The 115,343-nt window shown below is 56.0% G+C and carries 91 protein-coding genes and 1 tRNA gene (2 of these 92 running past the window's edge); 50 read left to right on the forward strand and 42 right to left on the reverse strand.

The genetic code is table 11. The features are described 5' to 3' along the window. The 4 genes from HNR65_RS07005 to HNR65_RS07020 all read right to left on the reverse strand — a co-directional run. Positions 1-102 carry the beginning of an SIR2 family NAD-dependent protein deacylase gene (locus HNR65_RS07005; protein WP_181550759.1) on the reverse strand. It extends 657 nt beyond the left edge of the window, so the window shows 102 of its 759 coding nt (coding positions 1-102); its start codon is at positions 100-102; the stop codon falls past the left edge of the window. 70 nt (positions 103-172) lie between these two features. Then, positions 173-955: an SDR family NAD(P)-dependent oxidoreductase gene (locus tag HNR65_RS07010; protein ID WP_181550760.1), complete on the reverse strand. Its 783-nt coding sequence runs from the start codon at positions 953-955 to the stop codon at positions 173-175. Positions 956-998: 43 nt separating this feature from the next. Next, a complete protein-coding gene (locus tag HNR65_RS07015; RefSeq protein ID WP_232364687.1) occupies positions 999-2,060 on the reverse strand; it encodes a radical SAM protein in 1,062 nt (353 codons plus the stop codon). A gap of 790 nt (positions 2,061-2,850) precedes the next feature. After that, the gene (locus tag HNR65_RS07020) at positions 2,851-3,006 is read right to left on the reverse strand and encodes a hypothetical protein (protein ID WP_181550762.1); all 156 of its coding nucleotides are present in this window, start codon (positions 3,004-3,006) and stop codon (positions 2,851-2,853) included. Positions 3,007-3,241: 235 nt separating this feature from the next. Between HNR65_RS07020 and HNR65_RS07025 the strand changes: the two genes are divergently transcribed. Beyond that, on the forward strand, positions 3,242-4,510 hold the full coding sequence (locus tag HNR65_RS07025) for a hypothetical protein (protein ID WP_181550763.1): 1,269 nt from the start codon (positions 3,242-3,244) through the stop codon (positions 4,508-4,510). Positions 4,511-4,893: 383 nt separating this feature from the next. Here the strand turns inward: HNR65_RS07025 and HNR65_RS07030 are convergent, their stop codons facing one another. Further along, positions 4,894-6,762, reverse strand: coding sequence for a DEAD/DEAH box helicase (locus tag HNR65_RS07030; RefSeq protein WP_181550764.1), 1,869 nt, complete (start codon positions 6,760-6,762; stop codon positions 4,894-4,896). Positions 6,763-7,626: 864 nt separating this feature from the next. Between HNR65_RS07030 and HNR65_RS07035 the strand changes: the two genes are divergently transcribed. The 4 genes from HNR65_RS07035 (at position 7,627) to HNR65_RS07050 (ending at position 12,129) form a co-directional block, all read left to right on the forward strand. Beyond that, positions 7,627-8,268: an MEDS domain-containing protein gene (locus tag HNR65_RS07035; protein ID WP_181550765.1), complete on the forward strand. Its 642-nt coding sequence runs from the start codon at positions 7,627-7,629 to the stop codon at positions 8,266-8,268. Then, entirely contained in the window at positions 8,228-10,297 is a 2,070-nt protein-coding gene (locus HNR65_RS07040; protein ID WP_181550766.1) for a hybrid sensor histidine kinase/response regulator, read from the forward strand. Before HNR65_RS07035 ends, HNR65_RS07040 begins: the two co-directional genes overlap by 41 nt. Positions 10,298-10,484: 187 nt before the next feature. Continuing rightward, positions 10,485-10,685: a cold-shock protein gene (locus HNR65_RS07045; protein ID WP_181550767.1), complete on the forward strand. Its 201-nt coding sequence runs from the start codon at positions 10,485-10,487 to the stop codon at positions 10,683-10,685. A gap of 241 nt (positions 10,686-10,926) precedes the next feature. Then, positions 10,927-12,129 (forward strand): DEAD/DEAH box helicase, encoded by a 1,203-nt coding sequence (locus tag HNR65_RS07050; RefSeq protein ID WP_181550768.1) that lies wholly within the window; start codon positions 10,927-10,929, stop codon positions 12,127-12,129. A 77-nt stretch (positions 12,130-12,206) separates the two neighbouring features. Here HNR65_RS07050 and HNR65_RS07055 read toward each other — a convergent pair whose 3' ends face one another. The 3 genes from HNR65_RS07055 to HNR65_RS07065 all read right to left on the reverse strand — a co-directional run bounded on the left by HNR65_RS07055 (position 12,207) and on the right by HNR65_RS07065 (position 17,135). Further along, positions 12,207-14,141 (reverse strand): oxidoreductase, encoded by a 1,935-nt coding sequence (locus tag HNR65_RS07055; protein ID WP_181550769.1) that lies wholly within the window; start codon positions 14,139-14,141, stop codon positions 12,207-12,209. Between the two features lie 42 nt (positions 14,142-14,183). After that, positions 14,184-14,744 (reverse strand): 4Fe-4S dicluster domain-containing protein, encoded by a 561-nt coding sequence (locus HNR65_RS07060; protein ID WP_181550770.1) that lies wholly within the window; start codon positions 14,742-14,744, stop codon positions 14,184-14,186. Between the two features lie 162 nt (positions 14,745-14,906). Continuing rightward, a complete protein-coding gene (locus HNR65_RS07065) occupies positions 14,907-17,135 on the reverse strand; it encodes a molybdopterin-dependent oxidoreductase (RefSeq protein WP_181550771.1) in 2,229 nt (742 codons plus the stop codon). Positions 17,136-17,554: 419 nt separating this feature from the next. Between HNR65_RS07065 and HNR65_RS07070 the strand changes: the two genes are divergently transcribed. Both HNR65_RS07070 and HNR65_RS07075 read left to right on the forward strand, forming a co-directional pair. Next, complete coding sequence (locus HNR65_RS07070; RefSeq protein ID WP_181550772.1) at positions 17,555-18,145, forward strand: hypothetical protein; 591 nt, start codon at positions 17,555-17,557, stop codon at positions 18,143-18,145. Positions 18,146-18,195: 50 nt separating this feature from the next. Further along, positions 18,196-19,221 (forward strand): J domain-containing protein, encoded by a 1,026-nt coding sequence (locus HNR65_RS07075; RefSeq protein WP_181550773.1) that lies wholly within the window; start codon positions 18,196-18,198, stop codon positions 19,219-19,221. Here HNR65_RS07075 and HNR65_RS07080 read toward each other — a convergent pair. The 4 genes from HNR65_RS07080 to HNR65_RS07095 form a co-directional block, all read right to left on the reverse strand. Continuing rightward, positions 19,214-19,891 carry a S1 family peptidase gene (locus HNR65_RS07080; protein WP_181550774.1) on the reverse strand — a complete coding sequence of 226 codons (678 nt, stop codon included), beginning with the start codon at positions 19,889-19,891 and terminating at the stop codon, positions 19,214-19,216. The genes HNR65_RS07075 and HNR65_RS07080 overlap by 8 nt on opposite strands. Positions 19,892-19,898: 7 nt before the next feature. Continuing rightward, positions 19,899-20,846 carry a glycine betaine ABC transporter substrate-binding protein gene (locus HNR65_RS07085; protein ID WP_181550775.1) on the reverse strand — a complete coding sequence of 316 codons (948 nt, stop codon included), beginning with the start codon at positions 20,844-20,846 and terminating at the stop codon, positions 19,899-19,901. A gap of 28 nt (positions 20,847-20,874) precedes the next feature. Next, positions 20,875-22,515: a BCCT family transporter gene (locus tag HNR65_RS07090; protein ID WP_181550776.1), complete on the reverse strand. Its 1,641-nt coding sequence runs from the start codon at positions 22,513-22,515 to the stop codon at positions 20,875-20,877. Positions 22,516-22,683: 168 nt separating this feature from the next. Then, positions 22,684-23,616 (reverse strand): adenosylmethionine decarboxylase, encoded by a 933-nt coding sequence (locus HNR65_RS07095; protein ID WP_181550777.1) that lies wholly within the window; start codon positions 23,614-23,616, stop codon positions 22,684-22,686. Between the two features lie 645 nt (positions 23,617-24,261). On the opposite strand from HNR65_RS07095, the gene HNR65_RS07100 reads away from it, so the two are divergent. Beyond that, the gene (locus HNR65_RS07100; RefSeq protein WP_181550778.1) at positions 24,262-25,815 is read left to right on the forward strand and encodes an MBL fold metallo-hydrolase RNA specificity domain-containing protein; all 1,554 of its coding nucleotides are present in this window, start codon (positions 24,262-24,264) and stop codon (positions 25,813-25,815) included. Positions 25,816-25,983: 168 nt separating this feature from the next. Here HNR65_RS07100 and HNR65_RS07105 read toward each other — a convergent pair whose 3' ends face one another. Together HNR65_RS07105 and HNR65_RS07110 are read right to left on the reverse strand one after the other, a co-directional pair. Next, positions 25,984-27,369 carry an NAD(P)/FAD-dependent oxidoreductase gene (locus HNR65_RS07105; RefSeq protein ID WP_232364688.1) on the reverse strand — a complete coding sequence of 462 codons (1,386 nt, stop codon included), beginning with the start codon at positions 27,367-27,369 and terminating at the stop codon, positions 25,984-25,986. Between the two features lie 27 nt (positions 27,370-27,396). Then, entirely contained in the window at positions 27,397-28,026 is a 630-nt protein-coding gene (locus HNR65_RS07110; RefSeq protein WP_181550780.1) for a cytidylate kinase-like family protein, read from the reverse strand. Positions 28,027-28,325: 299 nt separating this feature from the next. Here HNR65_RS07110 and mraZ point away from each other — a divergent pair, with 299 nt between their 5' ends. The 23 genes from mraZ (at position 28,326) to HNR65_RS07225 (ending at position 53,269) form a co-directional block, all read left to right on the forward strand. Next, on the forward strand, positions 28,326-28,784 hold the full coding sequence (mraZ, locus tag HNR65_RS07115) for a division/cell wall cluster transcriptional repressor MraZ (RefSeq protein WP_181550781.1): 459 nt from the start codon (positions 28,326-28,328) through the stop codon (positions 28,782-28,784). Between the two features lie 3 nt (positions 28,785-28,787). Continuing rightward, positions 28,788-29,729, forward strand: a complete 942-nt coding sequence (rsmH, locus tag HNR65_RS07120) for a 16S rRNA (cytosine(1402)-N(4))-methyltransferase RsmH (protein WP_181550782.1) — start codon at positions 28,788-28,790, stop codon at positions 29,727-29,729. A gap of 34 nt (positions 29,730-29,763) precedes the next feature. Then, positions 29,764-30,066: an FtsB/FtsL family cell division protein gene (locus HNR65_RS07125; RefSeq protein WP_181550783.1), complete on the forward strand. Its 303-nt coding sequence runs from the start codon at positions 29,764-29,766 to the stop codon at positions 30,064-30,066. Beyond that, positions 30,063-31,817 carry a peptidoglycan D,D-transpeptidase FtsI family protein gene (locus tag HNR65_RS07130; protein WP_181550784.1) on the forward strand — a complete coding sequence of 585 codons (1,755 nt, stop codon included), beginning with the start codon at positions 30,063-30,065 and terminating at the stop codon, positions 31,815-31,817. The genes HNR65_RS07125 and HNR65_RS07130 overlap by 4 nt, the downstream gene beginning before the upstream one ends. Continuing rightward, complete coding sequence (locus tag HNR65_RS07135; protein WP_181550785.1) at positions 31,814-33,355, forward strand: UDP-N-acetylmuramoyl-L-alanyl-D-glutamate--2,6-diaminopimelate ligase; 1,542 nt, start codon at positions 31,814-31,816, stop codon at positions 33,353-33,355. The genes HNR65_RS07130 and HNR65_RS07135 overlap by 4 nt, the downstream gene beginning before the upstream one ends. After that, on the forward strand, positions 33,330-34,760 hold the full coding sequence (locus tag HNR65_RS07140; RefSeq protein ID WP_181550786.1) for a UDP-N-acetylmuramoyl-tripeptide--D-alanyl-D-alanine ligase: 1,431 nt from the start codon (positions 33,330-33,332) through the stop codon (positions 34,758-34,760). The genes HNR65_RS07135 and HNR65_RS07140 overlap by 26 nt, the downstream gene beginning before the upstream one ends. Before the next feature lie 5 nt (positions 34,761-34,765). Then, positions 34,766-35,845, forward strand: coding sequence for a phospho-N-acetylmuramoyl-pentapeptide-transferase (mraY, locus tag HNR65_RS07145; protein WP_181550787.1), 1,080 nt, complete (start codon positions 34,766-34,768; stop codon positions 35,843-35,845). A gap of 21 nt (positions 35,846-35,866) precedes the next feature. Beyond that, on the forward strand, positions 35,867-37,252 hold the full coding sequence (murD, locus tag HNR65_RS07150; RefSeq protein WP_181550788.1) for a UDP-N-acetylmuramoyl-L-alanine--D-glutamate ligase: 1,386 nt from the start codon (positions 35,867-35,869) through the stop codon (positions 37,250-37,252). After that, complete coding sequence (gene ftsW, locus HNR65_RS07155) at positions 37,227-38,351, forward strand: putative lipid II flippase FtsW (RefSeq protein WP_181550789.1); 1,125 nt, start codon at positions 37,227-37,229, stop codon at positions 38,349-38,351. The genes murD and ftsW overlap by 26 nt, the downstream gene beginning before the upstream one ends. Then, the gene (gene murG, locus HNR65_RS07160) at positions 38,348-39,532 is read left to right on the forward strand and encodes an undecaprenyldiphospho-muramoylpentapeptide beta-N-acetylglucosaminyltransferase (protein WP_181550790.1); all 1,185 of its coding nucleotides are present in this window, start codon (positions 38,348-38,350) and stop codon (positions 39,530-39,532) included. The genes ftsW and murG overlap by 4 nt, the downstream gene beginning before the upstream one ends. Positions 39,533-39,540: 8 nt before the next feature. Next, on the forward strand, positions 39,541-40,929 hold the full coding sequence (gene murC / locus HNR65_RS07165; RefSeq protein ID WP_181550791.1) for a UDP-N-acetylmuramate--L-alanine ligase: 1,389 nt from the start codon (positions 39,541-39,543) through the stop codon (positions 40,927-40,929). Positions 40,930-40,938: 9 nt separating this feature from the next. Next, positions 40,939-41,886 carry a UDP-N-acetylmuramate dehydrogenase gene (gene murB / locus HNR65_RS07170; RefSeq protein ID WP_181550792.1) on the forward strand — a complete coding sequence of 316 codons (948 nt, stop codon included), beginning with the start codon at positions 40,939-40,941 and terminating at the stop codon, positions 41,884-41,886. Between the two features lie 6 nt (positions 41,887-41,892). Continuing rightward, positions 41,893-42,765 carry a cell division protein FtsQ/DivIB gene (locus tag HNR65_RS07175; protein WP_181550793.1) on the forward strand — a complete coding sequence of 291 codons (873 nt, stop codon included), beginning with the start codon at positions 41,893-41,895 and terminating at the stop codon, positions 42,763-42,765. A 1-nt stretch (position 42,766) separates the two neighbouring features. Next, on the forward strand, positions 42,767-43,993 hold the full coding sequence (gene ftsA, locus HNR65_RS07180; protein ID WP_181550794.1) for a cell division protein FtsA: 1,227 nt from the start codon (positions 42,767-42,769) through the stop codon (positions 43,991-43,993). A gap of 79 nt (positions 43,994-44,072) precedes the next feature. Then, entirely contained in the window at positions 44,073-45,299 is a 1,227-nt protein-coding gene (gene ftsZ, locus HNR65_RS07185; protein WP_181550795.1) for a cell division protein FtsZ, read from the forward strand. A gap of 204 nt (positions 45,300-45,503) precedes the next feature. Further along, a complete protein-coding gene (locus tag HNR65_RS07190; RefSeq protein WP_181550796.1) occupies positions 45,504-46,136 on the forward strand; it encodes a cytochrome c3 family protein in 633 nt (210 codons plus the stop codon). 66 nt (positions 46,137-46,202) lie between these two features. Then, on the forward strand, positions 46,203-47,477 hold the full coding sequence (locus tag HNR65_RS07195; RefSeq protein ID WP_181550797.1) for a 4Fe-4S dicluster domain-containing protein: 1,275 nt from the start codon (positions 46,203-46,205) through the stop codon (positions 47,475-47,477). Then, complete coding sequence (locus HNR65_RS07200) at positions 47,470-48,438, forward strand: RnfABCDGE type electron transport complex subunit D (protein WP_181550798.1); 969 nt, start codon at positions 47,470-47,472, stop codon at positions 48,436-48,438. Before HNR65_RS07195 ends, HNR65_RS07200 begins: the two co-directional genes overlap by 8 nt. Then, a complete protein-coding gene (rnfG, locus tag HNR65_RS07205; RefSeq protein WP_181550799.1) occupies positions 48,431-49,024 on the forward strand; it encodes an RnfABCDGE type electron transport complex subunit G in 594 nt (197 codons plus the stop codon). Before HNR65_RS07200 ends, rnfG begins: the two co-directional genes overlap by 8 nt. Before the next feature lie 13 nt (positions 49,025-49,037). After that, entirely contained in the window at positions 49,038-49,631 is a 594-nt protein-coding gene (gene rsxE / locus HNR65_RS07210; RefSeq protein ID WP_181550800.1) for an electron transport complex subunit RsxE, read from the forward strand. Between the two features lie 110 nt (positions 49,632-49,741). Then, entirely contained in the window at positions 49,742-50,317 is a 576-nt protein-coding gene (gene rsxA / locus HNR65_RS07215; protein WP_181550801.1) for an electron transport complex subunit RsxA, read from the forward strand. 66 nt (positions 50,318-50,383) lie between these two features. Next, on the forward strand, positions 50,384-52,465 hold the full coding sequence (locus HNR65_RS07220; protein ID WP_181550802.1) for an FAD-dependent oxidoreductase: 2,082 nt from the start codon (positions 50,384-50,386) through the stop codon (positions 52,463-52,465). A 204-nt stretch (positions 52,466-52,669) separates the two neighbouring features. Beyond that, a complete protein-coding gene (locus tag HNR65_RS07225; RefSeq protein WP_181550803.1) occupies positions 52,670-53,269 on the forward strand; it encodes a hypothetical protein in 600 nt (199 codons plus the stop codon). Positions 53,270-53,284: 15 nt separating this feature from the next. Here the strand turns inward: HNR65_RS07225 and HNR65_RS07230 are convergent, their stop codons facing one another. From HNR65_RS07230 to dapF, 17 genes are all read right to left on the reverse strand, one after another. Further along, on the reverse strand, positions 53,285-54,292 hold the full coding sequence (locus HNR65_RS07230) for an RluA family pseudouridine synthase (protein ID WP_181550804.1): 1,008 nt from the start codon (positions 54,290-54,292) through the stop codon (positions 53,285-53,287). After that, positions 54,289-54,840 (reverse strand): CarD family transcriptional regulator, encoded by a 552-nt coding sequence (locus HNR65_RS07235; protein ID WP_181550805.1) that lies wholly within the window; start codon positions 54,838-54,840, stop codon positions 54,289-54,291. The genes HNR65_RS07230 and HNR65_RS07235 overlap by 4 nt, the downstream gene beginning before the upstream one ends. Positions 54,841-54,974: 134 nt before the next feature. Then, positions 54,975-56,996: a sodium-translocating pyrophosphatase gene (locus tag HNR65_RS07240; protein ID WP_181550806.1), complete on the reverse strand. Its 2,022-nt coding sequence runs from the start codon at positions 56,994-56,996 to the stop codon at positions 54,975-54,977. 40 nt (positions 56,997-57,036) lie between these two features. Beyond that, positions 57,037-57,621 (reverse strand): aminoacyl-tRNA hydrolase, encoded by a 585-nt coding sequence (gene pth / locus HNR65_RS07245; RefSeq protein WP_181550807.1) that lies wholly within the window; start codon positions 57,619-57,621, stop codon positions 57,037-57,039. Positions 57,622-57,623: 2 nt separating this feature from the next. Beyond that, a complete protein-coding gene (locus tag HNR65_RS07250) occupies positions 57,624-58,286 on the reverse strand; it encodes a 50S ribosomal protein L25/general stress protein Ctc (RefSeq protein WP_181550808.1) in 663 nt (220 codons plus the stop codon). A 40-nt stretch (positions 58,287-58,326) separates the two neighbouring features. Then, positions 58,327-59,271 carry a ribose-phosphate diphosphokinase gene (locus HNR65_RS07255; protein ID WP_181550809.1) on the reverse strand — a complete coding sequence of 315 codons (945 nt, stop codon included), beginning with the start codon at positions 59,269-59,271 and terminating at the stop codon, positions 58,327-58,329. 53 nt (positions 59,272-59,324) lie between these two features. Further along, a tRNA-Gln gene (locus HNR65_RS07260) sits at positions 59,325-59,399 on the reverse strand. A 40-nt stretch (positions 59,400-59,439) separates the two neighbouring features. After that, a complete protein-coding gene (gene ispE, locus HNR65_RS07265; RefSeq protein WP_332309019.1) occupies positions 59,440-60,297 on the reverse strand; it encodes a 4-(cytidine 5'-diphospho)-2-C-methyl-D-erythritol kinase in 858 nt (285 codons plus the stop codon). Between the two features lie 9 nt (positions 60,298-60,306). Then, the gene (locus tag HNR65_RS07270; protein ID WP_181550811.1) at positions 60,307-61,776 is read right to left on the reverse strand and encodes a DegQ family serine endoprotease; all 1,470 of its coding nucleotides are present in this window, start codon (positions 61,774-61,776) and stop codon (positions 60,307-60,309) included. Between the two features lie 57 nt (positions 61,777-61,833). Then, a complete protein-coding gene (locus tag HNR65_RS07275; RefSeq protein ID WP_181550812.1) occupies positions 61,834-62,136 on the reverse strand; it encodes a DUF1844 domain-containing protein in 303 nt (100 codons plus the stop codon). 23 nt (positions 62,137-62,159) lie between these two features. After that, positions 62,160-63,740: a phosphoglycerate dehydrogenase gene (gene serA / locus HNR65_RS07280; RefSeq protein ID WP_181550813.1), complete on the reverse strand. Its 1,581-nt coding sequence runs from the start codon at positions 63,738-63,740 to the stop codon at positions 62,160-62,162. 168 nt (positions 63,741-63,908) lie between these two features. After that, positions 63,909-65,267: a phosphomannomutase/phosphoglucomutase gene (locus HNR65_RS07285; RefSeq protein ID WP_181550814.1), complete on the reverse strand. Its 1,359-nt coding sequence runs from the start codon at positions 65,265-65,267 to the stop codon at positions 63,909-63,911. Between the two features lie 40 nt (positions 65,268-65,307). After that, entirely contained in the window at positions 65,308-66,741 is a 1,434-nt protein-coding gene (locus HNR65_RS07290) for an RtcB family protein (protein ID WP_181550815.1), read from the reverse strand. Between the two features lie 12 nt (positions 66,742-66,753). Then, complete coding sequence (locus HNR65_RS07295; protein ID WP_181550816.1) at positions 66,754-67,167, reverse strand: archease; 414 nt, start codon at positions 67,165-67,167, stop codon at positions 66,754-66,756. A gap of 16 nt (positions 67,168-67,183) precedes the next feature. After that, entirely contained in the window at positions 67,184-69,124 is a 1,941-nt protein-coding gene (locus tag HNR65_RS07300) for a molybdopterin biosynthesis protein (RefSeq protein WP_181550817.1), read from the reverse strand. Positions 69,125-69,162: 38 nt separating this feature from the next. Further along, positions 69,163-70,398 carry a molybdopterin molybdotransferase MoeA gene (locus tag HNR65_RS07305; RefSeq protein WP_181550818.1) on the reverse strand — a complete coding sequence of 412 codons (1,236 nt, stop codon included), beginning with the start codon at positions 70,396-70,398 and terminating at the stop codon, positions 69,163-69,165. 30 nt (positions 70,399-70,428) lie between these two features. Further along, positions 70,429-71,289: a diaminopimelate epimerase gene (gene dapF / locus HNR65_RS07310; protein WP_181550819.1), complete on the reverse strand. Its 861-nt coding sequence runs from the start codon at positions 71,287-71,289 to the stop codon at positions 70,429-70,431. Between the two features lie 768 nt (positions 71,290-72,057). On the opposite strand from dapF, the gene typA reads away from it, so the two are divergent. Further along, positions 72,058-73,887 (forward strand): translational GTPase TypA, encoded by a 1,830-nt coding sequence (gene typA / locus HNR65_RS07315; RefSeq protein ID WP_181550820.1) that lies wholly within the window; start codon positions 72,058-72,060, stop codon positions 73,885-73,887. Between the two features lie 13 nt (positions 73,888-73,900). Here typA and HNR65_RS07320 read toward each other — a convergent pair whose 3' ends face one another. The 4 genes from HNR65_RS07320 to HNR65_RS07335 are packed head-to-tail and all read right to left on the reverse strand — an operon-like array spanning position 73,901 to position 77,059. Continuing rightward, positions 73,901-74,059, reverse strand: coding sequence for a rubredoxin (locus HNR65_RS07320; protein WP_181550821.1), 159 nt, complete (start codon positions 74,057-74,059; stop codon positions 73,901-73,903). Between the two features lie 42 nt (positions 74,060-74,101). Further along, entirely contained in the window at positions 74,102-74,731 is a 630-nt protein-coding gene (locus tag HNR65_RS07325) for a LysE family translocator (RefSeq protein ID WP_181550822.1), read from the reverse strand. After that, the gene (gene dmeF, locus HNR65_RS07330; protein ID WP_181550823.1) at positions 74,728-75,699 is read right to left on the reverse strand and encodes a CDF family Co(II)/Ni(II) efflux transporter DmeF; all 972 of its coding nucleotides are present in this window, start codon (positions 75,697-75,699) and stop codon (positions 74,728-74,730) included. The genes HNR65_RS07325 and dmeF overlap by 4 nt, the downstream gene beginning before the upstream one ends. Before the next feature lie 25 nt (positions 75,700-75,724). Continuing rightward, the gene (locus tag HNR65_RS07335; protein ID WP_181550824.1) at positions 75,725-77,059 is read right to left on the reverse strand and encodes an FAD-dependent oxidoreductase; all 1,335 of its coding nucleotides are present in this window, start codon (positions 77,057-77,059) and stop codon (positions 75,725-75,727) included. Between the two features lie 270 nt (positions 77,060-77,329). On the opposite strand from HNR65_RS07335, the gene HNR65_RS18155 reads away from it, so the two are divergent. From HNR65_RS18155 to HNR65_RS07355, 4 genes are all read left to right on the forward strand, one after another. Beyond that, positions 77,330-77,971 carry a TetR/AcrR family transcriptional regulator gene (locus tag HNR65_RS18155; protein ID WP_181550825.1) on the forward strand — a complete coding sequence of 214 codons (642 nt, stop codon included), beginning with the start codon at positions 77,330-77,332 and terminating at the stop codon, positions 77,969-77,971. After that, the gene (locus HNR65_RS07345; protein ID WP_181550826.1) at positions 77,972-79,399 is read left to right on the forward strand and encodes an efflux transporter outer membrane subunit; all 1,428 of its coding nucleotides are present in this window, start codon (positions 77,972-77,974) and stop codon (positions 79,397-79,399) included. Between the two features lie 379 nt (positions 79,400-79,778). Then, positions 79,779-80,954: an efflux RND transporter periplasmic adaptor subunit gene (locus HNR65_RS07350; protein ID WP_181550827.1), complete on the forward strand. Its 1,176-nt coding sequence runs from the start codon at positions 79,779-79,781 to the stop codon at positions 80,952-80,954. Then, on the forward strand, positions 80,951-84,094 hold the full coding sequence (locus HNR65_RS07355; protein ID WP_181550828.1) for an efflux RND transporter permease subunit: 3,144 nt from the start codon (positions 80,951-80,953) through the stop codon (positions 84,092-84,094). Before HNR65_RS07350 ends, HNR65_RS07355 begins: the two co-directional genes overlap by 4 nt. On the opposite strand, the gene HNR65_RS07360 is transcribed toward HNR65_RS07355, so the two are convergent. Continuing rightward, positions 84,051-86,567, reverse strand: a complete 2,517-nt coding sequence (locus HNR65_RS07360) for a M1 family metallopeptidase (RefSeq protein WP_181550829.1) — start codon at positions 86,565-86,567, stop codon at positions 84,051-84,053. The two genes, HNR65_RS07355 and HNR65_RS07360, sit on opposite strands and share 44 nt — an antisense overlap. A 730-nt stretch (positions 86,568-87,297) precedes the next feature. Here HNR65_RS07360 and HNR65_RS07365 point away from each other — a divergent pair. From HNR65_RS07365 to HNR65_RS07385, 5 genes are all read left to right on the forward strand, one after another. Next, positions 87,298-87,699: a PilZ domain-containing protein gene (locus HNR65_RS07365; protein WP_181550830.1), complete on the forward strand. Its 402-nt coding sequence runs from the start codon at positions 87,298-87,300 to the stop codon at positions 87,697-87,699. 60 nt (positions 87,700-87,759) lie between these two features. Further along, complete coding sequence (locus HNR65_RS07370) at positions 87,760-88,551, forward strand: class I SAM-dependent methyltransferase (protein ID WP_181550831.1); 792 nt, start codon at positions 87,760-87,762, stop codon at positions 88,549-88,551. Positions 88,552-88,615: 64 nt separating this feature from the next. Further along, positions 88,616-89,632, forward strand: coding sequence for an AmmeMemoRadiSam system radical SAM enzyme (gene amrS / locus HNR65_RS07375; protein WP_181550832.1), 1,017 nt, complete (start codon positions 88,616-88,618; stop codon positions 89,630-89,632). After that, positions 89,633-90,688, forward strand: coding sequence for a KamA family radical SAM protein (locus HNR65_RS07380; protein WP_181550833.1), 1,056 nt, complete (start codon positions 89,633-89,635; stop codon positions 90,686-90,688). Positions 90,689-90,704: 16 nt separating this feature from the next. Then, on the forward strand, positions 90,705-92,414 hold the full coding sequence (locus HNR65_RS07385; RefSeq protein WP_232364689.1) for a DUF6909 family protein: 1,710 nt from the start codon (positions 90,705-90,707) through the stop codon (positions 92,412-92,414). Positions 92,415-92,443: 29 nt separating this feature from the next. Here HNR65_RS07385 and HNR65_RS07390 read toward each other — a convergent pair whose 3' ends face one another. Further along, complete coding sequence (locus HNR65_RS07390; protein WP_181550834.1) at positions 92,444-92,917, reverse strand: SoxR reducing system RseC family protein; 474 nt, start codon at positions 92,915-92,917, stop codon at positions 92,444-92,446. A gap of 3 nt (positions 92,918-92,920) precedes the next feature. After that, positions 92,921-94,966 carry an RnfABCDGE type electron transport complex subunit B gene (locus HNR65_RS07395; RefSeq protein ID WP_181550835.1) on the reverse strand — a complete coding sequence of 682 codons (2,046 nt, stop codon included), beginning with the start codon at positions 94,964-94,966 and terminating at the stop codon, positions 92,921-92,923. Positions 94,967-95,263: 297 nt separating this feature from the next. On the opposite strand from HNR65_RS07395, the gene HNR65_RS07400 reads away from it, so the two are divergent. The 9 genes from HNR65_RS07400 to HNR65_RS07440 are packed head-to-tail and all read left to right on the forward strand — an operon-like array spanning position 95,264 to position 112,076. After that, a complete protein-coding gene (locus tag HNR65_RS07400) occupies positions 95,264-96,109 on the forward strand; it encodes a purine-nucleoside phosphorylase (RefSeq protein WP_181550836.1) in 846 nt (281 codons plus the stop codon). After that, a complete protein-coding gene (locus HNR65_RS07405) occupies positions 96,110-97,483 on the forward strand; it encodes an amidohydrolase family protein (protein WP_181550837.1) in 1,374 nt (457 codons plus the stop codon). 7 nt (positions 97,484-97,490) lie between these two features. Beyond that, entirely contained in the window at positions 97,491-98,378 is an 888-nt protein-coding gene (locus HNR65_RS07410; protein WP_181550838.1) for an MlaA family lipoprotein, read from the forward strand. Between the two features lie 5 nt (positions 98,379-98,383). Continuing rightward, complete coding sequence (locus tag HNR65_RS07415) at positions 98,384-99,004, forward strand: MlaC/ttg2D family ABC transporter substrate-binding protein (protein WP_181550839.1); 621 nt, start codon at positions 98,384-98,386, stop codon at positions 99,002-99,004. A gap of 32 nt (positions 99,005-99,036) precedes the next feature. After that, entirely contained in the window at positions 99,037-101,595 is a 2,559-nt protein-coding gene (locus HNR65_RS07420) for an efflux RND transporter permease subunit (protein ID WP_181550840.1), read from the forward strand. Between the two features lies 1 nt (position 101,596). Next, entirely contained in the window at positions 101,597-105,925 is a 4,329-nt protein-coding gene (locus HNR65_RS07425) for an amylo-alpha-1,6-glucosidase (RefSeq protein WP_181550841.1), read from the forward strand. Then, the gene (gene glgP, locus HNR65_RS07430) at positions 105,922-108,474 is read left to right on the forward strand and encodes an alpha-glucan family phosphorylase (RefSeq protein WP_181550842.1); all 2,553 of its coding nucleotides are present in this window, start codon (positions 105,922-105,924) and stop codon (positions 108,472-108,474) included. Before HNR65_RS07425 ends, glgP begins: the two co-directional genes overlap by 4 nt. Before the next feature lie 30 nt (positions 108,475-108,504). Further along, the gene (locus tag HNR65_RS07435; protein ID WP_181550843.1) at positions 108,505-110,043 is read left to right on the forward strand and encodes a glycogen synthase; all 1,539 of its coding nucleotides are present in this window, start codon (positions 108,505-108,507) and stop codon (positions 110,041-110,043) included. 14 nt (positions 110,044-110,057) lie between these two features. After that, positions 110,058-112,076 carry an alpha amylase C-terminal domain-containing protein gene (locus tag HNR65_RS07440; RefSeq protein WP_181550844.1) on the forward strand — a complete coding sequence of 673 codons (2,019 nt, stop codon included), beginning with the start codon at positions 110,058-110,060 and terminating at the stop codon, positions 112,074-112,076. Positions 112,077-112,085: 9 nt separating this feature from the next. Here HNR65_RS07440 and HNR65_RS07445 read toward each other — a convergent pair whose 3' ends face one another. The 4 genes in view from HNR65_RS07445 to HNR65_RS07460 are tightly spaced (at most 44 nt apart) and all read right to left on the reverse strand, a layout consistent with a single transcriptional unit that may run on beyond the window. Further along, on the reverse strand, positions 112,086-112,907 hold the full coding sequence (locus HNR65_RS07445) for an ABC transporter ATP-binding protein (RefSeq protein WP_220128314.1): 822 nt from the start codon (positions 112,905-112,907) through the stop codon (positions 112,086-112,088). 17 nt (positions 112,908-112,924) lie between these two features. Next, positions 112,925-113,890 carry an ABC transporter ATP-binding protein gene (locus HNR65_RS07450; RefSeq protein ID WP_181550845.1) on the reverse strand — a complete coding sequence of 322 codons (966 nt, stop codon included), beginning with the start codon at positions 113,888-113,890 and terminating at the stop codon, positions 112,925-112,927. A gap of 44 nt (positions 113,891-113,934) precedes the next feature. After that, positions 113,935-114,876, reverse strand: a complete 942-nt coding sequence (locus tag HNR65_RS07455; RefSeq protein WP_181550846.1) for an ABC transporter permease — start codon at positions 114,874-114,876, stop codon at positions 113,935-113,937. Continuing rightward, on the reverse strand, positions 114,876-115,343 hold the 3' end of the coding sequence (locus tag HNR65_RS07460) for an ABC transporter permease (RefSeq protein ID WP_181550847.1). Its footprint extends 510 nt past the window's final position; the window shows 468 of its 978 coding nt (coding positions 511-978); its start codon lies beyond the right edge, outside the window — the gene reads right to left on this strand; its stop codon occupies positions 114,876-114,878. The genes HNR65_RS07455 and HNR65_RS07460 overlap by 1 nt, the downstream gene beginning before the upstream one ends.

A 115,343-nucleotide genomic window follows, 5' to 3' on the forward strand; every position in this document is an offset into this window, starting at 1 on the left:
TCCAGACTCCGTGCTGATGCCGGCGCCGGTAAACACTACCATCCGCCGGCTTTGATCCAGCATCTGCCGCAGCTGATCGGTTTGTTGTTTTCCGGCATCCATGATCGCCTCCGGTTATGCTTGTATACTTGCCGGTTCGGTTTTTTGACCGAACCGGGTAAAAAGAAACGGTTTACCGTCCCAGGGGTGCGGTGTGCAGATGCGCGCCGCCGTCGATGATCAGGGTTTCGCCGGTGGTCAGGTCTGCGCCGCTGATCAGTGCGGCAACAGTCTGGGCAACGGTTTCCGGGGTGGCCGTGCGGTTTAGGGGGGCGGCGTCTTCAAACTGGTTTTTTAAGGTTTCATAGGCTTTTTCCCCCAGCCCTTTTTTGAGCCATTCTCCGGCCACAAAGCCCGGGCACACCGCGTTAACCCGGATCTGGGGGCCCAGGACCCGGGCAAGGGATAAGGTCATGGTCACCAGCGCCCCCTTGGAGGCGGCATAGGCAATGGAACTTCCCATTCCGGTGAGCGCGGCAATGGAGCCCATGTTGACGATATGGGCTATCTCGTTTCCCCGAAGAGCGTCTTCCGAGGCCCGTGTCATTTGAAAGGCGCCCACTGTGTTGACAGCATAAATGTCCATGAAATCCTGTTTGTCGATGCCGGCCAGATCCTGGTGCCGGCAGAACTTGGTGGTGCCCGCGTTGTTGATCAGAATCTGCAGGCCGCCGAACCGGCTGACCGCAGCATCCACCAGTTTTTGGCAGTCGGCGTCATCGGATACATCCGCCTGCACCACCAGAGTTTCAGCGCCCAGGGCCCGACAGGCTTCAGCGGTTTCTTCCGCGCCCTTTTGGTTTCGGCTGTAGTTGATGGTCACCTGGCAGCCAGCCTTTGCCATCTCTATAGCAACAGCAGCCCCGATTCCGGATGATGATCCGGTGACAATGGCAGAAGCAGTTTTTAGTTCCATGAGATCTCCTTTGGTTTAAACCGGCAGGGTAGTGCCATGACGCTTACATCTGCAAAAAACCGGGCATGGGGTGGTCGGTGTTTAAGCCGTCTTTGATTTTTTCCAGGACTTCGGGTTTCTGCTCGGGGAACTTGTAGCCCTCGTAGTCGTGAGAAAACATCAGCCCGCCCCGGGAGTTTCGCCAGTAATTGCCCGCATGGTCAAAGCAGACCTTTCCGGTGACATCCAGATTTTCCATGGTCAGCGCCAGTTCCCGTAGCTGCTCCTGCGCTGAGAGCAGCTGCAATGTGCCTTTCTGGTATTGATCATACATGGGCGTGCCCGGAAGCGGCCGAAAGGGCCGGGAGCGGATGTAGTGGGGGTTGATGGCGGAAAGCACCCGTGCGGTGTTTCTGGCGTGGTTTTCCCACATCTCTTTTCCCCCAAGGCCGGGCATCCAGTATTCAGAGACCTGGAAGCCTGCTTCAACGGCCTTTTGACCGCCTTTGATCAGGCCCTCTGCGTCCACGCCCTTGTTGATTTTTTTCAGCAGCTCGTCATCTCCGGTTTCCAGGCCGATGTGGACCCGGTCCAGGCCGGCTTCGTAGATGGCCTTGAGCTCTTCGGCCTTTTTCTGGGACAGGGTTCGGGACCGGGCATAGGTGGTGACCCGCTCGATGGAGGGAAATTTGCTTCGCAGATATTGCAGGGCTTCCACCAGGTCGGGGGTTTTCATGATCACTGTGTTGGCGTCCTGGAGAAAGGCGGTTTTTCCGCCTGCCATGAGCCAGTTGATGAGCATGGCAAAGCCCTGGTGATAGTTGAACTCCGGGTATTTTTCAATGAGTTCCACAATGGCCTGCCGGTTGACCTGATCTCCCAGCCCCCGCCGTTGGGAGATTTCATAGAGTTCGTCGCGCACCCTGGCCATGGCGTCGATATCCCCCTTGATTTCTTCAACCGGCCGCACCTCGAATTTTTCGGTCTTGTACATGGCGCAGAACGCGCACCGGTTCCACGGGCAGTTGCGGGTAAAACGCAAAAGCAGGGAATTGCTGCCGCCCTCGCTGGGCGGCCGGTAAACTCCGGTTTCAAACAACCGGCCGAAACTTTCTTGTTTTGTCATTTCTTCCATCCTTTATTGATTGCCTGATCTTCCCTCTGCCTTCCGTCCTCTGACCCCTGACTCCTGACCACTGACTTCTGACTCCTGTCTTCCGTACAGCTTTTTTGCAAGATAAATCAATTCCGGCTCTTCGTCAAACCGGCTGCAAACCAAACCGTGGCAGGAGGCAAGCCCCGGGGAACGGGGTTGGTTTTTTTGCTCCTGAGATTTTTGCCGGAATGGCAAAAATCGCAATGTCGCTTCAAAAACCGCCCCCGCCCCCCCCCCGGGTCTGCCTGGAACATGGGTGCAGGTGCGGGCAAATCGCAAAACCAGGGAATTGCTTCCGTCCTGGCTTGGCAACCGATCCTCACTGGTTTTAAACAACCACCCGAAGTTTCAATGTTTGTCATTTCTTCCACCCTTTATTCCTTCCCTGATCCTTTCTCTCCGCCTTCTGACTTCTGCCCTCTGACCTCTGTCTTCCGTCCTCCGCCTCCGGGTCAGCCTGGCACATGCGTGTGGGTGCGTTCGGGTTCCGGGGAGGGGTTGGTGCGGGAAAAACCGTAAGAGCAGGGCGGAGAAGAGTTTGTGCTTTTGAAAAAATGTATGGATCAAGGAATTGGCAAAGTTTTGGAAATGCTGTTATTTCAAAATGTTGATCGTGAACTCTGTTCATAAACCAGCACATGGACTGCACCGGGAAACATTTTTTTGTGTTTGTGCTTGACATTGGGGGAATTTTGCTTTAGAGGTCAGAAAGTCATTTCATTTTCGTTTCTTTTTTGTTGCAAGCGTTTGAACCAGCCGTTTAAACAACCCTTTTGAACAAAAGGATCTGCAACCATTCCCATGATTGTAAAATCCCAACACCAAAATCCCTTAAAACATCGGCGCGGCCCGCTGCAGGCAGGCCGCACAACTGCAGCCACCCCAAACCAGAACCCGGCAGCACCGCTTTATCCAAAAATCTCTGCACCCTGGGCCGGCAACCGGCAAAACCGCGTACCCGGGGCGGAAAAAATTTACAGATAGGCAGGCAAAGGCGCCACAGGCGCCCTTGTACATCAACAACCGGCAAACCATCTGAAAGGGGGGTGATAGGGACTGCACCACGGCAATTTTTATAAAATTGAATTGCCGGATGATGAAGTGTGTAAGCGGTTTGTAAAACAAAATACTTTTAAGGGAGGACAACAGAGATGAAAAAATTATTAGTGGTATTACTGGTGTTAGGCTTTTCAGCCGCTCCGGCCATGGCCGTACAATGGGACTTCGGCGCCAGCGTTCGCACCCATGCAGGCTATTATGATGTGGATCAGGAGTATGCGAAAGGCCCCTACCTGGATGGTTCCATTGGCAATGACTGGGATGATGACACCGGGTTTTTGATGGGTCTGGACGGCAACAGCACCTTTACCGCCAAGGCCATGGTTTCGGAAAAATTTTATGGCGTGGTACAATTAGGGCTCAGAGACGCCACCCGTGCTGATGGCAACAACGATGATGACTACCTCCGCATGGCCTATGGCGTCTGGAATTTCGGTGCCGGCAAACTGCTCATGGGTAAGGACTACACCCCTGGCACCTATCTGGGCTATTCCAAGATGTCTGCAGATATTGGCGATTCGGGAAATGGCAACATGCTTCTGGCCGGCCTTCCCTATATCGGACGGCAGCCGCAGATCAAGCTGATGTTCGGGGATCTGGATATTGCCTTTATCGAGCAGCACAAGGACGCTGATGATTTTTCGACCCGTTTGGCCGCAGAGGGCATAGCAAATACAGATACAGATTTCAGCCTGCCGCGTATTGAGGCGGCTTACGTGTTCCGCACCGACCTGGTCAATATCCGGCCTGTTGTGGGTTTCCAGACCTATGAACTTGAGGCTGATGGTGGCGGAAGCGAAGACATTGACAGCTATCTGGTGGGCATAGGCGCAAGCTTTGACCTGAAACCCTTCTATGTCAAGGCAACCGCTTCTTATATGCAGAATGCCGCCAACTATGGCAAGGGCACTCTGGGTACTGTTACCTACACTGGTGCTGCTCTTGATCAGGATGGAGACCTCGAAGATTCTGATCTTTATCAGGGAACCCTGGTTGCCGGTATGAAGGTCAACAAGATGCTCAATATCGAAGCCGGTTTTGGTTATCAGAATGCTCAGTTAGATAATAGTACCGTGGATGTTTCCGAGGATTTTGGGCTGGCGAATCCTCTTTATCTTGGCACCAAGGATAGTGAGCAAGAAGCTTATATTTATTATCTGCAGGCCTGGATCTCCCTGTCCAAGAACGTTCACATCATCCCGGAAATCGGTATGATCGACAGAAACGATGCGGAATATGAATGGACTCCGGAAGCGATTGCAACTGCCGCTGCAGCAGGCGCAGCTCTCCCGGGGGGAACCCAGAAGAGCGATCTTGGCAAAATGACTTACGGTAATATCTGCTTCCGGTTGGAATTCTAAGAATCCATTGCCGACATAGCAAGATAGTCTTAAAAACCAAAAAAGCCGGGGCGGTTGCCCCGGCTTTTTTTTATTCATTTTGTCTTCAGATCCAATTTGGTCGCAAGGAAGTCCAGGGGCGGGGTCAGTTTGTAAGCGACATTGAGCGTTTACGGAAAAATTCAGTAAATGCCGAAGCAATGAAATTTCAAACTGTTTGAGGCCGACAGGCCGAGTTTTTGAAATTTCAGCGGAGGCATTGGCTGAATCCGTAAACGGTCAGGAGCGAAAAAACCGACCCCGCCCCTGGACTTCCTTCCTGACAAAGGTCGGACGCTGTGAAAAGCCTTTTATGTTTTTTTATGTTTTATGGCGGCAGTCAACGCTTCCGGGGATTTCCCGAATTATTTCCCAAAATAACTTTTCTTTTTCCCGTCCTTTGCACGACCCTTTTTTCTGTCGTCTTTTTTGCCAAAGGGTTTTCCTGCGCCGGGCTTTTCGCGATCCGCCCATTTGCCTTTGGGTTTTCCGCCGCCGGGGATTCTTCTCACCCCGGGGGTGGTTGGGGTGGTTTTGTATTCGCCCCGGGACTTGGTTTGTTCGGGCTTTCCTGTATCCCTTGAAAGCTTCAGGGGCCGGCCGGCCACGTACACGGTCTGCAAATGCCGGAACACATCACCGGGCATTTGCGCGGGCAGGTCCAAGAGGGAAAACTCGTCGTGGATATCGATTTTGCCGATGGATTTGGCGTCCAGGCCGGTTTCATTGGCAATGGCGCCCACGATGTTGCCGGGCTTGACCCCGTGGCGAAGGCCGACCTCGATGCGGTAGCGCTCGGTTTTTTCATCCTTTGCTGCCGCGCGCGGTTTTTTGTCCGGCCCAACAGCCCGGGTTTTGGCCGCGGGTTTTTCAAAAGCCGGCTTTTTGGGCGGCTCCGGGGCTTTGGGCAAAAGCAGGGGGGTCTGGCCCTGCACCATCTTGGCCAGGGCCGCGGCAATGTCTGCTGCGGGCACGTCGTGCTCCTGGCGGTACTGGTCCACCAGATCCCTGAAAAAGGAAAGATCGTTTGTGCCCAGGGTGTCGGTGATGGACTGCTTGAATTTGGCAATGCGCTGGTCATTGATCATCTCCGAGGTGGGCAGCTCCAGCAGCTCGATTTTCTGCCGGGTGACGTTTTCAATGGCCCGCAGCATGCGCCGCTCCCTAGGGGTGACAAACACGATGGCCTCCCCGCTTCTGCCCGCCCGGCCGGTGCGGCCGATGCGGTGCACGTAAGCTTCCGGGTCATAAGGCACATCATAGTTGATCACGTGGCTGATGCGCTCCACGTCCAGGCCCCGGGCAGCCACGTCCGTGGCCACCAGAATGTCGAGTTTTCCGGCCTTGAGCCGGTTGATGGTCTGCTCGCGCATGTTCTGGGAAATCTCGCCGTTTAATGCCGCGCACAAATACCCCCGGGCTTCCAGACGCCGGGCCAGCTCCAGGGTGGCGGTACGGGTGCGCACAAAAATGATCACTCCGTCCAGAGCTTCGGCCTCCAGGATCCGGGTCAGGGCGTCGAGCTTGTTTTTTTCCCCAACGATCCAGTAGCGCTGCCGGGTGGCCGAAACTGTCATGGTCCGGGACTTGATGGTGATCTGCTCGGGGCTGTGCATGTGCTTTTGGGCGATCTTGCGGATGGCCGAGGGCATGGTGGCGGAAAACAGGGCGATCTGGCGCTCTGAAGGCGTCTGGTCCAGGATCCATTCCACATCATCAATAAATCCCATGCGCAGCATTTCATCTGCCTCATCCAGGACCAGGGTGGTGATGGCATCGAGTTTCAAAGACTTTCTGCGCATGTGGTCCATGACCCGGCCCGGGGTACCCACCACCACGTGCACGCCTTGCTTGAGCCGCCGAAGCTGGCCGCCGTAATCCTGGCCCCCGTAAATGGGCAGCACCCGGAAATCCTTTAAGTGGGCGGCATACTGGTGAAAGGACTCGGATACCTGGATGGCCAGTTCCCGGGTGGGGGTGAGCACCAGCACCTGGACCCGGGGGCTTGAAAGATCAATACCGGATAAAATCGGCAGGGCAAAGGCCGCGGTCTTGCCCGTGCCGGTCTGGGCCTGGCCGATGACGTCTTTTTGTGCCATCATGGGCGGTATGGTGGATGCCTGGATGGGGGTGGGCACTTCATAGCCGGCATCTGTTACCGCCCGGAGCAGGGGCGCGGGCAGATTGAGTTCGGCAAAATCCGCCGGTTCGACGGTTTCATTGTTTTTTGACATGATGTGTTCTCTTTTGTAGGTAGTTTTAAGTTTTAAGTGGTTAAGTGTTGAGTATGATCAAGAAGTTATTTTTTTATGGGTTGGCGGTTATATCGGTTTTGGGATTTTTTACGAAGCCGTCAAGCCTTGCAGTATCCAAAGACTTTTATACGGCTTGATACTTGTCAGGAGGCAGACCCGGCAGCCGGGGTCGGTTTTTTTGCTCCTGCCTTTTTACGGTTCTGCCATATGCCTTTGCTCAAAATTTTAAAAATCCGGCCTGTGAGTTTCAAGCTGTCTGAATGTTTTTCGTAAAAATCCAATGTCGCTTCAAAAACCGACCCCGGCCGCCGGGTCTGCCTGGAAGTGTTTTCCCCTGGCCAACCCACGGGACCGGGCATGAAAAACACCTGTTTTATCATCTGGAAGCGTTTTTCCGGACCGCATCCCGGGCGGGAAGCTTTCCACACCGCCGGCCATGATGCCGGCCGGGGGGTGGTTTGCGAGTCGCATTGAGCGCGCAGGCGGTCAGCAGGGAGCAACCCGCCACCGGGGCGGCATCATGCGAAAATTATAACGCTAAGCATTTACAGCAGCACGAAACCGTCTAACCTGGCTTTTTTAAACAGCCCGGGCTCTTGATTTTCCGGGGCAAACCGACAGGATCAAAGGACAGGGGGTGGTAAAAGCAGGCATTTTTTGTCAAACCCCGTATACACTGCCCAAATCCTTATGGCAAGAAAAAGCTGCGGATTTTTGTAAAAAAAGATCGGGGGTGTCCTTTCTTGACTTCCGTGACAAAGAATGTCAAAAGATGTAGAGGTCCGGAAATTTTGTGAAATTTTCGGGCTTTCCGGGGACAAACCGGCAAAAAGGGGAGGGGCAATGGTCAAAAAAACGCGCAAGGTTTCACTGGGGGTCGCAGATGAGCCCTTTGACGAAGGCCGCCATATTATCTACGTGTACCGCGATGACGCGGAACGCAAAAAGACCATGGCCCGTTTTTTCCGGCAGGGACTGGCGGAAAACGACAGGCTGCTTTACATGGTCGATGATATTTCCTCAGCGGAAATGGTAAAGGAACTGCAGGAGCTGGGCGTGGACACCGATGCCCGGATAAACGATTTCGACCTTTACCCGGGTCATTACGCATGCTGTCCGGATGCCTATTTTTCCGCCGAGTTCATGCTCGGCGTGGTTGCCCGGTATTATCAAAGCGCCATGGATCAGGGATATGCCGGGGCCCGGGGAATCGGGGAAATGTCATGGGCCCTGGAGGAGAACCGGGCCCATCTGGAGGATCTCCTGGTGTATGAGGCAAGACTTAACCGGGTTTTGCAAAATCATCCCCTGACCACGGTCTGCCAGTATGATGCTTCCAGATTTGATCCGGCAGTGATCATGGATATGCTCACCATCCATCCGTTGATGATCGTTCGCGGACAGCTTGTGAAAAATCCCGGCTTCATGGAGCCGGAACGGTTTCTTGAAAAATACCGCAGCCAAAACACTATGGACCATGCCTAGTCCGGACCCGGAAATTCTCGGCCGGATCATTTTGATCCAGAGCACCCTGCACCTGATGGGGAAAGGTGCTGAAATGGCGCGTTTTTTGTGCCGGGGGTTTTCCCGTGTGCCGGGCATGGAAATTTCGGGCATTTTTATAGACGGCCGTCTCCACTGGGAAAACGGTTTGCCCGGCCCGGAGCAGCAGCACTGCCGGCGGCTGTTTGAACAGCTCACAGGCGGAGCCGGGCAGGGAGCGGGCCGCAAAACCCTGCTGAACGGGTTTAAGAACAGCCATGGTGTTCAATGCCTGCCCATTGAAACCGCCCTGGCGGTTTACGGCATTTTTTTCTGTGCGCCTGCAGATGAGGAAATGTTTTTTTCTTATGTCCCCTATATTGAAAACACTATGAATCTTGCCGCCCTTGTGCTTGAAAACCACAGCCAGCAGCAGATGCTTTGGCAGCACAAATCGGATCTGGAAAAAAAGGTAAAAGAGCGCACCCAAGCGCTTGCCCGTTCAGAGCAGCGATTTCGCGACCTGTTTAATTCCATCAGCGACCTGGTCTACACCCAGGATCTCGAAGGCCGGCTGATTTCCGCCAACCCCGCCCTGAACCGGTTGTTCGGCTACAGGGCCGAAGAACTGCTGGGCCGGCCGATATCTGATTTCATGCTCCCTGAGCACCGGGAGCGATTTAAAAGCGAATATTTAAAGGCCATTTTCGAAAAGGGCAGTTACGAAGGCATCACCCCCTATTTGGCCAAAGACGGCAGCACGATTTATATTGAGTACCGCAGCGAACTGGTGCGCCCGGAAAACGACACCCCTTTTATCAGCGGCATCGGCCGGGATGTCACCGGCCGGGTCCTTGCCCGGAGGGAAAAAAGACGCCTTGAGGGCCAGATTCGCCAGGCCCAGAAAATGGAGTCCATCGGAACCCTGTCAGGCGGTGTTGCCCATGATTTCAACAATGTGCTGAGCATCATCATTGGCAATGCCGAGCTGGCTGCAGCCGAGCTTGCAGAAAACCACCAGGCCCGGCGGTATGTCAATGAGATCCAGACCGCCGGGGTACGGGCCAAAGACGTTGTGCGCCAGTTGCTGACCTTCAGCCGCAAGACCCGTGAGGAAAAACAGGCGGTTGATCTTTGCATGCTTGTGGGTGAGGCCCTGAAACTGCTTCGCCCGGTGATCGCCGCCAACATTGAAATCCGCACCCGCCTGCCAGAGCAGCCGGCGGTTGTTTTGGCCGATCCCACCCAGATCCACCAGGTGCTGATCAATTTGTGCGGAAATGCGGCAGACGCCATGGCCAGGTCCGGCGGCGTTTTGACTGTGGGCCTGGCGGCGGCGCAGCTCAATGATGAGAATGCGGCCCTGGATCCGGACATGGAAGCAGGGCGCTTTTTTCAGCTTGCGGTCAAAGACACCGGCCACGGGATTGCCGCCAAAAGCCTGGAGCGGATTTTTGACCCTTATTTTACCACCAAGGACGTGGACAAGGGCACGGGCTTGGGCCTTTCGGTGGTGCACGGAATTGTCAAAAGCCACGGCGGAAGCATCCGGGTCCGCAGTCAGCCGGGGCAGGGATGTGAATTTGAGATTTTGCTGCCGGCTGCAGAAAAAAATGCGGATGCTGTTTCGGTTCAGGCCGGTGATGTGCCCCGGGGCCAGGGGCGTATCCTTTTGATCGATGATGAGCCCATGATTGTCAGTTTAAACCAACAGCGACTGGAAAAGCTCGGATATCGGGTCAGCGGCCATACCAACCCCAAAGCCGCCCTTGAGATGTTTTCATCCCATCCGTATCGGTTTGAACTGGTGATCACGGATATGACCATGCCCGGCATCACCGGCGACCGCCTTGCCGAAAAAATACTGGAAATCCGGCCGGAGATGAAAATTATTCTGTGCACCGGCTACAACAGCCAGATTTCCGATCAAACAGCCGCATCCCTTGGTATTGCCCGTTATCTGGAAAAACCCGTCCAGATGCAGCAGCTGGCCGAAGCTGTCTGTGATGTGCTTTCTGTTTCAGGCAATTGAGTTGGTTTTTTTGAATCTTTTAAAAAAAAGCTTGCTTTTCTGCCAGGGTGTGTTACTTTAATTTAATTCAACACGGCTTTGCACAATTGGCAAAGCGATTTTTCCCTGAAGGAACAGATTTTCCGTTCTACGGTGACATCCTCCAGTGTAAAAATTTTGAGCATCTCACAGAAAGGAGGATATCATTATGGCCAACGGAACAGTAAAGTGGTTTAACGACCAAAAAGGTTTTGGTTTCATTGAGCAGGAAAACGGTCCGGACGTCTTCGTCCATCACACCGGGATCAACTCAACCGGCTTTAAAAGTCTCAAAGAAGGCAGCAACGTTACCTTTGATATTGAGCAGGGACAAAAAGGCCCGGCTGCAGTCAATGTAACCGAGGAATAATTGCCTGACAAAGGGCATCTCCCGCAAAGGGGGATGCCCTTTTTACTTCACCATTCTTTGCGGAAACCGGCCACCGGGCATCCTGCCTTTTTCATGTGGCCACAGGCCCCCCGATTTTTGCCTTTGCAAGTTTTTCCCTTCAATAGTTGAATCAGAAAACCTGCGATTCAAGTCGAGCAGCCTTTTCCTGCCAGAATCAGAAACAATCATTTATTTATTGAATCATAAGGAAGACCAACTATTGGATTTTAAAGAGTTTCAACTCGATTCCAGAATAGAGGCGGCAATCCGCACAGCCGGATTCACCGCACCCACGCCCGTGCAGGTCCAGACCATCGGCCGGGTAATGCAGGGGCAGGATTTAATCGGCCTGGCCCAGACCGGCACCGGCAAGACCGCTGCATACGTGCTGCCGCTTCTGCACCGACTGCTCCAGAGCAAAAACAGAAAAAACCGGGCCCTGATCCTTGCACCCACGCGCGAGCTGGCCGAACAGATCCACCAGGATATCCAAACCCTGGGCCGCCGGACCGGTTTGAAAAGCCTGACCCTATACGGTGGTGCGGCCATCGGCCCCCAGATCCAGGCCCTGAAAAAGGGTGTGGACATTGTGGTGGCCTGCCCGGGCCGTTTAATTGATCACATCAACCGCGGCAACATGGATTTTTCCGGCCTTGAGACCCTGGTTCTCGATGAGGCCGACCAGATGCTGGACATGGGCTTTATCCCGGATATCCGGAGAATTTTGAAAAAGATTCCCCGGGGCAGGCAGTCGCTGATGTTTTCAGCCACCATGCGAAAAGAGATCCGGCTTCTGGCAGACGAGGTGCTCCATAAACCCGCTTTTGTGCAGGTGGGCGAGCCCGCGGCCGCAGACACGGTCAGCCATACCCATTTTCCGGTATCCCAGAACCAAAAGACGTCTTTGCTGTTAAAGATTCTAAAGGACACCCGGATTGCATCGGTTCTGATTTTTACCCGGACCAAGCACCGGGCCAAGCGCCTGAGTGAAGCCCTTGAGCGTGCCGGCTACGGGGCGGCCTCCCTGCAGGGCAATTTGTCCCAAAACCGCCGCCAGGCCGCCTTAAACGGTTTTAAGTCCGGTAAGTATCAGATCCTGGTGGCAACCGATATCGCCTCCCGCGGAATCGATGTTTCCGGGGTTTCCCATGTGGTCAATTATGATGTTCCGGCCACCGCAGAGGCCTACATCCATCGCATCGGCCGAACCGGTCGGGCAGAGCACACGGGAAGCGCCTTTAACCTGGTCACAAACGAAGACCGCCAGGTCCTCAAATCCATTGACCGGGTTGTGGGATCGCTGATTGAGCGCCGCACATTTGCGGATTTTGACTACGCTGTTTCCGCCCCGGGCGCGAAAACCCCTTCAAAGCCCCAAAAGCAAACCCGCAGGCCGGGATCGGGTTTTCACAAGTCCCGATAAAAACCCGCAAATTTCCGGCCCGCCGGACGGCCTTCTGACTTTGGGCGACAGCACGCCAGTGCCGCTGTGGCGGCTTCTTAAAGCTGCCACACGGCAGCAGCGCCTTCTTCCACGGCTTCCATGATGCGGCGTACCTCCAGGGCATCGCCCACCACCGTGTGGGCAATGCCGGCTTTTTCAAGGGCCGGGGCAAGGCCGTTTCTGGGCTTCATCCCCACTGCCAGCACCACCTGGTCAAAGCCGGGGACTTCCTCGGACTGGTCCTTTGTTTTCAGCACCACCTTGTTTTCCGTGATTTTCTCCACTGCGGCGCCAAAGCGCATCACGCACTGTTTTTCCTTCAGGTACTTGTGCAGGCTGTAGCCGTGGGAGGTGAACTTGGGCACGGGCGAGGATTCCATCTGCTCGGCCAGGGTCACCGAAGCCCCCCTTGCGGCCAGAAAGCAGGCGGTTTCCATGCCGATTAACCCCCCGCCGATGACCAGGGCGTTTTTGCCCGGGGCTTGGGTTTCTCCCAGGATCTGCCAGGCGTCAAATACGTGGGGCAGGTCATGGCCGGAAATTTTCGGGATAATTTTCTCGCCGCCCAGGGCCAGGATCACCTGGTCGGGTTTGGCATCTGCGATCATGTCCGCGGTGACACAGGTATTGGTTTCAATTTTTACCCCGGCCTTTTCCACCTGGCCGGCCTGCCATTTTATCCAGTCAAGATAGATTTCCTTGTGCGGTGCCTTGCAGGCATAGAGGATGTTGCCGCCCGCTTCGGGTTCTTTTTCAAACAGGCGCACGTCGTGGCCCAGACGCCTGGCCTCGGATGCGGCAATCAGCCCGGCCGGGCCGGCGCCTACGATCCAGACGGTTTTGGGATCTGCTGCGGGCTGCTGCGGGCAGACAAGCTCCTGGCCGGTTTCCGGGTTGATGGCGCAGCGCACGGATTTGCCCTCAAACATTTCCCGTTCAATACAGCCCTGGTTGCAGGCAATGCACTTTCGGATATCGGCATACCGGTTCTGCCGGGCTTTTTCCAGAAAATCCGGATCACAGAGCTGCTGTCGGCCGAATGCCACCAAATCCGCATCCTTGTCGGCAATCACCTTGTCTGCCGGCCTCGGGTCGTTAAACCGGCCCACGGCAATCACGGGCAGGCCTGAGGCGTCTTTGATCTGCCGGGCCCGGCTGACGTTGAATCCCACGTCAAAGGCCGGCGGTGCGCTGGTGACCCCGGCCGGGCTGCCGTGGGTGCCGATGGAGGCATGGATGACATCCACTCCGGCTTGCTTTAAATCCGGCAAAATCCCAAGAACATCTTCCACTGTATAGCCGCCCTTGATGTATTCCTCAGCCGAGATGCGCAAAATCACGGGAAAATCTTTTCCCACGTTTTCTCTCACTGCCGCGGCCACCTCTGTGACAAACCTGGCGCGGCTGGCAAAACTGCCACCGTATTCGTCCGTGCGCTGGTTGGAAATGGCGGACAAAAACTGGGTGAGCAGGTATCCGTGGGCCCCGTGGATTTCCACGGCGTCAAATCCGGCCTTCTGCGCCCGGGCTGCGGCAGCGCCGAAGGCGGAGACGATCTCTGCAATATCATCCCGGGTCATTTCCCTGGGGGCCTGGCCGTAGACGAGGCTGGGCACCGCAGATGGGCCCATGGCGGTTTGTTTTTTGATCATGTACAGGCTTTCCCGGCCTGCGTGATGCAGCTGCATGGCGGCTTTGCCGTTGTTTGATTTCATGGCTTCGGCCATCTGGGAAAGCCCGGGGATAAATTGATCATCCCAGGCCGCCACCTGTCTGGGGCTGACCATGCCCGTGGGATGCACGGCCGTGATCTCAGAGATCAAAAGACCGGCTCCGCCCCGGGCCTGGCGCCGGAGATAGGCCAGCAGCGCGTCATTGACCTGACCGCCTTTTTCGCAAAGACCGGTGCCCATGGGCGGCAGCACCGCACGGTTGGGAATTTCGGTGTTGTTGATGACAATGGGTGAAAACAACGCGTTTAAATCAGACATTTTTTTCCTTTCCTGCCGGGCGTACCCTTATTTGGTTAGTGGTTATTCTGCGGATTTGGCTTTCAGGATGACAGACGGCCGGGTGCGTTTGGACCAGGTGAAGGCTTCGGCCGTGCGGCCGGTCCCGTATTTTGTTTCCAGCTCCTCCATGGGTCCGGCGTCTAATGCCCGCACCGGGCAGGCCTCCACGCAGTTGGGCACCTTGTTTTCAGCCAGCCGGTCTTCGCAGAAGTTGCACTTGTGCATGCGTGCGTTTTCTTCCGGGCCGAACTGGGGGGCATCATAGGGACAGGCTTTCAGGCATTTTGCCCCGCAATCGTCTTTTCCCAGGCATTTTTCCGGATCCACGAGCACAATGCCGTCATTCTCCCTTTTGGATATGGCATCAGCCGGGCAGGCATCCGCGCATATCGGGGCGGCGCAATGCCAGCAGGCAGAAGCCAGGTAGGCCACAAACACGTTTGGAAACCGGCCTTTTTCCGAATACAGTACCCGCATCCATTTCTCGTCTCCGGCCGGCACGTCGTGCCAGTCCTTGCACGCCACCTGGCAGGCGCAGCAACCCGTGCACCGGCTCTGATCAAAGTAAAATCCCATCTGCATCCTAATGTTCTCCTTATAAAAATAGCGCTATCTCAAAATATATTTCCAAGGAAGCCCAAGGGCGGGGTCGGTTTTTGAAGCGACATTGAGCGTTTACGAATGTAAACGGTCAGGAGCGAAAAAACTGAACCCGGCCGCAGGGCTTATCTTCCCGACATCCTATCACGCTGAACCTTGAACCTTTTTTATCTCCACAAGGCTGGTGTTCATCACGCAGGCGCCGCCGCCGGAATAGGCGTCCCGGGTCAGGGTGTTGGCGCATGCGCCCCGGTCCACGCCGTTTTCATCCGGGTCGTACCAGCTTCCCTCGAATATGGCCACAACCCCGGGAATGATCCGCTCGGTGACAAAGGCGGGAAGGGCCACCGTGCCCCGGCCGTTGAATACCTGCACCGGATCTCCGTCTGAAATACCCCGGGCATTGGCGTCTTTGGAGTTGATCCACACCCGGTGCTCTTCAACCTCCCGCAGCCAGGGCACCAGGTAGAGCTCCGAGTGGACCCGGTTTCTGGGATGCGGAGTGAGCAGCTGCAAAGGGTATTTTTCGGCCAGGGGGTCAAAACGGTCTTCGGCCGTTGGCAGATATTTCGGAATGGCCGGGCAGGCCGGGTTGTCCAGGTCTGCGGCGCGCCGGGAAAAGATCTCGATTTTGCCCGACGGGGTTGGAAACGGATTGTTTTGCGGATCTTTGATTTGGTCGCGAAAAGCCACAATGGGCTCGGGCAGGTCGATTCTGTGGATGCCCTTTTGGCGGAAAGCCTCGTAGTCGTCAATATGGGTGGTGTATTCCGGGTTGTTGTCAAAAAGGATTTTGAGCCACTCTTCCTCGCTGTGGGGATTGAAGCCTTCAATGCCCAGGCGTTCGGCCAGTTCCGAGGCGATCTGCAGATCCGACTTGCACTCCCCAAGGGGTTCGATGGCCTGGTTGATCACTGTGAAATAGGGGCCCGAGGGCCAGGGCCGGGTGAAATCGTTTCGTTCGGCAGCCGAGGTCACCGGAAAGATGATATCCGCGTACCGGGCCGTTGCCGTGGGAAACAGCTCGCTGACCGCGATGAATTCGAGCTCTTTTAACGCTTTGTCCGCCTTGTTGCTGTTTCCGATCTGGTTGACGTAGTTGTTGCACATGGACCACATCATCTTGATTTCAGACGGATACCCGCCTTTGGTGCCTTCCAGGATCGCATCCCAGAGCGTGTTGATATGAATGCGCTTTTTCACCCGCATGCGGATGTCCAGGGTGCCCTTGACATTGGGCCCGTCCGCCTCAAACGGGTTTTTACCCGGCGGAATGGCGGACTGGCGGAACATGTGGCCCACGGGGATGCCCATAAGCCCGCCCCCGGCGCTTCCCCCGGGCCGGCCCACATTGCCGGTCATGGCACACAGGGTGGATGCACACCGGTTGTACTGTTCACCCATGGCGCTTCTGGCCGGGCCCTGGCAGTCCATGAGGGCCGCGGGTTTGGTGGTGGCGTACTCCCGGGCAAGGGTCTGGATTGTGTCCGCATCCACCCCGGAAATTTGTGCGGCCCAGGCCGGGGTTTTTTCCACCCCGTCCTGCCTTCCCAGCACGTAGTCGGCAAACGCGTCAAAACCTACGGTGTAGGTGTTTAAAAATTGCTGGTCGTGGAGATTTTCCGTGATCATCACGTGGGCCATGGCCGCCATTACGGCGGTGTCGGTGCCCGGATATACCGGAATCCACTGGTGGGCCAGGGTGGCTGCCGTGTCGTGATAGCGCGGGTCAATGGCAATGATTTTCGCGCCGTTTTCCTTTGCCCGGATCAGGTGATACATGGTGTTGGTGCCGGATATCATGCGCGCCGGGTCCCAGCCCCAGAGAATGATGAGTTTGGAATTCATCATGTCTTCGCGGCTGTGGCCCACCATCACGGATCCGTACTGGGTCAGAGAGGCCCAGACCGCGCCTTCAGAAGAGATGTTGCCGTAATGGGTGACATAGCCGCCGTACTGGTTGAGCAGCCGGGATGCGGCAAGCCCGCCTTGATGAAGGCTTGCCAGGTATCCGCCGCCGGTGGCCAGCAAAATAGCGCTGTTTCCGTAAGTGGCCTTGATCCGGTCCAACTGGCGGATAAATGTGTCATAGGCCTCATCCCAGGAAATGCGTTCAAATTTTCCCTCCCCGCGCTTTCCAACCCGCTTCTGGGGATATAAAAACCGATCCGGATGATGTACGTACTGTTTGTATGCCCGGCACCGCAGGCATGTCCTGAGTTGGTTGGGTTCAGGGGCGTCATCGCCCTCCACGCGCAGGATCTGATTGCCTTTGACATGCAGCCGCAGGGGGCAGCGGCCGCCGCAGTCATAAGCAGACGTGGTACGCACAATGCGCCCGTCCGGGTGATTCACGGTTTTCTGATGGTTCATTGAATCCCTCCTCTGAGTTGGCATCCCGGCAAAGATTTGCAAACGCTATTTGACCATACCATACACGGTTCAAGTTTCAAGTTTCAAGGTTGACGGCTTCGTAAAAAATCCAATATCTGCGTTACGCGCGATTTTTCAGAATTTCACGTACGGTTCAGTACGCTGCATTCTTCAAAATCGCGCAAGCCTTGATCTTGAACTTTTTACAAAGCCGTCTAAAAACCGACTTTTTACGAGTACATCAAGGTTAAAAGAAAAAGAAAAAATGTTTCAGCGGTTATCTATCCTTGAGCCTTGAACCTTTAACCCTGAACAAAAAATAACCATTGGATGAATACGGATATTTTTGTAAGATAGCATGGTTTTTCAAATCATCCACCTGAAAAGGGCAAACGAATTTTTCTGCAAGGAGGACAAGAATGGTATACAAGAAGTCTGTTGACATCCGTCAGGCCGAGGACCTGCTGGCACCCGCGGAACGGGGCGTGATTCTGCTGCCGGTATCGGCCATCCGGGAATCGGATCATGCCTTTTTCTGGGCGGCGTTTTTTTTGGCCATTTCCGCCTGTCTGCTGGGGTCTGCCGCCGCCCTGATGGCAACAGCCTATGAACATCAGCCCTTTATCATCATGATCGAGGCGTTCGGGGCCATGTTTCTGATATTTTTCGCGGCGTTTTTGTTCCGCGGCATGCAGATCCGCAGAAAGTCCAGGGCGCGGGAACAGCGCAGGCTGGCCAGGCAGATTGTATACCCCTATGCCGAAAATGGGGGTCATAAGCAGGAGTTTGAAACCAGCCGGCTTCAGGACACCATCCGAAAGGAGTTTGGCGACGGCAATGCCCGCAGCCGCCAGGAGGTAATCGGCATTCTTTCCGGAATGTCCACTGAAGACGTGGATGTGGGCACTTTAAACGAGGTGGTCGACACCCTGGTCAAGGCCGGGCTGTTTACGGAAACCGAAAACAACGGCAAAACCCTTCTGGCCTACAACAAGCCGGCCGAAGCCTGATCTGCTTTCCGGGCTTTGCAAAATCCGTACAGCAGACGCATTTTATCGCTATGTACATTGCAAAGAAAAGGACCCGAAGGGGCACCCGTTATTTCCTGCGGCAAAGCGTTGGGCGCCGGGGTGCGCTCAAAAGCCGGCATCTTTTTGACCTTGGCGGCAATCCGGCCGACTACCTGGTATATCCGGACGACGGGTGCGCTTTTTACGTGCACGAAGATTTGTGCGACCGGCTCCTTGAGCTGGGTGTGGATCCGGACAACGACGAGCTGGAGCGGGTGTTTTTCCCTTTTCTGGACCCGGAAACCCAGCGGGTCATCCAGGCGTTTTCCCATGATCACCTGACAGCCGGGGCAAAGCAGGAGCTGCGCAGAAGCGTGAATCAGGCGGAAAAGGGCGCTTTTCACATATTCGACCGCCGCCGGATGCATTATCTGCGGTTTGCCGCGATGGATCAGACCCATATCCGGGCCGCGCCCGCCAAGATCTACAGAGACCTGCTGGACAAGTCCAGAGATGAGATCGAGCAGTATTTCATGGAAAAAGAAAACATCCTCACCGCCAGGGAAAAGAAAATCTATCCATATGTGATTTTCAATGTGGCAGACGCCTTTCCCGGGCAGCTGCCGCACAGATATCCCGAAACCCTTCCCCGGGAGCAGGTGGATGAATGCTTTCTGGAAGCGGTCTGCCGCTTAAACGCGGATGCCGGGTTCTGGGCGGATCTGGGCTGCACCGACGGATTAAATGAGTATCTGATCCGGTACGTGTGCTGGTTTTTTGACAACGAGTTTTCCCAGGGCGCTTACCTGGAAGAATGGATCCGGGAATGGATGGACAGGCGCCGGACATTTCAGGCCCCGCCTGCCAAAAACCGCATGGAAAAAGATGAAGCGGTTGCGGTCATGGGCATTTCAGCGCACGCGTTTTCCGGTTATACGGTCAAAACCCTCACCCGCCAGTACCGGCGCATGGCCCGGCGCCATCACCCGGATCACGGCGGGGACCATGAAGGCTTTATCCGCTTAAACCGCGCCTTTGAAACCCTGCTGGCCCGGTTGCGCTCCGGTATCAGATAATTTCAATGGATTCAGCCTCCATGAGAGCCGTTGCATGATCTGTTGAAACGGCATAGGAAATATCGGTTTTAATCGGGGTATCAGTGCTTTTGAGGTGATCGGGCATCAGGTCCTGGGGCGAGAACCGGCCGCCGATGACCCCGATGATCCGGCCGTCAGACAGGCTGATCAACGGCCCGCCCCGGTGGCCGTCATGAACCAGGGAGTCAAACAAAAACAGCTGGGTTTCGTTACCGGATAAAATTTTGGCCGAAATGACCGCCTGCTTGATCACCTGGTTGTAGATGCCGTAGAAGCCAAAGGGAAAGCCCAGGCTGGCCACCATATTGCCCACGGGTACTTCCTCGGGGGTGCCCATGATGTGATCGGGCATGGCAATTTCGATTTTCCGGGTAAATTTCAGCAGGGCCAGATCCCTTTTCCGATTGATTTGCCGGATTTCCACGCCCATGGGTGTTACGGTGTCAATATGGGCCTGGCAAAAACCCGCGGTTTCCTCCATGGGCACAACCATGAGCTCATATTGCCCGGTGATCAAATGGGCTGCGGTCAGCAGGTAGCCGTCCGGGTGCACCAGAAAGGCCGATCCCCGGAACGCCACATGATCGCCTTCCCTGCGAAACAGCATCATGCAGGCGTTTTTGTACTGAAAATATATATCCTGAAGCATTTTTGGCCTACCTCCTGTGGGACTGTTTTTCCTGTTTGATCCAGTCGGCGACTTCTTCGGGATGGGTGCGCATCCAGCGCATGGCCTTTTCAAAGGGAAACAGGCCGTTGTCCTCCTGGATCCAGAGCATGAGCTGACCCACCTGTTCAGGGGTCCAGAAAAACCGGTCCAGCACTTGGTATGCTTCGGGCATGTCTTTTTTCAGCCCCTTTCGCACCATTGTGTGGATGGATCCGGGACCGCCGAAAACGTTTTCCGGGTCATCGAGAAACTTCAGGTTCCAACGGGCAAAGCTCCAGTGGGGCAGCCAGCCCGTAAATACGATCCATTTCTGGTGCTGGATCGCATGGGAAAGCTCGGCCATCATGGCCACCTCGCTGCCTTCCTGGAGCCGGAATTCTTCAAGTCCGTATGTTTCCATGGCTTTTCGGGCTTTATGCGTGATCCCGGCCTCGGGCTCGATACCGATGATGCGGCGGTTGAACTGATCCGCATGCTGTTTTAGCCCGGTAATGGAATCAAGGGGGATGTAGGGCTTGTTGCGGATTCCGGTGCCGGCGGTGAGCCGGCCTGCGGTGATGTTCGGGATCACCAGGCCGATTTTGGTGCCTTCCAGGTTCGGTCCCAGATCCACCACCTGGTCTTTGTACTTCTTGTAATACATGGAATGGGTGTCGGGCAGCCAGGCTGAAGCCATGGCATCAGCACGGCCTTCTGCCACGGACTGCCACATTTTTTCTGCATCCATGGGCATCAGTTTACAGGAAATGCCTGGTTTTTCCTCGAGCACGGCTTTGATCAGGTTGGCTGAGGCAACCGATGAGGACCAGTCCGTATGGGCCAGCCGAAGGGTTTTGTTTTGGGTTTGCGCCTGCACGCCGGAAATGGCAGCCAGGCATATCGTTACTGCGGCCAGGCACAGGATTAACCGGGCGGTGGTCAGGTTCTTTTTCATGACGGTTTCCCCCTTTTTCAGCCGGTATTTACCACAGCCGCCGCCGGCCAAAGGTTTTGGCCAGCGGTGGACGGGTTTTGATTTTAAACTCTTTTTTTTCTTCCCGCTTCCCCAGGATAAACTCCTGGGGGGCGGAATAATCGGAAAGCCCTTTGTAGAGAGCTACGCACATGCCCAAAAGGACCGCGGCAAAGGGCAGGCCGGTGGTGATGGCGGCGGTCTGCAATGCCACCAGGCCGCCGCCCATGAGCAGGGCTGCGGCCACAGCGCCTTCCATAATGGCCCAGAACAGTCTGGAAAGTACCGGCGGGTTGGGGTTGCCCCCGGAGGTGATAATGTCGATGACCATGGAGCCAGAGTCCGAAGAGGTGACAAAAAAAGTGATGATTACCACAATGGACAGGGCTGATGTGACGGTGCTCAGGGGAAAATTTTCCAGCATCACAAACATGGAAACCGGGATGTTGTCCTGCACGGCCCTGGAAATGCCGCCGGAGCCGAACATTTCAATAAACAGGGCCGTGTTGCCGAAAATGGTGATCCACAAAAAAGTGATAAAGGCGGGCACCAGCAAAACACCTGCGATAAACTGCCGGATGGTGCGGCCGTGGGAGACCCGGGCGATAAACATGCCCACAAAGGGCGACCAGGCAATCCACCAGGACCAGTAAAAAATGGTCCAGCCCTGCTGCCACTCGGTCTGCTCATAGGTTTCGTTCCAGGTGCTGAGCTGCGGCAGGTGCTGGAGGTAATAACCGATGTTTTCCAGCAGCGCATCCATGATAAACAGGGTGGGGCCCACCAGGAGCACAAACAGGGCCAGCAGGCCTGCAAAGGCGATGTTGATCTCGGACAACCGGCGGATCCCCTTGTCCAGCCCCTTGACCACTGACCAGGTGGCCATGCCGGTGATGCCGGTAATCAGCATGACCTGGATGTTGGCTGACTGGCCGATGCCCAGCAGGTAGTCCAGGCCGGCGTTGACCTGCTGCACACCCAGGCCCAGGGATGTGGCCACCCCAAACAAAGTGGCCACTGTGGCCAGGATATCGATGACATTGCCGGGCCAGCCGTATATGCGCTCTCCCAGAAGCGGGTAGAATGCCGTGCGGATCGACAGGGGCAGCCCCTTGTTAAAGGAGAAAAAGGCCAGCGACAGGCCCACCAGGGAATAGATGGCCCAGGGATGCAGGCCCCAGTGCAGAAACGTGATGTCCATGGCTTTTCGTACGGATTCGGTGGTGCCCGGTTCGGTAAGCGGGTTGGCAGCGTAGTGGAACATGGGCTCGGCCACTCCGTAAAACAGCAGGCCGATGCCCATGCCCGCGGAAAACAGCATGGCAAACCACCCCATGGTGGAAAATTCCGGCCTGGCGTCCGGGCCCCCCAGCCGGATGTCGCCGAATCGCCCGGCCAGCAGCACAAGGATGAAGACGAGCACGATGTTGACCGTCCAGATGAAAAACCAGCCGGCATACTTGGAAATGCCCGTTTGCATTTGTTCAAACACGTTGCCCAGGGACTGCTGGAAAAAGATGGTGGCCACCACGAAAAAAATAATAAGAGCCGCTGAGATAAAAAAGACCTGGGGGTGGATATCCAGATGAAACCAGCCTTCTTCTGCTTCAGCGTTGGTTTGGGCTTCTTTCTTCTCTGGTTTGTCTGTCATATCCCGTCCTCTGTTTGTTTGCGGTAAAAAGGAATATGGGCAAAGAAAATCATGAGTAATATTATAAGCGGTATCTGAAAAAACTGCAAATCAGATGGCGCTATCTGATTGGTTTTTAAGGGATTATCAAAATTTTTCCGGCCGTCATAATCAGGTCTTTTCCGGGTGTTACTTCTGGAAATTGGAAAACAACACCGCATATCCGCTGTCAAATTCATACAGGCTTTTTTCCGAGCGGCGATAGCCGGCAATTTTTTTCGGCACCTTGCCCTCGCCGGGATCTCTGTCGGATATGGCTTCGGTAAACACCAGGGTAAATCGGCCGGGTTTGAAAACCTCCATGATCTGCTCGATTTTTTTTCTGTAACCGGCCTCTGCCACGTTGGTTTCAAAGCTGGCATAGGAGCCGGATTCTTCGGGCGTGACATGGATAGTGGCATAGTGCTGGCCGGAAATACGGTTCATGGAATAGCCGTAGGGTTCAAATACGAAATGGTCGGTTTCCATGTCCGGATAGAGCCGGTCAATGCCGGTGCGTGCCTCGATGTCTGCGGCCGTTTCCCAGGGCTTTGGGATAAAGGCTTTTAGCACGTCCGGGTCCAGGTCGTGCATGAGCAGCTCCAGGGTTTCGTCCTCGTCGTCTTCCGCCACCGTGGGCGGCTCCGGGGCAGATGCGTAAAAAATGTGCACGTGATCGTGGTTGGCCGGGCCCAGCCGGTAGCTCTTGCCTTTGAAAAAATCGGCGAGCATGGCCACGTCTGATTCAAAGTCCGCGGACTGGTACTGGGGATACATCAGGTTTTTGCGCTCATAGAAGAAAAATGCGATGCGGTCTTTGTCAATGGCCCGCACCAGTTCCGGAACCGCCTTTACCAGGGTGGTTTTGCCGCAGGTAATCATCAACACCCGGTCGGCCCAGACAAACAGGCTGGATTCGGAAAGCAGATAGGCGTCCATGTCCGGCCCGGAAATCACGCTGACGATTTCAGCGCCGCTGGCGGCCACCACCTTGTTCCAGCGGGCGTCTGCGTTGCTGCGCAGCTCCGGGTCCGGGGCGGCCAGAATGATTTCCAGTTTTTTCTCCGGTCCTTCAAATTCCATGTTCATATCCTTCATCTCCGGGGTTGATGCTTTCCTGAAATTATAATAACTCCTCCAAACTATATTAAATATCATTTTTGCCCGGCCGGGTAAATCCCAAATCCGGAGCGGTTTTCGCATGTGTCGGGGCGGGTGTGATTTGTTTGTCTGCGGCGTGCTTTCGGCGATCGGTCAATCTCCGAAACCGCGCCAATGCAGCCAAACAAACCACCCCCGACCCGCCACATGCCAGACGCACTGGAAATATCTGCCGGCAACTGTTTTTTACCAGGAGGTCCTCTGAAGTTGAATCAATGCAGGGCTGATGTCCTGGAAGGGTGTTTCTAATGTGTTTTAAGGGGTTATCGCATTTGTGAGAGGGTCGCCAAGGAAGCCCGAAGGGCGCGGGCGGGTTTTTGAAGCGACATTGAGAATTTTTGCGGGAAAATTCAGCCGATGCCGGAGCCGGAAAATTTCAAACTGTCTGAGGGCGCTTGCGCGCGAGTTTTTGAAATTTCGGCGAAGGCATTGGCTGAATCCGCAAAAAGGCTCAGGAGCGAAAAAAACCGGCCCCGGCCGCAGGGCTTTCTTCCTGTATGTTGAATTTGTTTGCGCTTCCTGGTAGGTAAAAGAAAAGATGTTGACCCAGGGATAAAAGGAGATTTCATGCAGATTCGATTTTATGGTGCGGCGCGTGAGGTGACCGGTTCCATGCACATGCTGGAAACCGAAAAGGACCGGATTCTGCTCGACTGCGGCATGTTTCAGGGCAGGCGGGCTGAAGCTGATGAAAAAAACCGGGTGATGCCTTTTGATCCGGCCATTATTGCAAACGTGGTGCTGTCCCACGCCCATATCGATCATTCCGGCCGGATTCCCCTGCTGGTGAAAAAGGGGTTTGCCGGAAACGTGCTGACCACCCGGGCCACAGCAGACGCCTGTCACTACCTGCTGCCCGACAGCGCCCATATCCAGGAATCCGATGCTGCCTATCTCAACTACAAGCACGTGCGCGGGGCCCTGACAGACCTCACTGGCCGGGATCAGAATGAAATCAAGAAAATGCTCAAGAAAAACGGCCGCACAGATGACGACGCGGTCTCCCGTTATATGGACCGCTACGGATTGGCCCGGGTGGAGCCTCTTTATACCTCGGCTGATGCCGAGCAGGCCCTGACTCATTTTGCCGGCCAGCCTTACAATCACCGGGTGACCGCAGCCCGGGACATGGAATGCGTCTTCTACGAAGCCGGTCATATCCTGGGCTCTGCTGTGACCATCATCCGGGCAAAGGAGCGCGGACGTTCTTACAATATCTGCTATACCGGCGATATCGGGCGGTTTGACAAGCCCATCATCCGCGATCCCCAGCTGCAGTTTGCCGAACAGGACCGAGATATTGACCTGATGCTCATGGAAAGCACCTACGGCGACCGGAGCCATGAGCCGGTGGCGGACATGACCCCGCATTTAAAGCAGATCATCACCGAAACCGTAGAGCGCGGAGGCACGCTTTTGATCCCGGCCTTTGCCTTTGGCCGGACCCAGGAGCTGCTCTATGCCATCCATGATCTGTATAATAACAACGAGGTGCCAAAGGTGCCCATTTACGTGGACTCGCCCCTGGCCACACGCATCACCCGCGTCTACGGGGAGCACCCCGAGGTCTATGACAGGCAGACCCATTCGGATTTTTTAACCGAAGGGAAAAACCCTTTCCTGTTCGATCACCTGCATTTTACCGAATCCGTGGAGGAATCCATGGCCCTGATGCGCGAAGACCGGCCCCATATTGTCCTGTCAGCCTCGGGTATGTGCGAAGGCGGTCGGATTCTGCATCATCTGCGCTACAAGATTCACAACGAGAAAAACACCATCTTGATCGTGGGCTACATGGCCGCCCACACCCTGGGCCGAAGGCTAAAGGAAAAGGGTATGGAATACGCGCAAAACGGCCGCAGGGGCGAGGCGCCCGTGATGCGCTTTATGAACAAGGAATATCCGCTCAAAGCACGGGTGGTGAGCCTGGACGGGTTTTCCGCCCACGGGGACAAAAATGAAATGCTGCGGTTTTTAAAAGAATCCAATCTCCGGGTCAAGCGCATCGCCCTGGTTCACGGCGAGCCTGAGCAGATGGACGGTTTTGCCCAAACCCTGAAGAAAGAGGGCTACAAGGTGTTTATGCCCCGGACCGGCGAAGGTCTGCGCATCCACCGGTAAGAGAAGGCGCCGTAAAAAGCTCAATATCTGCGTTACGCGCGATTTCTCAGAATTTCACGTACGAATCAGTACGCTGCATTCTTCGAAAACCGCGCAAGCCTTGATCTTGAGCTTTTTACGGCGCCTTCTGAAAATTTACTTTTTACGAAATTATCAAAGCTGAGAAACCTAAACGTTTTCGCCGGTTTCCCTCCGGACGATTTCCTTTGCCGGGATCAGTCCGGTGGCGGCCGCAGATACGATATTGCCGGCCACACCCGGGCCGTCTCCGGCCACAAACAGGCCTTCAATGGCGGTTTCCAGCACCCTGCTGGTGGCCACCTGGGTGGCAAAAAACTTGATCTCCGGGGCATAGAGCAGGGTTTCGTCGTTTGCCACACCGGGCACCACACTGTTTAGCTTTTCGAGCCCTTCCATGATATTGGCCAGGATCCGTTCGGGAAGGGCCATTGCAATGTCGCCGCAAACCACAGTTTTCAGGGTGGGACTGATGCCGCTTTTTTCAATGCGGGCCCAGGTGCTGCGCCGGCCCCGCTTTAAGTCGCCCATCCGCTGCAGCAGCGGACGCCCCCCGCCGATCAGGGTGGCCAGCCGGCCAATGGATTCGCCGTAGGCCTGGTTGTCTGTGACCGGATCGGTCAGCACCACCTTGGAGAGAAACGCGAAATTGGTGTTTTCGGATTTGCGCTCCATGAAGGCATGACCGTTGACGCACACAAAATCCCTGTAAGTTTCCTGGGTGACAAAGCCGCCGCTGTTGGTGCAAAAGGTCCGGGTTTCATCATCGTATTTGGCGGTCTGGATAAAAAAAGTGGGATCATAGATCACATCGCACAAATCCGCCATGATCTCCCTATGCACCTCCACGCGCACTCCCACCTCGATGCCCCGCTGATGCATGTGCAGGCCGAACTTGCCGGCCAGCCCGGCCATCCAGTCCGCCCCGGCCCTTCCCGGGGCCAGGATCACAAACCGGGCCGTGTAGCTGCCTTTCTCCGTGACCACACGGGTTCGCCCCGGGGTTTCGGGGATTACGTCAATGACGGGCTCCCGGGTGTGGATGTGGATTTTTTTTTCCAGGTCCGCCTGGATTTGCCCGATATATCCGGGCAGCCGGTCGCTTCCCAAATGCTTTTGCCGGATGAGCAAAAGGTCAATACCCTGTTTTAATGCCTGTTTGCGGATGTCTTTGGCCTGAGCGGCATTGGTGGGAAACACCGGCCCGGTCATTGCGTAGGCGTTGAAGATGGCTTCGGTTTCATCGATTAACGCCTGGGCCTGGTCCGGGGGCAGGAAAGTGGTCAGGTCGGTTTTGCCGAGTTTTGGAATAAAGTTGAGTTTGCCGTCTGAAAACAGGCCGGCCCCGCCGATGCCGCACAACACATCACACGGCTGGCATTGGGCGCACACCCGGGTTTCGGTTAAAGGGCATTTCCGGCTTTGCGGGGGCTTTCCCTTTTCTATGAGCAGCACGTTCAGATCGGTGTGGCCGGCCAGGTAATGGGCGGCAAACAGACCCGCAGGGCCTCCGCCCACGATGACCACATCATACATGTTGGTATCCGTTGGCATTCTGATCTGTTATTTCTGCCCCAGGGAGATCTGTCCTTCGGCTTTTTCTGCGATAAGGCCCACGGCCTGGTCTGCTGTGTAGTTTTCCATGTCGATGATCATGTTGTAAAGGGAAGGGTCATGCCAGTCGGCCTGGAAGTATTTTTTGATATAGGCCTTTTTTTCTTCCTCGTCGTTTGAAATAAGCCTCTCTGCGTCCTTTCGGCTGCATTTGCGCTTTTCCATCACATCCTCGATTTTTTTCTCAGGATTTTTTTTGAGCAGCACGTGAAAGGTATCCGGCTTTTTCTGGAGGATGCACTGGGCGCCCCAGCCCAGAATCACAGCGTTTTCATTCTTGTAGATGTTTTCCACCAGTTCCCGGGTCTTGTTATAATAGGTGGCATCGTCCAGGCAGCCGTGCTCCCTGTCCACAACCTTCTGGACAATGGAGCAGGTGTAGCGATCCAGGTAGCGCAGAATCGAGGAGCCGCCGGCTTTGAGAAATGTTTCAGCCTCGTGTTTGGACATGTTGAGTTCTTTGGCCACATCGGCCACCAGCTGATCGCCCACGAACTGGAAATCGAGTTTCTTTGCGAGGTCTGTGGCCACACGCTGCCCGCCTGCATTGTATTCGCTGGTAATGGTGATCACTGCCATTTTTGTCTCCTTGGGTTTTGGGTGGAGCTGTTAGCAATACTGATTTTATATTAGGCGCCCTTGTTGGATTCGTCAAGCGTCGGAGTCCGCCCACAGGATTTTTTGCATTTTTTCCCCCGGATGTCCACGATAAAGCAGGCAGAGAGATAAAACCCACTTTGCACCACCAAAACTTTATTGGTGTTACCCCTTAAAATTACAAATAAAATTTTAAACCTATTTTTCTTTTTTCCTTGACAAAGGCAAAGTTTCATGTAGATTTTGGGTAAAAGTGGTGCAAAGTGGATTAAAGGGGGTTTATGTTCCGGGGAAGCTCATATCACACCATTGATGCCAAGGGCCGGGTCAATATTCCGGCGCGTTTCCGGGAACTGATCCGGAACAACGGCGGCAATGGATTGGTTTTATCCGGCCCCGGTCTCGACGAAAAGGGCCTGGTGGCCTACCCCTATCAGAGCTGGGAAACGGTTGAGGAAAAAATTCTGCAGATGGCCGAAAAAAGCTCGGCTATGCGGCGTTTCAGGCGGATTTTCATCGGCGAATCGGCCGAATGTCCCATGGACCGGCAGGGCCGTATTTTGATTCCCCAGTCATTGCGTGATTATGCCAGTCTTGAAAAAGATATCGTGCTGGTCGGCGTTCTCGATCATTTTGAAATCTGGTCGCTTGAAAACTGGAATGATGAGAAACGCAAACTTCACGAAGAGGATATGAAAAATGAGGAGGTCTCAAACGAAATTGCCAGACTAGGGCTTTAAACCATGGCCACTCGACATGTCTCTGTTATGCGCGATCAGGCGCTCGGGTATCTCAATTGCCAACCGGGCAAATGCGTTGTCGACTGCACGGTGGGCGGTGCCGGGCATGCCATGGCCATTGTGGAAAGAATCCTTCCGGATGGTCTGCTCATTGGCATCGATCAGGATGCCGGTGCGGTTGATCGTGCAGAACAGATGCTGGCTCCCTGGTCGGCAAATGTTCATCTGATTCATGACAATTTTGTCAACCTGCCTCATATCCTCTTTGATCTCGAAATTGAAACCGTGGATGCAATTCTCGTGGACCTGGGCCTGTCCTTTGATCAGATCGAGGCTCCGGGCAGGGGTTTTTCCTTTCGCAGGGACGAAGCCCTGGATATGCGGATGAATTCACAGACCGGGCAAAGCGCGGCCCACATGGTCAATACCCTGGATGCCGGGGAACTGGCCCGGATTTTTAAGGATTTGGGAGAAGAGAAATGGGCGGTTCGAATTGCGCGCAGAATCGTTGAAAGCCGCAAAAGCAGGCCAGTTGAAACCACCGGGCAGCTTGCTGAGATCGTGCGCGGCGCCATTCCGCAAAAAGATGCCGCGCGCAGAAAAATTGATCCGGCCACCAAGGTGTTTATGGCCCTTCGCATCGCCGTTAACCGGGAGCTTGAAGTCCTTGATACGTTTCTTGACCGTGCTGTGGCGTGCTTAAAACCCGAAGGGCGCATATGCGTTATCGCCTTTCATTCCCTGGAGGATCGGATGGTCAAGCAACGGTTTGCCAAATACAGCCGGGGATGCACATGCCCACGGGATTTTCCGGTTTGTGTATGCGAAGAAAAACCGGTTTTGCGGGTTTTGACAAGGAAGGTGGGAAAGCCCGGAGAAACAGAAATCAAAGAAAACCCAATGGCGCGTTCCGCCCGGCTGCGGGCGGCGGAAAAACTGCCATAATTCTGGGCAAAATTTTTAAGGCACGGGGCAGGCCATGTCGGAAAACCGGAAAGTCAAATCACCTCTGCTCACCGGCCGCACGCTTTTTGCCGGTATTTTGCTGATGCTGGTGCTGCTGGCGGAAGTGTTTTTTGATACCTGGTGCGCGGTGCAGTGCCGGCGGACCGGTTATGAAATCGTAAAAGCCGGCAGGCAGCAGGAAGAATTAATAGAAACCCGCAGGAAACTTCAAATTGAGCTGGTTCACTTGAAGTCTCCCCAGGTCCTTGGGACCAGGGCAAGGACAGAGTTGGGAATGATTACCCCCAAACCGGAACAGATCGTCAGGGTGCCATGAAAAAAAGCCGCCAAAAAGAAGAAAAACCAAACCAGACCCCTGGCAGAAACCGCCGCATCCTGATGGCGGGTCTGGTGCTTGCGGCCTGTTACCTGACCATTGCCGGCAAGGCGGTTTATCTGCAGGTTTTTGAAGACACCCGGTTAAAAAGCCGGGCTTCCGGGGAGTATAGCGGTTCGGCGGAGTTCCGGGAAAAGCGCGGCACCATTTATGACGTCAATCTGCGGGAGCTGGCGGCCAGCACCCGCGTGGTATCCATCGGCGCACATCCGGCCAGGATCGAAAACCCGAAAAAAGCAGCCTCGGAAATCGCCCGGCACCTGGACATGGATGCCGCGAAACTCGCCGGCCGGTTAAACACGGACCGGCCCTTTGTATGGATCCGGCGGGATGCGGCACCCGAGCGGGCACGAGAACTCAAAAACCAGTTCGGCAACAGCCTTGCCCTGTTTGACAATTATTCCCGTGTTTATCCCAACAAGACACTGGGGGCGCAAATCCTCGGGTTTGTCGGTGTGGACGGCAACGGGCTCGAAGGCCTGGAATATTACTATGACCGGCAGCTAACCGGTGCTGTGCGGGAGTCGACTTTTATCCGGGATGCCCTGGGACGGATTTTCCAGCAATCCGAGGCAAAATCCGGGCAGGGGCCCGGCAATAACCTGGTGCTCACCATTGACCGCAATATCCAGTACATCGCAGAAGAGGCACTGAAAAAAACCGTTCTTAAGTTCAACGGAGATTCCGGCATGGCCATGGTCATGGATCCCCGGACAGGAGCGGTGCGCGCCATGGCCCATTACCCGGGTTTTAACCCCAACGCCTTTACGCGGTTTCCCAGACAGACCTGGCGCAACCGCGCCATAACCGATGCATTCGAGCCCGGCTCCACCCTGAAGGTATTTCTGGCCGCAGCCGCCCTTGAATCCGGCCGCTGTTCCCCCGGGACCCGGGTGGACTGCGAGGACGGCAGTTATACTGTAGGGGGGCATACCTTGCGGGATCTCCATCCCAACGAGAATCTTACCTTAGCGGAGGTGATCAAATATTCCAGCAATATCGGGGCGGTGAAAATCGCCGAGCGAATCGGACCGGAAAACCTTTATAAAACGCTTTCCGATTTTGGATTTGGTGAAAAAACCGGCATTGACTGTCCCGGGGAGGCAGAAGGCCGGCTTCGGCATTACCGGAACTGGCGTCCCGTGGATCATGCCACCATCGCATTCGGCCAGGGGCTTTCCGTGTCTGCAGTTCAGCTGCTTTCGGGCGTATCGGCCATTGCCAACCACGGTGTGCTGATGAAGCCGCGCATGGTCGAGGCCATCACCGATGCCAACGGCCTGGTTGTGAAAAGTTTCGAGCCTGAGGTCAGACGCAGGGTGGTCACGGAAACCACGGCCCGTAAGGTGAAAGATATGATGCAATCGGTCACGCAACCCGATGGCACAGGCTCTCAAGCCTCTCCCCGGGGCTTTCGGGTATGCGGCAAGACCGGAACCGCCCAGATTTTAAATTCAGACGGCACGTATGAAGACAGCGATTACAACGCCATTTTTGTGGGTTTCGCCCCGGCCGGGTCTCCGGAACTGGCTGTGCTGGTGATGGTCAAAGACCCCAAGGTGAGCCATTACGGCGGCGTAGTGGCGGCCCCGGCCTTTGCCGAGATTGTCAGGGAATCTTTTAATTATATGAACATTGCCCCGGCCCGTGAATTATTGGATCATACCAGGGCTGAAAAGGAGGGGGCATGAAGCTTTCAACACTCATGGCTGCCGTCAATGCCGGTCAGGGAGCCGATGATCGGCAGCAGGAAATTCAGGAAGTTGAAATAACAGGCATTCAGTATCGTTCCGACCGGGTGAGTCCGGGTGATCTCTTTGTCGCCTTACCCGGTCAAAGCCGTGACGGGCATGATTTTGTCGAGGATGCGGCAGCCAGGGGGGCGGCCGCAGTGGTGACCCGAAAATCCATGAATTTAAATATTCCCGTGCTTGTGGTCAGGGATGCCCGCGATGCCCTGGCAAAGGCCGCGGCCCGGTTTTATGATCATCCGTCTGAAAAGCTCACCCTTATCGGCATAACAGGCACCAACGGAAAGACCACCACTGCGATGCTCCTGGAGCACATGCTCAGGCGAAGCGGCTTGCCCACCGGTATGATCGGCACAATTAACTATCATTACGAAGGCAAGAGCTTTAAAAGCCGCCTGACCACGCCGGAGGCATCGGATCTCCAGCATATTCTGGCAAATATGGCCGCCGCCGGGGTTTCCCACGTGATCATGGAAGCGTCCTCCCACGGAGTGGCGCTTCAGCGGGTTGCCGGATGCCGGTTTTCCCTGGGCATTTTTACCAACCTGTCCCAGGATCATCTGGATTTTCATGGAAACATGGAAGCGTACTGGGAAGCCAAAAAGGCATTTTTCACCCGTTATCTCCGGGAGCCGGGATCCGTGGCAGTGATCAACACAGATGACAAAAAGGGCCGGGAACTGGCCGATATCCTGGGTCAGAAGCGTTGCATCCGGACCGGGCTGGGAAACGGCAGCCGGGTTTACCCCTCCGGCCTGAGTTTTGATCAGCACGGGATCTACGGCCGCCTGCATCTGCAAAGCGCTTCGTTTCCCTTTCATTCGCCCCTGGCCGGTCAGTTCAACCTGGAAAACATTCTCTGTGCGGCTGCAGCCGCAGAAGTCATGGGAATCGCGCCACGGGCGATTTGCGAGGCAATTGAGACATTTTCCATGGTGCCCGGTCGTCTTGAACGGATACCCAATACCCTGGACCGGCATGTGTTCGTGGATTTCTCCCACACCCCCGCAGCGCTGAAAAATGTTTTGCTGACGTTAAGGGAAATCATTCCGGGCCGGATTATCTGCGTTTTTGGATGCGGCGGGGACCGGGACCGGGGCAAACGCCCGCAAATGGGTGAAATTGTGGCCAGGTACGCGGATCTGGCGGTCGTGACATCCGATAATCCGCGCACAGAAGAGCCCGGCGACATTATCGTCGATATTGTAAAGGGCATTCATGACGCCAGGCAGTTGCCGCCCCTGCAGGTGGGACCGGAGTTTGAGCAAGGCAGTTTTACAGTCGAGCCGGACCGGAAAAAAGCCATCCGGCTGGGGATTCGGGCCTCCCATCCCGGAGATGCGGTGCTGATTGCCGGCAAGGGACATGAAACCTATCAAATCATCGGGCACCAGACCCTGGCTTTTGATGACCGGCTGGAAGCCCAACAGGTGCTGGCATGGGAAATGGACGATGTCGCTGATACCCTGGACCATTGAAGATATAACGGCTGCAACTGCCGGAGATGTTGTGAATGCGGGCCATCGGACTGATTTTTCCGGCGTGGGCATTGATTCGCGCGATATCGCCGGCAATGACATCTTTGCAGCCATTGTGGGGCCGCGACATGACGGCCATGATTTTCTCCAACAGGTTTTGGATGCCGGTGTGTCCTGTATTATTTGCTGTCGGGACCGGCTGGGAAGCCTGCCTGTGGCGGACTGGAAAAGACAGGGGGTGGCCTGTATCGCCGTGGATGATACCATTCGGGCGCTTGGGGACATGGCCGCATACCAGCGCCGACGGGCTCAGATATCCGTGGTTGCGGTTACCGGCTCCAACGGAAAGACTTCCACAAAGGAACTGATCGCCGCAGTGCTGGCAAGGAAATACAAAGTGCTTTCCACGGCCGGCAATCTCAATAATGAAATCGGTATGCCCCTGACCCTGCTCAGGCTCGAAAGAGAGCATCAGGCTGCAGTGCTGGAACTGGGCATGAATCATCCCGGAGAAATCGACCGGCTGGCCGCAATTTGCCGTCCGGACGTGGGGGTAATTACCAATATCGCACCGGCTCACCTGGAAGGGCTGGGAAGCGTGGAAGGGGTGGCCGCAGCCAAGGCGGAATTGCTCGTTCATATCCGATCCGGGGGCACTGCCGTGCTAAACAGCGACGATGCTTATGGCGCATGGCTGGCCTCCCGGGCACAGAGCCGGGTGGTTTTTTTCGGCTGCACGGACTTTGCCGGGATCAGGGCCGGACAGGTGGCGGTCTCCGATGATGCCGTGACTTTTGAGCTCATATTTCCGGAGCAACGGGCTTGGGTCAAGCTGCCGGTTCCCTGGCGGTTTATGGTGAAAAATGCCCTGGCCGCTGCTGCCGCTGGCTGGATCCTGGGCGTTGACGCCGGGCAGATTGCAACGGGTCTGGCCGAATTCAGGCTGGTTGCCGGAAGAATGGTCGTACACCGCACCCCGGCCGGAGCAAACATTATTGACGATACTTATAACGCCAATCCGGGTTCCATGGAAAACGCCATCCGGTCGCTTGCAGCGCTTGGCAGCGGCAAGCAGGGGATTTTGGTGGCCGGGGACATGCTGGAACTGGGTGATGATGCAGCCCGGCATCATGAAGAGATTGGCCGTATGGCTGCTGATGCCGGGATCAGCCGGCTTTATCTTACAGGTGATTTTGCCGCCCGTGTGGCACACGGTGCCCGGCAGGGAGGGATGAAAGGCGGTGACATTTTCGTGGGCACCAAGCACGACATTGTCCGGGATCTGGCCCGGGATCTCAATGAAGGCGACTGGGTGCTGATCAAGGGTTCCCGAAGCACCGGCATGGATGAAATCGTTTGTGACCTTACACGGGAGCCGGCGCCCGGACCGGATTCAGGGGAGTAAAAGCAATGCTTTATCATTTGTTTTATGCGCTTCAAACTGAGGTTTCGGCGTTTAACGTGTTTCGCTACATCACGTTCCGAACCATTTATGCCGGTTTGACAGCATTTTTAATCTGCTTTGTGTTCGGCCCCTGGATGATCCGGCTGCTGCAGGAAAAACAGATCGGTCAGTATATCCGCCGGCTCGGCCCTGCCTCTCACCAGGACAAGGCCGGAACCCCCACCATGGGCGGGGTGCTGGTGCTGCCGGCGGCATTGTTTTCAACCCTGCTGTGGGTGGACTGGCGAAATGATTATATCTGGGTGGTGCTTTTGGTGACCACAGCCTATTTTCTGATCGGTTTTACGGATGATTATCTCAAGCAGATCCAGAAAAGAAACCGCGGGCTTCGGGCATGGCAGAAATTTTCATTCCAGATTGCCGTGGCTGCGGCTGCCGGCTGGCTGCTTTACAGTCACCCGGGGTTTTCCAGCCAGATCACCATTCCGTTTTTCAAGGGGATTTCTCCGGATCTGGGGCTGTTTTATATTTTATTTGCTGTGTTTGTCATCGTGGGCACATCCAATGCGGTCAACCTCACAGACGGCCTCGACGGCCTGGCCATCGGGCCGGTGATTATTGCAGCGGGAACTTACATGTTGTTCGCCTATGTTGCCGGTCACATCCGTATCGCCGAATACCTGCAGATCAATTATGTGGCCGGCTGCGGAGAAATTACGATTTTTTGCGGAGCCCTGGCCGGTGCCGGCCTGGGCTTTTTGTGGTTTAACGCCTATCCGGCCCAGATTTTCATGGGCGATGTGGGCTCTCTGCCTCTGGGCGCAGCCCTGGGCACCGTGGCCATCATTACCAAGCAGGAAATTTTGATGATCATTGTGGGCGGTGTGTTTGTCATCGAGGCGGTGTCGGTGATGCTCCAGGTGGGGTTTTTCAAGCTCACCAGCGGAAAGCGCGTTTTTCGCATGGCCCCCCTGCACCATCATTTCGAGCTCAAGGGATGGGCCGAACCCAAGGTGATTGTGCGCTTCTGGATCCTGGCCATCATGCTGGCCCTGGTGGCCATTTCAACATTGAAATTGCGGTAATCCACAGGTGGAAATCAAGCAGTGAAAACGATCAGGGACAAACATATCACGGTGGTGGGCCTGGGAAAAACCGGCCAGGCCCTGGCCGGGTTTTTAAACGCGCGCGGGGCAAAGGTGACAGCCGTGGACCGCTCGCCGGAATCAGCCCTGGGTGATATTCCGGCCCGCCTGCGCCGGGCGGGGGTGGAAGTGGTTTTAGGCGAGCATGACCCGGCCGCCTTTGAAAGCTCGGATCTGATCGTACTCAGCCCGGGTGTGCCCCATACCCTAGAATCCGTGGTGCGTGCGCAAAATGCCGGAGTGCCGGTTACCGGTGAAATCGAGCTGGCCTCCTGGTTTATCCATACGCCCATTGTGGCCGTGACCGGGACCAACGGCAAAACCACCGTGACGCGTCTGATCGGGGAAATGCTCAACGCTTCGGGTTTGAATGCCTTTGTGGGCGGCAATCTCGGCACACCGCTGATTTCTTATGCCCACGGGCCCATGGATGCGGATGTGGTGGTGGCGGAAATCAGTTCTTTTCAGCTCGACACCGCGGATATGTTTCATCCCGGGGTGGGCGTTTTGCTCAACATTACCGCAGATCACCTGGACCGGTATCCGAACCTGCGGGCCTACGGCCGATCCAAGGCAAAAATCTTTGCCCGGCAGACCAGGGCCGACATTGCCGTGTTAAACCGTGGCGATGATTTGATCATGGAGCTGACCCGGGACATCGCTGCGGCAAAATGCCTGTTTAATCAGGAGGAAGATGCGGCCTGCGGAGCCTGGATCGAAAATGCGCAAATGCGCGTCAAAACCCCGGAACACGGGGAGATGACCATAGCGGCAACGGAGGTGCCCCTTCCGGGCCGGCACAACATGGAAAACGCGACGGCCGCGGCCCTGGCCGCCCTGGCTGCTGGCGCAAGCCGGGAAGGGGTCTTGCGCGGTCTGCGCGAATTTGTCGCCGATCCCCACAGACTCCAGTTTGTGGGACGGTTCCATGGGGTGGATTATTACGATGATTCCAAGGCCACCAACGTGGACGCCGTGGTCCGCGCCGTGGCTGCGGTGTCTTTTCCGGTGGTTCTTATTCTTGGCGGACGGGACAAAGGCGGGGGATACGAAGATCTGGTCCCTGTTGTAAAAGATCGGGTCAGGGCCCTTGTGCTGCTGGGCGAAGCTTCTGCGGCCATAGAGCGGGAACTGGGCGGGCTTGTGCAATCCGTCCGCACGGATTCCATGGACGCGGCCGTGGCCGCTGCCGCGGATTTGGCAGAGGCCGGAAATACGGTGCTGCTTTCACCTGCGTGCGCCAGTTTTGACTTGTATGACAATTATGCCCAAAGGGGGGAAGATTTCCAGCGGGCCGTGAAACAGACAGGAAAAAGGGCAGATGGCAGCCAGGCCGACAACACATAAATCCGGAAACAGCGCAACCCCGGATCTGATGCTGATCTTTCCGGTCATCATGCTGGTGGGCATCGGCATTGCCATGGTCTACAGCGCCAGCAGTGAAATTGCCCTGCGCTATTACGCGGGTGAGTATTATTTTTTCACCCGGCAGCTGATCAACGCCATGCTTGGCCTTTCCGCCATGCTGGTCTGCATGGTGCTGCCGTATCGTGTTTTTAAGCCGTTGAGCTATTTGCTGCTGCTTGGTGCAACGATTCTGCTGGCAATTGTGCTGCTCACCGGCGCGGGGCATTCCGCGGGCGGGGCCACCAGATGGCTGCGGGTAATGGGGGTGTCGTTTCAGCCCTCGGAGCTGGCGCGGCTGGCATTGATCGTGTTTATGGCCTACTCCCTGACCAAAAAACAGGTAAAGGTGGCGGATCCGACTATCGGGTTTCTGCCGCATCTGCTGGTGCTGGGGGTTTTTTCGGTGCTGATTTTAATGCAGCCGGATTTCGGGACCATTGCCATCTTTTGGGTGCTGGCCTGGATGATCATGTTTGCGGGCCGGGTGCCGCTCCGCCACCTGGCATCGGCCATGCTCCTGGTAATGCCTGCGGCTGTCTGGCTGCTGATTTCTTCGGATTACCGGCTCAAGCGGTACATGACGTTTCTGGATCCATGGAAATATCCCCTGGACGAGGGCTACCAGATCATTCATTCCCTTATGGCTTTCGGTTCCGGCGGTATTTTTGGGAAAGGATTCGGGGAGGGTTATCAGAAGCTGTTTTATCTGCCTGCGCCGCATACGGATTTCATTTTTTCGGTGATCGGCGAGGAAGGCGGATTGGTCTGTGTTTTGTTTGTGGTGGCATTGTACATGGTGATTCTCTGGAGGGGTTTGAGAATTGCCGCCCATGCGCGGGATTGTTTCGGGTCCCTGCTGGCTTTCGGCATTACCGCCTCGCTTAGCCTGCAGGCCATCGTTAATATGGGCGTTAACCTTAGCCTGCTGCCGACCAAAGGGCTGAGCCTGCCCCTGATGAGCTATGGCGGCTCGTCCATGGTGTTTCAGCTGGCTTGCGTGGGCATTTTGTTAAACATTGGAATGTCGGAAAAAATATGAATCAGGACGCAAGCAATCAATCCGGACTTTCCGGCGAGCAAAGCCCGCCGGCCCGGCCCCTGCGGCTGATGATCGCCGGTGCGGGAACAGGCGGACACCTGTTTCCGGCAATTGCCGTGGCCGAAGAGATCATGCGCATGTTTCCGGGCTCGCAGGTGATGTTTGTGACAACCGGAAAGCCCATTGAACAGACTGTGCTGGCCGGCCGCTCTTTTGAGATCGCGCAGATTTCCGCAGGCGGGCTTAAGGGCATGGGCCTGCTGCAAAAGGGTCGGTCCCTGATGCTGCTGCCCCGGGGTTTCTGGAAGTCTCTATGCCTGATTCGCAGCTTTGCCCCGGACGCAGTGCTGGGAATGGGGGGGTATTCAGCCGCCCCCGTGATCCTGGCGGCATTCTTGCGGCGGGTTCCCAGGCTGATCCATGAGCAGAACCGTATTGCCGGCATGACCAATCAATGGCTGAGCCGGCTGGCCCGCCGCGTGCTGGTTTCATTTGAAGATACCCGGATTTCATGCCGTCCCGGTAAAATCCGTTTCACCGGTCACCCCGTGCGGCATCAGATCCGGGAGGTTGCGGAAAATCGCGGCATGCGCGTCCATGAAGGGGGGCAAAAGCTTTTTACCGTGGCCGTGCTCGGCGGCAGCCAGGGCGCCAGGCGCATCAATGCGGCCGTGGTTGAAGCGTTTTCGCAGATAAAGGAACCCGGGCGGTTTTTCGTGATTCACCAGACCGGGCCCCATGACGAGGAGTCCGTGCGCCGGGCCTATGTGCGCATGGGTGTGGACTCAGCAGTTTCCGCCTTTTTCCGGGATATGGCGTCGGTTTATGAGCAGGCCGATCTTGCGGTGTGCCGGGCAGGGGCGGCCACACTGGCAGAAATCGCAGCGGTGGGTCTGCCGGCGCTGCTGGTTCCTTATCCGTATGCAGCCGACAATCACCAGGTGCATAACGCAGAAGTCCCGGCAAAGGCCGGGGCCGCGGAAATGATTCCTGAAAAGGATTTATCCCCGTCCTGGCTGGCCGAATACCTTCAGGCCTGTGCGGATAATACCGGCGGCCGGTTTGAAAAGGCCTGCCTTGCCGCCCGAAGCCTTGGCCGGCCCCGGGCGGCTGCGGCCGTGATCAATGAGATCCTGGAAGCCGCGGGGCGAAAACGGGTTTTGGATTCATCCAACACATAGGAATACTGATGTATCGGAAAAAATACCATATTCATTTTGTGGGCATCGGCGGCATCGGCATGAGCGGTATTGCCGAACTGCTGCTGAACCTGGGCTACCGCGTATCCGGATCAGATATTGCCGAATCCGACACCACCCGCCGCCTTCAGCGTCTGGGGGGAAAAGTGCAAGTGGGCCATGGTCCGGAAAATATTGCAGACGCCGACGTGGTGGTGACTTCTTCTGCCATCCGGACGGACAATGCCGAGGTGCAGGCGGCCATGGCTGCATCCGTGCCCGTGATTCCCAGGGCAGAGATGCTTGCCGAGCTCATGCGCCTGAAATACAGCGTGGCGGTTGCCGGGGCCCACGGCAAGACGTCTACTACCTCCATGCTGGCCGCGGTCCTGGATGCCGGCGGTCTGGATCCCACTGTGGTCATCGGCGGCAAGCTCAAAAGCATCGGCAGCAACGCCGTGCTCGGGGCGGGTGATTTTATCGTGGCTGAGGCGGATGAAAGCGACGGATCGTTTCTCAAGTTTTCCCCGGCCATTTCGGTTGTAACCAATATTGATTTAGAACACCTTGATTTTTATAAAGATCTGGATCAAATTAAGCAGGTTTTTCTCCAGTTCATCGACCGGATCCCATTTTACGGGCTGGCTGTGCTTTGTCTGGACAACGAGCATGTTCAGGACCTGATGCCGCAGATCAAGAAACGATGTATTACTTACGGGCTTTCGGCCCAGGCGGATTTCCAGGCGGCCAACATCGTTTTTGACGGGGCCAAAACCCGCTTTTCAGTGTTTCACGAAAGCCGTCACCTGGGCGACATGGCCCTGAACCTGCCCGGACGGCACAATATTGCCAACGCTCTGGCCGCCATCGCGGTGGGCCGGGAACTTGAAATACCATTTGAGACCATCCGCCCGGCTCTGGAAAATCTGGAAGGCGTTCAGCGGCGCATGGAGATCAAGGCCGACGTCAGGGGCATCAAGATTATCGACGATTATGGCCACCATCCCACGGAGATTAAAACCACCCTGGATGGCGTGCGCACCAGCTGGCCTGAGCGGCGCCTGGTGGTCGTGTTCCAGCCTCATCGATACACCCGTACCCGGGCATTGTTTGACGCGTTTGCCAGGTCTTTTTACCAGTCAGACGTGCTGCTGGTGATGCCTGTGTATTCCGCAGGAGAGGCGCCCCTCGAGGGGGTGGATCACAATTTGCTATGCGAGGCCATCAGCGCTCACGGCCATAAACGGGCAAGAGCCGCGCCCGGCCTGGAAGAAGCCGTGGAAATGCTGGAAAAAATGCTTGAACCCGGCGATATCGTTTTGACCCTGGGAGCCGGCAACGTCTGGCAGGCGGGCGAAGCCCTGGCTGCCCGGCTTCAGGCCGGCAAAGAGAAAGCCTAGGAAGATTTTATGAACCTTATGACCCCGGATCTGAAAAAAAGGCTCACCAAAAGGTTCGGCTCAAGGGTGCAATTTGACGCGCCCATGGACCGGCATACCTCGTTTCGGGTGGGAGGACCGGCCGATGCCCTGGTGACCCCGAAAGATCGGGCGGAGCTCATGGATCTGCTGGCCGTTATCCGTGCGGCCGGGGTCCCGTGGATGGTGTTGGGCGGCGGCACCAACCTGCTGGTCAAAGACCGCGGAATCCGGGGGGTGGTGATCTGTCCGGGCAGGGGGTTTGATCAGATCCAAATACGGGATAAAGGTTCGGAAAAGACGGTGGTGGAAGCCGGCGCAGCAGTCCGTTTAAGTGCTCTTTGCCGGTATGCAATTGATAACAATTATACGGGACTGCATTTTGCCGCCGGCATTCCGGGAAGCGTCGGCGGTGCGATTTTAATGAATGCCGGAACCCGTCAGGGGGCTGTGGAGTCGGTTTTGGAGGGCATTGATCTCCTTGAACCGCCCGACCGCGTCCGCAGTCTGGACAGGAATCAGTTGTTTTTCGGATACCGGCGCCTGTCATGGCAGCCGGCCGGGAACGGCGGTGAGCAGCTATTCATCGTGCTTTCCGGGCGGTTCGCCCTGGCCCCGGCAGCCGGAAGCGATCCGGCGGCTGAAGTTGAAGCCATGCTCAGCCGTCGGTGGGAAACCCAGCCAAAAGGGTTTTCGGCCGGATGCGTGTTTAAAAATCCGTCTGCGGACATGGCCGCCGGCCGGCTCATTGACCAGGCCGGGCTCAGGGGGATGGCCGTTGGCGGCGCCCGGGTGTCGGCGGTGCACGCAAATTTCATCATAAATGAGAAGGAAGCCTCCGCAACAGATATCCTGGAACTCATTCGGCTGGTTCAAAAAGGTGTTGCGGAACGATTCCGGGTGTGGCTGGAGCCGGAAATCCGGATTGTGGGGGAATAAAACATCATGGCCGGTAAAAAGACCGTTCAGCCGGGAATTCGGGAAAATCGATACAAAAAGGCACGGGCACGTTCAGCACCCGAGGGGAGCAGCTGGCTTTGGACCCTGTTTCGGGTTTTGAGCGGGGCCGTTGCCATTATTGCCATGAGCCTGGTTTTTGTCTTTGGTTATGACTGGGCCACCCAGAGCGATTATTTTGGGGCCGAAACCGTCGAGGTGCACGGCATTCGGCGCCTTTCTGAGCAACAGGTAAGGGAGGCCGCCGGCATTGAAAACGGGGTTAATATTTTTTCCGTGAACCTGAGCACTGCGCGCCGCAGGCTCATGGCCCTGGACTGGGTTGCGGGGGCAGAGGTCAGAAGGCAGTTTCCGGAATCCATTATCATCCGGATTCGGGAACACGAGCCAGTGGCGCGCATTGACCTGGGCAGGATATTTATGATCAACCCAAAAGCCGAAATTTTCAGGGAGGTCGGCGAAGGGGCGTTTTCGGATCTCCCAATCATAAAAGGTGTCAATTACGCGGATTGGCAGGGCCTTGAGGTGCGCCGGACGCCGGTTGTCTCGTCGGTCATGGCCGTATTGGGGCTGGACCGGAAAGGCCACAGTGTTTTTAACACCCGGAGCATAGAGCAGATCCGGGTGGACCGGGATCTGGGCTTGGTGCTGCAGATCCGGGATCTGCCAATAAAGCAGATCCGGCTGGGTTACGGCCATTACGGACAGAAGCTCAGACGGCTTGAAAAGGTGCTTGTTTACCTTGAAAAAAAGGAGCCGCCCGTTGAATTGGAAAAAATGGACTTGGGCAACCCGGAACGCATTGTGGCCAGGCCCGCTGCGGATAAACAAAGCCAAACCATACGGCAGAAGGAGGCATAAATTGAAGGAAGAAGAAGAGCTCGTCGTGGGGCTGGATATCGGCACGACCAAGATTTGTGCGGTGGTGGCCGAGGTTTCCGGCGGCAAGGTCAACATCATCGGTATCGGCACCCATGCGTCCATCGGTTTGCGCAAAGGTGTGGTGGTCAATATCGACTCCACGGTGGATTCGATAAAAAAGGCTGTCCAGGATGCCGAACTCATGGCGGGCTGCGAGATTTCATCGGTTTATGCCGGCATTGCCGGCGGCCATATCACAGGTTTTAACAGCCACGGGGTCATTGCCATAAAGGGCAACGAGATCACCCAGGCCGATGTCAACCGTGTGATCGAGGCGGCCCGTGCCGTGGCCATCCCCATGGACCGGGAGGTCATTCACGTGCTTCCCCAGGAGTTTATCATTGACGGCGAGGCCGGAATCCAGAACCCCGTGGGCATGGCCGGTGTGCGCCTGGAGGCAAGGATTCATATTGTCACGGGCGCTGTGACCTCGGCCCAAAACATTGTCAAATGCGCAAATCAGGCGGGTCTCGATGTTTGCGATATCATCCTCGAGCCCATTGCCTCGTGTGAATCCGTACTAAATCCTGAGGAACGGGAGGTGGGGACCGGATTAATCGATTTGGGGGGCGGCACAACGGATCTGGCTGTTTTTTCCGGCAACACCATCCGGCATACTTTTGTCCTGTCCCTTGGCGGAAACAACATGACCAATGATATTTCCGTTGGGCTTCGGGTGCCCATGGCCGAAGCCGAGCGCGTCAAAAAGGAACATGGCACCTGTGTGGCCGACAAGATAAAAAGCGACGAAACCATTGATCTGCCCAATGTCGGCGGCCGGCAGGGACGCAAACTGCCCCGGCAGATCCTGGCCGAGATTCTGGAGCCCCGGGTGGAGGAAATTTTTGCCCTGATCCGCAGAGAAATCCACCGGGCGGACATGAAGGAGGAAATCGCCTCGGGTATCGTGCTCACCGGAGGCGCATCGCTTCTCGACGGCATTGGTGAAATTGCCGAGTCGGTTTTTGAGGTCCCGGTGCGCCTGGGGGCCCCGCATGGCATCAGCGGGCTTGTGGATGTGGTCAACAATCCCATGTATGCCACAGGTGTGGGGCTGGTGCTTTACGGGGCCAAGGACGAGGAACGGAAAAAATTCCGCATCCGGGATACCAATATTTTCCACCGGATCATGAACCGGATGAAGCGGTGGTTCAAAGAGGTGCTTTAGAAAATCCGGGATTGCCGGGAGTTGAAATCAATAAATCAACAACAGACGATCAATAGACGACAAATACAGGAGGTCGACAATGGATTTTACCTATCTCGACAATGAAAATTCCGCAAAAATCAAGGTCATCGGCGTCGGCGGCGGCGGGGGCAACGCTGTCAACAACATGATCGATTCCCAGCTAAACGGGGTCAAATTCATCGTGGCCAACACCGATGCCCAGGCGCTGGCCCATGCAAAGGCCAACACAAAGATCCAGCTCGGCGAGGCCCTCACCGAGGGACTCGGCGCCGGGGCCGATCCGTCGGTGGGCCGCAATGCGGCACTGGAGTCCGCAGATCTGCTGCGTGAGGCTTTAAGCGACAGCCACATGGTTTTTATTGCAGCCGGTCTCGGCGGGGGGACCGGAACGGGAGCGGCTCCTGTGATCGCAGAGATCTGCAAGGAACTCGGGGCCCTGACCGTGGCCGTGGTCACCAAACCGTTTAAGTTCGAGGCCAGAAAGCGCAGCAAGCAGGCAGAAGAGGGCATTGCCCAGCTAAAGGAGGTGGCCGACACCGTGATCACCATTCCCAATGACCGGCTTCGGGGCCTGGCCAAGAAAAACGCCAGTCTCATTGAGATGTTCCGGATGGCAGACGAAATCCTGCACCATTCGGTTAAGGGGATTACGGATCTGATCATGCATCCCGGGCTTATCAACCTTGATTTTGCCGATGTCAAGACCATCATGTCCAAGTCCGGCATGGCCATTATGGGCATCGGGATTTCAACGGGGGATAACCGGGCCATTGAAGCCGCTGAAAAGGCCATTTCCCATCCGCTTCTGGAGGACAATTCCATTTCCGGCGCCAAGGGCGTGCTCATGAACATCACCTGCAACTCCGAGCTGACCATGGAAGAGGCCATCGAGGCCTCGGAGCGGATTTACAATGAAATCGGCGATGATGATGTGGAAATCATCTGGGGTACGGCCATGGACGACAGTCTGGAAGATGAGATGCGCATCACCGTAATTGCCACGGGAATCGGAAGCATGGATGAATCAGAGATGCATCTGCCCAAAAAGTCCGTGCGCCAGTTAAAAGATGTCAAACGGGGTGTGGTCCGCGATTATACCTCCGAGGACCGGGAATACGAAAAAAATCTGAATCAGCCAACCTTTTGGCGGGTCAAGCAGCAGAAGGCCGAAGAAAAGCAGGCCGGCCGGGACAACCAGAAAAAAAAGGCGGTCAACAGCATGGATGACTATTTTGACATGGACATGCTTGACGTACCCACGTTTCTGCGGCGCAAGGCCGATTAACCACAACGCCTTGTGCGCGGCGTTTTCCGGATGTTCGCAATTTAAAATTCTTGACAAATGGATCGTCACGTAATAGAGGCAGTAACTTGAAAACCTGGAATTTATTCGGCGATCCATAAGGCAAGGCAGAACCTTTTACATCAGGTTTCTGGATGTGCCGGGTTTGACTTGCAAAGCATGCTCCGTGAAAGGAAACAGCAGGTTATGTCTGAGAATAATGAACGCAAAATCGCCTATGTCATTGCACTGGTCTGCCTTGTTGTCGGCATTGTCGTTTATGCCGCACTGCCGTCGAAATCCTCGGAGGAGCCGGTGCGTGTGATGTATGAATCTACCGGTGAAAATGTATTGTTTTCGCATATGGAGCACACTGAGGATTACGGACAGGACTGTTTTGCCTGCCATCACGAGATTGCCTATGATGAAAGCAAAGGGCATGATTCCTGCGGATCCTGCCATGACGCCGAAAGCACCCGGGTTCCGGCGCTCGGACAAGATGGCCTGTTTGATCACGAGACCCACAGCCAGTACTACGGCCTGTCGTGTACGGACTGCCATCACATGTATGATCCGGACAGCGGGTCTCAGCCTCAGAACTGCAATGCCTGCCACATGGAAACCGGTGACGATTATATGCCGAGCCTCAGCGATTCCTTCCACCAGCAGTGCATTGGATGCCATCAGGATTTCGGTGTGGGACCCACTACGGAAAATTGCAATGACTGTCACGGAGCCCGCAAGCGCGCAGATGCTTTTCACGATCAGTGCACCGGCTGCCATGAGCAGGCGGGGCAGGGGCCCCTCAGAGATGACTGCACGGGCTGTCATGCCTACTAGGACAAAGCGGGCACGGCAAAAACGATCGGCTCATTACAATAAGTCCAAGCAAGCAAAGGTAGATCCATGATCAAGCGCTCATTTATCGGAATTACAGCACCCCGGCTGACCTACGAGGTTATCGAAGAGGCGCCTGCCGAGCCCATGACTGTCAGGCCCGCAAAGCGGATCACCCTTTTGATGGATGCGCCCATGGAAAAAACCAGCGGCGTTTTGCTCAAATCCGGTGACGCCGTACAGAAGGGTCAGCGGCTGCAACTGTTTGAAAACAATCCCGTACCCTGCGCCATCAGTCCTGTGGCCGGAAAAATCGAATCCGTGGAGCCGTTTTTGGGGATTATGGAAAGACAGATGACCGCAGTGGTTATTGCTCTGGAGGGTTCGGAGGATCAAAGCCGGGATACCGAGTTCAAAAATGTTTTCAAATCCGCAGGCCTTTCCGAGGCAGACCGGTTTCTCAGGGAGTTGCCCGGCCGGCCGGATTTCTCCGTTTTTACCCGGCCTGACAGACCGGTTAAAACAATTGCGGTTATGGGGACAGAGCAGGACCTGACGGCGGTTACCCAGCAATATTTGATCGGTACCAACATTGCTGGGGTCAAAACCGGAATTGATGTATTGAGAAAGATTACCGGCATCCAGAATATCCAGCTTGTGGTGTATCCGCACATGGTGCAGGTGGCCGGTTCCTCCGGCGCCGGGATCAAAACGGTGGATTTGCAGTACCCGGCCGGCAGCACGGACATGATCCGCATGGCCCTGAAAGCAAAGCAGGAAGAGAACACCGAGGTGGCCTTTTTTACGGCAGAGGCTGCTGTTGCGGTGGGTGCGGCCCTTCAGACCGGGGAACTGCCGGTGGACAAACTGCTCACTGTTGTAAGAAAAGACGGTACACGCCAGCTGATCAAGGCCCCGGTGGGGACCCATGTTTCCGATATTCTTGAGGCCGTCCGGCAAAGCGTGGAGGCCGGGGATCGGGTGGTTCTCGGTGGTCCCATGACCGGTCATGCGGTTTTTTCCCTGGAGCAGCCGATCACGACGGACACCGACATCCTCATGATTCAGGATCATGCAGACCTTCCGGAATTTTCCGATATTCCCTGCACCAACTGCGGCAGCTGCGTCAGGGTATGTCCCGTTAATATTCCGGTCAACGAACTGGTCCGGTACCTTGATGCCGGTGAATATGAGCAGGCCGCGGAAAACGCAAGCCTGTTTGCCTGTATAGATTGCGGTTTATGCGCTTATGTGTGCGAATCCCGGATACCCATATTACAGTTTATCGCACTGGCCAAACATGCGGTGCAACGCCTGAAAGCAGCGGAGGAAGAGAATGCCTGATCGAAAGAAGCTGACTGTTTCCTATGCCCCGTTTTGGCATGACGGCAGCAGAATAAGCACCAAGCACTATCATATCATGGCCGCCACCCTGTTGGCTGTGATCGCCGGTTTGCTTCGTTACGGGATGCCCGCCCTCGGGGTTTTGGCCCTGTCGATTGGATCGGCAATGGCCTGGGAATATGTCATGAACCGGTTGACCCGCAGGCCGGTTTCCATCGGGGACGGAAATGCAGCTCTGATCGGCCTGCTTTTTGGGATGCTGCTGCCGGCTGTGATTCCATGGTGGGTTGTGATTACCGGTACCTTTGTGGGTGTGGTGATCGGCAAACAGATTTATGGCGGCATTGGCGGCAATCCATTTAATCCCGTGGCTGTGGCTTATGCCATCCTGATGATTTCCTGGCCCATTTATTTTGATTTCAATGCCGCCCTGGTGGATTACCCGTTTGATTTTACCGCCGCCTATCCGCTTGTGCTCATGAAAGCCTACGGGTCTGCCGGGATTGAGTCATTTTCCCTGACCGACCTGCTTCTCGGGCGGCAAACCGGGGGGATCGGCGCTACTTTCGGCCTGGGCCTGCTCATCGGGGGCATTTACCTGATGATCCGGGGTTTTATTCGCTGGGAAATTGCCGTGTCTTTTCTTGCGGGTGTTTTGGTCTCCGCGCTCTGCTTTAATCTTTACAACCCGGAGGTCTATGCCGGACCCGGTGTTCACCTGCTCACCGGTTTTACCCTGATGGGCGCTTTTTTCCTGGCCACAGAGGACTCTTCCTCACCGGTTCATTTTATTCCCATGCTCATTTACGGAGCCCTGGGCGGGGTGCTCACCGTGCTGATCCGAAATCAGGGTGCCCATGTTGACGGGGTGATCTACGCCATCCTGATCATAAATCTGGTTCATCCGCTTATTGATAAAATCAGACCCAAAGCCACGGGAAGGGTTATGCATCATGCGTGATATGATTAAAATGGTTGTTGTCCTGGTTGTGCTAAGCAGCCTTTCAGGAGGGGTGCTCGGGGCTTTGAAAAATGCGACCGAGGAGCGAATCGACAATCAGGTTTTGAAATTTGTCAAAGGTCCGGCCATTGAAAACATCCTCAAGGATGCCGGAAACGACCCGGTGGCAGACCGCTTCTCGCTTACGGTGGGAGAAGAAGAGAAAAATTTCTTTGTGGGTATCTATGACGGCAATCCCAGGGCTGTTGCCTTTGAGACTTTCGCCAGCGGGTTTGGCGGGGATATGGGGGTGATGGTTGCCGTTGACGTTGAAACCGATGAAATTATAGGGATCAGCGTCACAACCCACAATGAAACCCCCGGCATCGGTGCGACCATTGAGACAAACGCGGACTTCAAGAAACAGTTCAACGGCAAACCCATCATCGGCGATCACAATGTCAAAGATGACGGGGGTGAGATTACGGCCATGTCTGGTGCAACGGTTACCTCAAAGGCAGCCTGCAAGGCGGTGAGCAGGGCCGGTGACATATACGAGCAGCTCAAATCCCGAATCAGAGACCAGGTGAAAAACTTTACCGGCTAGGAGCGAATAGATCATGGCGAAAACCATCGGGCAGGAATTTGTAAAAGGTTTGTGGGAGGAAATCCCGCCGTTTCGGCTGGTGCTCGGTCTTTGCCCCACACTGGCGGTGACCAAATCGGTTGAAAACGGAATCGGGATGGGCGTGGCAACCACGTTTGTGCTGGTATGTGCCAACATGCTGGTCTCCATTTTAAGCGGCGTGATTCCCTCAAAAATACGGATCGCCTGTTTTATCATCATCATTGCCACGTTTGTGACCGTGGTGGAGCTGATGATGCAGGCCTATGCGTATCAGCTGTTTTTAAACCTCGGGATTTTTATCCCCCTCATTGTGGTCAACTGTATTGTCCTTGGGCGGTCTGAGGCGTTTGCTTCCAAAAATAAGCTGGTGCCGTCCCTTGCCGATGGTCTGGGCATTGGTCTCGGATATACCCTTTCGCTGACTGTGATCAGTGCCGTCCGCGAAAGCCTGGGTACCGGCAAGCTGATGGGCGCCCAGGTGTTTCCGTCGTCCTTTGAACCTTTTGCCTTTATGGTGGAGGCGCCAGGGGCATTTATTTGCCTGGGCTTGTTGTTGTGCATTATGAATATCATAGGCAGGAAATAGCAGCCCGCCCGGATTTATCCGGATGGGGTTTATGCTGAAGATCGATTGAACACAGTTATGCCGGCCGGTGTGCAAAACCCCGGGCGGCAGCCGGGTACGGGAGAAGCATTATGGGCGATTATACGGTCCTGATTATCAGCAGCATCCTTATCAACAACATCGTTTTGGCGCAATATCTGGGGATTTGCCCTTTTATCGGCACTTCCAAGAAAATGGAAACCGCCACGGGCATGGCCGGTGCAGTGGTTTTTGTCATGACCCTGGCCGCCATTATTACCTGGACCATTGACACGTACTTTCTCAAAACCCTGGATATTGAATTTTTGCGCACCATTGCATTTATCCTGGTGATTGCATCCCTGGTCCAGTTTGTTGAAATGTTTCTCAAAAAAAGCATTCCCGCCCTGTATGCCGGCCTGGGGATTTTTCTGCCGCTGATCACCACCAACTGCGCGGTAATGGGTGTGTGTCTGATCAATATCAAGGAAGAATACAATTTCCTCCAGGCGCTGACCTCGTCGATTGCCTATGCCATTGGTTTCGGCCTGGCACTTGTTTTATTTGCCGGTGTACGTGAGCGGGTGATTCTCGGCCGGGTTCCCCGGCCCCTGCAGGACACATCCATCGGGCTTGTGACCGCGGGCATGCTGGCGCTGGCTTTTATCGGGTTCCGGGGGCTGGTATAGGAAAAACGCGGCTGCTGGTTTTGTTTTGATCAATCAAATTCCGCAAGCGAATCAAAGGGGATCGCAGTGATAGAAGCAATACTTTTTACATTGGGCCTTGGCGGCATCTGCGGAGTGGCCCTGAGCGTTGCCTCCAAGGTGTTTTATGTCTATGAGGATCCGCGGATCGCAAAAGTAGAGGGCCTTTTGGCAGGCGCCAATTGCGGCGGATGTGGCTATGCCGGGTGTTCGTCTGCAGCCGTGGCCGTTGTTAACGGAGAGGCCCCGCCAAACGTCTGTATTTTGGTCGGGCCGGAAAATGTTTCCGCTATTGCCGCCATCATGGGATCAGAAGCGGGCACGGCCGAACCCTTGAAATCCTATAACAATTGCCAGGGGGGCCACCGGGCCACGGACCGTTTTGTTTACCAGGGGCTGAACCAATGCAGTGCCGTCAGTGCCCTTTACGGGGGCAAGAGAGACTGCCAGATCGGATGCCTGGGTTTTGGTGATTGCGTCAATGCCTGCAAATTTGATGCGCTTTGCATTGGCCCCAACGGTTATCCCATCGTGGATAAGGATAAGTGCGTGGGATGCGGGGCATGTGAGCGGGTCTGCCCCAAGTCCATTATTGAAGTGCGAACCATGTCCCAGAGACTGCTGCATCTCAACACCGAGGATGACGCGCTGGCCCCATGTCAGCAGACCTGCCCGGCAGAAATAGACATTCCCAGATATGTCACCCAGATCCGCGAAGGCGAATATGACTCTGCCGTGGATACCATCCGGGAGCGAAATCCCCTGCTGCTGGCCTGCGGCCGGGTTTGTCCGCATCCCTGTGAGGAATACTGCAGACGTTCCATCGAAGATGAAGAATCCGTGTCCATCAACCAGCTCAAGCGCTTTGCCGCGGACATGGAAATGAATTCCGGCAAACGTCTTCCCATATCCAAGGCGCCGGACACAGGCAGGCGTGTGGCTGTTGTGGGCGGCGGGCCTGCGGGGTTGAGCTGCGCCTATTTTCTCCGCCGTGTGGGCCACAATGTGACCATATTCGAAGCCATGCCCAAGCTCGGGGGTATGCTTCGCTATGGCATCCCGGAATACCGGCTGCCCAAGGCGGTTCTGGACTGGGAGATCGAGGGGATTTTAAATCTTGGCATTGATCATCATACAAACGTGAAAATGGGCCTGGATTTTGACTTGGGTTCCCTTGTGGGCGGCGGTTTTGACGCTATTTTCATGGGTGTCGGCGCATGGAAGGACTATAAGCTCAAGATACCCGGGGAAAACTTAACCGGTTGTTTCACCGGTATTAACTTTTTGTCTGCCATTGGCAACCAGGAAAAGGTGGATATCGGAAAACGGGCTGCGGTCATCGGCGGCGGCAATACGGCCATTGACTGTGTGCGGACACTGATCCGCATGGGTGTAGAAAAGGTCTATCTGGTCTACCGCCGGACCCGTAAGGAAATGCCGGCCAATGACGTTGAAATCGTTGCAGCGGAACACGAGGGAGTGGAATTTGTTTTTCTGGCCGCGCCCAATAAGGTTATCGAGGATGAAAGCAACAGCGTGGCAGGCCTGGAATATCTCAAAATGGAACTTGGCGAACCGGATGCAAGCGGCCGCAGGCGACCGGTGCCGGTTGAAGGCTCTGAGACCGTGCTTGATGTGGATACCATTATCACCGCCATCGGGCAGTCCCCGGATACCGCATTCCGTACACCCGGCACTCGAATGGAGGAGCTAAACCTCACCCGGTGGGATACCATAGATGTAAATCCCGATACCTGCCAGTCCAATGTACCTTATATTTTTGCCGCAGGCGACGGAGCCACGGGCCCGGCGTTGGTGGTGGACGCCATTGGCGGGGGCCGGAGAGCGGCCAGAGGCATTGATTTGTTCTTAAAGGGAAAGCCGGTAACCGCCCAAAACCGCGCTCTTCTGTCCCAGCGCCACATTCCGGAATCAATTTTTACATGCGTGCCCGGGGTCGGTCAAAGCAAGAGAAAGCCCATGCCGGAACTGCCTGTCCAGGAACGGATTCACAGCTTTATTGAGGCAGATCTTGTTCTTGCTGAGCCGGATGCCCTTGAAGAAGCCGGCCGGTGTTTAAACTGTTGCCGTTTGTGTTATGACCCCGATAAACAAAGCAATGCAGCATGATCTGACTGGTTTTCAATTTTTGTCTTAAACAAAAGCCGTTGCCGGAAGAAGGTTTCCGTCACGGCTTTTTTGCGTTCCTCGGGCGCTGGTTGATCCGGTTTACAAAATGCTGAAACCTTGTTAATGAATTCATACAGCATTGTTATATGAAAAAGCGGAAAAGCCACGCATACTTTGTCACGGGCCTTGAGCAAAGGAGGAGAAATGGCCGTTGATGTTGCCCAGCAAAGAAGGGATGAGGAAGTCCGGCTGCGAGCCTTTGTCCGCGAAGCCGAGGAAATGGATGCCAAAATTCGGGCCTATCTTTCTGACCGGGACAACAAGCCGCACCCCCGCCATCAGGAATTCATTGAAAGGATACAAAATATGCGCATTGATCCGGAAATTTCCAATCGACATTTGGAAACCCTTCTGGATAATCTGCAGTGGAAAGTATATCATTTAAGCCATGCCTGGCGGCAATTATGGGATAACGCAGAGGCTGCACGCAAGCGCCAGTCCGGGCATTTTCGGCACGCAGGGGGGAATGGATCTGAAAACAATCGTCAGGACCGGACCGCTAATGACAAAAGAAGTATCTATTCTGTGGACCGGCTTTGGGAGATTCAGCAGGAGAAGCTTGAAAGTTTGGGACAAAATCCGGATTCGGAAAATCGTGAAGCCTTTGTGCAGCGCATCAAGCAGCGCTATGGGCAACTGGCTTCGGAGAAGAAAGCCGATGAAGAGATCGTGATGACTTTTGACAAGCAAAGCCGGCGCTGTACCCTGGCTGTTAAAAAGCATTCAAAGGCAATCGATGGATAAGGCCATTTGGCGTTGTCAGCCGCTGATGTCTTTTTCTATGGCTTTTTGCAGCCGGAGCATGTCATCGGGCAGGGGAGCGGTTATGCGCAGTGTCCGGCCGCTTTGAGGATGGCTCAAAGCAATGTGTCTGGCATGAAGCATCTGGCGAAAGCTTTGATGGTAGATTTTTTTCAGGTCAGGAAAATTGCGGCAAGCCTTTCCGGCCCGCCGGCAGCCGTATACGGCATCGCCAATCACCGGATGACCGATGGCTGCAAGGTGCACCCGTATTTGGTGGGTGCGGCCGGTGCGGATTTGGCATTTAAGTCTGGCCGCCCGGGCAAATCGCTGAACAACCTGCCAGCTTGTTTCAGCCTGTCTTGAGGGCAGATCCGGATTTTCTGCAGCAGCCATTTTTTTTCGGTCCCATGGATGACGGAAAATCGGAAGGGTTATCCGCCCGCAGTCCCTTTCAGGGTTTCCGAGCACAAACGCATCATAGGTTTTCTCCACGGTCCGCTGCTGAAACTGGCGGGTCAATGACGTCCATGCCATCCGGGTGCGGGCAGCCACCAGGACCCCCGAGGTGTCTTTGTCCAGCCTGTGGACAATGCCGGGGCGGGAGGGTTCGGAGCCGATGTTTTGGATTTCCGGGAATTGAAATGCAAGTCCCTGAGCAATGGTGCCGGTGAGGTTGCCGGCAGCCGGGTGCACGACCATGCCGGGTGGTTTATTGATCACAATAATATGTGCATCAACATAGAGCAGATCCAGGTCAAGGGGTTCGGCGATGAGGGGCCGGCAGGCAATGGAGGAAAGCGGTTCCGGTACCCGGGACGGCACGGAAACAATATCCCCGGCATTCACCCGGTATCCCGGCTTTTTGACGGCGCCGCCGACAAGGACCTGTTGATTTTTGATCCAATTGGCCGCAATGTTTCTGGAGCATCCGGGAACCAGGGATGTCACGAACTGATCCAGGCGCAATCCGGCCTGATCAGCACCGGCAACAAGAGTGATGTGCTGCCCATCAGATCGGGTCATTCAGCGGGTTTGCTGCCGTTTCCGTTGTTGTCAAAAAGCGATTCGATCTCAGTCCGGACCTGGCTTTCCTCCTGGTTTTTGGCAGTGCAGATTTCCCGCATCAGAAGGGTTCTGGCCGTATCCAGCAGTTTGCGCTCCCCGAAGGATAAGTCCTTGGAAAGCTTTAACATGTAAAGATCCCGGAACACGGCGGCCACATCAAAAGGCGAGCCGGTTTTCAGCTTATCCATGTATTCCTTGTACCGGCGGTTCCATGTCTGGTTGTCCTGCAAATCGTCTTTTTTCTCCGTAAGCACGGCGTAAATATCAGGAATCTGCGTTTTGTCCACAACCGTACGCAGGCCCACCGAATCCACGTTGCTGGTGGGAATCATGATGACCATTCCGTTGTCAATGATTTTCATGATGTAGAAATCGTGCGTGTCGCCGTTAATCACCCGGCTTTCAATGGATTCGATGCGGCCGACGCCGTGGGCCGGGTAGACGGCTAGGTCGCCCACTTCAAAATGCTTGCTCAGGTCTTTTGGGGATTGTGCTTTTTCAGCCATAGTTTTCACCAAAGGTTATGCAAAGTTTATTCCTAAAAAGTTATATATATCATTTTTTGGAAGGTGAAGCAACAAAAAAAGGGCCGGTGAATTTCACCGGCCCTTTTTGGCTTGGTTATATACAGATGCGTTGCTTACAGCAGGAACGGCACCATGAGCAGGGCAACCACGTTGAGAATCTTGATCATCGGGTTGACTGCAGGGCCGGCCGTATCCTTGTACGGGTCGCCGACGGTATCGCCGGTGACCGCGGCTTTGTGGGCATCGCTGCCCTTGCCGCCAAAGTAGCCGTCTTCAATATATTTTTTGGCATTGTCCCAGGCCGCACCACCAGTGGTCATGGAGATGGCCACAAACAGACCGGTCACGATACTGCCGATCAGCAGTCCGCCAAGGGCGATTTTGCCGAGGAACAGGCCGACCAGCAAAGGTGCTACCACAGGCAGCAGGGCCGGAATCAGCATTTCCTTGAGGGCAAACTTGGTGACAATATCCACGCATGCACCATAGTCGGGTTTGGAGGTACCTTCCATGATGCCCGGAATTTCCCGGAACTGCCGGCGAACTTCATCCACAACCGCACTGCCTGCCCGGCCCACAGCGTTCATGGCAATGGAGGCAAACATGAAAGGCAGCAGACCGCCGATAAACAGACCGATAATCACGTTCACATCGCTGAGCCCGAAATTCAGAGCTGCAGCGGCCTCTTCGGTTCCGGCCTGGAGAACGAATTCCTGGGTGTAGCAGGAAAACAGCACCAGTGCGGCCAGACCGGCGGAACCAATGGCATAGCCCTTGGTCACGGCTTTTGTGGTGTTGCCAACCGCATCCAGGGGATCGGTCACAGCGCGGACACTGTCATCAAGATCGGCCATTTCGGCAATGCCGCCGGCATTGTCCGTAATGGGGCCGTAAGCGTCAATGGCAATGACCATACCGGTCATCGACAGCATGGCAACAGCGGCAATGGCGATCCCATAAAGATCAGCAAAGCCGTAAGCAACGCCGATGCCCACACAGATGGCCAGCACGGGGGCGGCAGTGGCCTGCATGCTTATGGCCAGGCCGGCAATGATGTTGGTGGCATGGCCGGTGGTGGAGGCTTCAGCAATGGCTTTCACCGGGCCGTAAATGCCGGTATAATACTCGGTAATAATAACGATGACAACTGTGAGCACAAGACCCACCAGGGATGCGTAAAACAGGTTGATCCCCGGAATGCCGCCGATTGTGTCAACCATGTTGACGGTAAAAATATAAAATGCGATGGCGGCCAGTATGGCTGCGCCAAACATTCCCTTGTACAGGGCGCCCATGATGTATTCATTTTTGCCCAGGCGCACAAAAAGGGTGGCAATTACGGATGCGATAATGGAGATGGCACCGAGAATCATGGGATAATGCACTGCCATGGGCTCTTCCGGGAAAAACAGGTGGCCCAGCAGCATGGCTGCCACAACAGTGACCGCATAGGTTTCAAAAAGGTCTGCGGCCATGCCGGCGCAGTCACCGACGTTGTCGCCGACGTTATCGGCGATGGTGGCCGGATTTCTCGGGTCGTCTTCGGGAATACCGGCTTCAACCTTGCCCACCAGGTCCGCGCCAACGTCAGCACCCTTGGTGAAGATGCCGCCGCCGAGACGGGCAAAGATGGAAATCAGGCTGCCGCCAAAGCCCAGTGCCACCAGGGGCACCACGTCTTCGACGATGGTGTAGAACCCGGCAATGGAGGTCAGGGCAAGACCGGCAACCAGCATGCCGGTCACCGAACCGCCGCGAAAGGCCATTTTCAGCCCAGCAGATAGCCCGCTTTTGGCGGCTTCAGCCGTACGGATATTGGCCAGAACCGATACCCGCATGCCGATGTAACCGGCCAGGTAAGAAGCCACTGCGCCTACGGCAAAACCCACGGCAGTCGTGGAGCCGAGACCGAAAAAGATAATGATAAAAATCGCGATGCCGACGATGACAATGGTCTTGAGCTGACGGTTCAGATAGGCAATTGCGCCTTCCTGAATGGCATTGGCGATTTCCACCATTTTTTCCGTCCCTGTGGGAGCGGTTTTGATCATGCCGGCCACAATCAGGGAATAAATGATGCCGAGTGCACCGATGAGTGTACAAGTTAGCGGAATGTTTTCCATAATAACTTCCATGCCTACCTCCCTAAAGTTTTAGGTTAAAAAAATCAGACACCTAGAGAACCTGCTTTTGATTGAAACGATTCATTGCAACCGGCAATCCCTCATCGATCATTGTTGTCACGGCCTTTCCTGCGAGCTCAATAACAGGGCCGAAGAAACGTTGCTCGTCAGCCGTGAATCTGCCAAGAACCCAGTCCGTGACATTTATCGGCGGAGCAGGTCTTCCGATGCCGATTCGAAGCCTTGGAAAACCTCCTGACGAAAAGGCTTCCATGATCGATTGAATGCCGTTGTGCCCTCCGTGACCTCCTTTCTCTTTGAATTTTATTTGTCCTTTTTCTATATCCAGATCATCATGTATGATCAGTATCTGCCGGGTTTCGATGCCGAAATAATCCGCAATCCGCCGGAGCGGAGGCCCGCTTCGGTTCATATAATCCAGGGGCTGGGCGATGATTATCTCTTTGCTGCCCCGCCGGCCGCGGCCAAAGCAAACCTTGAATTTGTTCTGGTCCATGGCAATGCGGCAGCGCATGGCTGCATTCTCGACTGCACGAAAACCCACATTGTGCCGGGTGCGGGCATATGCAGGCCCCGGGTTGCCCAGTCCGGCAATCAGCCAAATTTCGGCTTGCACGGTTATTCTTCGGCCTCATCCCCGGATTCGGTTTCCTCGCCTTCACCCTCTGCGCCTTCTTCCAGCCCTTCTTCTTCCAGAACCTCTTCTTCGGTTTCCTCCATTTTCGGGCTGACCACGGTCAGGATCGTGAAATCAACTTCATAGGGAATTTCAACGTTTTCCGGCAGCGGCACTTCACTGACATGAACCGAGTCTCCCATTTCCAGGGAGGTGATATCGATTTCAATCTGTTCCGGAATATTGGCCGGCAGGCAGTAGACTTCCAGTTCTCTGCGGATAATCTGGAGTATGCCGCCTTCCTCCACGCCGTTGGACGTACCCGTGGTGGTCACAGGCACCATCACAGAAATTTTCTGGTCCATCTTGATTTCATAAAAATCAATGTGCAGGTAATGATCCTTGACCGGATCGCGCTGGAATTCTTTGATCATGACAGTCTGACGGCGGTTTCCGCTGTCTTCAACAGCCAGGTTGATCAGGCCCCGGGTGTACTGGGGATTGTTAAACATGCGTTCCAGTTCCTGAATGCTGACCGACAGGGGCCGGCTTTCAATGTTGGCCCCGTAGAGCACCGCCGGGATGCGGCCTGCGCGCCGCAGACTACGGGCTGCGCCCTTGCCTGTTTCCTGACGGGGTTGCGCGTTTAGCTTGATGATATCCAAAATGTATCCTCCAAATAAATGTCTTATACAGCATATTTGATCAAACGAACAAAGATGTCACGGAATCGCCGGTGTGGCTGCGGTAAATGGCCTCGCCAAACAGTTCGGCAATGCTGAGCACGGTGATTTTATCGCATGTTTTGGGTTTGCCCGATAATGGTATGGTGTCTGTTACCACCATGGATTTCAGGCTTGATTCATTGATGCGGTCAATGGCCGGCCCTGAGAGCACGGCATGGGTGCAGCAGGCATGGACTTCTTTGGCGCCGTTGGCCGTGATTGCATTGGCCGCCTCAGTAAGAGTGCCGGCGGTATCGGCCATGTCGTCCAGAATAATGGCCTTCTTGCCTTCCACGTTCCCGATCACCGCCATTGCCTTGGATTGGTTGGGGGCTGAGCGGCGCTTGTCAATGATGGCCAGTCCAGCGTTTAAACGCTTGGCAAATGCCCTTGCCCGTTCCACGCCGCCGGCATCCGGTGAGACGATGACCAGGTCATCGGAAAATTGTCTGCGCATGTGGTTGATCAGTACAGGGGCGGCAAATAAATTGTCCACGGGAATGTCAAAAAAGCCCTGGATCTGGCCTGCGTGCAGATCCATGGTGATCACCCGGTTGGCTCCGGCCCGGGTCAGCAGGTCGGCCACCAGTTTGGCGCTGATGGGCACCCTGGGGGCCACTTTCTTGTCCTGGCGGGCATAGCCAAAATAAGGGATCACCGCAGTGATGCGCCTGGCTGATGAGCGCTTGAACGCGTCGATCATCATCAGCAGCTCCACCAGGTGGTCGTTGACCGGGGAACAGGTAGACTGCATTACAAACACGTCCTTTGCCCGGACATTGTCATCGATTTCGATCTGTACTTCACCGTCGCTGAAGCGCTTTACCTTGGCATTGCCAAGGGGCTGGTTCAAATAGCTGCAGACAGACTCTGCCAATTGCGGATTGGATAGGCCGGAAAAAATGATATACCCGTTGTTTTCCACTTTCCCTTCCCCTTTCCCGGGGTTGCACTTAACTGGTGAAACCGATTGTGAAATGGCTGGGGCGGGAGGATTCGAACCTCCGAATGCAGGAACCAAAATCCTGTGTCTTACCGCTTGACTACGCCCCAGCAACCGGTGGTTTGCTTTTTTCGCCCCGCAAGATCATTGTCAGCAAATCAGGCTGGTTTCAAAGACCTGCCATGTGCCCCGCCGGGCAGATAACTGATCAAAAGCCTGCCGGGCCTGTTCAGCATCTGGAAAAAGGCCGAAAACCGAAGATCCGCTGCCGCTCATCAACGCCTTTAACGCCCCGCAATCCATAAGCGCCTGTTTGGCATCACTGATTTCCGGACACAGTTTTATCGCCGGCGGTTCAAGCGCATTGTAAAGCCGTCTTGCGAAATCGGCTTCCCAGCGGGATTTGAAAATAAATTTTGTATTTATTTTTTTGTTTTTTGTCAATGCCAAATTCAATTTTTTATAGACTTCTGCAGTGGATACGGGGCATCCGGGATAGATCAGCACCAGGTTGAATCGGGGCAGGCCGGTAAAGGGGGAAAGTTTTTCGCCAATGCCGGCGGCAATGGCCGGTTGGCCGTATATGAAAAACGGTACGTCCGCGCCAAGTCTGAGCCCAAGCATCATGAGCCTGTCGGCGGTAAGAGGATTTTCAAACAAGTGGTTCAGCCCGGTGAGAACGGCTGCTGCATCGCTGCTGCCACCGCCCAGGCCGGCACCCACGGGGATGTGTTTGTCAATGGAAACAACCGTTTTGGCAGCAAAGCCGGTTTCTGCAAAAAAGGCGGCCGCCGCCTTCCAGGCCAGGTTGGCCCGGCCTGAAGGCACAAGCCGATGGGGGCATGTCACCGTGATATCTCCGGAAGTGGCTGCGGGATTACATGACAAACGGACGGTATCATGAATCCCGATGGGGCACATCAGGGATCGGAGCTCATGATAGCCGTCCGTTCGTTTGCTAAGGACATCCAGGAACAAATTGATTTTTGCGGGAGCCTGGATTTTCACGGGACAAAATTATTTGGTCAGCTTGATAATGGTAATGCCCTGTCTGGGCCGCAGCACGTAAAATGACAGGGTTTGCCCGGATTCCACATCCTGAATTATTTTTCTGAAGTCACTCACTGAACCGATTTTTTCATGATTGATTTCACGGATGATATCGCCTTTTTGAAATCCGGCTTCGGCCGCCTTGCTGTCCCGGGCAACCTGGGTAACGATAACACCCCGGACTTCTTCAAGGTTTAATTGCTTGGCCATTTCCCGGTTCAAATCCGTGACATCAAGGCCCAGTTCCGCTTCCTGATTGCTTCCGGGTGTCTGGCCCCGGCTGCGGTCAGCGAGTTTTTCTTCTTCCCGTTTGGCCACTTCAACATTAAATGTCCGGGTTTTGCCTTCACGGATTAATTTGATTTCTGCCTTTTGCCCGGGTTTGATCGCGGCAATGCGCCGGGAGAGTTCCCTGGGCGAGTCAACGTCCTTGCCGTTGACTTCAGTGATGATATCATTTGGTTTGATACCGGCTTTGTCCGCGGGATCGCCTTTGAAAACCTGGGTGATCATCACGCCCTGGTTGACATCATAATATTGCTTTAACTCGTCATTGAGTTCCTGGATGGCCACGCCAAGCCATCCCCGGGTCACTTCACCGCTTTCTTTGAGCTCGGTGATGATATTTTTGGCAAGGCCCGAGGGAATGGCAAATCCGATTCCCTTGCCCCCGGCAACAATGGCGGTGTTAATGCCGATGACCTCACCGTTCATGTTCAGCAGCGGCCCGCCGCTGTTTCCCGGGTTAATGGAGGCGTCTGTCTGAATGAAATCGTCATATGGGCCGGCTCCGATGACCCTTCCCTTGGCGCTGACAATACCGGCTGTTACCGTGTGCTCCAGGCCGAAAGGATTGCCGATGGCCACCACCCACTGGCCGATTTTCATGTCGCTGGAATCGCCCAGCTCCAGGGAGGGCAGTTTTTCATCCGCCTCGATTTTGATCAGGGCCAGATCCGTGTTGGGGTCAGTGCCGATGATTTCAGCGTCATACTCATTTCCGTTTTTAAGCTTTACCTGGATCTGATCGGCATTTTCGATCACATGGTTGTTGGTGACAATATGGCCCTGCCGGTCCAGGATAAAGCCGGAGCCCAGGCTTCTTTGCTTGAATTCGCGAGGATCCTGCTGGTCAAAGAAACGATCGAAAAATTCATCAAACGGGCTGCCCTGGTTGGGCCCCTGAGGACCGAAGAAGTGCCGGAAAACCTGTCCCCCGTTATCAACGGTCTTGACGGTGCGGATATTGACCACTGCCGGTCCTGCCTGTTCCGCCAGCTGGGTGAAATTGGCAGGCACCATGGCTTGCTGCTCAGGCTGGTTGCCGGCAGCAGATGTGGCGTGAGGCCGGGGCATCAGAAAAAACCCGGCAGCCGTCAAAGCGGTCACGGTTATGATTACAGTGAGCCATCCGGTCGGTTTTACTTGCAGTCCCATACTCGTTTTGCCTCCTTGTTAACGTGCTTGCGGGTTGTCGGCATTTCCGGCAACCCGCTATTCACCCCCGGTTTCTTTTACATATAACAAACGTAATTCATACAAGACGTTTGTCAATAACCGCTTTTCCTCGTCTGTGAGGTTGCCCCGGGTTTTTTCCTCCAGCATGGCAATCACGTCAATGGTCTGCTTGGCCACGGGCAGGTTTTTGGCCGTGGCCCCGCTGGTGGGATCCGCGTGCTGACCCAGATGAACCAGGGCCGAGGAATTTAACGACAAAAGAAAGGTAATGAAGTTGATCTCCGGCATGATAGATCCGGAATGCAAATTGGTATCGTTTCCTTTGTCTTGTTGTACCATTTCCGGTTTTCTCCCTTTTGAAGTTATAGTTCCATTGTTCTGACCGATATGACCTTGGGCAGGGCCATGAGCGCGTCAACCACGTTTTGCGAAATGGGCGTGTCGGTTCGCAGCAGAATAATATTGTGCTCGCCGCCTTCTTCCAGCCCCACCTGCATCCTGGAGATATTGATGCCGTGATCGCCCAGGGTGGTTCCGATACTGCCGATGGCCCCGGGTTCGTCCAGATTGTGGATCAGGGCGAGGTGGCCTTTGGGAATGATTTCAATGCGGAAATCATCAATGCGGACAATGCGGGGATCGCTTTTGCCGAAAACCGTTCCGGCCACAGTCAGGGTTTTTTCCGGCCCCGTGATTTTGGTGGTGATCATGTGCAGAAAATCGGTGGTTTCCGGGGAACTGGATTCGGTGATTTTAATGCCGTGCTCCTTGGCAATGTAGTGAGCATTGACGGCATTGACTTCAGCGCCCAGCCGGTAGCTCAGCAGCCCCTGGATAAAGGCGGAGGTCACCGGCATCAGGTCATATCCGAAAAAATCGCCGTTGTAGAGAATGTTGATTTCCTTTAACTGTTCGGTCATGAACTGGGCATGGAGCATGCCCATTTTTTCTGCCAGGCGGATAAACGGTCCGAGCTGCTCCAGGGCCTGGCCGGAAATGGAGGGCACATTGACCGCATTGACCACGTTGTTGTGCTTTAAATATTCCACGATCTGGTTGGCCACGGCGACGGCCACATTGGTCTGGGCTTCAAATGTGGACGCCCCCAGGTGCGGGGTCAGGATCACTTTTTCGGACTGCAGCAGCCGCAGGTCTGCCGGCGGGGGTTCCTGGGCAAACACGTCTAAGGCCGCGCCGGCCATCTTGCCGGATTCAAGCGCGTCATACAGGGCTTCTTCATCCACAATTCCGCCGCGGGCACAGTTAATGAGCATGACCCCGTCCTTCATTTTGGCCAGGGCCTCTGCATTGATCATGTTGGCCGTTTCCTTGTTTTTGGGCACATGAATGGTGATGTAATCGGCCCGGGCGTAAAGCTCATCTATGCGGACGGATTCAAATCCCTGTTTTTCTATTGTCTCGTCCTGGACCACAGGGTCATAGACCAAAACTTTCATTTTCAGACCCCGGGCCCGGTCTGCGACCACGGAACCGATCTTGCCAAATCCAATTACCCCAAGGGTTTTGTTGTAGATTTCCCGGCCCATGAGTTTCTTCTTGTCCCACCGGCCGGTTTTTAACGAGGCGGTTCCCCGGGTGATATTGCGGCTTAAAGAAAGCATCATGGAAATGGCGTGCTCGGCTGTTGTCACCACGTTGCCGCCCGGGGTGTTCATAACCACCACACCCCTGCGGGTGGCCGCGGGAATGTCCACGTTATCCAGGCCGATGCCGGCCCGGCCCACCACTTTCAGGTTTTCCGCGGCTTCCAGCAAATCATCGGTCACGCGGGAGGCACTTCGGATCACCAGGGCATGATAGGGCCCGATTTCGGCCTTGAGTTCTTCGGGCGAAAGCCCGGTTTTCACATCCACATCCAGCCCGGCTGCCTTCAATATTTCAATTCCGGCTTCACCCAGATTGTCGCTGACAAGTACCTTCATTCACAAACCTCCACAGTCTCCCGTTATGTTTCCATTCAGTTGTCGATTCAATGCAGTTTTTTCTCTGGTTATCTGAAAAAGCAGCGGAAATCCAGTTTATTTCCGGATATCCAAAGAAATTTTGACCGAAACCGGGTTAGGCCTTTCCATGCCGGGCCTCAGCTGCGGTTATGCCCGGATTTCATTCTGTACCCGGGAAATGGTGCTTTCCACGGTGTTTCGGATTGCATCCAGGCGGTTTTGCGACAGGGCCTCAAAGCGCATGACCAGGGCCGGCTGGGTGTTGGATGCGCGTACAAGCCCCCAACCATCGTCAAATACAATTCTCACCCCGTCAATGTCAATGACCTGATACTGATCCGCCAGAAGCTGCCGGGCGCGCTCCACCACGTCAAATTTTACCTCATCGCCGCACTCCACCCGGATTTCCGGGGTGCTCACGGTTTCCGGGACATCGTTTAACAGATCGTCAATGGTGGCGCCGGTTTCCGAAAGAATCTCAATTAACCGGCATGAGGCATAAATCGCGTCATCAAAGCCGAAATACCGGTCAGCAAAAAACATGTGGCCGCTCATTTCCCCGGCCAGCTCAGCTTTTTCCGCCTTCATCTTTTCCTTGATCAGGGAATGGCCGGTTTTCCACATCACGGCCCGGCCCCCTTGGCGTTCAATATCATCATACATGGTCTTGGAGCACTTGACCTCGGATATGAACGCAGCCCCGGGCTTTCGGGACAAAATTTCCCTGGCAAAAATGATCATGAGGTGATCCCCGTAAATCACCCGGCCATTTTGGTCCACCACGCCGATGCGGTCGCCGTCTCCGTCATAGCCGATGCCCAGATCCAGGCTTTTGGCCCGCACCAGGGCGATGAGATCGCTCAGGTTTTCCATTACCGTGGGATCGGCCTCGTGATTGGGAAACCGGCCGTCCATGTCGCAATAAAGATCATAAACCTTGCATCCCATGGACTTGAGCAGGGGCACGGCAACAACGCCGGCAGTGCCGTTGCCTGCGTCAATGCCCACCCGCAGCTGTCTTTTGATGCTGACATTGTCCCGGATGTAGTCCTGATAAGGAGTTATGGCGTCGGCTTCGGTCACGTGTCCCTGTCCGGTCTGAAATTCGCCTTTTTCCGCGATTTGCCCGATTATGCCAATTTCTTTTCCATGCACCGAGTCCGTCCCCTTGCAGATTTTAAACCCGTTGTATTCCGGCGGGTTGTGGCTGGCTGTCACCATGATTCCGCCCTGGGTCTGCAGGTGCCAGATGGAAAAATAAAGCACCGGTGTGGGGCAGACCCCGATGTCGATGACATCGCAGCCCGATTCGGTCAGGCCCCGGATCAGGTGGTCGGCCCAGCGCTCCGCGGTCAGCCGGCAGTCCCGGCCCACGCTCAATGTGGTGCATCCGTACCCGGCCATGTAAGTGCCCATGGCCCGGCCCAGCAGGTAGACCTCATGATCGTTTATGTCCTTGTCCGCAATGGCCCGGATGTCGTATTCTCTGAAAATAGCCGGATTCACAGCAGTTTTTCCTCCTGTTGTTTGTTGTTTCTGGTATTTTCTACCCCTTGATTACGGCAATGGGCCGGAGTTTGGCCACTTTTTTCGATATCCCGGAGCCGTGGACCACGTTGACCACCTCGGTGACGTCCTTGTAGGCTTCGGGCATTTCCTCGGCCATGGTGCCCCGGCCCGCGGCCCGGACGAAAACGCCCTTTTTCTCCATTTCCTGCTGCAGAGATCGGCCCTTTGCCGCCTTTTTGGCCGCCTTTCGGCTCATGACACGTCCTGCGCCGTGGCAGGTGGAGCCAAATGTTTCTTCCATTGCCTTTTGGGTGCCGGCCAGCACATAAGAAGCCGTGCCCATGTCCCCGGGGATCAAAATGGGCTGGCCCGTGTCCTGAAAAGCGGGGTCCAGGCCGGCATGGCCCGGGCCAAAAGCGCGGGTGGCGCCTTTGCGGTGAACGCAGACTTTTCGTTTTTCCTTGTCAATGACATGGGTTTCAGTTTTGGCGATATTGTGGCACACGTCATAGACCATCCGCATTCCCAGATCCCGGGGGCTGATGCCCAGGGTGTGCATCAACACCGTTTCGGCCATGTGCAGCAGGATTTGGCGGTTGGCCCAGGCAAAGTTGGCCGCGCACGCCATGGCCCGGTAATAGGCCTGTCCTTCCGCAGACTGGACCGGCATGCAGGCCAGTTGCCGGTCAGGCAGGGCAATGCCGGATTTGTGCACTTTTTTGGTCATCAGCGCAAGAAAGTCATCGCAGATCTGATGGCCCAGGCCCCGGGAGCCCGTGTGGATCAGCAGGGTCACCTGTTTTTCGGCCAGACCGAATACCCGGGCGGCCGCCGGGTCATAAATGGTGTCCACCACCCCGATTTCCATGAAGTGGTTGCCCGAACCCAGGGTGCCAAGCTGGTTTTTGCCCCGGTCCATGGCCCGGTCGCTGACATCTCCGGGATCGGCGTTTTTCATGCAGCCGCCTTCCTCGGTACGCCCGGTGTCCGTGTCCCGGCCATAGCCTTGGGAGAGGGCCCAGGGGATGCCTTGTTTTATCACTTTTTTCAGATCCTTCAAAGACAGCTTGACCGTGCCGGTGGAGCCAACTCCGGAGGGGATGTGTTTTTGCAGGGCAACAACGAGGTCTTCCAGATGCGGCCGGATTTCCTTTTCCTCAAGGTTCAGGGCGGCAAGCCGCACCCCGCAGTTGATGTCATAGCCCACCCCGCCCGGGGATATCACACCGGAATCCATGTCAAAGGCGGCCACCCCGCCGATGGGAAACCCGTATCCCCAGTGGATGTCGGGCATGGCCATGGCCCGGCCCACAATGCCCGGAAGACTGGCCACGTTGATAAGCTGCCGGAAAGTCTCCTCCTTTTTGACCGCCTCCATGATCCCGGCGCTGGCATAGATCCGGGCGGGCACGTTCATGTCGCCGGTTTGGGGAATCTCCCATGTGTAAGCGTCTGTTTGTATCAATTCCATGGCCGGGTTTTCCTATAGATCAAAAATCACTTCACCCTGCCAGCCGTCAGATGTTGGTGACAGGTTTGCGCAGTGATAGGTCACTGCCTTGATGTCTGCAAACACCGGATGCTTTTGCGGATCAAAGGCCCGGACAAAAACCCGGGCCTCCAGCCATGTATCCCGGATTTCGACAATCTTTGCGGACTGAATCAGTGCCTGGTTTGCGGTCCACTCCAGCAGGCAGGCCCGGAGCCAGTTGATGAGCAGATCCGTGCGGTCAATGCCGTCAACGCAAATGGTTTGCGCGTGCGTTTCTGTTATCTGCTTTAAATCCGTGATCTGTTCAAACAATGCCCGGCATGCCTCGGCAAACAGGTCCGGCAAAGTCGGGGCCCACACCCGGATGCCGGTATCGGCTGTATGATCGATGACTTCGTAGGGCATAAGCGGCCTGCAATGGCTATTGGTGACTTTTCCACACCACACGGCCGGTGTTTTGCGTGTGATAGCCGCCCATGGCATGGAGTCGTTCAATAAACTGTGCCGAGCCGATCATTTCCGTAAGCAGCCGGATTCTTCCGGATTCGGCAAAGGCTTCCGGGATCACCAGTTCATAGGATTCCGTCGCAACCGGGATAAAATCCAGGTCCAGGGCCCTGGCTGCGGCGCGAATACCCAGGCCCGCGTCTGCGGCCCGGCCGAGCACGGCCACGGCCACGGCCATGTGTGTGAATTCCTCGTTTTCATATCCGGTGATAGCGGCCGGATCCACGCCCGCACCCCTGAGATGAAAGTCCAGCAGCACCCGGGTGCCGGAGCCGGACTGGCGGTTGACAAACACCACGTCATCTCTTGCCAGATCCGTGATTCCGGATAGTTTTTTTGGGTTGCCGGGCGCCACGATCAGACCCTGCTCCCGTTCTGCCAGGCGCACCAGGCGCACGGGCACATCCGGCAGAAACTTTTGAATATAGGAAATATTGTAGGTGCCGTCATGGGTGTCGAGCAGATGGGTACCGGCAAAATGACACAAGCCCTTTTTCACCGCCATGAGTCCCCCCATGGAGCCCACATGGCTCGATGACAGGCTGTAGCGGCTGCTTTCGGCCCGCAGCAGATCGGCCAGCACGTCTATGGCATTGTCATGGCTGCCCACGGCCACGATGGTGTCCTCAATGTATCTGCGGTCCTTTAAAAGCCTGGCGGAAACGGTATCATCTTCCCGGATGCCCTCCTTGTCCGCGTCAATGCGGATGATGCCGTGGGCTTCGGTGATGCTGGTGATGGTGCCAGCGCCCCGTGGCAGGGGAGTGGCCACGATGTTGGCCCCCACCTTTCCGAGCTTGACCCGCACAAATTGTTCCATGCCAAGCCTGCCGGCAATTTTGCGGGTGGGCTGCACATGGATGATTTCGGGCTCGGGTTCGGCCCGGCCCAGCATGGCGCAGATCAGGGGGGTAACAAATTGTTCAAAGGCCATGATGGCAGACACCGGGTATCCGGGAATGCCAAAGGCGGGCTTGCCGTTTATTTCACCGATGACAACGGGTTTTCCGGGCATCATGGCCACTCCGTGGACATGGACTTCTCCCAGCGATTCAATCACCTGCCGGGCAAAATCCTCGCTGCCGGAAGATGATCCGCCCATGATCAGGATCATGTCCGTTTCCGGGTCTTGCGCCGCCTCAGAAACCGTTTGGGAGATCAGTTCGAAATTGTCGGTCACAATGTCGTGGCGGATGTATTGCGCCCCCAGTTCCTTTGCCATCTGGCCCAGCACATGGGAGTTGGATTCGATTACACGGCCCGGGGCAAGTTCTTCGGGCATTTGCCTGTGATCCACCAGCTCCGGGCCGGTGGGCAGCAGAAACAGGCAGGGTTTGGCCAGAACCGAAACTTCCGTGATGCCGCCGGTCAGCAGGGCGCCGATGCAATAGGCGGTGATGCGGTGGTGGCGGGCAAACAAAAGCTCTGTGGCCACAATGTCTTCTCCCATGCGGCGCACGTGCTGCCAGGGAAAAGCCGGGGCCTCGATTTGAATGCGGTTTTCGTCAATGACCAGGATGTCTTCGATCATGATCACCGCATTTGTGTTTGCCGGCATGATGTGGCCGGTGTTGACAAATACGGCCCGGGTGCCGGTATCAAGGATTTTGGGATTGGCTTCCGTGGCCCCGAATGTGGCCTCTGCCTTTACCGCCACGCCGTCCATGGCCGCTGCATGAAACCCCGGAGACGACAGCCGGGCGTAGACCGGTTGGGCCAAAATTCGCCCCGCGGCCTTTGTGACGGCCACGGTCTCGCCACGGCCGGCCGGCCGGAGAGCAAAACGGTCAGACAGCAGATCCCGGGCTTCCCGGAGGGTTTTCATCTTAAGGTAGATATTGCGGCTGCTGCTCATTTTTCCCCTTTTGGACAGGGTTTCAAAAAACGGCGGATTTACCGGAGAAGGGTCACAAAGACGGTTTCGCCTTTTTCCAGCCCCTCGGTGTTCATATCGATTTCAATGAGGCCGTCTGCCTCCACCAGGGTGCGGATCAGGCCTGAAGGTCCAGGAATGGGTTCGGCGTAAAACCGGCCCTGGTCTTCCACAATCCGGGCCCTTACGTAATCGGTGCGGCCCTGCACGGATGACAGGTTGCGCGTGAGCTCGGCCGTGATCCGGTCGTGTTGTCGATAAGATAATGCATTGCCGCTGATATGTCCAACAAACCGGGCCACGATCCGGTCAAAGACCACCATGGCCGAAGCAATCTGTCCGGGCAGCCCCCAAAGGGCCTTTTGGCCGATTTTTGCCAGGATTGTGGGTTTTCCCGGACGGATGGGAATGCCATGGAACAGGATTTGAGAATCAGGAAGCGATTCAATCACCTCCAGGGTCAGGTCCCGGGTTCCCACAGAACTGCCCCCGGATATCAAAAGCATATCCGTTTCCGAAAGGGCCCGGGTGCAGGTGCTGCGCAGGGCGTCAAACCGGTCGGCAACAATGCCGTATGTCCGGGCAATGCCGCCGGCCTGGCCCACAGTACCGGCAAGGGAGTAAGTGTTGACATCCCGGATTTGGCCGGGCACCGGGGTTTGTCCGATTTCCACGAGTTCGTCGCCCGTGGAGATAATGCCGATTACGGGTTTTTTGAAAACCCGGATGGTTTCCATTCCCAGGGCGGCCATCAGGCCCATTTCCTGGGGGCGGATGCGACTGCCGGCGGCAAGCATCTTCTGCCCGGCGGCCACGTCCTCGTCTGCGGCCACCACATTGGCGCCCGGAGCCACGCTTTTATAGACCTCAAGGGCGGTTTCATCGAGTTTGGCCGCGTGTTCGAGCATGACCACTGCATCTGCGCCCTCGGGCAGCATGCCGCCTGTGGCAATGCCCGCGGCCTGTCCGTTGCCCACAGGGGCTTGCGCGGCCATGCCCATTTGGACGGTGTCAGTGATCTCCAGGTATGCCGGGCTGGATTCAGACGCGCCAAAGGTGGCTGCAGCCCGAACGGCATATCCGTCCATTGTGGACCTGGCAAAGCCGGGCAGATGGGTTTGTGCAACAACATCTGTGGCCAGGATCCGGCCGCAGGTCTCGGCTGTTGGCACTTTTTCCGTGCCCACCGGGACGAATTCAACAATGCGGTCAAAAACCTGTTTAACCGGCGTGGCTGTAAAAAATTCCTTGGTCATGGTATCGGGTCCGGCAAAGATGACAACGGATTAAAAAAGATCGGCAATGCCCGGCTGATCCAGGACTTCCCGGTGGATCTCTCCCCGGGCGACCCGGACCACAGGACCGCTCATATGGATATGATAATGATCGTCCATGCGGATTTGCAATTGACCCCCGGGCATGTGAACGCTGATCTCGGCATCACACAATCCCAGCCGGCGGGCCACTGCCGCGGCCGCCGAAGCGCTGGAGCCGGATGCCAGGGTGTAGCCCGCGCCCCGCTCCCAGATTTCAATGGCCAGATTGGCGCGGTCCAGGATTTTGGCAAATTGGACATTTGTGCGGTTGGGAAACATTTCGTGGGTTTCGATCACCGGTCCCAGCCGGCGGGTTTGATCCATGGAGATTTCGTCGCTGACAATCACGCAGTGGGGGTTTCCAATGGTGGCGGCGCAAAAGCCGAGCCTTTGGCCGCCGATGACCATGGATTCATTGATGACTTCCCGACGCTCGCCGGTCACCGGAATCTGGGTGCTGGTAAAGCTCAGCTGTCCCATTTCCACTGAAATCATGTGTCCGGCGTCACTGACCTGTGCTGTGACCCGCCCCCCAATGGTGTTAATGGCAAAAGGTTTGTCCGACACCCGCCCCCGGTCATAAAGATATCCGGCGAAAATGCGCAGTCCGTTTCCGCTTTTTTCCGCCTCGCTGCCGTCGGGGTTGAAAATGCGGACCCCGAAGACCCCGTTTTCCTCAAAAAACGGGCCCAGCAGAATCCCGTCAGCCCCGAGCCCGCACTGACGGTGGCAGATACGGCGGATGGCTCCGGGCTCAAGGCCGTCTTCGGCCTGTCCGGGTTCTATAACAATATAGTCGTTTCCCAAACCGTGATATTTGTAAAATTCCATAACCCCATTTCCCTGGCAGTTTGCCGCACACTACAAAATTATTTGAAAATTTGTAAACCTATATATCTTATCAGCCCCTGCTCCGGCAAACAAGAAAATTGACAGCAGCTTTGAATGGCTTTGAAAAACCTTCTTACACTGTGCGATATTTTCAGGAAGGAAGCCCAAGGGCGGGGGTCGGTTGTTTCGCTCCTGACCGTTTACGGATTCAGCCAATACCTTCGCTTAAAATTTCAAAAACTCGGCCTGTCGGCCTCAAACAGTTTGAAATTTTTTAGCTTCGGTATTGGCTGAATTTTTCCGTAAACGCTCAATGTCGCTTCAAAAACCGACCCCGCCCTTGGGCTTCCTTGGAAGCGTTTCACTCGGGCCGCCGCCCGGGACCGGGCTATGCAGTAACTTTTCCTGAAGTTACTTCGAAGACTTAGATGTGTTGCTCCGGATTCCTTGGTGTGAAACTTTGCACACTGTCGGCCATGATAGCGGCCCGGGGGTGGTTTGCGAGTCGCATTGAGCGCGCAAGCGGTCAGCAGGGAGCAAACCGCCACCGGGCCGGTATCATGCGAAAATTATAGAACCAAGCACTAACAGCCACTTTTTTGAAGTTACCTAGAAGCTTTTTCGGTTTCTGTCGAGTTTTTGAGCACCGGTTTTTTGGGTCACAGAGAAAATCCTTGTGTTTGTCCAAAAGATGTCTATATTGCCCCTTTGTCCGGCGCATAAGTGCCGGGTGGTCAATTTTGAATAAAATCCGAAGAAAGGCGCCAATTGTCAGAGACCCTCACTGAAAATCAAATCAGAAACATTGCCATTATCGCACACGTGGATCATGGCAAGACAACCCTTGTGGATGCCATGTTCCGGCAGAGCGGATTGTTTCGCGACGGCCAGGAGACCGACGAGCGCATCATGGACAACATGGACCTGGAGCGGGAGCGGGGCATTACCATTGCCGCCAAGAACTGTTCGGTGATGTGGCAGGGCGTGCGCATCAACATGATCGATACCCCGGGGCATGCGGATTTTGGCGGGGAGGTGGAACGGGCCCTGATTATGGCCGATGCCGCGCTTCTGCTTGTGGACGCCTCAGAAGGACCCCTGCCCCAGACCCGGTTTGTTTTGAGAAAAACCCTTGAGGCCGGCCTTTCCGTCATTGTCCTGATCAACAAGATTGATCGCAAGGATGCCCGGCCCGATGCGGTGCTAAATGAAATTTATGATCTTTTCATTGACCTGGGCGCTGATGACCGGCAGCTTGATTTTCCTTATTTTTACGCCGTGGGAAGAGACGGGATTGTCAAACAGCGCCTGGAGGAAGATGCCGATAACCTGCATGTCCTGTTTGATACCATTGTCAGCAATGTGCCGCCCCCTGCCTGCGACCGGGAAAAACCCTTCCAGATGCTTGTGGCGGACCTGGGCTACAGCGACTACCTGGGCCGGCTGGCCGTGGGCCGGGTGACAAACGGGGAGGTAAAGGCCGGCGATCATCTGGTATGTGTCAAAAATTCCGCCACGCAGGTGCCCCTGAAGGTCTCCCGGCTGCAGGTGTATAAAGGCGCTGCCCTGTGCCCGGTGGATTCGGCGCGGGCCGGCGATATTGTGATTTTGTCGGGCATCGAGGACGTGGCCATCGGAGATACCCTCTGTGCAGGCGATCAGCCCGCGGCCCTGCCCCGGGTGCACGTGGACGAACCCACCATTTCCATGGTGTTTATGCCCAGCGACTCGCCTTTTTCCGGCCGGGAGGGCAAATATGTGCAGTCTGCCAAAATCCGCCAGCGGCTTGTAAAGGAAACGCTTTTAAACGTGGCCATTGATCTCAAAGACACCGGAGAGCGGGACCGGTTCGTGGTCATGGGCCGCGGGGAGTTTCAGCTGGCCATTTTGATTGAAACCATGCGGCGCGAGGGCTTTGAGTTCTGCGTGGGCCGGCCCGAGGTTATCACCAAATATGAAAAGGGGCAGAAGCTCGAACCTGTTGAGCATCTTTACGTGGACTGCGATGAAGCCTACCTGGGCGTGGTCACGGAAAAACTCTCTGCGCGCAAGGGCAAAATGGTGGATCTGGAACATACCGGATCCGGCCAGGTGCGTATGGCGTTTTCAGTGCCGGCAAGGGCGCTGATCGGATACAGGGACACCTTTCTCACAGACACCCGGGGCACAGGGATCATGAATGCCAATTTTGCCGGATGGGAACCCTTCAGGGGCGATTTCCCCACGCGTTTGAGCGGCTCTCTTGTGGCCGACAGGCCGGGCACTGCGGTCGCTTATGCCCTGTTTCACCTGGAGCCCAGGGGCGAGCTGTTTATCCGCCCCGGCGATGCGTTCTATGAAGGCATGGTAATCGGTGAGCACAGCCGGGAAATGGATGTCAACGTCAATCCGTGCAAGGAAAAAAAGCTCACCAACATGCGCGCTTCGGGAAAGGATGATGCGCTGGTGCTCGCCCCGGTCAAGCCAATGACCGTGGAGCGGGCCATCGATTTTATCCGCGCTGATGAACTCGTTGAAATCACACCCAAATCAATACGGATCCGAAAGGATGTTCTTGCTGCGCACAAACGGCGCCAGCGCCTGTGCAGAAGCGCCTGACCGCGCCGCGGGGTCAATCAAGTTTTTCGAAAAACTCTTTTTCCGCCCCGCACTTGGGACATACCCATTGATCCGGCAGGTCCTCAAAGGCTGTACCGGCCGGAACACCGTTTTCAGCATCTCCCTCTGCCGGGTCATAGACATACCCGCACGGGCATTCATATTTATCCATTTTGTATTCTCCTGATGGTCATGTGCCGGCTTGCGTAAATGCTTACCGGTGGGTGGTGATCAGCTTTACGGCAAGGGCGGCAAACACCGTGCCCGCCACCCGGTTTAGCCATATCTGCGCCTTTGGTGATCTGGCAAACCAGTCCCCGATGGCGCCGGCCAGCAGGGCGATCATGCCGAAAATCAGTATGGTGGCGGCAATAAAGATAAGCCCCAGCACCAGGATCTGCAAACTCACCGGTCCTTGCGCCGGATCAGCGAACTGGGGCAGAAACGCCAGGAAAAATATGGAAACCTTGGGATTGGTCAAGTTCATGATAATGCCCCTGCCGTAGAGATGTCTGCCCTTGAGCCGGGGCTGGCTGTTTTTTTCCGGCTTTGCGGCCCCGGCGGCAAAGCTCATCCAGGCCAGGTAGAGCAGGTAAGCCCCGCCGGCGATTTTCAGAACGGTAAAGGCCAGTGCCGAGGCCTTGAAAATTACGGCCACGCCAAGGGCCACAGCCGTTGTATGACCCACCAGGCCAGTGCAGAGCCCCAGAGTGACAAATATGCCCGACCATCTGCCGTGAAGGGCGGACTGGGTGAGCACGAAGATGTTGTCCGGCCCCGGGGCCAGGGCCAGGACTACGGATGCCGAGAAAAATGCGATCATGGTTTCCGGGGCAATGGTCATAGACTGTGTTTTCCTTCTGTGCCGGAGGGTTGATTTGCTTTCGGGTTGATTTCCACGGTGACATGGGACAAAGAGGAGATGCTGCAAAGCTGCTGCTTGAAATCTTCAGGATTTTGAAGGCTGCTGGTGCGCAGGGCAACGATGGCGCTGTGATGTCCCGGGCCGATGCGCCAGATATGCAGGTCCTCGACCTGTGTATCGGCCCCGCTTTCCAGGCGATCCCGGATCTGTCCGGCCAGGCCGGTGTCATTGTTGTAATCCAGCAGTACCCGGCCGGTCTGGCCAAGCAGGCCAATGGACCAGCGGGTGATGACCAGGGCGCCCACAATGCCCATAACCGGGTCCAGAAACGCCCAGCCCCATATTTTGCCGATTGTCAGGGCCACGATGGCCAGAACAGAGGTCAGGGCATCGGCCAGCACGTGCAGGTATGCCGCCCGCAGGTTGTGATCATGGTGCTGATGACTGCATTCGGCCCCGTGATCATGGCCATGCCGGTGATGGTGGTTTTCATTTAGAATAAATGCGCTGACCAGGTTCACCACAAGCCCGAGAACCGCCACCACAATGGCTTCATTAAACCGGATGGCCACCGGATCCAGGAGTCGGTGAACCGATTCGTAGGCCATGAGCAGGGCAATTAAGGCCAGCACAAGCGCGCTGGAAAATCCGGCCAGGTCGTTGATCTTGCCCGTGCCAAAGGTAAAACGCCGGTCATCGCGGTATTTTCTGGCAAAAAAATAGGCGGCTGCCGTCAGCCCCATGGCAGAAGCATGGCTGGCCATGTGCCAGCCGTCAGCCAGAAGCGCCATGGAACCGAACACCATGCCCGAGACAATCTCGGCCACCATGGTCACGATGGTCAGGCCGATGACAATCCAGGTCCTGCGTTCGTTGGCCTGCTGGTTGTCTGAAAAAAAACAGTGGTCATGAGGACAGGAAAAGTCGCTGCGGCTGGACGAATTCATGGCTTGGTTCAGGTTTCCTGCGGCTTTAAAGTTTTTTCATCAACTGGTTGGCTGCGGTCAGCAGCGGATCCCACACCGGGCTGAAAGGCGGTGCATAAGGCAGATCCGTCTGGCCGAAATCTTCAACACCCATCTGCGCATGCAGGGCCACGGCCGGTGCCTTGATACGGTGGGCAACGCCTTCTTTGCCCACCATTTGGGTGCCCAGCAGCCGGCCGGATTTTTTGTCCCCCACCATGTGCACGCGGATGGATTCTGCGCCGGGGTGGGCATGGGCCCTGGACCGGGCGTCAATGGTCACAGATGCCGGCTCAAATCCGGCCGCCTCGGCCTCGCTGGCGCTGAGCCCGGTTCGGGCCACTTCCAGCTCAAAGGTTTTGAACACTGCGGATCCGGCAATCCCCTGCACTTCCACCGGCTTTCCGCAGATATTGTCAGCCGCAGCCCAGCCCCCCCGGTTGGCCAGCAGGGCCAGGGGCACCCAGGTTTTTTGGCCGGTGACCACATGATAGGCATCCGCGCAGTCACCTGCGGAATAAATGAAAGGATTGGATGTCTGCATTTGCCGGCTGACCGAAATCGCCTGCTTTGGTCCCAAAGCGATGCCCGCATCCGCGGCAATCCGGCTGTTGGGGGCAACACCTAAGCCCATGAGCACCATGTTCGCTCCCAGTTCCTGGTCATTGCATACCACTGCAAGTGAAGATCCCCGTTTTTCGATTCTTTCCACTTTTTGGTCCCGGTACAGATCCACATGGTGCTGTGACAGGGTCTGTTGAACCACTTGTGCAATACTGCTGTCATAGTTTCGCATAAAGCCGCGGGTCACGCCGGTTACATGAATTCCCCGCAGGCTCAGGGCCTCTGCCATTTCCAGACCGATATAGCCCATGCCCACGAGTATGGCCGATTCCGTCCTGTTGCCGGCCAGGTAATCTTTGATGCTGCGGCCGTCTGACAGCCGTTTTAAAGGCAGCACGCCTTTTTGATCAATACCCGGCATATCGGGCATGACCGGTGAGGCGCCCGTGGCAATGAGCAGGGAGTCATAGGAAAATTCCTGCTTTTGGCCGGTATGGTCTTCGGCCTGAACGGTTTTGACATCCGGGTCAATGGCTTCGGCCCGGCAGCCGGTTTTGAGATCAATGCCCTGTTTTTCCCGGAACACTTGGGCCTGACGAACGACCAGGTCATTGATGTCCCGGTCCGGGTCGGCAATGTTATAGGGCATGCCGCAGGCGCTGTAAGAAACATCCATGGTTTCTTCGAGTACGGTGACGTTCATCTCCGGCTGGTTTCTTTTGGCGCGGCTGGCCGCACTCATTCCCGCCGCATCGCCGCCGATGATCAGAAATTTCATTTGTCATTTCCTTTCCCTGGCTTTGGGCCTGCCAGGCCGGCCGGATTTTTGATTTGTTGCCAAAGTCGATAAATTAATACGGATTTTCTCAGATGTAAACAAAGTTTCCGTTTCACAGCTGTTTCCGGTCAGCCGCAGGTGGTCCGGAATTCGCGGATCAACGGCAGGACTGCCTTGCTGTTTTTTATTTGACATTCAAACGATTGTTTTATACAGCTGTTTAAATCTTTTTTCCCCGGCACTCAGCCGGCGGAACAACAGGAGAAGCCCATGACGGGTACCGAAGACAATACCCGCAAACGCCTGCTGGATCAGGCAGAGCGGCTGTTTGCTGAAAAAGGCTATGCAGGCATCAGCGTCCGGGAGATCACCGCTGCTGCAGAATGCAACGTGGCCGGGGTGAATTATCATTTCGGCAGCAAGCAGGGCCTTTACATGGCCGTTTTTCAGGAGCGGTGGGCCAGTCGGGCCATGCGGTTGCAGCAGGGCTTTGCCGCGGCACTGGCCGGTTTGCAGGACCCCGGGTTAAGTGATGTGATTGCGGCCATGGCCCGGGCCTTCCTGGAAGGGCCCTGGACGGACGAAGAGCGCCGCAACCACATCCAGCTCATGCAGCGGGAACTTTCTGATCCCGGCCAGGCCCTGGGCATGATCGTGGAAAACGTGATGCGGCCCTATATCCGGGAAGTCAAAAAACTGATACGGGCCTGCCTGCGCCGGGAAGTAGATGATGAGCAGCTGGAAATTTATATCCTGAGCATGCTGGGCGTGGTGCTGTATTTTTTCCTGGCCCGGCCCGCGGTAACCGAAATTTTGCACCGGAAATACGACCAGGACTTTAAATCAGACCTGGTGGCCCATATCACGGCCTTTTGTTTAAACGGCATACAGGCCTTAAACCAGGAGAAGTAAATGAACCGGGTTTTGTTATGCCTGCTGGCAAGTGCGCTGGTCTTCGGCCTTTGCGGTCCTGGCTGCATGCGCGTGGGACCGGATTATACCCGGCCTGATCCGGGCGTGGACATGCCGGAGCGGTTTTTGTCCGATACCGGGGAACAAACTGCGGTACCTGCAGATCTGCACCGGTGGTGGGAGGCCTTTGATGATCCATATCTGAACCAGGCGGTCATGCAGGTGGTGTTTCACAATCCTGACATTGTCCGGGCTGCGGCCAGGGTCATGGAGGCCCGGGCGGCCGTGACCCGGATTGGGGCGGACCGCTATCCGTCCCTGGATTTCAATGCCAGCCGTTCCCGCCAGCAGCAAAATGTCGTGGAACCTTTTTCCGGGCAGCGGGTGTCTGTGGAGACCGATACCTATTCTCTTTCCATGCCTGCCAGTTATGAGCTGGATCTGTGGGGGCGGCTGGCCCGTGCATCCGAAGCGGCCCGGGCCGATTTGCTGGCTGCCGGGCAAAACCGCCGCACAGTGGTGCAGTCGCTGGTGGCGGAAACCGTGAACCTATATTTGCAGATCCGATCCCTCCAGGAACAGATCGAACTGACCCGGAATCTGGTGACGGCCTACGAGCAAAACCGGGACCTGGTGGAAAGGCGCTATGAAAGGGGTTTGGTTTCGGTTCTCGATGTGCACCAGATCAGGCGTTCCCTTGCCCGGGCCCGGTCGCAGGTTCCGGCCCTGGTTCGGGCCAGGGGGCAGGCTGCACACGCCCTGGCGGTTTTGCAGGGGCGGTATCCGGATCCAAAAATCCTGAAAGCAGGCCCTGCCGGGAAATTTCCATCCCTGCCCGCGGTGCCAGCCGGCCTGCCCGCCCAATTGCTGGAGCAGCGGCCGGATATCCGGGAGGCGGAAGCCGTCCTTGAGGCGGCCTGCGCACGCATCGGGGCGGCCAGGGCGGCACGGCTGCCGCAGATAACGCTTACCGGCAGTTTCGGTTATACCAGTGATCAATTCGACACCCTGCTGGATCCGGCCAGCCAGCTTTGGCAGATTGCTGCCGGGGCCTTTCAGCCCTTGTTTGATGCCGGCCGGCGGGCCGCGGCAGAGCAGGAGGCCATGGCCCGGTACCGGCAGCAGGAGGCGGCCTGGGCCAAAACCGTGCTTGATGCTTTGGCTGAGGTGGAAGATGCGCTTTTATCCCGTCAGCAGCTAATCGAGCAGCACAGCCGGCTGCAAAGCCTTGTTTCCGAAGCCCAGGCCACCCTGGATTCGGCCGAAAATCGATACCAACGGGGCCTTGTTTCCTATCTCAACGTGCTTGATGCCCGGCAGGCAAGCTTTCAGGCCAAACTTGACCTGGTGGAGGCCAGATACGCCATTTTTCGCAACCGGGTGGAACTGCACCGGGCCCTGGGCGGCGGATGGGACCAGATGCAATAAATTTGATGGCGCCGTAAAAAGTCCAATATCTGCGTTATACGCAATTTCTCAGAATTTCACGTACGGATAAGTACGCTGCATTCTTCGAAATTGCGCAAGCCTTGATCTTGAACTTTTTACGGCGCCATCTAAAAACTTCCAAGGAAGTCCAAGGGCGGGGTCGGCTTTTGAAGCGACATTGAGCGTTTTTGCAAAAAGATTTCAAATTGTTTGAGGAAGGCAGGGCGGGTTTGTAAATTTTAGGCAAAGGCATTTGATCAATCCGCAAAAACGGTCAGGAGCGAAAAAGCCGACGCCGACCGCAGGGCTTTCTTCCTTACAAACAGCGGACGCAGTAAAAAGCTTTTTACGAGGCTATCAAATTTCACAGGAAAAATTCATGACGCAGAAAATCCGAATCATTGTTCATGGAGTGCTGGCGCTGGCCATTATTGCAGGGGGTGCGGCCGGATACCTGCTGCTCAAGTCCGTCCGTCAGGCTCCGGGAAGACAGGAGGTGCAACCCCCCCTGCCCATTGTGCGCACGGTACCGGTTTCCATCGGGGAGCTGGACATGACGCTCTCCGGCGAAGGCACGGTTCGTCCCCTGGCAGAAGTGCAGCTCGTGCCCCAGGTCAGCGGCCGTGTAGTGGAGGTTTCCCCGGATCTGGTCAACGGCGGAAGCTTTGAAAAAGGCGAGCTCATGCTGCGAATTGAAGATGCGGATTACGAGATTGCTGTCACCCAGGCCAGGGCCGGGCTGCAGGAGGCCAGGAGCAATTACCAGAGTGCGGTTGAAGACAGCGCAGCAGCGGTCAGTGAATGGCAAAACCTGCATCCCGATACCCCACCCCCGCCCCTGGTGGCCAAAAAACCTCAGCTGGAAGCCGCCCGGGCCCAGCTCGAAGCCCAGCGCGCCGGCCTTGAAAAAGCCCGTCTGGATCTTGCGCGCACCCGGATTTATGCTCCGTTTGACTGCCGTGTCAGCAGTGAACAGGTGGATGAGGGCCAGTATATTGCCCCGGGCCAGGCCCTGGCCACGGTGTATGCCACCGCAGCCGTGGAAATCGTAGTTCCCATGGAAAGCAGTGCGCTTCAGTGGTTTGACGTGCCCGGCTTTACCACTGAGCACAAACAAGGCTCCCCGGCTGCGGTCACTGCCGGTACCGCCGGGGTAAAAATCAAGAGAAACGGCCGCGTTGTCCGGGCTCAGGGGAAAATCGATGAAAACACCCGAATGGTCAGCGTGGTCATTCGCGTGGACGACCCCTTTGCCACAAACCCCCCCCTGGCCCCGGGGCAGTTTGCCGAGGTGGCCATATCCGGCCGCAACATCAGGGATGCGGCAATTATTCCACGGGCGGCCCTCCGTGATCAGGATACTGTCTGGGCGGTGGATCCAAAAGAAAACCGGCTTTATATCCGCAAAATTGATTTGGCATACCTTGATTCCCGGGGCGCTGTGGTGCGCTCCGGGCTCAATTCCGGCGAGCATGTGGCCGTGTCCGTGTTAAAGGCCGTCACCGACGGGATGAAAGTGCAAAACGTGGAAACCGGCCGAAAGGACACTCCATGAGAAACGCCATTGCCTGGTTTGCCGGCAACCATGTGGCCGCCAACCTGCTGATGCTTTTTATCCTGGTGGCCGGCGCTGTCATTGCCATGGACATCAAGCTTGAGATTTTTCCGGAAACGGAACTCGACCGGGTCAGCGTTACCGTGGCTTATCCCGGGGCCTCGCCGGCTGAAGTGGAGGAAGGCGTGGTCCGGCGCATTGAGGAAAACGTGGCCGGCATCGAGGGTATCAAACGCATCGATTCCGTGGCCCGGGAGGGCATGGGGCGGGTCACCATAGAGGTCATGACCGGCTGGGATATCAAAAAGCTGCTCGATGACGTCAAATCCGAGGTCGACCGGATCACCACGCTTCCAGATGAAGCCGAGGAGCCGGAGGTGCGGGAGCTCACCCGCCGGATCCAGGTGATCAGCGTAGCGGTTTACGGCGATATCCCCGAACTGACCCTAAAGGAGCTGGCACAGACCGTAAAAGACGATCTGACCAATCTGCCGGGCCTGACCCAGGCGGACGTGGCAGCCGTTCGGGACAATGAAATCCACGTGGAGATCTCCGAGCAGACCCTTCGCAAATACGGCCTGACCCTGGGATCCGTGGCTGACACCGTGGCGCAGGGCAGCCTGGATCTGCCAGCGGGCAGTGTTAAGGCCGAAGAAGGCGAGGTGCTGATCCGGGCCAGGGGAAGGCGCTATTATGCCGGTGAATACCGTGATATTCCGGTGATTACCCGTGCAGACGGCACACGGATCACCCTTGGGCAGATCGCGGAAATCAAGGAGGGGTTTGCGGATGTGGATATGGCCTCCCGGTTTCAGGGAAAGCCCGCGGCCATTATCAATGTCTACCGGGTGGCCGACCAGAGCGCCCTGGATGTGGCCCAAAAGGTCAGGGATTATGTGGCCCAGATCCGGCCCGGCCTGCCCCATGGCGCAGACATTGATTATTATCAGGACATGTCCACGATCTTAAAAAGCAGAATCCAGCTGCTGGGCAAAAACATGTTTTTCGGCCTGATCCTGGTCAGCCTGCTTCTGGCCCTGTTTTTAAACGTGCGCCTGGCTTTCTGGGTAACATTGGGCATTCCGATCAGTTTTGCCTTTGGCCTGATTTTTCTGCCTTATAATGATGTCTCCATTAACATGATTTCCCTGTTTGCCTTTATCATGGTACTGGGCATCGTGGTGGATGACGCCATTATCGTGGGTGAAAACGTGTTTCGAAGGCAGGAAGCGGGAATGGGCCGGCTGGCGGCGTCCGTGGAAGGCACCCTGGAAGTGGGCCGGCCCGTGATTTTTTCCGTGCTCACCACCATGGTGGCCTTTGCCCCGCTGCTCACTGCCGGGGGGACCATGGGCAATTTCATGCGAAACATTCCCATTGTGGTGATCCTGGTGTTGCTGGGCTCTCTGGTGGAATCGTTGTTGATTCTGCCCTGCCACCTGGCCAGGAGCCGGGCCTCTGGCCGGCGGCAAAAGCCCAAGCGCATGACCCGGGTGCTCAACTGGATTGTAGCAGGGCCCTATCACAGGATGGTTGAAGCCTGCATCCGTTGGCGTTATGCCACCATTGCCGCAAGCCTTGCGGTTTTGCTGCTCACATTCGGCCTGTGGTCTGCGGGCACGATCAAGTTCGTGTTTTTTCCCAAGGTGGAAGGTGACGTGCTGCAGTGCATGATCACCATGCCCGTAGGCACGCCAATGGAAAGAACCGTTGAAGTGGTGCGCCGGGTGGAGAAAACCGCAGAGGATCTGCTGGCCGAACATGACGTGGACAGGCCGGCCGATGCCCCGCCATTGCTGGATCATACCGCATCAATTATTGGTGCCCAGTTTGGCGACAGGGGGGCTGTGGGCGATTCCGGCGGACACCTGGCCCATGTGTTTGTTCAGATCCTGGAAGGTGAAAAAAGGGATATCAGCGCCCTTGTGTTAAACAATCAGTGGCGCGACCGGGTCGGCCGGATCCCGGATGCCGAATCCCTGGTTTTCAAAAGCGAGATTCACAGTGCGGGCAACCCCGTGGAAGTCCATTTGTCCCTGGAAGACCACGACCTGCTGCTGGAGGCTGCAGATGAACTCAAACGGGAATTGGAGGGGTTTTCCGGGGTTTTTGACATCACTGACAGTTTTCTGCCCGGCAAGATGGAAATGCAGCTGGCCTTAAAGCCCGAGGCCGCCAATCTGGGCTTAAGGCTCAGGGATCTGGCAAGGCAGGTCCGTCATGCCTTCTACGGGGCAGAGGCCCTGCGCTTTCAAAGAGACAGAAACGAGGTCAAGGTCCTGGTGCGCTATTCCGAGGCCCAGCGGGTGTCCCTGGACAATGTGGAGCAGATGCGCATCCGGACCCCTGCCGGCCACGAGGTGCCTTTTTCCCAGGTGGCGGCCGTCACCATGGACCAGGGCTATGCCAGCATTGAACGGGCCCAGCGCAGGCGGGTGGTCAAGGTCATGGCGGATGTCAACGAAAAAATCACCAACGCCAACGAGGTTCGCACTGACCTGGTACAGCGGTTTCTGCCCGGGCTTGAAAACCGTTATCCGGGCCTGCGCTACACCATCGAGGGCGAAGGCCAGGAACAGGCCGAAACCCTGGCGGATGTACAGAAGGGTTTTATCATTGCCCTGTTTTGCATTTACGCTCTGCTGGCCGTGCCGTTTCGCTCCTTTACCCAGCCCTTTATGGTCATGCTCGCCATTCCCTTCGGCATGGTGGGCGCAGCCATGGGCCATCTGCTTATGGGATTTGACATCAGCGTGATCAGCCTTTTCGGCATGGTGGGCTTAGCCGGGGTGGTGGTCAATGATTCCCTGGTTCTGGTGCATCGGATCAATGAATATTTTCGCACAGACGGTTTTGAGGTGCACGAGGCGGTGCTGCGTGGGGGAAAGGTGCGTTTCCGGGCCGTGATTCTCACCTCGTTGACCACTTTTGGCGGGCTTACCCCCATGCTGCTGGAAAGAAGCCTCCAGGCCCGGTTTTTGATTCCCATGGCCATCAGCCTGGGATTCGGGGTGCTTTTTGCCACCCTCGTGACCCTGATTCTGGTGCCCTGTTTTTACATGATTTTAGATGATATGCACCGGGCGGCCCACAGGCTCAGGCAAATGATGCAGCCGCCTGCCGCCGGATCTGAAGGTTGACTTCGAGTTTTGCCAGGGCCATGGCAATGGCGTCTGCCGCCGGGGCGTTTTCGGCCATCCGCTGATTGAAGTGCTCAGCCGCGGCATCTGCGTGTTCTATGCCCCCTGCCGGCACCACTGATGTGATGATGCGCTCGTGGATGATGGGATGGATAGTGTTCAAAATTTTTTCCGCCCCCTTATACCAGTCCCAGAGCAGGGGGATGGCCGCCGGGTTGCGGGCCATCTGGGCCACGGGCACGAATTTGTTTTTATCCGGCACCCGGTCAAGCACAAGGGCCAGGGCGTTTTCAATAAGCTCCGGACGGCGGAAGCATCCCAAAGCCCGCAGGCAGTTGAGCCGGTCCTGCTCGGAATCCGTACTTTCCATTCGCTCCACAACCCATGCATAGGTTTTTTCATCCCCCTGCCATGCCGCTGCCTGCATCACCCCCCGCAGAATGTCGGGATGAACCCGGCCCTGGCCCCGGAGTTTTTCAAACTCTTCGCCGGCGGTTGATATCGGCCCGGGAACCCCGAGTATGGCCGCCTGCCAGAAAAGATTGTTTCTGACCCGCAGCCTTGGGTGGGGCTCGTCTTTTTCCGGGCGGCAGCCCAGAACATCAAAGGCTTCGTGCATATACCGGGTCGCGGCAGAAGCCACGGCCTGTCCGGCGGATCCGTCAGCGGCAATCATCAGGTCGTGGAGGTGGCCCATTTTGGCGGACAGGGGCAGGGGGTCTGTGTCGGTTCCGGTTTGCTCCAGGAACTCCAGGTATGCGGGCAGATCCGTATGTCCGGCAACCGTGAGCGCAAACAGATCGTTTTCCAGGCCCCAGCGGTCAATGGCCGGCAGGGTTTTGGCCGCGGCCATGGCCGCCAGCCGTTCCAGGTTTTGGATGTCTTTATAGCGGGTGCGGTAGAATCCTGTCTGCAGATCATTGATTTTATAGGCATAAATATCCGGGTCCATTTCCATTTCCATCTCCGGGCCTTCCATTAGGGCCGTGGTCGTGCGTCCGGCCCCGGATTTGTCAAACCATCGGATAATGACGGCAACAGGCCAGGTCTGGTTTTGGGCGCCGGCTGCCGGCAGATAGGAGAACCGCTTCTGGGACAGGTGCAGGCGGCCGCTGCTTTGTTTGGCGGTAACCAGTGGATGGCCCGGCTGAAGGACCCATTGCTCCATGATTTGGCGAATGGGTTTTCCGGATGCGGATTCCATGGCCGTCCACATGTCGCTGCTGCCTGCACATCCTCCGGAATGGCCGGCAAGGTAGCGGTGCAGGCCGGCTTCAAATTCGTTTTCGTCCATGTAGCCGCGGATCTGACGCAGGATGCTGGCGCCCTTGGAATAGATGATCGGGGCGGTGGCGCTGTTGATCACCACATGGCTTCCCCCGGAGATTTCAATGGCGCTGGTCTCCCGGAGGCTGTCGCGGTTTAATGCCGTTGCGGTCTGGGATTCCACAAATTCTTCCCAGATCTGCCAGTCCGGGTAATGGGCATCCACCACCTGATATCCGTAAAACGTGGCAAAGCTTTCATTGAGCCACAAAAATTTCCAGTCCGCCGGGGTCACCAGGTTGCCGAACCACTGGTGGACGATTTCATGGGCAATGACCTCGCAGATGCGTTCTTCCCCGTCTACCGCCGTGTTGGCCGGATCCAACAGCAGCAGGTTTTCCCGGAAGGTGATCGCCCCCCAGTTTTCCATGGCCCCAAAGGCAAAGTCGGGCACTGCGATCAGATCCAGCTTGGGCAGCGGGTAGGGCGAGGCAAAGCAGGTTTCGCAGTATTTCAAAGCCTTTCTGGCAAAGGCCAGCCCGTAACGCACAGTTTCCGCCATGCCGGGCAGTACCGCGGCCCGCACCCGCCGGTCGAGCTCATCGGTGATCACGGAAAACCGGCCCATGCCGAAAAACACCAGGTAGGTGGACATCACCGGGGTGGTTTCAAAAGTCACTCGTTTCCGGCCGCCGGGCTCCGGGCTTTCAGATACAGCCGGCATGTTGGAAATGGCTGTCATTTCCCTGTCAACAACCATTTCAATGGTGAAACCCGCCTTGTAAAAGGGATGGTCCATGCAGGCAAAGGCCCGGCGGGCGTCTGACTCCTGGAACTGGGTGACCGCGATTGTTTCGCTGCCGTTTGAATGCCGGTAGGTGCTGTGATAAAATCCGGCCATCTGCGAGTTGATCCGACCGTAATAATCGATCTGGATTTCGATCTCACCGGTGATTTTCTCCGGCAGGTCGATGCGGATTTCCTCCCGGGCAGGATCAAGGCAAAACCCGCATTCGGTCTGTTTTTCCCCCTGGCGGACCCGGCAAGACCGGACAGCCAGGTCAAGGGCGTTGAGTTCAATAAGATCAACAGATTGTCGGGCCACGGCCTGCAGGGTCACCAAGGCTGAAAAATCCATGCGGTCCAGGTTCGGCTGCAGGCGAAGATGATAATGCTTCGGCGTTATTTTGGATTCCGGGTTTGTCATGGGGTTGTTTTATCCTTTTTTTTAAAGCCGCAGTCCGGCTTTGGCAGATGTTGTTTTCGCTTTTTCTGATTTTTGGAAAATTCACACGGATCGCTGCGGGAATCAAGTCTTTTTCCGTCCGGCACCTGCAAGGGACACATTTAACAAATGCCTGACACAGGATGGCGGATACGGTTTTCGCATGATGGCCGGTCCGGTGACGGATTGCTCCCTGCTGACCGCTTGCGCACTCAAATGCGACTTGCAATCCATCCCCGGCCCGCCATCATGGACCAGCGCTTTTCAAAAGCACAAAGGACGATGACCCTGTAAAAAGCTTTTTACCGCGCCCGCTGATTTTGCAGGAAGGAAGCCCTGCGGTCGGGGTCGGTTTTTTTGCTCCTGACCGTTTTCGGGATTCAACAAATGCCTTTGCTAAAATTTCAAAAACTCGGCCTTTCGGCCTCAAACAGTTTGAAATTTTTACGCTCCGGCATTTGTTGAATTTTTCCCGAAAACGCTCAATGTCGCTTCAAAAACCGACCCCCGACCTTGGACTTCCCTGGAAGTTTTTGAAACATAACTAAAAAACGCCCGGGAAACCCAAAGGGACAAGGGAGGGGTTTGGTTTTTGCGGGCAATGGGCGGAAAAATATTGGATTTGCCGGTTGCAATCGGGTAAAAGAATAACAATAATAAAAGAAGGTGGAAAATATCAGAAGCGTTTAATGATATGAGAAAGGGCAGGGACATGGGTGAGTTTGAAAAACTGAAGGAAGATTACCGGCTGTCTCCTTTGGCAGCCGAGCTGGTGATGTTGGTATTGAGTCTGCCGCCGGAACATCAGCGGGATTTGGCCGCGGAATTAAAGTCACGGAAAAATTCCGCCAGGCGCAGATTCCTGCGGCAGCCGCATGCCGAATCCGTACAGTTTTCCGCGGGCGGCAAGATTTTTGCCGGAAACATGAAAAATGTCAGCCAGGGCGGCGCTTTTGTGGAAATCCTGGAATCAGACCTCAAACGGCTTGGCCGGGGCCAGGAGGTAACCTTGTCGTTTGCCCACCCCAACAGCACCCGAAATGTCAAGTTTACCGGGGAAATCGCCCGCACCAGCCCCGATGGGGTGGGTATTCGGTTCAACGCCATGATGTAGCCGCAACCCGGAGGCTGAAATGGTCTTGCGATTTTATCGATTTTTCCATAAAAGAACGCCATGAGTTATGTGTTTGACCATCAGGATGCGGCCCGTTACGAAAAATGGCTGTCAATGGAAAAAAATCGCAGGGTCCTGGACCTTGAAACCCGTGTGATGATGGAGATGCTGCGTCCTGTGCCGGTCCGGCGCCTTTTGGATATCGGCTGCGGAACCGGCGCCAGTCTGGAGCCATTTTTAAACAAGGGCATTGAACTCACCGGCATTGACCCTTCGCCCGCCATGCTCGACTATGCCGGTCAGCGCCTTGGAAATCCGGTGGATTTGTACCAGGGTTATGCCGAAGATCTGCCGTTTGCCGACAATTCCTTTCATTATGCAATTTTGTTTCTGACCCTGGAGTTTTGCGACGATCCGGGGCGTGCCCTGGAAGAGGCCTGCCGGGTGGCCAGAGACCGCGTGTTTGTGGGTATTTTAAACCGGTATTCCGGTTACGCACTGCGTTGCCGAATGGCACGGTTGTTCAGGAACTCGGTTTATTCCCGGGCCCGGTTTTTGAGTATCAACGAGGTGCGCCGGGCCTTTTACGCCATGCTGGGCCAGGTGCCGGTGCAGTGGCGCACCGTGCTGCAGTTTCCGGTTGCCGTGTCATCCGTGCTGAACCGCTTGGAATCCTTTCGGATTCTTCAATACAGCCCGTTCGGCGGTTTTGCCGGCATTGTGGCCGATCCGATTCCCAGGTTTCAGGTTTCTCCCCTGACATTGAGATGCAAGGTCAATCAGATCGCCGCATCCAATGAACAGGTAGCCGGCTGGTCCAGGGACTGCAACGACCAAAAAATCCAAAATTGACATTTACAAACCGCGCTACCAGAATTTATAAAGAAACAATTCTACGTGGGTTTCAGGAGGAAATATGGAAGCGCTGTTATACGAACACGCAGGCGACAACAAGGTGGTCTGCAATCTGTGTCATCACCGGTGCACCATCAAGGACGGGGCCAGGGGCATTTGCAATGTCCGGGAAAATCAGGAGGGAACCCTTGTCACCCTGGTTTATGACCGGATTATTGCCAGGCACGTGGACCCGATAGAAAAAAAGCCCCTGTTTCATTTTTATCCCGGCAGCCTGGTTTACTCCATCGGCACAGTGGGCTGCAATTTCCGGTGCAAATTCTGCCAGAACGCCGATATCGCGCACATGGCCACCGATTACCAGGGCCGGATCATGGGCAAGGCCTTAAGCCCTCAACAGATTGTGGAGGAGGCCGAGCTTACGGGAAGTCGTTCCATTGCTTATACCTATACGGAACCCACGGTTTTTTTTGAGCTCGCCCTGGAAGCGGCCCGGCAGGCACGGGAAAAAAATATTGCCAGCGTGTTTGTCACCAACGGCTACATGACCCCCGAGGCCGTGGACATGATCAGTCCGTATCTGGATGCGGCCAATGTGGATTTAAAAGCTTTTACAGAGGCGTTTTATAAAAAATACTGTTCGGCCAGGCTCCAACACGTGCTCACAACCCTGAAAAAACTTCGGGAAAACGGTGTGTTTCTGGAAATCACCACTTTGCTGATTCCGGGGTTAAATGACGCAGATGCGGAGTTAAAGGATCTGGCCGGGTTTATCGCAGACGAACTCGGGACTCAGACCCCCTGGCACATCAGCCGGTTTCATCCCACGTACCGGTTGACCGACCGGCCGTCCACACCCGTGGAAACCCTTCGAAAGGCAAGGCAGATCGGCATGGATGCGGGCCTGAAATATGTCTATACCGGAAATGTTCCCGGAGAGGCTTTTGAAAATACGTTTTGCCCGCAATGCAATGCCGTGGCGATTTCCAGAAGAGGTTTTTCAGTGGTGGAAAACCGGGTGGAAAACAATCAATGTCCGGACTGCGGAGCCCGGATCCACGGGGTGGGGCTTAGCTGAATGACGTTTGCATCCCCTGGTTTGTCCTGGCAGGAAATGATTGCCCAAAGCCTTTGCAAGGCAAGGGACCTGGCCGCACATCTCAATGTCAATGAACATCTTGTCAGCCGGGTGATGGATCAATACCCGGCCCGCATCAATGCCTATGCGCTCGGGCTCATCGCCGACGGAAGCCGGGCGGTTTTCCGGCAGCTGGTGCCCGATGCCGCCGAGCTGGAAGAAACATCGCTGGCAGATGCCGACCCGCTGTGTGAGCAAAAGCAATCCCCGGTGCCGGGCATTGTCCACCGGTATCCGGATCGGGTATTGTTTCTGGTTTCGGGCCAATGCGCCGTATACTGCCGGCATTGCATGCGCAAGCGCGAGGTTGGCGGCCGGGATCCGGTCAGCCCGGAGACCATAGAGGCGGGGATAGACTATATCGCCCGCACACCCGGGGTAAAGGAAGTGATCCTTTCGGGCGGCGATCCGCTGATGCTCGAAGATGACCGGCTTTTTTCCATCCTGGCGCGCATCCGCGGCATCTGTCACGTGGAATGCCTCCGGATTCATACACGCATGCCCGGGATGCTTCCCCGGCGCATCACTCCGGATTTCGCCCGGGGGCTTGCCCGGTTTCATCCCCTTTTTGTCAATATCCAGTTCAATCATCCCGATGAACTCACCCCGGCCGCCCGGAGCGCATGCGCGCTGATGGCCGATGCCGGTATTCCTCTGGGATCGCAGACCGTGCTGCTGGCCGGTGTCAATGATTCACCCGCGGTCATGACCGAACTGATGCGCAAACTGCTCACCGCCCGGGTGCGCCCATATTATCTGCACCATCCGGATCCCATCCGGGGCACAGCCCACTTCCGGGTGCCTGCGAAAACCGGACTTGCCGTTATCGAGGCCCTGCGCGGGCGCATCGGCGGCATGGGCATTCCTCACTACATGATCGATCTGCCCGGCGGCGGGGGAAAGGTGCCGCTTTTGCCCGAGCATGTGATCCAGCGCTCGGAAAAAGAGTTGATCGTGTATAACTTTGAAAAAAAAATTTACACTTATCCCCTTTAACCATCCCGGAGAAAGCATGACCCTTGAGAACAATATTTACATGGATTATTCCCTGGCCGATAAATCGCGGCTGGCCATACGAACCTTCAAGACCATCGCAGATGCAGCTCTGCTGCGGGGTTATTACCGGATGGGCGGCCGCACCGGAAGCACCCTGGAAAGTGCCCTGCGAACCCTGAGCCCGGAGATTTACGGCTCCATCAGCGATTCCCGAACCATTGAGTTAAAAGGGCTGGAATATGTTATTGACCGCCTGCCAAGGGGCATTGAGGCCTGTCACCGCATTGTGATGACAGGGCGTCAGGATGCAGCGGATGCCAGTTTTGAAAAAATTCAGCCCCTGAAACGGCGGCGGATATCATTTCGCATCAGCCCAACGGAGATGAGTTTTGTCATCACCCGGGGACAAAGCGAGATTTACGACATCATGACCCACATCACGTTTCTGCATGTGGAGGCCAAAAAGGTGCAGAGCAAGATGCGCGATGACTACGGCAATATCACCACCGAGTGGCGGGAACTGGAAAAACATGTGGACTGCATTGATGATATTTGCGGAAGAGATCTGGATCAGGCATTGTGGAACCTGAGCCTGCTTTTGGGCCGGACCTTTGATGAAACCAAGGATACTTACGCAAACCTCGAGAAAAACCGCAGCCAGTCCAATTCCAACAGCGGCCTGTTTCAGATTGTCCACAGCATGGGAAAGTGCGTGGACGAGGAAGTGCAGAGTTTGGACAATGCTGTGACCGTCCATTTTCCGCCTTCATTGAGCGCCCAGATATTAAACCGCACCCATGCCCGCAACTGGGCGGCCAATATCAAAAAATGCCTTTGTGATATCGGCCTGGAAAAACGCCCCCTGCATATTATCAGCGCCAATCAGCACAGTGTGGTCAATCTTCTTTATGGGTATGCCGCTGTGGGACAAAAAGAGCAGGCTGCTGATAATCCGGATTTATACGATTGTATCCGCACCATTCGGGATCAAACAGCCAAGGTGGAAGCGTTTGCCAAAAAACACGGATGCCACATGCTGCCCGATGACAGTGGTTCCCAGATCGACTGCAGGATCATTGACGCACCTGCAATGGCCCGGTTGCCCAGGCATCCGGCCATTGCCCTGGATGCCGATGATATCGAAAAACAACAACCCGTGATCCTGGTGATGGATTATGCGTTCGGGGAACAGGCCTTTGAAATCCTTGATGAACTGCTTTATCCATGGGAACAAAACGGAGAGCAGTGCGCCCTTAATGCCAAATCGGTTTCCGTGATCGGCAAGGCCGGCATCCTGCCCGGGCAAAAGGGCGATATCATGCTGGCCACCGCCCATGTGCTTGAAGGCACCCCCCATAATTACATGATCTGCAATGATCTGACCGAGGCGGATTTTGATGATGATTCCGTACAAATCTATACCGGCCCCATCATTACCGTGCTGGGCACTTCCCTGCAGAACCGCTACGTGCTTAAAAAATTCCAGGATTCATCATGGAAGGCTGTGGGACTGGAAATGGAGGGCGGTCATTACCAGCGGGCCATTAACGCGGCCTTTATTCGGGGGCACGTGTCTTCGGATCTCAAGGTGATGTATGCCTATTATGCCTCTGACAATCCATTGAAAAGCGGGCAGACCCTGGCTTCGGGCAGTATGGGAGAAGAGGGCATCAAGCCCACCTATTTGGTCACACGCCTGATTTTAGAAAAAATCATGGGCAGGTAAAAAGCGCGGCCGTTATCCAAAACAACGATTTACGTGCAGTGTTCGCATTTGGCCGCAGCCTGCTGCTCTGCTTTGCGTTTTACCGCGATGATGCTGGGCTTGTAGCGGTCGGACTGCCTGGCTTTTTTTTCCAGTTTCACCAGCACGGCCAGGGATGCAAACAATGCGGTAAATCCCACTATTGCCGAAAATATGGAAGCATCCACCCCAAAAGTGGAAGCCGTCTGATTGCCAAGAATCGCCCCGGCCAGCAGGGCGGCAATGGGAAAGATATAAAGCAGCAGAGAAAGCTTGAGCATCCCGCCGGTGCCGAATTCGATGGTCACTGTATCGCCCACCGAGGCTTTTGCCGGGTTGAGGGCCTCGATTTCCATTTCCCGGCTTCCGCCGAAGCTGTGACACGTGCTTTTTTCCGAACACCCGTCGCAGGCCGCAGCCCGCTGGGTTTTGACAAGGGCGTTTGCCCCTTTTATCTGGGTGACCACTCCTGTTTCCCTGGCCATTTTTTAATCCTTGTAGCAGATAATTCCGCAGCGCAGGCATCGGTCTGCTTCGGCCCGGGCGTCTGTCTCCGAGTATCCCAGTTCCACTTCCGGATATTTTCCCGGAACCTCCGGGGGGTCGCAAGCGGGCATGATATGCCGGGCGGATTTTTCCACATTTTCGATGTGCGTGACGGACTGCAGTATTGAATTCGCGGAAATCACCTTTTCGGCCACCCCCAGGTCCATGTTGTACATGATTTTGTGTACAGAGGCCGCAGCCCGCCGGCCGCCGGCAATGGCCCGGATGGCCGCGCTGTAGTCGGTAATGGGATCATTTTTTGCCAGCAGACCCTTTTCCTCGCTGTAGATCGGGTTTTTGTAGGGCTGAATGCCCTCCCATTGTACTGGTGCCTTTGGATCCGGTTCAGGCACGGATTCATCCTGCTCCGGCTGCGGGGCTTTTCGGAAAATCATTTCCGGCAGACGGCCGGCATCGATGACAAGCGTTTGGGCGGATGTCACAGAGCTCTGGCCGGAGCGGGTATCTGTGTATTCAATGGATTCCAGGCGGTTTTCCAGGCCTGTGAGCCGGGTGATGGCGGCGTTGAAAACAATTTCAGCCCCGGCTTTTTCCAGATTCTGGATTTGTTCATCTGAGAGATCGGTTTTTCCCCGGGATTCATTGAATACCAGGGTGATGTTTTCCGCTCCGAGGTGCTTGCAGGTATGAACAGCTTTTTCTGCCAGGGGCGCACCGCCGGCAATGACGACATCAGCGGTGACCGGGATCTGGTACTTGTTGTCGAGTCCGGAGCGCAGCAGTTCGATTAACAGAAATACCCCGGGTATCGGCTCCTCGGCCCGGGTCGATGTTCCGCGTTCCAGGCGGCTGTCCCATCCGCCGGAAGCCAGCAGCACAGCCTCATAATCCTGTTTGAGCAAAGAGGCAAGAGTGAAGTCCCGGCCCATGGTCATGCCGGTTTTAAAGGAAACACCCAGTTCGGCGACCCCCTGGATATCCCAGTCCAGCACGGTGCGCGGCAGGCGGTAGCCGGCAATGGCGGTTCGCAAAAGCCCGCCCAGGTTATCAGATGCCTCGAAAACCGTGGGGCTGTGGCCCAGGCGTGCGGTGAAAAACGCTGCGGACAGACCCTCTACCCCGCCGCCGATCACAGCGATTTGCCGTCCGGTGCCGGGTGCGCAATAGGGCTGGGAGTGCTTCTGCTGCTCCATTTCCACATCCGCAGCATAGCGTTTCAGATAATTGATGGCCACGGGTTCGTCGATGAGGTTTCTGCGGCATGCGTCCTCACAGGGCCGCGGGCAGATGCGGCCGATAACCGTGGGAAACGGGTTTCGTTCCTTGATGATCTGAACGGCCCCGGAATAATCTCCCCCGGAGACACGCTCTATATAGCCGCTGATATTGATACCGGCCGGACACATCCGCTGACACGGGGTGGTGCAGTCGTCTGTGGTGTATTCCCGCAGAATCCTGCGGGTCACGGAGGAAAGCTTGATGATGTGCTTGGGACAAACCCGTTCACAGGTTCCGCAGCCGGTGCATTTTTCTTCATCCACCACCGGAAGACCGCGGTCGCTCATGGTGATGGCGTCAAACGGACAGGCATGCATGCAGGAACCCAGGCCCAGGCAGCCGATGTGGCATACTTTCATCCCGCCGTATAGCAGGGCCGCGGCCTGGCAGTTGCTCAATCCCTGGTAATCGTACTTGATGGCGGCCTCAGAAGGGCCGTAGGTGCAGCCGGGCAGAGCGATGTCGGGTTCCTTGGCCTCGATGGTCATGCCCAGAACCGCAGCAATGGCCTCGGCCAGGTCTGCGCCGCCGGCCACGCAGGAATCCGGCGGTGATTGGCCGGCAACAATGGCCTCGGCATTCGGGCCGCAGCCGGGATATCCGCAGCCGCCGCAATTGGCCCCCGGCAGCAGGTCGTCGACTTTTAGTACAAGGGGGTCCACATAAACGTAAAAAATTTTGGAAGCCAGGGCCAGGGAAACACCGGTTACCAGACCGAGTCCGCCCATCATCAGTATTGCATCAAACATTGCATGCTCCGATTCGTATCATGTGGTGTTGAGGCACATTGGGTTGTGTTTTCGGCCGAAAATTTTCAATCTGCACTAAGCGGCCTCTATAACATTATTCGGCCTGCAGATTCAATCTGAAATATTTTATTTTTCATATTCCGTCCCGGCTGTCAACTAGTCTGAGGGGGGATGCGGCAAATGTTGGCTTGACGGATGCGGCTGTACCATATAAGAATACGGTTTTACCGAAGATGCGCGCTGTTTTAACGCTTTTTATAATTTTCATTTCAGGCACACGGATCAGGAGACATTGAGTTGCAGGCACAGCAGCAAAAAAACGATTTCTACTGGCAGCAGGTCCGGGAGGCGGCTGCTTATGTGAAAGACTATATCGGCGTGGACGGGACCGATATTGCCATTACCACCGGAACCGGGCTTTCCGAAAGCATGGTGGACATGTCGCCGGAGGCTCAAATCCCGTATGACAGGATTCCCCACTTTCCCGCCTCTACTGTCAAAAGTCATGCCGGGCGGCTGATTTTCGGGAAGATTCACGGCAGGCGCGTTTTTATTCTCCAGGGCCGGTTTCACCTCTATGAAGGCTACAGCGCCCCAAGGGTTTGTTTTCCTGTGCGGCTTATGCAGGCCCTGGGGGTAAAGACCCTGATTGTGACCAATGCCGCAGGCGGCCTTTGTACGGATTTTTCCGCAGGCGATATCATGGCCATTTCCGATCACATCAACCTCACCGGCGAAAACCCCTTGGTGGGGCCCAATAATGAAGACTGGGGAATTCGTTTCCCTGACATGTCAGCCGTCTATGATACCGGGCTGATGAATTGCGCCATGCAGGCCGCGCAAAAATCCGGAATCCATCTGCACAAGGGGGTGTATGCGGGTTTAAAGGGCCCGTCTCTTGAAACTCCGGCCGAATTGCGGTTTTTGCGGCAAGTTGGCGCGGATGCAGTGGGATTGTCTACCGTCATGGAGGTCATTGCCGCAGTTCATTCACGGATGCGCATATGCGGGTTTTCCATGATCACCAATATTGCTGATCCGGATCAGCCGGAACCCGCCAGCCTGGAGGCGATTATCCAAATAGCGCAGAACGCCGCCCCTGTCCTGGGTGAATTGCTATCCGGTATTGTCAGGGAGGCTTAGATGGTGGATTTGCAGGACAGGCCGGATCTTCTGGTTGTCAATGGCACGGTGCTGACCATGGATGAGCACGGTACCGTGATTCAAAACGGTGCCGTGGCAGTGTCCGGAGACAGCATCCGATCCGTGGGGCCGGCGGAAAAATTCAACATCAAAGGTGCGGCCCGGATTATTGACGCCAACGGCGGCATTATCATGCCCGGGCTGATCAACACGCATACCCATGCGGCCATGACTTGTTTCCGGGGCCTGGCCGATGACATGGACCTGATGACATGGCTCAATGAATATATTTTTCCCGCAGAAGCCCGGCTCAGTCATGAGCGGGTCTATACCGGCGCCATGCTGGCCTGCGCGGAGATGATGCTTTCCGGCACCACATGCTTTGCGGATATGTACCTGTTTGAAGACGCCGTGGCGCAAGCCGCTGCCCGGGCGGGCATGCGGGCGGTTGCGGGGGAGGTTCTTTATGATTTTGATTCCCCCAATTACGGATCCATTGATAAAGGGTTTGATTATACCCTGGAACTCATTGACAGATGGCGCAATGATCCGTTGATTACCATTGCCGTGGAACCCCATTCCCCCTATCTTTGCGCTCCGGACTTGCTCCGGCGGGCCGCGGCAATTTCAGAAGAACACGAAATCCCCATGATCGTGCACGTGGCGGAAACCGCCGGGGAGGCGGAGCAGATCCGCAAAACCCATGGCAAAAGTCCCGTGGCGCATCTGGCTGATATCGGGGTATTGTCACCGCGGTTTCTGGCCTGTCACTGTGTCGCCGTGTCCCAAGAAGACATTGATCTGCTCAGGGCCCATGATGTCAAGGTCTCACACAATCCGGAAAGCAACATGAAGCTGGCATCGGGCATTGCGCCGGTGCCGGCCATGCAGGCTGCCGGCCTCTGTGTTGCACTGGGAACAGACGGGCCCACCAGCAACAACAACCTGGACATGTTCATGGAAATGGATGCTGCTGCCAAGATACACAAGGTCAGCCAGATGGATCCAACGGTGATGGATGCCGGTACTGTTTTGCGCATGGCCACCATTGACGCGGCCAGCGCCCTGGGACTCGGCAATGTCACCGGTTCTGTGGAGCCGGGAAAAAAAGCCGATATTATTGTTATTGATACCCATAAGCCTCATCTGACGCCCATGTACAATATTTGTTCGCACCTTGTGTATGCCGCAGGCGGGGCTGACGTGCAGCACGTGGTGATCAACGGGGTGCCTGTTGTGGACGACGGCCGGCTTGTTTCCTTTGATGCTGAAGCGGTGATGGAGCAGATGGAGCAGATCGCCGCTGAAATCCGGGGACTTCATGACTGGACGGCCAAACGCGCCAACACAGGTGCAAAAGCAGGAAAGGAGTAGATCGGCAATGGTTCTGCATCATGAAAGATCCGGGAAACAATCCGGAAAAGGGCCCATTGGGATTGCACTGCTGGCGGTTCTGTTTGTTTTTGCAGCAGCCTTGTCCGCATGGGCCGGGCAGTCGCCTTTGAAGTCTTCCGAGGCTGCGGCCGGAGCGGCGCACACCGGTTATGCGGCTTCCGCAGATCAGGCAGAACTGGATCAGACAGGCCAGGACCCGGCAAATGGTTCTGCTGACGCCTTTGATGACTTTGAGGAGTTTGATGAATTTGAAGGCGAAATAGGTTCAAAACCCGCGGCTGACCCGCTTTCCGGTTACAACCGGTGGATGACCGGGGTAAACGATAAGCTTTATTTCTGGGTACTCAAACCCGCGGCCACCGGATATGCAAAGGTGACCCCGGCTGTGGCGCGCAGATCCGTTGGCCGGTTTTTCAAGAATCTGGGCTATCCCCTCAGGTTTGTCAACAATCTGCTTCAGCTCAAAATCCGGCGGGCCGGGGTGGAAACAGCCCGGTTCGTGGTCAATACCACCGTGGGGGTGGCCGGGTTTGCCGATCCCGCCCGATGGTGGATGGACCTGGAGGCCTATCCCGAGGATTTCGGCCAGACCCTGGGGCATTACGGTGTGGGCGGCGGCTGGCACCTGGTGCTGCCGGTATTGGGGCCATCCAACCTGCGCGATGCCGTGTCAAAAGTTCCGGACAGGTTTTTAAATCCCGTGGCCTATGTGGAGCCCACGGAAGTCGCCATTGCCATTTCCGCCTATGACCGGATCAATTATACCTCCCTTCACCTGGGAGAATATGAGCGGTTGAAACAGGATGCCGTGGACTGGTATATCTTTTTGCGCAATGCCTATGAACAAAACCGGGAAAAGAAAATCCAGGAGTAGACAACATGAAAAAATCTGCACGCATTACCGTATGGGTCCTGGCGCTGATCTTCGGCCTGGCCCTGTTTGCCGCACACGGCCGCGTGGAAGCCGAAAGTGCCCAGAGTCTGCTGAAGGAAAAGATCAGCGAGGTCATCGATGTTTTGGACAGCCCGGATCTCAGCGAGGCGGATAAAACCGGCAGGATCGAGGATATCGTGGATCCGGTGTTTGACTACGAACTCATGGCCCGGCTCAGCCTGGGCCGCAGGCACTGGACCGGGCTTTCGGCAGAGCAGCAGGAGACTTTCACCCGGCGCTTTGTCGCCCGGCTCAAGGATTCCTATTTTGACAAGATCTCCATGTATTCCGGGGATGCGGATGCGGCTTTTGAGTATCAGCCCGTCAAAGAGCAAAACAACAAGGTGCACGTGCCCGTGGCGGTCCGGGCAGGGGATGAAACTGTGGACATGGTGTATAAGTTTTATTCCGCCGGCGGCGATTGGAAAGTCTATGACGTGGAAATCAATGGAGTGAGCATTATCCGCAGCTACCGGTCCCAGTTTGACCAGATTCTGGCCGACGGCACGGCAGAGGATCTGCTCGAGGCTGTCAAAGAAATCCAGGCACCCGGTGAAAACAGCTAAACTGACCGCAGAAAGCACTGTGACCCATATTTATGAAAAAAGACCCGCCCCTTATTGACCGGTTTTTTGACCGTGTGGTGCTTGCCCGGCCGGTCCTGGTTCTTGTATGTATTTTAATGGCCGTTGCCGTGCTGGCCCGGTATGCTGTTGATCTGAAAATCGAGGCATCCGCCGACACCCTGGTGCAGCAGGACAATGCGGATTACCTTTACTACCAGGAAATCATTGAACGATTCGGATATGATGATTTTTTGGTCATTGCCTATACTCCAAAATCCGGGGATCTGCTTTCAGAGAAGGTACTTTCCCGGATCGCTCAATTGCGCGATGAAATTGCCGCCATGGAGCGTGTTGCCTCGGTGGTCACCATCCTGGATGTGCCGCTTCTGGAAAGCCCGCCCATGCCGGTTGCAGAACTGGTGAAAAATGTCCGCACCCTGTCGTCTCCGGATGTGGATCTCTCCCTTGCCAGAAAGGAACTGCAGACCAGCCCCCTGTACCAGAATCTGCTGGTGAGTTCCGATCTTGAAACCACGGCCCTGCAGATCAATTTCAAAAGCGATCCCGAATATGACAAGGTCTGGCAGCAGCGTCAGCAGCTTCGGGCCAAAGCCGGGCAGGGGGGGCTGAGCCCGGCGGAAGAAAGGGAAATGCAGCGGCTCCAGTCGCTTATTGACAAACACTGGAACCGTATCGAGGCCCAGCGCAGCCGGGATATCGCCGCCATCCGAACGATTATGGAAAACCATGAAAATGACGCCGACCTGTTTCTCGGGGGCGTGAGCATGGTGGCAAACGACCTGATGCGCTTTATCCAAAAGGACCTCAGGGTCTACGGCGGCGGGGTGCTGCTGTGCATGACAATTGTGCTGTGGCTGATTTTCCGCCGGGTACGATGGGTTGTGCTGCCGCTGGTCAGCTGCGGGCTTTCGGCGGTTGCCACCATGGGACTGATGGGATTGTTCGGCTGGAAGGTAACGGTGGTGTCGTCGAACTTTATTGCCCTGCAGCTGATCATTACAATGGCCATCTCCATTCACCTGGTGGTTCGCTACCGGGAGCTGATCATTGCCGCGCCGCATAAAAGCCACGCACAGCTGACCGCAGAGACGGTCAAGGCCATGAAGACACCGTGCATATATGCGGGGCTGACCACCATTGCGGGATTCGGGTCCCTGTTGTTTGCGGGCATCAAGCCCGTGCAGACCTTTGGCTGGATGATGTCTGCGGGTATCGTGGTTTCCCTGGCTGTTACATTCATATTTTTTCCGGCCGCACTGGTGCTGTTTAAAAAAGCCCCGCAGCCCAGCGGGGGCCGGTCCCGCATTGCCCTGACCCGGTGGCTTGCGGGCTTTACCCGTCACCACGGCCGGATGATTGTCATTTTCAGCCTGGCGGCCCTGCTGCTCAGCGCGGCCGGCATTGGCCGGCTGCGGGTGGAAAACGCCTTTATTGATTATTTCAAGTCCAGCACGGAAATCCACCAGGGCATGACCGTCATTGACCGGAAGCTGGGCGGCACCACCCCCCTGGATGTGATCATTGATTTTAACGGCCGCGGCACGCAGGCCGAACCGGAGCCGGCCAGTGACGACGGCGGCGGGTCAGACGGGTTTGATGAGTTTTCCGAATTTGGTGAATTCGATGAATTTGATGATCCGGCGGATTCAGGCAAGTACTGGTTTACCCCCCACCGGCTCGACCGGATTGAAACGCTTCACGATTACCTGGATGGACTGGATCACACCGGAAAGGTGCTGTCGCTTGCCACCCTGACAAAGGTGGCCGAGCGGTTGACCGGCGGCCCGTTGGATACATTTGACGCAGCCCTTTTGTTCAATGAATTTCCCGAGCAATACCGGCAGATGCTCGTGGCCCCGTATGCCTCGGTCAAACATGACCAGGCCCGGATCAGCCTGCGGGTGATCGACTCGGATCCGCAACTGCGGCGAAATGCGCTTTTGCAACAAATCCAAAACGATGTGGAGGAAAAACTGGGGTTTGCCAAGGACAGTGTGAAACTCACCGGCATGCTGGTGCTGTATAATGATGTGCTGCAAAGCCTGTTCAGCTCCCAGATCATGACCCTGGGACTGGTGATTCTGGCCCTGATGATCATGTTTCTGCTTCTGTTTCAATCGTTTACCATCGCATTGATCGCCATTTTTCCCAATCTGCTGGCCACCGGGGTGGTGCTCGGGACCCTGGGCTGGGCAAATATTCCGCTCGATATCATGACCATCACCATTGCCTCGATCAGCGTGGGCATTGCCGTGGACGACACCATCCATTACATTCACCGTTTTCAGCGGGAATTTCAAAAAGACGGCGATTATCTGCAGGCCATGCAGCGCTGTCACGGAAGCATTGGATATGCCATGTATTACACCACCATTATCATCATCATCGGCTTCTCCATCCTGGCCACCTCCAATTTTATCCCCACGATTATCTTCGGGGTGTTTACCGGGCTGGCCATGTTCATCGCCCTGGTGGCCGCACTGACCCTGCTGCCGCAGTTGATCATATGGTTCCGGCCCTTTGGCCCGGCCGGCCGGGTGCAAAGCGCAAATCCGGAACGGGCGGGCTGAGATGACAGTATCCCAGGATTTGTCCCAGAGCCCGGCCCCCGGCAAAAAGCATCTGGCCTTCCGGGGCGATGCCATTGTTTTTTATCTGCATGCACCCGGCCAGGGCCCGGGCAATGCCTGGCTGCGTACCAACCTGGGTCAGGCGGCTTTGGCCAAACAGGAGGTGATCTGCCAGGTTGAGCAAAACGAGCCCATTTTGTATCATGATTGGTCGGATATCCCCATGGTCCCGGCCGGGGAGGGTCGATTTGAGCTGACTGTGGGCTTAACCGAAGTGGGCCATTTCGAGGCCAAGGCGTTTTTTCTGCCAGAGGGGAAGGAGTCGCCCGTATGGCCGCCCGGTCCCAACACCATCATCAACGTGGAGCCGGCGGAAACGGTTTGCGGCAATATCATTTACAATGCCTTTGTCCGTCAGTTCGGGCCCAACAAGGACCAGCGGCAGCTGCCGCCCGGGGATGAGCATTTCAAGACCCTCGATCAACGGGGATACACGGTAATCCCCCCTTCAGGAAAGTTCCGGGATCTGATTCATGAGCTGGATTTTATCATCGGTTACCTTGGCTGCCCGTATATCCAGCTGCTGCCGGTGCATCCCACGCCTACCACCTATGGCCGCATGGGCCGGTTCGGCAGTCCGTATGCAGCCCAGAGCTTCACAACCGTGGATCCGGCCATGGCGGAATTTGACCCTGCAGCCACACCCCTGGAGCAGTTCATGGAACTGGTCGATGCCATCCATGCCCGGCGCGGGCGGATTTTGCTCGATATTGCCATCAATCATACCGGGTGGGGGGCAAGCCTGCATGAAACGCATCCTGAGTGGCTGCACAGGGAAAAAGACGGCAAAATCCAGATGCCCGGGGCCTGGGGCGTGGTCTGGGAGGATCTGACCAAGCTCGATTACAGCCATCAGGATCTGTGGCAGTACATGGCAGAGGTGTTTCTGACATGGTGCCGCAGGGGCGCGGACGGATTTCGCTGTGATGCGGGATACATGATTCCGGTGGCGGCCTGGCGCTATATTGTGGCCCGGGTGCGTGAGCAGTTTCCAGATACCCTGTTTTTTCTTGAAGGTCTCGGGGGGAAAATTTCCGTGACCCGGGAGATTCTGAATACGGCCAATTTCAACTGGGCCTATTCCGAGCTTTTCCAGAACTATGACAGAGGCCCGGTGGTGGCCCATATGGCCCTGGTGCAAGATATTGCGGCAGCCGACGGCCAGATGATTCATTTTGCCGAAACCCATGATAACAACCGTCTGGCATCGGTCTCCAAACGGTTTGCCCGCATGCGCACCGCTGTTGCGGCCCTGATGTCAGCGGGGGGCGGATTTGCCTTTGCCAACGGCGTGGAATGGTTTGCAACGGAGAAAATCGACGTGCACGGGTCCCCGCCGTTAAACTGGGGGGCGGAAAAAAACCAGGTGGATCATATCCGGCGCCTAAACGCGCTTCTCAAAACCCATCCGGCTTTTGCTGCCGGGGCGGGCCAGCGTTTTGTCATGGCACAGGAAGGCAATTTCGCGGTGCTGCTCCGCCATGACCGCCATGGCGAAAACCGGCTGCTGGTTGTAGCCAACCTGGATGCGGACAACGCAGTGCCGGCCCGATGGGAGGATGTGATCGAGCCCCTGGCAGACGGCGCTTTTCTGGACCTGGTCAGCGAAGCCCGCATCCGGGCGGAAAAACAGGACAATTGCCGGCAGATGCTTCTGGCCCCCGGGCAGGTTGTGTGTTTGAGCAATGCGCCCGGGGAACTGGAACGGATTCGGGACTTTGAGCAGGCCGGCAATCGGGTTTCAGCGTCTGTTGTCCATCAGCAGCTGCGGGCTGCGGTACTGGAGGTGTTTGCCTTTTATCACGGCACCTGCGACTTAAATGGTTTTGACCCGGATGCGTCCGCCAGGCAGCTCTGCGATGATCCCGAGGCTTTTTTGCGGGAGATGAACCCGCAAAGCCGGGAATCGCGTGCCATTGTCTGGAAGTGGCCCGAAGATGCAAAACGAGAGGTGATGGTGCCGCCCGGCCATTTTCTGCTGGTTCGGGCATCTTCAGATTTTCGTCTGCAGCTGCGCTGTAACAATCAGGTGGTATCCGGGAAATATGCCCTGTGCGCGGCAGACGGCAGCTATTTTGCCCTGATCTGCCCCGGGCCTGCAGGTACGGACCACCAGAGGGCAGAGCTTCGTCTCACCCTGTATTCCGGTCATGAAAGTGTTCAGGCAACCGGAAATCTGCTGTATCTGGCACCCCTGGAGAAGGTGGGGGTGGTGCGCGAAATTCCCCGCACCCGGCTTATGGCACAGCCGTTTCTGTTTCTGGCCACAAACGGCAGGGGAGCTATGATGCGGGCTGCCACCTATGCCCGGCGCATGCGCTCGCGCTATGATGCACTGCTTGCGGCCAACCCGGATCCCGCCGCGCCCGTGGACCGCTGGATCATGCTTTCCCGGTGCCGGATTTGGCTGGTTTATCAGGATTATGCCCAGGCCGTGCGCACGGATTGCCTTCGCAGATTTGTCCATGATTATGACGGCCGGGCTTGCTGGCAGTACCGTATACCCACCGGGCTCGGGCGCCATATCCGCTTTTTCGTGCAAATGGAGATGATGGCCGGTGAAAACCGGGTGCGGCTTTATTTTTTCAGGCACACGAAGGACTCAGCCGACCAGCTCGAAGACCAGCATCCGGTGCGGATGATTTTGCGGCCGGACATTGAAAACCGCAGTTTCCATGATGTCACCAAGGCGTTTACCGGCCCGGAGCATACATGGCCGGATGCTGTGGAAGCCCGTGAAAACGGCTTTTATTTTCACCCCGATCCGGAGCACGGACTTTCGGTGAATATGACCGGGGCCGCGTTTGTCCGGGAGCCGGAGTGGCAGTACATGGAATATCGCCCGGTGGAGGCCGAAAGGGGCCTGGATCCCAACTCGGATCTGTTCAGCCCGGGTTATTTCACATGCCGGCTTTCCGGTGGTCAGTCCATGATGCTGGAAGCCTCCATGGACACTGCCGGGCAGTCGGCCCGGGCCAAATCCACGGAACAGCCGGATCTGAGCGCCGCCAACCCCGCCTCCCTGCCTGTGGCCGCGGCCATGAAGCAGGCCCTGGACCATTACGTGGTGGCCCGTCAGGGCTATGCCTCTGTGATTGCCGGTTACCCGTGGTTTCTGGACTGGGGCCGGGATTCGCTGATTTTTTGCCGGGCCCTGATCGCCGCAGGCGAGCATGAAAAAGCCGTAAATATTTTGCGGATGTTCGGCCAGTACGAAAAGGACGGTACCCTGCCCAATATGATCCACGGCCATGATGCGGGCAACCGGGATACTTCTGATGCACCCCTGTGGTTTGCCGTCGCGTGCCGGGACCTGGCCGAAGACCTCAATTCCGTTGATTTTCTGGACGAACCATTTGAAGGCCGGAGCCTGCGGCAGATTTTGTTTTCCATTGTTTCCGGCTATATTCGCGGTACGTCCAACGGCATCCGCATGGACCGGCAAACCGGTCTGGTCTTTAGCCCGGCCCATTTTACATGGATGGATACCAATTATCCGGCCGCCACCCCACGCCAGGGCTATCCGGTGGAAATTCAGGCCCTGTGGTATGCGGCCCTGGTGTTTGTATCCGGGCTGAAACCGCCACAACAGTCCGTAATCGATATTGATTTAAAAGATTTAAGTCAAACGGTGGCCAAGTCCGTTCTGCGTTGTTATTATTTTGAATGGCAGGGTTATTTGGCAGACTGCCTTCATTGCGATGCCGGTGACCGGCCGGATCAGGCTGCGGCCGATGATGCCCTGCGGCCCAATCAGCTGTTTGCACTCACCCTTGGCACCGTGACAGATCCGGAAATCTGCCGGTCAGTGCTGGGTGCCTGCTCCAGATTGCTGGTGCCAGGGGCCATCCGCAGCCTGGCGGATCAGCCGGTGATCCATCCGCTGGAAATCCGGCATCACAACCACCTGCTGGCAGATCCTTATTATCCGTATCAGGGACAGTACCAGGGAGATGAGGATACGAGCCGGAAGCCGGCTTACCACAATGGTACTGCATGGACCTGGGTGTTTCCCTCTTTTTGTGAAGCCTGGGTGGCTGCGTACGGAGAAAACGGCATTGCCACGGCGCAAAACTGGCTTGGCAGCAGCACTTGTTTGATCAACAGCGGGTGTCTGGGCCATGTTCCTGAAATCGTCGACGGCGATCATCCGCATCGCCAGCGCGGATGCGACGCCCAGGCGTGGGGGGCAAGTGAGCTTTACCGGGTGCTGAAACATCTGGAGACAGCAGCCGGGAAGAAATCCGGAAAACAACAGAGGAAAACATGACCCGTTTACAAACTTACCAGGTATTCCCAAAGATCCCCGAACGACTGGAATTTTTGGAAAAATTGGCCCGAAACATGTGGTGGTCCTGGCGCCTGGATGCCATTGAGCTTTTCAGGCGGGTGGATCCCCGGCTCTGGGTCCAGTCCAACCGCAATCCCCTGATTTTTGCTACCATGATTGCCCAGAAGCGTTTTGAGCGGGGCCTTAAGGACGACGGATTTCTGGCCCATTTGGACCGGGTCCAGAAGTCTTTTGAAAAAGAGATTGAAACCCCGGTGGATTATTCCCAAACCCCTTACGGTGCGGACGCTCAGGTGGCGTATTTTTCCATGGAATTCGGCATCCATGAAAGCCTGCCGTTTTTTTCGGGCGGTTTGGGGGTGCTGGCCGGCGATCACCTCAAGGCTTCCTCGGATCTGGCGCTTCCCATGGTGGCCGTGGGCCTTTTGTACCGCAAGGGATATTTTCATCAGTACCTGGATCATGAAGGCTGGCAGCAGGAGCAGTATCCGGAAACCGATATTTTCCACATGCCCGTGCGCCGGGCCCGGGATCCCCAGGGCAATGAACTGATAATTTCGGTGGAGGCCTCCGGCGGGCTGATTTACGCCAAGGTCTGGAAGATCATGGTGGGCCGGGTTGCCTTGTATCTGCTGGATACCAACATTGCGGAAAATCCGCCAGAACTGCGTGAAATCACGGCCAGTTTGTATCCGGGCGATTCCGCTGTGCGTCTGGCCCAGGAAGTGCTGCTGGGCATCGGGGGCATGAAGGCATTAAAGAAGCTGGGCATTGAGCCGGCGGTATGCCACATGAATGAAGGGCATTGTTCGTTTGTATGCGTTGAGCGCATTGCCCAGGTCATGGAAGGAAAAAATGTGGACCTGCAGACTGCCATGGAAATTGTGCCCCGAAGCATGGTTTTTACAACCCACACCCCGGTTGCTGCAGGATATGATGAATTTCCTCCCGACCTGGTGCGGCCGTATCTGCAGGAATATGAAAAGCGGCTGGGCACGGATGTGGACACCATATTGTCCTGGGGCCAGACCGGGGAGAAGTTTGATCCCCATGTCAAGCTGTCTATGTTTGTGCTGGGGCACAATTTCTCCCAGTTCTGCAACGGTGTCAGCCGGCTGCACGGAGAGGTGGCCCGGGGCATGTGGAATCATGTCTGGCCTCAGCGGCCGGTGGAGGAGGTGCCCATTTCCCATGTTACCAACGGAATTCACATTCCTTCCTGGATTTCCATTGAAAATCATATGCTCTTTGAACGCTACCTGGGCCCGGACTGGTATTCCACCAATTTTGATACAGACCGGGCAGAGCGCATCGATCAAATATACAACGAGGAAATCTGGCGGGCGCGGGAGATGAGCCGGTCCCGCCTGGTGCGGGCATGCCGTTCCATGATGGTCCGGCAGTACGGCCGCCGCAATGCGCCCAAATCGGTTATGAAGGAAGTGGAGTCCGTGCTGGACCCGGAGATTTTGACCATTGGATTTGCCCGTCGGTTTGCCACCTACAAACGGGCTTACATGCTGTTTATGGATCCCGAGCGGTTTGAAAAGCTCGTGGGGTCCAAAGACCGGCCCGTGCAGTTTGTGTTTGCCGGCAAGGCCCATCCCAAGGATCATGAAGGCAAAGACCTGATCCGTCAGGTGGTGCATTTCTCCAGGCGGCCGGGCATGCGAAACAAAGTCGTGTTTCTGGAAAATTATGATATCAACCTGGCCCGTTACCTGGTCCAGGGTGTGGATGTGTGGCTCAACACCCCAAGGCGGCCTCTGGAAGCGTGCGGGACTTCGGGTATGAAGGCCGCGGTTAATGGAGTGCTGAATTTAAGCATCCTCGACGGGTGGTGGGCCGAAGCCTACCATCCGGATTGCGGCTGGTCCATCGGCAACGGCGAGGAATACAAGGACCACGCCTACCAGGATCAGGTGGAGTGCCGGGCCCTGTACAATATCCTTGAAAATGATGTGATCCCAACATTTTACGACCGCAGGGAAGGCGATACCCCGGACCGGTGGGTGGAGATGATGAAAAATTCCATGAAGCTGGTGCTGGGAAATTTCTGCGCCCACGGCATGGTGCGCAATTATGAAAAGGACTATTATCTGCCTGCGGTTCGAAATCATGCTGTTTTGACCGATAACAACGCAGAGTCGGCCGGAAAACTGGTGGCCCAGCGAAGACGCCTGAAGCGCGAATGGCCCGCAGTTCGCATCGAGCCCCCGCAAAGCGACATTGAAGTGCCTTTCCGGGTGGGCGACCGGTTTTCTGTGGATACAAAGGTTCATCTCGGGGCCCTGGAGCCCGGGGAAGTGGAAGTGGAGCTTTACTCCGGCAGTTTGAAAAGCGTTGACGAGCTCAAAAACAGCCAGGTGACCCCCATGTCCGCGGCCGAAGACCTGGGCGGCGGCACTTACCGGTATACCTGTGAGGTGGTCTGCCAGGAGGCCGGCCGGTTTGGTTTTACGGCCCGGGTCACACCCCGCGGCGATGATTATTTAAAAAACGCGCCGGGTTTTCTGACCTGGGCGTAATCCGGCGCTTGACGCCGACAGGAAATTTTGATGCCGGAAAAGACAACCAATCCACGCGTGCTCATTGTGACCCCGGAGGTGACCTATCTGCCTCAGGGCATGGGCAATATTGCCAACTATCTCTCGGCCAAGGCCGGGGGGTTGGCTGATGTGTCAGCCGCCCTGATCAGCAAGCTGTTTGCCCTGGGCGCGGACGTGCATGTGGCACTACCGGATTATCGGGGTATTTTCCACAAACACATCGGCCCGCTATGGGATATTTACCAGAAAGAGCTGGATACTTACCGCAAGTACCTGCCCGAAGACCGGCTGCACCTGGCCGAGGACCGGGCCTTTTATTACGTGCACCACGTGTATTCCAATCTTTCCCAGGAAAACATGAAAATCGCCCTGGCGTTTCAGCGGGAGGTGATCAACAATATCCTGCCCCGGGTCCGGCCGGATCTGATCCACTGCAATGACTGGATGACCGGGCTGGTGCCGGGATATTCCCGCATGGTCGGCATTCCATGCCTGTTTACCATCCATAACATTCACACGGTCAAGGCCGCCTTAGCCGAGATCGAGGACCGGGGCATTGATGCGGCCGCCTTTTGGCAGAATTTGTATTATGATCGCATGGCGGTCAACTATGAACAGAGCCGGGGCGGGAACCCGGTGGATTTTCTTGTTTCCGGGGTTTTTGGCTCCCATTTCGTCAATACGGTGAGTCCCACGTTTTTAAATGAAATTGTTTCCGGCCGGCACGGGTTTATCTCGGATGCGCTTCGCCGGGAATTGACCAATAAGGTGGAAGCCGACTGTGGCTACGGGATTTTAAACGCCCCGGACCCCAGCTATGATCCGGCCACGGATCCCGAGTTGTTCCGAAATTATACCGCCTCTGATGCATCCGAGGGCAAGCGGGCCAACAAGCGCTATCTGCAAAAGCATCTGGGCCTGATCCAGAATCCCGAGGCACCGCTTTTTCTCTGGCCGTCCCGGCTGGATCCGGTACAGAAGGGCTGCCAGGTGCTGGCCGATATCTTGTATGAAATGGTGTCCAGGTACCCTGATGAACAGATTCAGGTCGTGTTTGTGGCAAACGGGGTGTTTCAGCCCTATTTTATTGATATAGTACATTTCCACGGTCTGGAGGAACAGGTGGCGGTCTGCAGCTTCAGCGATCCTTTGTCGCGGCTGGCCTATGCATCGGCTGATTTTCTGTTCATGCCGTCGAGTTTCGAGCCCTGCGGTCTGCCCCAGATGATCGGGCCCAAGTACGGCACCCTGCCTGTTGCCCATGATACGGGTGGAATCCATGACACGGTGGAGCACCTGGATGTGGCAAACAACCGCGGAAACGGGTTTTTGTTCGAGGTCTTGGATGGGCCGGGGCTCATGTGGGCCGTGGACCAGGCCATTGCGTTTTACCGGCAGCCCCCGGGGGTAAAGCAGCCGCAGATCCGGCGGATTATGGAACAGAGTGCGGCGCGTTTCAACCATGAGGTCACGGCCCGGCAATACATTGATTTGTATGAAAAAATGCTTCACCGGCCCCTGGTCTCCCATTCTTCTGACATCGCCTGATATAAGGAAACGCCATGGAACCCTGGCAACAGCTTGTCGCACTTGATTCGTATCTGGAGCCCTATGCGGAGACCATCCGGAGACGGGCTGATTACATCAGCGCCCTGGAGGACCGCCTGACCGGGGGCAATCAGTCCCTGGCCGATTTTGCCTCCGGTCACGAGTATTTCGGCCTGCATTTGCGAAACAATCAATGGGTGTTCCGGGAGTGGGCGCCCAATGCCGAGGCGGTTTATCTCATCGGCGACATGACCGGGTGGAAGGAGGACCCGGGCTTTTCCCTGGTGCCCGCAGAGGCTCCGGGTGTATGGGAAATTCAACTGCCCGCAGACCGGCTGGGGCACAAGGATCTTTACCGGCTCCGGATTTACTGGCCCGGGGGCTCCGGTGACAGGATTCCTGCATGGACCCGCCGGGTGGTCCAGGATCCGGAAACCCTGATCTTCAATGCCCAGGTATGGGTGCCGGATTCGCCCTATGTGTGGCGTCACCCCGGATTTGTCTGCCCTGACCGGCCGCCGCTGATCTATGAGGTGCACGTGGGCATGGCCCAGCAGGAAAAGAAGGTGGGCACGTATTCCGAGTTTGTGGACCGGGTGCTGCCGCGCATCGCTGCTGCCGGATACAATACCATCCAGCTCATGGCTGTACAGGAACATCCCTATTACGCCTCTTTCGGTTACCAGGTGTCCAATTTTTTTGCGGCATCGTCTCGCTTCGGCACCCCGGAGCAGCTCAAGGAGTTGGTGGATGCCGCCCATGGGGCGGGTCTGTGCGTGCTCATGGATCTTGTGCACTCCCACGCCGTGGCAAACGAGGCAGAGGGCTTGAGCCGGTTTGATGGTACGGATTATCAATATTTTCATTCAGGCGCCCGGGGCCATCACCCCGGATGGGATTCCCGGCTGTTTGACTACGGCAAACCAGAGGTCCTGCACTTTCTGCTTTCCAACTGCCGGTTCTGGCTCGATGAGTACGGGTTTGACGGATTTCGCTTCGACGGCATCACCAGCATGCTCTATACCCATCACGGGCTGGAAAAAGCCTTTGTTTCCTACGAGGATTATTTTGACAACAGTGTGGATGAAGATGCCCTGGCCTATCTGTGCCTGGCCAACAAGCTGATCCATGAGATCCGTGAAGATGCCGTCACCATTGCCGAGGATGTATCGGGGATGCCCGGGCTTTCCCTGGAAAACAAATCCGGGGGTATTGGCTTTGATTACCGGTTTGCCATGGGCATTGCCGACTACTGGATCCGGGTGATCAAGGAATATAGCGACGAGCACTGGCCCCTGGGAACGATCTGGCACGAGCTGACCAACCGGCGCGCCGAGGAGCGGACCATCAGCTATGCCGAATCCCACGATCAGGCCCTGGTGGGCGATCAGGCCCTGATTTTTCGGCTGATCGGCAAAGACATCTATGCGCACATGCACAAAGACGATCCCAGGATGACAGTGGACCGGGGCGTGGCCCTGCACAAAATGATCCGGCTGATCACCCTGGCCACGGCCGGCCATGGATATCTCAATTTCATGGGAAATGAGTTCGGCCATCCCGAGTGGATCGATTTTCCCAGGGCTGAAAACAATTGGTCCTACGCCTATGCCAGAAGGCAATGGCACCTGGCCGATGCCCCGGATCTGAAATTCAAGTGCCTGGGCGATTTTGACCGGGCCATGATTGAAACGGCCAAAAAATGTGCAATTCTGTCAAAGGCAGAGCCCGCCCTGCTTTGGCATCATGAATCCGACAAGGTCCTGGCCTTTGAGCGAAACGGGTGTGTGTTTGTATTCAACTTTCATCCAGCGCAGTCCTATACGGATTACCGGATTTCAGCCCCGGCCGGGACCTACACCACCATCCTGGACTCGGATGCGGAGTCATACGGCGGCCACGGCCGTCTTTATTCCGGCCAGCGGCATTTCACCCTTCATGAAGACACCCATGACGGCCCCCGGGATTTTCTGCAGCTTTATCTGCCCACCCGCACGGCCCTGGTGCTTTTTCGGGAATCGGACAAGAGCTGATTTCTTCGCTTATTGGTTGACAAAGGAAAAGCGGGGCTGGGCTTTGATCAAAGCGCGGGTGTAGTCGGATCCGGGGTTGTTGATCACCTGCTCGGACAGTCCGGACTCCACGATCTGCCCCTTGTAGATCACCGCAATGCGGTCGCACAAAAACCGGGCTGCAGCTAGGTCATGGGTGATAAACAAAAGCGTGACCCCCTGTGTTTTCCGCAGATCCGCCAGGAGTTTGAAAATGGTAAAGGAAATGGTGGCATCGAGCATGGAGGTGGGCTCGTCTGCAATCACAAATTCCGGGGAGAGGACCATGGCCCGGGCAATGGCGGCCCGCTGGCGCTGGCCGCCGCTTAGCTGATGAGGGTAGCTGGGAAAAAAATCCGCTGCCGGGCTAAGACCCGCGGCATCAAGGGCCTGAGCCGCTTTTTGCCTGCGGGCCTCGCTGCTGCGGATGCCGTGGATGATCAGGGGTTCGGCCACGGTGTCAAATATGGACATATACGGATTCAATGACTGGTATGGGTCCTGGGGGATGAGCTGGACCCGGCGGCGGAAATCTTTTAAGGCCGCGCCTTTCAAACCGGAGATGTCTTTTCCCTGAAACCGGATTTGCCCTGCATCGATTTCTTCGAGTTTCAGCAGCAGCCGGCCCAGGGTGGTTTTGCCCGAACCGCTGGCCCCCACCAGGCCGAAGACCTCGCCTTTTTCAATGCAAAGACTGACCCCGTCAATGGCTGTCAGCGCCGGGGCGGATCCGGCAAACAGGGACCGATCTTCGCTGTAGGTTTTTTTGATTCCCTGGATTTGCACCATGGGTTCTGCGGGGGTGTCTGGCATGGCTGCAGATTCTTTTTTTACCGGCATAAGCTGCACAATACTTTATGGGTTGGTGTGATTTCCCGCCATTGCGGCGGGCGGCTGCGGCAGGCCTCCGAGGCATGGGGGCACAGATGCACATATCCGCAAAGTTCCTTTGACAAGGCTTCGGCCGGGGTGCACGGGGGCGCCGGCGCCTGCTTGTCCCGGATTTCAAACACCCCGTCAATGGTGAGATACGAAGACAAAAGCGCCCGGGTGTAAGGGTGCACCGGAACCTCGAAGACCTCTTCCCGGCGGCCGGCCTCCACGATTTTGCCCCGGTACATGACCATGATTTCGTGGCACACCCCGGCCACCACCCCGATGTCATGGGAGATGAAGATCAGGGCAATGTTTTTTTCTTTCTGGATGGCCTTGATTTTTTGCAGGATCTGGTCCTGGACAATGACATCCAGGGCGGTTGTGGGCTCGTCTGCGATGATGAGATCCGGGTTGCAGGCAAGGGCCATGGCGATAATGGCCCGCTGCTTCATGCCCCCGCTGTACTGGTGGGGAAAATCAAAGATCCGGTCCGAAGGGATCTCCACCAGTTCATAGAGCTGCTCTACCTGTTTGACCGCCTCGGCTTTTGTGATTTTGGGATCATGGGTGCGGATGGCCTCGAGGATTTGATCCCCGATGCGCTGAACCGGGTTCCAGGCGTTCATGGCGGCCTGGAAAATCATGGCTATGCGTTTCCAGCGAACCCGCTGCATCCGGGCATCCGGCAGGCCCAGCAGGTCCATGCCGTCAAAGGTGATCCGCCCGCTCTTGACAAATCCGTTTGAGGGCAGAAGCCGCAGAAGCGCCATTCCCAGGGTGGTTTTGCCGCATCCGGATTCGCCCACAATCCCCACGGATCTGCCCCGCTTCAGGGAGAAATTCACCCGGTCTGCGGCAATGGCCGTTTCTCTGCGGGTTTTGTAGGCAATGGTGAGATTTTCGACTTCAAGCAGGGCCATGCTTCCCCTTATTTTTTTAAACGTTTCCGCCCGGTTTTTTTCGGTTACTCAAAATTTTCCTCCTTTCTCAGCCGCGGGTCCAGTACTTCCTCCATGGCCCGGCCGATGAGGTAAAACGACAGGGTGATAAGGGAAATGCAGATGCCCGGCGGCAGGAGCCAGTAAGGGGCCTGGAACATGTGCCCGGTTTTCCAGACCCACTGGAGCATCATGCCCCAGCTTACGGTGTTTGGATCGCCGAAACCCAGAAAGGCCAGGGCGGCCTCCACGATAATGGCCGAGGTCACCCGGAAGGTCATGTACAAACATGCCATGGGCAGTACATTGGGCAGAATGTGCCGGAAAATGATGCGCATATGAGAGGCCCCGGCCACCCGGGCCATGTCGATAAAGGGCCGCTGTTTCAGCGACAGGGTCTGGGAGCGGATGACCCGGGAGACCCCGGGCCACCGGAACAGGGCGATTAACAGCACAATAATCCAGATGTTTAACTGGCCGAACAGGGATGCCAGCAAGAGCACCACCAGAAGCGAGGGCATGACCATGATCATGTCGGCAAACCGCATGAGCGCGGCATCCGTGACCCGGCCGGCATAACCGGCGATCATGCCGATAAGGGTGCCAAACACAATGCTCATAAAAGCCGCGGATATCCCAACCATAAAGGCGATGCGCGCGCCGGTCAGAAGCTGGGTGAAAAGATCCCGCCCCAGGTTGTCCGTGCCCAGCCAATGCTTTGCACTGGGGCCGGTGGCGGTTGAAATCGAAGGATCCACCCCGGTCATGGGGTGGTACATGGGATCGATCAGCGGGGGGATATAGCTGATCAGGGCCATGATCCCGAAGCAGACAAGCAGAAACACCCCGAGTTTTCCCACGGGGTTTTCGTAGAACAGGGCCCAGCCGTCTAAAAACCGCTGGAGATTATAGGAACGATTGGCGGCAACCGTGTTGCCCGCTGCCCGGGTTTCTGCGGAAAAATTCATCAGTACCGGATCCTCGGGTCCAGATAAGCATATAAAACATCCACGATCACATTTGCCACAAGCACCACAAGGGAGATAAACAAAAAGCAGGCCAGGGCCAGGGGGTAATCATTGTTGCTCACCGCAAAGATCAGCTCTCTGCCGATGCCCGGCCATGAAAACACGGTTTCGGTCAGTGCCCCGCCGTTGATGGAAAAGGCCAGGCTCAGTCCGATGCTGGTGACCACCGGCAGATACGCATTGGGCGCGGCATGGCGATTTCTGACCCTTTTTTCCGAAAGTCCCTTGGCCCGGGCCGTGAGAATATAGTCTTCTTTTAAGGTTTCGAGCATGCTGCTGCGCATGATCAGCAGATAGGAGCCCACGTGGATGATAAACAGGGTCAGAAGGGGCAAAAGCATGTGGTGGCCGATGTCTGCGGCCTTTGTTAGAAATCCTGCTGACGGATTGATCCACACCTCCGGGGT

The sequence above is a fragment of the Desulfosalsimonas propionicica genome (assembly GCF_013761005.1).
GTDB lineage: Bacteria > Desulfobacterota > Desulfobacteria > Desulfobacterales > Desulfosalsimonadaceae > Desulfosalsimonas > Desulfosalsimonas propionicica.

What these genes read in the sequence shown, in the direction of transcription:
- HNR65_RS07010 (WP_181550760.1), bottom strand. Translation starts at nt 955, where the DNA reads ATGGAACTAAAAACTGCTTCTGCCATTGTCACCGGATCATCATCCGGA.
- HNR65_RS07015 (WP_232364687.1), bottom strand. Translation starts at nt 2,060, where the DNA reads ATGACAAAACAAGAAAGTTTCGGCCGGTTGTTTGAAACCGGAGTTTAC.
- HNR65_RS07025 (WP_181550763.1), top strand. Translation starts at nt 3,242, where the DNA reads ATGAAAAAATTATTAGTGGTATTACTGGTGTTAGGCTTTTCAGCCGCT.
- HNR65_RS07030 (WP_181550764.1), bottom strand. Translation starts at nt 6,762, where the DNA reads ATGTCAAAAAACAATGAAACCGTCGAACCGGCGGATTTTGCCGAACTC.
- HNR65_RS07035 (WP_181550765.1), top strand. Translation starts at nt 7,627, where the DNA reads ATGGTCAAAAAAACGCGCAAGGTTTCACTGGGGGTCGCAGATGAGCCC.
- HNR65_RS07045 (WP_181550767.1), top strand. Translation starts at nt 10,485, where the DNA reads ATGGCCAACGGAACAGTAAAGTGGTTTAACGACCAAAAAGGTTTTGGT.
- HNR65_RS07055 (WP_181550769.1), bottom strand. Translation starts at nt 14,141, where the DNA reads ATGTCTGATTTAAACGCGTTGTTTTCACCCATTGTCATCAACAACACC.
- HNR65_RS07060 (WP_181550770.1), bottom strand. Translation starts at nt 14,744, where the DNA reads ATGCAGATGGGATTTTACTTTGATCAGAGCCGGTGCACGGGTTGCTGC.
- HNR65_RS07065 (WP_181550771.1), bottom strand. Translation starts at nt 17,135, where the DNA reads ATGAACCATCAGAAAACCGTGAATCACCCGGACGGGCGCATTGTGCGT.
- HNR65_RS07070 (WP_181550772.1), top strand. Translation starts at nt 17,555, where the DNA reads ATGGTATACAAGAAGTCTGTTGACATCCGTCAGGCCGAGGACCTGCTG.
- HNR65_RS07075 (WP_181550773.1), top strand. Translation starts at nt 18,196, where the DNA reads ATGTACATTGCAAAGAAAAGGACCCGAAGGGGCACCCGTTATTTCCTG.
- HNR65_RS07080 (WP_181550774.1), bottom strand. Translation starts at nt 19,891, where the DNA reads ATGCTTCAGGATATATATTTTCAGTACAAAAACGCCTGCATGATGCTG.
- HNR65_RS07085 (WP_181550775.1), bottom strand. Translation starts at nt 20,846, where the DNA reads ATGAAAAAGAACCTGACCACCGCCCGGTTAATCCTGTGCCTGGCCGCA.
- HNR65_RS07090 (WP_181550776.1), bottom strand. Translation starts at nt 22,515, where the DNA reads ATGACAGACAAACCAGAGAAGAAAGAAGCCCAAACCAACGCTGAAGCA.
- HNR65_RS07095 (WP_181550777.1), bottom strand. Translation starts at nt 23,616, where the DNA reads ATGGAATTTGAAGGACCGGAGAAAAAACTGGAAATCATTCTGGCCGCC.
- HNR65_RS07100 (WP_181550778.1), top strand. Translation starts at nt 24,262, where the DNA reads ATGCAGATTCGATTTTATGGTGCGGCGCGTGAGGTGACCGGTTCCATG.
- HNR65_RS07105 (WP_232364688.1), bottom strand. Translation starts at nt 27,369, where the DNA reads ATGTATGATGTGGTCATCGTGGGCGGAGGCCCTGCGGGTCTGTTTGCC.
- HNR65_RS07110 (WP_181550780.1), bottom strand. Translation starts at nt 28,026, where the DNA reads ATGGCAGTGATCACCATTACCAGCGAATACAATGCAGGCGGGCAGCGT.
- mraZ (WP_181550781.1), top strand. Translation starts at nt 28,326, where the DNA reads ATGTTCCGGGGAAGCTCATATCACACCATTGATGCCAAGGGCCGGGTC.
- rsmH (WP_181550782.1), top strand. Translation starts at nt 28,788, where the DNA reads ATGGCCACTCGACATGTCTCTGTTATGCGCGATCAGGCGCTCGGGTAT.
- HNR65_RS07125 (WP_181550783.1), top strand. Translation starts at nt 29,764, where the DNA reads ATGTCGGAAAACCGGAAAGTCAAATCACCTCTGCTCACCGGCCGCACG.
- HNR65_RS07130 (WP_181550784.1), top strand. Translation starts at nt 30,063, where the DNA reads ATGAAAAAAAGCCGCCAAAAAGAAGAAAAACCAAACCAGACCCCTGGC.
- HNR65_RS07135 (WP_181550785.1), top strand. Translation starts at nt 31,814, where the DNA reads ATGAAGCTTTCAACACTCATGGCTGCCGTCAATGCCGGTCAGGGAGCC.
- HNR65_RS07140 (WP_181550786.1), top strand. Translation starts at nt 33,330, where the DNA reads ATGTCGCTGATACCCTGGACCATTGAAGATATAACGGCTGCAACTGCC.
- mraY (WP_181550787.1), top strand. Translation starts at nt 34,766, where the DNA reads ATGCTTTATCATTTGTTTTATGCGCTTCAAACTGAGGTTTCGGCGTTT.
- ftsW (WP_181550789.1), top strand. Translation starts at nt 37,227, where the DNA reads ATGGCAGCCAGGCCGACAACACATAAATCCGGAAACAGCGCAACCCCG.
- murG (WP_181550790.1), top strand. Translation starts at nt 38,348, where the DNA reads ATGAATCAGGACGCAAGCAATCAATCCGGACTTTCCGGCGAGCAAAGC.
- murC (WP_181550791.1), top strand. Translation starts at nt 39,541, where the DNA reads ATGTATCGGAAAAAATACCATATTCATTTTGTGGGCATCGGCGGCATC.
- murB (WP_181550792.1), top strand. Translation starts at nt 40,939, where the DNA reads ATGAACCTTATGACCCCGGATCTGAAAAAAAGGCTCACCAAAAGGTTC.
- HNR65_RS07175 (WP_181550793.1), top strand. Translation starts at nt 41,893, where the DNA reads ATGGCCGGTAAAAAGACCGTTCAGCCGGGAATTCGGGAAAATCGATAC.
- ftsZ (WP_181550795.1), top strand. Translation starts at nt 44,073, where the DNA reads ATGGATTTTACCTATCTCGACAATGAAAATTCCGCAAAAATCAAGGTC.
- HNR65_RS07190 (WP_181550796.1), top strand. Translation starts at nt 45,504, where the DNA reads ATGTCTGAGAATAATGAACGCAAAATCGCCTATGTCATTGCACTGGTC.
- HNR65_RS07195 (WP_181550797.1), top strand. Translation starts at nt 46,203, where the DNA reads ATGATCAAGCGCTCATTTATCGGAATTACAGCACCCCGGCTGACCTAC.
- HNR65_RS07200 (WP_181550798.1), top strand. Translation starts at nt 47,470, where the DNA reads ATGCCTGATCGAAAGAAGCTGACTGTTTCCTATGCCCCGTTTTGGCAT.
- rnfG (WP_181550799.1), top strand. Translation starts at nt 48,431, where the DNA reads ATGCGTGATATGATTAAAATGGTTGTTGTCCTGGTTGTGCTAAGCAGC.
- rsxE (WP_181550800.1), top strand. Translation starts at nt 49,038, where the DNA reads ATGGCGAAAACCATCGGGCAGGAATTTGTAAAAGGTTTGTGGGAGGAA.
- rsxA (WP_181550801.1), top strand. Translation starts at nt 49,742, where the DNA reads ATGGGCGATTATACGGTCCTGATTATCAGCAGCATCCTTATCAACAAC.
- HNR65_RS07225 (WP_181550803.1), top strand. Translation starts at nt 52,670, where the DNA reads ATGGCCGTTGATGTTGCCCAGCAAAGAAGGGATGAGGAAGTCCGGCTG.
- HNR65_RS07230 (WP_181550804.1), bottom strand. Translation starts at nt 54,292, where the DNA reads ATGACCCGATCTGATGGGCAGCACATCACTCTTGTTGCCGGTGCTGAT.
- HNR65_RS07235 (WP_181550805.1), bottom strand. Translation starts at nt 54,840, where the DNA reads ATGGCTGAAAAAGCACAATCCCCAAAAGACCTGAGCAAGCATTTTGAA.
- HNR65_RS07240 (WP_181550806.1), bottom strand. Translation starts at nt 56,996, where the DNA reads ATGGAAGTTATTATGGAAAACATTCCGCTAACTTGTACACTCATCGGT.
- HNR65_RS07270 (WP_181550811.1), bottom strand. Translation starts at nt 61,776, where the DNA reads ATGGGACTGCAAGTAAAACCGACCGGATGGCTCACTGTAATCATAACC.
- HNR65_RS07275 (WP_181550812.1), bottom strand. Translation starts at nt 62,136, where the DNA reads ATGGTACAACAAGACAAAGGAAACGATACCAATTTGCATTCCGGATCT.
- serA (WP_181550813.1), bottom strand. Translation starts at nt 63,740, where the DNA reads ATGAAGGTACTTGTCAGCGACAATCTGGGTGAAGCCGGAATTGAAATA.
- HNR65_RS07290 (WP_181550815.1), bottom strand. Translation starts at nt 66,741, where the DNA reads ATGGAATTGATACAAACAGACGCTTACACATGGGAGATTCCCCAAACC.
- HNR65_RS07295 (WP_181550816.1), bottom strand. Translation starts at nt 67,167, where the DNA reads ATGCCCTACGAAGTCATCGATCATACAGCCGATACCGGCATCCGGGTG.
- HNR65_RS07300 (WP_181550817.1), bottom strand. Translation starts at nt 69,124, where the DNA reads ATGAGCAGCAGCCGCAATATCTACCTTAAGATGAAAACCCTCCGGGAA.
- HNR65_RS07305 (WP_181550818.1), bottom strand. Translation starts at nt 70,398, where the DNA reads ATGACCAAGGAATTTTTTACAGCCACGCCGGTTAAACAGGTTTTTGAC.
- dapF (WP_181550819.1), bottom strand. Translation starts at nt 71,289, where the DNA reads ATGGAATTTTACAAATATCACGGTTTGGGAAACGACTATATTGTTATA.
- HNR65_RS07320 (WP_181550821.1), bottom strand. Translation starts at nt 74,059, where the DNA reads ATGGATAAATATGAATGCCCGTGCGGGTATGTCTATGACCCGGCAGAG.
- HNR65_RS07325 (WP_181550822.1), bottom strand. Translation starts at nt 74,731, where the DNA reads ATGACCATTGCCCCGGAAACCATGATCGCATTTTTCTCGGCATCCGTA.
- dmeF (WP_181550823.1), bottom strand. Translation starts at nt 75,699, where the DNA reads ATGAATTCGTCCAGCCGCAGCGACTTTTCCTGTCCTCATGACCACTGT.
- HNR65_RS07335 (WP_181550824.1), bottom strand. Translation starts at nt 77,059, where the DNA reads ATGAAATTTCTGATCATCGGCGGCGATGCGGCGGGAATGAGTGCGGCC.
- HNR65_RS18155 (WP_181550825.1), top strand. Translation starts at nt 77,330, where the DNA reads ATGACGGGTACCGAAGACAATACCCGCAAACGCCTGCTGGATCAGGCA.
- HNR65_RS07345 (WP_181550826.1), top strand. Translation starts at nt 77,972, where the DNA reads ATGAACCGGGTTTTGTTATGCCTGCTGGCAAGTGCGCTGGTCTTCGGC.
- HNR65_RS07350 (WP_181550827.1), top strand. Translation starts at nt 79,779, where the DNA reads ATGACGCAGAAAATCCGAATCATTGTTCATGGAGTGCTGGCGCTGGCC.
- HNR65_RS07355 (WP_181550828.1), top strand. Translation starts at nt 80,951, where the DNA reads ATGAGAAACGCCATTGCCTGGTTTGCCGGCAACCATGTGGCCGCCAAC.
- HNR65_RS07360 (WP_181550829.1), bottom strand. Translation starts at nt 86,567, where the DNA reads ATGACAAACCCGGAATCCAAAATAACGCCGAAGCATTATCATCTTCGC.
- HNR65_RS07365 (WP_181550830.1), top strand. Translation starts at nt 87,298, where the DNA reads ATGGGTGAGTTTGAAAAACTGAAGGAAGATTACCGGCTGTCTCCTTTG.
- HNR65_RS07370 (WP_181550831.1), top strand. Translation starts at nt 87,760, where the DNA reads ATGAGTTATGTGTTTGACCATCAGGATGCGGCCCGTTACGAAAAATGG.
- amrS (WP_181550832.1), top strand. Translation starts at nt 88,616, where the DNA reads ATGGAAGCGCTGTTATACGAACACGCAGGCGACAACAAGGTGGTCTGC.
- HNR65_RS07380 (WP_181550833.1), top strand. Translation starts at nt 89,633, where the DNA reads ATGACGTTTGCATCCCCTGGTTTGTCCTGGCAGGAAATGATTGCCCAA.
- HNR65_RS07385 (WP_232364689.1), top strand. Translation starts at nt 90,705, where the DNA reads ATGACCCTTGAGAACAATATTTACATGGATTATTCCCTGGCCGATAAA.
- HNR65_RS07390 (WP_181550834.1), bottom strand. Translation starts at nt 92,917, where the DNA reads ATGGCCAGGGAAACAGGAGTGGTCACCCAGATAAAAGGGGCAAACGCC.
- HNR65_RS07395 (WP_181550835.1), bottom strand. Translation starts at nt 94,966, where the DNA reads ATGTTTGATGCAATACTGATGATGGGCGGACTCGGTCTGGTAACCGGT.
- HNR65_RS07405 (WP_181550837.1), top strand. Translation starts at nt 96,110, where the DNA reads ATGGTGGATTTGCAGGACAGGCCGGATCTTCTGGTTGTCAATGGCACG.
- HNR65_RS07410 (WP_181550838.1), top strand. Translation starts at nt 97,491, where the DNA reads ATGGTTCTGCATCATGAAAGATCCGGGAAACAATCCGGAAAAGGGCCC.
- HNR65_RS07415 (WP_181550839.1), top strand. Translation starts at nt 98,384, where the DNA reads ATGAAAAAATCTGCACGCATTACCGTATGGGTCCTGGCGCTGATCTTC.
- HNR65_RS07420 (WP_181550840.1), top strand. Translation starts at nt 99,037, where the DNA reads ATGAAAAAAGACCCGCCCCTTATTGACCGGTTTTTTGACCGTGTGGTG.
- HNR65_RS07425 (WP_181550841.1), top strand. Translation starts at nt 101,597, where the DNA reads ATGACAGTATCCCAGGATTTGTCCCAGAGCCCGGCCCCCGGCAAAAAG.
- glgP (WP_181550842.1), top strand. Translation starts at nt 105,922, where the DNA reads ATGACCCGTTTACAAACTTACCAGGTATTCCCAAAGATCCCCGAACGA.
- HNR65_RS07435 (WP_181550843.1), top strand. Translation starts at nt 108,505, where the DNA reads ATGCCGGAAAAGACAACCAATCCACGCGTGCTCATTGTGACCCCGGAG.
- HNR65_RS07440 (WP_181550844.1), top strand. Translation starts at nt 110,058, where the DNA reads ATGGAACCCTGGCAACAGCTTGTCGCACTTGATTCGTATCTGGAGCCC.
- HNR65_RS07445 (WP_220128314.1), bottom strand. Translation starts at nt 112,907, where the DNA reads ATGCCAGACACCCCCGCAGAACCCATGGTGCAAATCCAGGGAATCAAA.
- HNR65_RS07450 (WP_181550845.1), bottom strand. Translation starts at nt 113,890, where the DNA reads ATGGCCCTGCTTGAAGTCGAAAATCTCACCATTGCCTACAAAACCCGC.
- HNR65_RS07455 (WP_181550846.1), bottom strand. Translation starts at nt 114,876, where the DNA reads ATGAATTTTTCCGCAGAAACCCGGGCAGCGGGCAACACGGTTGCCGCC.